Raw genomic sequence first — 82,116 nt, forward strand, 5'->3', positions numbered from 1 at the left:
GCCGCCCCGGCACCGATTGCGCTCGTTCATCGCCGCGCTGCTGATCGTCATCGGCTGCGTACTGGCGCCGCTGAGTGTGGTCGCCCGGTGGACCGCGAGCCAGGTCGGCGACACCGACCGGTACGTCGCCACCGTCGCACCGCTCGCCTCCGACCCGGACGTCCAGTCCGCGGTCGCGGGCCGCGTCACCAACGTCGTGATGCAGCACATCGACCTGCCGAAGCTGCTGGAGGAGGTGGCCCCGGCCGACCGCCCCAGGCTGGAGCAACTGCTCGGCACGCTCGGCGGGGCCCTGGAGAACGCCGTCCGCAGCTTCGTCCAGGACCGGGCGCAGGACATCGTCGCGTCCAACGCGTTCAAGACCATCTGGACCGACGCGAACCGCAGGATCCACGCCGCGCTCGACAAGGCGCTCACCGGAAGCGGCGGCGGCGCGATCGAACTCACCGACAACGCGGTCCAGATCGACCTGGCCCCCGTGATCGACCAGGTCAAACAACGGCTCGTCGACGAAGGACTCACCGTCGCCGCGAAGATCCCCGAGATCCATACCAATTTCACGGTCGTCCAGTCCGAGAGCATCGGCAAGGTCAAGACCGCCTTCCGCCTTCTCGAACTCGCGGCGACCTGGCTGCCCATCGTCGGCATCGTGTTCATCGCCGCGGGCGTCCTGCTCTCGGCACACCGCCGCAAGGTCCTCGTCGCCGCCGCCCTCGGTGTCGCGTTCGCGACGCTGCTGCTCGGCATCGGGCTGACGGTCTTCCGGGTGATCTATCTCGATGCCCTGCCCCAGGGCGTCTCGCAGCCCGCCGCCGAATCCGTGTACGACATCATGGTCCGCTACCTGCGTACGGCGGTCCGCAACGTCGTGGTCCTCGGCGTGGTGGTCGCCCTCGCCGCCTGGCTCACCGGACCCGGCCGGTACGCCGGCCTCGCACGGCAGCTGTGGACCTCCGGCATCACGGCGACACGCACCACCGCGGACCACGCGGGCCTGCGCACCGGGCCCGTCGGCCCCTGGGTTCGCCGCTACCGGACCTGGATCACCTGGGTGCTGGTCGCGGCCGCCGTGCTGGCCTACATCCTGTGGTCGTACCCGACCGCCTGGGTCGTCGTCGGGCTTGCGCTCGCGCTGCTGTTCGCCCTCGCGGTGGTGGAGTTCCTGGCGCAGGACGGCGACGCCTCCGCCCGGGCACAGGGGAGCCCGGATCCCGCCGCCACGCGCGGCCCTCCGCACCCTTCGTGAGGGCCGTACGCCCGCAGGGCATACGGCCGCGGACCGTGTGAGGCTGGACCCATGGCCAGGGCCAACGAAGAGATCGAGGCGCTCCTGCAGGAGTACGCCGACCTCATCGCCATCACCGGAGGCGACGCCTTCAGGGCACGCTCCTACGAGAAGGCCGCCCGGGCCGTCGGCGGGTACCACGCCGATGTGTCCAAGCTGGACGCCAAGGGGCTGCGGGAGATCCCCAACGTCGGCAAGTCGATCGCCGACAAGATCGTGGAGTATCTGACGTCCGGACACATCTCCGCCGTGGAGGAGCGACGCCAGTCCATCCCGGCCGGTGTCCGCGAGCTGATGGCCATCCCCATGCTCGGGCCGAAGAAGGCCATGACGCTCTACGCGGAGCTGGAGGTCTCGTCGGTGGACCAGCTCCTCGACGCGATCCACGAGGAGCGTCTGCGCGATCTGAAGGGATTCGGCGAGAAGACGGAGGAGAACCTCCTCCACGGCATCGCCCTCATGCAGAAGGCCGGCAGCCGCATCCTCCTCAACGCCGCGATGGACTCGGCCGAGCAGATCGTCGCCGAGCTGTCGCAGATCAAGGGCTGCGAAGGGTGCACCTACGCCGGTTCGCTGCGCCGGATGCGGGAGACCATCGGGGACATCGACATCCTGGTCGCGGCCGACGCGTCGGCGCCCTTCATGGAAGCCCTCGGGGCGCTCCCGTACACCGCCGAGGTCATCGCGCACGGCGAGAAGAAGACGTCCGTCCGCACCACCAAGGGCCTCCAGGTCGATCTGCGGGTGCTGCCTCCCGACTCCTGGGGCGCGGGACTGCAGTACTTCACCGGCGCCAAGGCGCACAACATCCGCACCCGCGAGATCGCGGTCCGGCACAAACTCAAACTGTCCGAGTACGGGCTCTTCGAGGCCAAGAGCGGCAAGAAGATCACTTCCGAGACCGAGGAGGAGATCTACGACCGTCTCGGCCTGCCATGGATCCCGCCGACGCTCCGTGAGGACCGCGGCGAGATCGCGGCCGGGCTGCGCGACGAGCTCCCGGAGCTGGTGACCGAGGACGACATCCGCGGTGATCTGCACACCCACACCGACCTCACCGACGGTCTCGCCCCGCTCGATGACATGCTCGCCGCGGCTGCCGCGCGCGGATACTCCTACTACGCGGTCACCGACCACGCCCCCGATCTCGCCATGCAGCGCATGACCAAGGAGAAGATGCTGGCGCAGCGCGAACGGGTCCGCGAACTCGACGGCAAGCACCGGGGGATGCGGCTGCTGCACGGCACGGAGCTCAACATCGGTCCCGAAGGCGATGTGGACTGGCCCGACGAGTTCCTCGCGGACTTCGACATCTGCGTGGCCTCGATCCACTCCCACTTCAACCAGAGCCGACGGGCGCTCACCCGCCGCCTCGTCCGCGCCTGCGAGAACCCCTACGTCGCCGTCATCGGCCACCCCACCACCCGCAAGATCGGCAAACGCCCCGGCATCGACGCCGACTTCGACGCCGTCTTCGAAGCCTGCGCCAGAACCGGTACCGCCCTGGAGATCAACGCACACCCGGAGCGGCTCGACCTCGGCGACGAGGACATCCTGCGCGCCAAGCGGTACGGCGTGAAGTTCGCGGTGAACTCGGACGCGCACTCCACCACGCATCTGCCGTACATGCGCTACGGGGTCGCCACGGCCCAGCGCGGCTGGCTGACCAAGGACGACATCATCAACACCTGGACGCTGACGAAACTGAAGCGCTTCCTCCGTCCGAAGAGCTGACCGCGCCCGAACGCCCGACGCGGCTCAGCACGGCTGCCGCCACCGGTCCAGCTCCCGCCTCTTCCGCATCGACGACAGGCCCAGACGGCGGGCTTGGGCGCAGAAGTCCTGTGTGGCCAGGGTGTATTCGACATGGAACACGCGGGTTCGAGGAGCAGCCCGCGGTCAGCAGCACGGCGAGCAGCAGGCACAGCAGCGGCAGGCAGGGCGGGTCACGGTGCCTCTCCGTACAGGCCGGGCGGCGGCGCCGCCCAGGGGTTGGGCAGGCCGTCCGCGACCGCACAGGACACCGCCGCCCCGCGTTCACGGGCCGCCCGCTCGGCGACCCGGGCCAGCGCGGGCGGCACGCCGTACACCAGATGGCAGAACCGCTCCGGCGGATGGCGGGTGGTCCAGCGCGGCAGCGTGAAGGACGACAGATAGGCCGCCCACGGGCCTTCGAACGTCATGAGCAGATCGGCGATACGGGCATAGCCGGGCGCGGGATGGACCCCGTGGTTGAGGACGACGTGCTCGCACCCCGCTGCCGCGCCGCCCGCACGAGGTGACGGCAGCCGGGCAGGGCGGACCGGTCGGCCGGTACCTGGTCGAAGAAACAGCCGTCGGTGCCGTACCAGGCGCGATGGCGGTCCAGGTCCCGGATCACCGCGGAGCCCGGGCGTACGCCGTAGTCCAGATCGACATAGCCCAGGACACGGGTGCCCGCCGCCCGAAGGGCTCGGGCGGCGGAGACGAAGGCCGGATCGGGCGCCGTGCCGGGGCCGTCCGCGGCGTTCAGCACCGCGCCGTAGAGCCGGTCCCCGGCGGCGGCGAGCAGCCGCCAGGCGTCCGGGTCCTGCGCCGGTGCACATAGAGCGGCACGAGGAGGTTCACCGCTCGCAAGGTCCGCTGTGTGCGGATCCGCTTCATGCGGTGAAAGTCCCTCCCCGTAACCCCCCAGCGCAACGGTGCCGCTCTCCCCGGGGAGCGCGCCGCCGTTGTGCCCTGTCTCGTCACATAGTGGAGGCTCCGTGTGGTTCATGTGTGCCTACGGTGAACGTTGACGGAAAAGTGCAGGTGTCGCGTCGGGGCCGGGGGCGGTGCGCTTCGGCGCGAGGGGAGTCCAAGCGGGCACGGAGGGTAAACGCTTGCAGCAGTCAGTGGTCTGGACAACACGCCGGACACAATCGGCGAGCGTTTTCGGCCAGGAGGTGCCGCTGGGCGGCCGGCGGAGCGAGTGCGCTCGCTCGGCCGCGGCCGGTCCCGCGTACATGACGACCGCTCACCGCCCCTGGTCCGACGGGCCGGGGCGAGCGGGTCCCCGCCCGGCCTCCGGCGTGCGACCCGCTCGATGCGGACGGACGATGAAGCCGATGAGCGGAGCGGCGGTGAGCAAGAAACACCTCGGGCCGGGCACGGGCGGTGCCCTGGTCGTGCTCAGTGACGTCAACAAGCACTTCGGCGCCCTGCATGTGCTCCAGGACATCAACCTGACCATCCACCGCGGCGAGGTGGTCGTCGTCATCGGGCCGTCCGGGGGCGGGAAGTCGACACTGTGCCGCGCCATCAACCGGCTGGAGACGATCGACTCGGGCGAGATCGCCATCGACGGCAGGCCGCTGCCCGCCGAGGGCAAGGAGCTGGCCCGGCTGCGCGCCGACGTCGGCATGGTCTTCCAGTCCTTCAACCTCTTCGCGCACAAGACCGTGCTCCAGAACGTGACGCTGGGCCAGATCAAGGTCCGCAAGAAGGACAAGAAGGCCGCCGAGGAGCGGGCGCGCTCGCTCCTCGACCGGGTGGGTGTCGGCTCGCAGGCCGACAAGTACCCGGCGCAGCTCTCCGGCGGCCAGCAGCAGCGCGTGGCCATCGCCAGAGCGCTGGCCATGGACCCGAAGATCATGCTGTTCGACGAGCCCACGTCCGCGCTCGACCCCGAAATGATCAACGAGGTGCTGGAGGTCATGCGGCAGCTCGCCCGCGACGGAATGACCATGGTCGTCGTCACCCATGAGATGGGGTTCGCCCGTTCGGCCGCCAACCGTGTGGTTTTCATGGCCGACGGCAGGATCGTGGAGGAGACGATCCCCGACGAGTTCTTCAGCAACCCCCGCACCGAACGCGCCAAGGACTTTCTCTCCAAGATCCTTCACCACTGAGCCCGGTCCCCGGCACCTCCCGGCATCCGCCGGAGACCCCGGGACACGCGCACCACCCGGCAATCCCCAGGGATGATCACCATGAAGATTCGCAAGGTCTCCGCCGCGACCGCCGCGGCGCTCGCGCTCTCCCTCGCCACCGCGGCCTGCGGATCCGGCGGCGGTGGCGGCGCCGACAGCACGGAGAGCGGGAACCACAAGATCACCATCGGCATCAAGTTCGACCAGCCGGGCATCGGCCTGAAGACCCCGGACGGCAAATACACCGGCTTCGACGTCGATGTGGCGACCTACGTGGCCAAGCAGCTCGGCTACAAGCCGAGCGACATCGTGTGGAAGGAAGCCAAGAGCGCCGACCGCGAGACGCTGCTCCAGCGCGGCGACGTGGACTTCATCGCGGCCTCCTACTCGATCAACGACGAGCGAGCAAAGAAGGTCGACTTCGCCGGTCCGTACCTCCTGGCGCACCAGGATGTTCTGGTTCGCGCGAACGACAACTCCATCACCAAGCCGGCGGACCTGAACAACAAGAAGCTCTGCTCGGTCACCGGCTCCACCTCGGCACAGAACGTCAAGACGAAGCTCGCGCCGCAGGCGCAGCTGCAGGAGTACGGCGGCTACTCCGAATGCCTGACAGGGCTGGAGAACAACGTCATCGACGCCATGACCACCGATGACTCGATCCTCGCCGGCTACGCCGCGCAGGACCAGTTCAAGGGCAAGTTCAAGCTGGGCGGCTTCAAGCTGAGCAATGAGAACTACGGCATCGGTGTCCAGAAGGGCAGCGAGCTCAAGGCGAAGATCAACGCAGCGCTGGAGAAGATGGTCGCGGACGGCACCTGGAAGGAGTACGTCGAGAAGAACTTCGGTCCGGCCGGCTACCAGAGCGAGCCCGCCCCGAAGATCGGGGTCGTCGTCGGCTGATGCCCGGTGCGCTGAGCACGGAGGCGGCACGGCCACACCCCAGGACGCCCGCCCGCCGCCGCTGCTCCCCTCGTGGCCCGTGCTGCTCCACCTGGTCGCCGCCGGTTGCCGGTGCCGTGAACGGCGCATCTAGTGGCGAGCATGGCTGTCGGCGCATCAAGCGTGAGCGTCCCGCGGGAACCGGAGGAACCGCCCGGCCGTCCGGGCCGGTCGAAGGGCCCCGGCGGCAGCTCGTTCACGACCGCATGGGTCGTGGGTCTCACCTCGCTGCCCCTCGGGCTGCTCGCCGTCGCCATCTGGCTGGGCCGCCACGTCCGGCCCGGCGCGGACGAGTGGTGCTTCCTGCCCCACGTTCGTGATCACGGCGTCGCGGGGCTGATCGGGAAGTTCTACGCCATCGACAACGGCCGGATCGGCAACGGCCTGCTCGTCGCGCTCTACGCACAGTTCCCGGTCCCCGGTCATCAATGGTTCGCGCTGATCAGCGGGTTGCTCGTGCTGGTCCTGCTGTGGGCCCTCATCGGCCAGTTGCTGCGCGGAGCCCGCCGGACGGTACCCCGCGGAGTCCCGCTGCTCGTGGCGGCCATGGTCACGGCGGTGTTCCTGTTCGCCACGCCCAACACGTACAAGACGTTCTACTGGCCCGCCGCGTCCGTCTCGCACACCCTGGCCCCCGTGCTCGCCTGCGCCGCGGCCCTCCCCCCGCTCGCCGCCCGCGGCCGCCGGGGCCGTATCGCCGCCCTCGCCGTCGTCCTGGCGGCGGGGGTCTTCCTGGGCACGCTGTCCGAGGAGACATCGCTCGTCGCCCTGGTGGTGCTCTCCGGTCTCCTGCTGCTCAGCCGCCGGCTCTTCACCGAACAGGTACGGGCCCATGTCCGCGCTTCGGCCCTGCTCGGCATGGCCGGGGTGGCCATCGGGACGGCCGTGCTGCTGACGTCGCCCGGATCGCGCAACCGGCGCGAGCGGTACGGCGCCGGGACCGCCGGCATGCTCGCCCCCGAATCCCTGGCCGCCTCGGCGCGCGGCTTCGCGCGGATCCTGGAAACGGTCCTCACGACCTGGCAGTACGGGGGCGCCGTCGCCGCGGGCGTGCTGCTGGGCCTGCTCGCGCGGGCCCGCACTGGGACCGGCCCTGCGGCCCTGCGGCCGTGCAGGCCGCTGCTGATGACCACCTTCGGCGTGCTGGCCTTCCTGCTCTCCGGCTACCTCTGCACCGTCGTCACCCACCCCGTCTTCGGCGCCCGGGTGGTGTCCGCGCAACGGACCTGGAACGACTACCTCCTGCTGTACGTCCTGGTCCTCGTGGCCGCCGGCGCCTTCCTGGGACGGGCGCTGCGTACCCGGCTGCCCCGGCGGTGGACAGGCGTGGCGACGGCGGCGGCCGCGGCGCTGTACGCCACGGCCGTCGTGGGACTGGCCGGACCGCTCCACCATCTGGGTGAGGACATGCGCGTACGGGCCGGGCGGTGGGACCGGCAGGACCAGTGGCTGCGCGCCGGGGCGGCGAACGGCGCGAAGGTGCTCCCGTACACACCCCTGTCGGTCAGCGGGATGCTGGAACCCTTCGGCAACCACGGGCGCAACCTCTGGCCGGCCCGGTGCGTCGCCGACTACTACCGGCTGGACCGGGTCACTTACTCGACACGGCTTCCGTGACCGGCTTCTTCGCGCCGGAGGTGATCGCCCACCGCGCGAGCAGGAACGACAGCGGTGTGACCAGAGCGCCGGCGGCGAGGGCGGCGAGATGCTCGTCCATGCCGAGCCTGCTCACCGCCAGGTGGAGCAGTAGCCCGCTGCCCGCGAGATTGGCCACGCCCGACACCGGATACCGGAGGAACGCGCGCCACGTCGGTCGCGTGCGGAGTGTGACGTACGAGTTGAGCAGGAACGATCCCGTGATGCTCACGGCGTACGCCAGCGCGTGGGCGGCCAGATAGGGCAGCCAGACGTTCAGTGCCGCGTACACCGCGAAGTACACGGCCGTGTTGGCGAGGCCGATCACGGCGAAGACGGTGAACTGGCGGACGCCGACGGCGTTCATGTGTGCGGCCGGGCCCGTCCGGCGGCCTCCGCCGGGAGGCCGCCGGAGCGCAGCGGTGCGGACTCGTCCGTCTCCCGCACGACATAGGGCGGCCGCCGCTTCGACTCGTGGTAGATCCGGCCCACGTACTCCCCGATGACGCCGAGCGTGGCCAGCTGGATTCCGCTCAGCGCGACGACGGCGGTGATGAGGGTCGCGTATCCCGGCGTGTCGACACCGTTCAGCACGGCGTTCGCCACGATCCACAGCGCGTAGACGAGAGCGGACAGAAACAGCCAGAGACCGGTGTGGATCGCCAGGCGCAGGGGACGGCTGTTGAAGGAGAGCAGTCCGTCGATGCCGTAGTTGATCAGCCGTCTGCCGCCCCACTTGGACCGCCCGGCGGCCCGCCGGACGTTCCGGTACGTGAAACTGACGGTGTCGAAGCCGATCCACGAGAACAGCCCCTTGGAGAAGCGGTTGGTCTCCGGCAGCGACAGGACGGAGTTCACCGCGCGGCGTGACAGCAGCCGGAAATCGCCGGCCCCGTCGACGATCTCGACGTCCATGAAGTGACGTACGAGTCGGTAGTAGGCCCGGCTGAGCGCGGTGCGCACGGCGCCTTCGCCCGTTCGGTCGCGCCGGGCGACGACCTGGTCGTAGCCGTGCCGGTGCAGCTCCAGCATGCGGTGCACCAGCTCCGGGGGATGCTGCAGGTCGGCGTCCATGAGGACGACCACGGCCCCCCGGGACATCCGCATCCCGGCCAGCAGGGCGGCCTCCTTGCCGAAGTTCCGGCTGAAGGAGGTGTAGCGCACCCGCGGAGCGTCCGCCGCCAGCTCCCTCAGCCGCTCGACGGTCCCGTCGCCGCTGCCGTCGTCGACGTAACAGATCTCGAACCGCTCCCCGGTCAGCTCCAGCGCGCTGGTCAGGGCGGCGTGGAAGGCGCCGATCACCTCGCTCTCGTCGAAGCACGGTACGACGACCGAAATCTGGATCGCTGGCATCTCTCCAGTGGAACGCGCGGACCGGCCGGGGGCCGCTGCACTTACTCCGCACGAGTGGACCGCCCGAGCCGGAGCAGTGAGAGGGGCCGGTGGAGCCGGCCCCGCTGGGCTGCCACAGCCGTGGCAGCCCACCGGGGCCGTGCGGTCTCACTTGACCGAGCCCGCCATCACTCCCTGGACGAAGTGCCGCTGGAAGGCGAAGAACACCACGACCGGCACGATCAGGGAAAGGAACGCGCCCGGCGCCAGGACGTCGATGTTGCTGCCGAACTGGCGTACCTGGGACTGCAGCTCCACGGTGAGCGGCTGCGAGGAACTGTCGGCGAAGAGCAGCGCCACCAGCATGTCGTTCCACACCCAGAGGAACTGGAAGATCGCCAGGCTCGCGATGGCCGGGCGGCCCACCGGCAGCACCAGCCGGGTGAAGATCCGCCACTCGGTGCCGCCGTCCATCCGCGCCGCCTCCAGCATCTCCCGTGGAATGTCGGCGAAGTAGTTCCGCAGCAGGAAGATGGCGAACGGCAGCCCGTACGCGACGTGGAAGAGCACCACGCCCGGGATCGTGCCGAACAGCCCCAGCTGACCGAAGAGTTTCGCGACCGGAAGCAGACCGACCTGGACCGGCACCACCAGCAGCGCCACCACGAGCAGGAACAGCCAGTCCCGGCCGGGGAACTCCAGCCAGGCGAAGGCATATCCGGCGAGCGCCGCGATGGCGATGACCAGAGCGGTCGCGGGCACCGAGATCAGCACGGTGTTCCAGAACGCCTGAGTGATCCCGGCGTTGCCCAGCAGTGCCGAGTAGTTGTCGAAGGACAGCTGCCCGGGACCGGTCAGGGTGGTCCACCAGCCGCTGCTCGCATTGTCCTGCGCCGAGCGCATCGAGGAGAGCAGCAGCCCGGCGAGCGGGGTGATCCAGACGAGGCCGATGACGACCAGGAACGCCTGGACCAGACCGTTGCCGAGCCAGCGGCCGAGCCGGCCCTTGGACCGTGGGCGCAGGGGCGCGGCGACGGCGCCCGGCTCCTTCGCCACGGTCCGGCGGGGGGTGGTGACGGTCATGACTGACTCCTGCGGAAGCGGCGGACGTTGAAGACCATGGCGGGGATCACCAGCAGCAGAAGCAGGACGCCGAGCGCGCTGCCGAGCCCCTGGTTGTTGCCGCCGCCGAAGGAGACCAGCCACATCTGGGTGGCCAGCACCGTGGCGTCCTCCTGCACCGGACCCGGCGCGATGATGTAGACGAGGTCGAAGACCTTCATCACGTTGATCACCAGGGTCACGAAGACCACGGTCAGGATCGGCGCGAGCAGGGGCACGGTGATCCTGCGGAAGACCTGCCACTCGTTCGCGCCGTCCATCCGGGCCGCTTCGAGCGCATCGCGCGGCAGGGAGGACAGCCCGGCGCCGATGAGCACCATGGCGAAGCCGGTCCAGATCCACAGGTACGCGCCGATGATGGCCGGCGTGACCAGGGCCGGGCCGAGCCAGGAGACACCCTCGTAGGGCTGGGCGAAGTTCTCCGCGGGCAGCCGCACGGTGTACGCGCCCGGGTCGAGAGCCGGGAAGCGGAAGGAACCGTCGGCCGCGGTGGTGGCGGTGGCGACCGTCCTGCCGTCCCGCACCGCCTCGACCCTCATCTCCGGCAGTCCGCTCTCGGCCGTGTCGACCTGGCCCTGCTCACCGCCTCCGCCCGGTGTGAAGTCCAGGTAGACGACGCCGCGCAGTTCGCGCCCGGCCGCCTTCCGGGAGGCCGCCTCGTACGCGGGTTCCGCGCCGGCGGGCAGCTCCTTCGGCTTCACGCCGACGAGTCCGAGGCTGACCGTGGTGCCGGGCGACACCGCTTCGGCCGTCGTGTACGACCCGTCCGGGCCCTTGGCCAGACCCTGGTCGTCCCGGGCGCGGGCGGTCGGATACGAGGAGGTGCCCGTGAACGAGTCGTGCACACCGACGACCGCGGCGTTCAGCACGCCCTTGTCGGGGTCCTCCTCGTACGCGAGGCGGAAGATGATGCCGGCCGCCAGGAAGGAGACCGCCATCGGCATGAACAGCAGCAGCTTGAACGCGGTGGCCCAGCGGACCTTCTCCACCAGAACGGCGAGGATCAGTCCGAGCCCGGTGAGCAGCGTCGGGGCGACGACGACCCAGATGGCGCTGTTGCGGATGGCCTTGAGGGTCGCCGGGTCGCGGAACATCTGGGTGTAGTTCTCGCCGCCGACGAAGCGTGTACCGCCCGCGTCGAAGAAGCTGCGGCCCACCGAGAACAGCACGGGGTAGACGACGAGTGCGCCGAGCAACAGCAGCGCCGGCAGCACGAAGACCAGAGCGATGACCCGCCGGCGCCGCTGGGCGCGGCGCCGGGGGTTCGCGGATCCGGCGAGCGGCGGGCTCGTCGGTCCGGGGGTGGGGGTGGGGGTGGCGACAGCGGTCATGACCTCAGCCCTTGTAGGCCTTGGCCGCCGCGTCCTCGAGCTTGGCTGCGGTGGCCTTGGGGTCCGACGGGTCGCGCAGGAAGTCCTGGAGCAGTTTCCACTCGCCCGCGCCCTTGGTGCCGCCGAAGGCGGCCGGGGCCTGGTCGGACATGTCGAAGCGGATGGAGTCGGCCGCCTCGATCAGCGACGTGGCGGTTTGACGAGTGGTGTCGTCGCCGTACGACGCGAGGTCGAGCTTCTTGTTCGGGGACAGGAAGCCGCCCGTCTTCGCCCAGACGGCAGCCGCCTCGGGGGTCGCCAGGTACTCCACGAGGGCCATGGCGGCCTCCTGGTTCTTGCCGTCCTTCAGAACGACGGCGGCGTCACCGCCACTGACGACGGGCGCCTTGCCGCCGTCGACCGCCGGGAAGGGGAAGAAGGCGGCGTCCTCGCCGATCTTCTTGCCGAACTGGTCCTTGGCGACACCGGCCACGAAGTCGCCCTCGTAGACCATTCCCGCCTCGGGGTCGGGACCGAAGACCTTCTCGACCGAGCCGGGGAAGTCGGTGCCGAGCGCGCCCTTCTGGCCGCCCGCGATCAGCTGCTTGTCGGCGAAGAGCTTGCCGAGGGTGGTGAGCGCCTGCACCACGCTGGGGTCGGTCCACTTGAGCGTGTGCGTGGCGAGCAGGTCGTACTTCTCGGGGCCGGCCTGGGAGAGGTAGATGTTCTCGAACCAGTCGGTCAGCGTCCAGCCGTCCTCACCGGCGACCGCGAAGGCGGGCAGCCCGGAGTCCGAGACGGTGCGGCCCGCCTTGAGCATGTCCGCGTACGACTTCGGCGGCTTGACCCCCGCCTGGTCGAGGGCGTCCGGGCTGTACCAGACGGTCGATTTGTGGGCGGCCTTGAAGTAGAGGCCGTAGAACTTGCCGCCCACGGTCCCGTACGACTTCCACACGCTGGCGAAGTTGCTCTCGACGGCCTTCGCGGTGGTCGAGGAGAGTGGCTTGAGCCAGCCCTTGTCGGCGAACTGCTGGAGCACACCCACCTGCGGGACCATCACCACGTCCGGGGCGTTGCCGCCCTCGATCTTGCTGCCGACGACGGTGGAGACGTTGTCACCGGTGGACACGAACTGGGTCTTGGCACCGGTCTTGGCGGTGAAGGCGTCCAGCACCTTCTGGAAGTTCTTCTGCTCGGCACCGGACCAGACGCCGGCGACGTTGACCGTCTGTCCGGCCAGCGACTTGTCACCGCCGCCCGCGGGGGTGACGGGGCCGCCGCCGCAGGCGGTCGCGCCGAGGGCGAGGGCCAGGGCCGTGCAGCTCGCAAGCATCATGCGTCGTGGCGTCATGGTGATCTTCCTTCTGGAGCAGGGAATTGGCGGAGGACCGGAGGTTCAGGGACGGGGGCTCAGAGGTCGGTTCCGGGAACCGGGCGGTCACGGGTTGGTGGAGTCGGTGATCCACCAGGCGGCGGTGGATCCGGGCAGTACGCCGTTGGGACAGGGCCCGCTGGACAGCAGTGGGGCACCCGAGACGGGGGCGGGCACCGGCGCGGTGTCGAAGTTGACGGCGCAGACGAGCCCGTCGCCGCGGACGAAGGCGAGGACACCGGGTGGGGTCTCCAGCCAGCGCAGGGTGCCTTCGCCCAGCTGCGGCAGCCCGCGGCGCAGTTGCAGCCCGTCGCGGTAGAGGTGCCAGAACGAGCGGGTGTCGGCCAGCGCGCGGTCGGTGGCGTGCTCGGCGAACCAGCCCGGCTGCGGCAGCCAGGGCTTGGCCCCCTCGGCACCGGAGGTGAAGCCGAACGGCGAGGCGTGACCCGACCACGGCAGCGGCACCCGGCAGCCGTCGCGGATGCGCGCCCGGCTGCCGGTGCGCCGGAAGATCGGGTCGGTGAGAACCTCGTCCGGCAGGTCCACGACCTCCGGCAGGCCCAGCTCCTCGCCCTGGTAGATGTACGCGGCACCGGGCAGCGCCAGCATCAGCAGCGCGGCGGCCCGGGCGCGGGCTGCGCCGAGGCCACTGCCCTCGGTGCCGGACTCGCCGTACCGGGTGACCGTACGGACCTGGTCATGGTTGTTGAGGACCCAGGTGACGGTGGAGCCGGTGCCCGCGATGTCCTGTATCGCCTCGGATATGACCTTGCGGAACGCGCTCGCGTCCCAGGCGGCGCCCAGCAGGTCGAAGAAGAACGCCTGGTGCAGCTCGTCCGGACGAACGTACTGGGCGTGTTCGCGCGCGGTCGGTACGGAGACCTCGCCGACCAGCAGCCGTTCCCGGCCGTCCCGGGCGGTGTACTCCTCGCACACGGACCGCCAGCGGCGCCACACCTCGTGCACCTCGGGCTGGTTCCAGGCGAGTGGGTTGACCGAGTCGCGGGTGCGCGCGTCGGCCTCGGGGTCCGGCGAGTCGGGCAGCTCCGGGTGCTTGAACAGCCCGGCGGCCACGTCGATACGGAAACCGTCGACGCCGCGGTCCAGCCAGAAGCGCAGGACGTGGTCGAAGTGGGCGCCGACCTCGGGGTTGCGCCAGTTCAGGTCGGGCTGCTCGGGCGTGAACATGTGGAGGTACCACTGGCCGGGACTGCCGTCCGGCTCGGTGACGCGGCTCCAGGCCGGACCGCCGAACATCGCGTGCCAGTTGTTCGGCGGCACGTCGCCGCCCGGGCCGCGGCCCTCGGCGAAGTGGAAGCGGGCGCGTGCGGCGCTGCCGGGGCCCTCGGCGAGCGCCTCACGGAACCAGTCGTGCTCGCTGGAGCAGTGGTTGGGGACGATGTCCAGGAGCACCTTGATGCCGAGCCGGTGCGCGTCGGCGATGAGGAGACCGAACTCGGCGAGGTCGCCGAAGACCGGATCCACGTCGCAGTAGTCGGCGACGTCGTAGCCGTGGTCGTGCTGCGGCGAGGGGTAGAAGGGGCTCAGCCATATGCCGTCGACGCCGAGCTTCTTGAGGTACGGCAGTCCGGCACGGACGCCGGCCAGATCGCCGATTCCGTCCCCGGTGCTGTCCAGGAAGCTGCGGACGTACACCTGGTAGATCACCGCGTCGCGCCACCAGCGGTGCGTGAGGCGGTGCGAGAGGCCGTCGCCGGCCGGGGCTGTGAGCGTCACCCGTTGACCTGTTTCTGCGTGAAGGGGTGCCCGCGACCAGAAGGTCAGCGGTTATGCATGCATGTTAAGTAGGAGTGTCGAGAAGGTGTCAACGGTCGTGCAGAAACAACAGGAGAGTTGGACCTTATGTCCCGATTTGTTCGCACCGCTTGAGTCCAGTGCGATGTGATGTCGTTACCTAACAGGTAGGTAGAGCGAGAAAGCGTGAGGGGAGAAGGAGATCAGCCGCGGCGTGCGACGGCCGCCAGCTCCGTGGAAAGCCTGCGCACCGCTGCCGCGGGGTCCTGGTGCTGCGCCATCGCGTCGTGGACGACGGCCTGCACCACGAGGCTCACCTGCTCGTACCGCGCGCTCTTGGGTCGCGGCGCGGCCGCCAGCACGCTCGCCCGCAGCGCCGGCAGGTACGGGAAGTCCCGCACCAGCTCCGGGTCCTGGTACAGGGCTGCCCGGACGGGCGGCAGCGCGCCCTCCGTGAGCACCTTCCGCTGCACCGGGGCGCTGGTGAGATACGCGATCAGGTCGCCGGCGGACTCCGGGTGCCGCGCATGCGTGCTCACCGCGAGATTCGACCCGCCCAGGACACTCGTGCCCGCCCCGTCGGGGCCGGGAAGTGGCACGGCACCGAACTTCTCGGCGACCTTGGAGTCCTTGCCCGAGGCGCCCGCGTACGCGTACGGCCAGTTGCGCAGGAAGAGCAGCCGGCCGTCCTGGAAGGCCTGCCGGGACTCCTCCTCCTTGTACGTCAGCGCTTCCTTCGGTATCCAGCCCTCGTGCACCCCGCGGGCGAGGAATCCGAGGCCGGTGCGGGCCGCGGCCGAGTCCACGGTGACCCGGCCGTCGTCGCCCAGGATCGTGCCCCCGGCCGAGTAGACCGCCTCGGTGGCGTTGACCGTGAGGCCTTCGTACGGGAGGAACTGGCCCGCGTAACCCCCGACGCCGTACCGGGGCGCGATCGTCCGTGCCTGGCGCTCCAGCTCCGCCCACGTCCGCGGCGGATGCTCGCCCTCCCGCTCGAGGATGTCCTTGCGGTAGTACAGCATCCCGGCATTCGTGACATAAGGGACGGCGTACAGCTTTCCGTCGTACGTTGCCGTGTCCGCCACCGGCGGCAGGAAGCTCTTCAGCGCGAAACGGTCCGGGTCCAGCGGGGATATCCATCCCGCGGCGGCGAACTCCGAGGTCCAGGCGACATCGATGTTCAGGATGTCGAAGCGCCCGCCGCCCGATCGCAGTCCCGTGGTCATCTGCGCACGGGTCTCGTCGGCGGAGTCCGGCAGCTCGACGAGAGTGACCTTCTCGGTGGGATGACTGCGGTTCCAGCCTTCGAGCAGCGGACCGAGATAGCCCGTGAGATCCCCGGCCGTGGCCAGGGTCATGGGACCGCGTCCGCCGCCGTGCGCCGACCCCGCCGGAGCGCCGCCCGCCTGCGTGCCCGACGACACGTAACCGGTCAGGACGACCACCGCGACCAGGAGACCCCTACCCGCGGCACGTATCCACCGCATAGGTTCCTCCCTGTACACCGGCGCCGGGCATCCTTGTCCTGCGTCAGGGCATGTATACCCGTTAGGCATGGGCGATACTAGGGCCCGTATCAGATTACGAGAGCGATCCGGGCCACATGACGGACCGCGGCGACGGCCGCTCTCGGCGCACAGGCGGACAACAGGGAGGAGGGGAGCACGCGTGCGTCTGCCCCTCCTGGCTCTCCTCTCCCGGGGCCCCGCCCATGGCTACGAGCTCAAGCAGGACCTTGAGCAACTGCTGGGCGCCGCGTACCCTCAGCCGAACATCGGCCAGATCTATGTGACACTCGGCCGACTGGAGAAGTCGGGACTGATCGAGGGCGAGGAAGTCGCCCAGACCAGCCGGCCCAACAAAAAGATCTACCGCCTCACCGACGCCGGGACGGAGGCGCTGCGCGCCTGGTTCGAGGAGACGGCCGACGAGCCGCGAGTGCGGGACGAGTTCTTCATGAAGCTCGCCCTGGCCCCGCGGACCGGACTCGCCGACCAGATCGCCCTCATCAACAAACAGCGACGCGAGTACCTCAACACCATGCGCAATCTGTCGAAGCTGTCCACGACCGAGAACCGGGACAACCGCATCGCCAACCTGCTGATCGAGGGAGCCATGCTGCACCTGCAGGCCGACCTCGACTGGCTGGAGCGCTGCCAGGAGGAGCTGGAGGGGCTGGAATGAGCCACCCCACCGAACAGGGAGCGCCCGGCCCGGTCCCCCTGCTGCGGGCCGAGGGCCTCGTCAAGACCCACCACGGCGAAGGCGCCCCGGCCCACGCCGTACGCGGCGTCGACCTGTCCGTACGGCACGGCGAGTTCGTCGCGGTCAGCGGGCCCTCGGGCGCCGGGAAGTCGACGCTGCTGCATCTGCTCGGCGGGCTGCAGCGGCCGGACAGCGGCAGCATCTGGCTCGACGGCGAGCGCACCGACTCCTACAGCGAGGCCCGCTGGGCGATGGAGCGGCGGCGCCGGATCGGCATCGTCTTCCAGTTCTTCAACCTCGTGTCGAACCTGACGGTCGCCGACAACGTCGAACTCCCCGCCCTGCTGGCCGGCACCGGCCCCAAGCAGGCGCGCGCCGAACGCGAGAAGCTGCTCGCCGAACTGGGCCTGGAGGGCAAGGCGCGCAGCATGCCCGGCGAGCTGTCCGGCGGTGAGCAGCAGCGCGTCGCCCTGGCGCGGGCGCTCGTCAACCATCCGCGGCTGCTGCTGGCCGACGAGCCCGCGGGCAGCCTCGACAGCAAGGGCACCCGCGAGGTGATGCGTCTGCTGTCCCGCTTCCACCAGCGCGGCCAGACCATCCTGCTGGTCACGCACGACGCACGCCTCGCCAGCGCCGCCGACCGTGTGATCAGCTTCTTCGACGGCCGGATAGCCGACGACGCCGAACTCGGCGGCACACCTGCCCGGGGCACCGGACTGTCCGGCGTCCTCGAGCTGAAGGACTGACCCGTGCGGGCCACTCTGCGCTGGGCACACGCCGATCTGCGCACCCACCGCGGCGAGGCGCTGTTCATCGTCTCCGCCACCGCGGGAATCGTCGCCGCGCTGCTGCTGGCGGCCGCGCTCTTCGGCTATGCCACCAACCCCTGGCAGCGCGTCTTCGCCCAGACCCACGGGGCGCACGTCTGGATCCACACCGGGCCGTCCGCCGACGCGGGCCGGCTCGCCGCCCTGGACGGCGTCGCCTCCGTGTCCGGCCCCTACCGCACCGCCTCCGCGACCGTGGCCTCACGCGGCGCCCGGGCCACCGTGGAAATGCGCGGCGCGGACGCGGAACCGCCCGCCACCGGCCGCCCGCTGCTCACCTCCGGCCAGTGGCTCACGCCCGGCACGCCGGACGGCGTCGTCCTGGAGAGCAGCCTCGCCCGCGCTCTGGTCGCCGGGCCCGGCGACACCCTCACGCTGCCCGGCACCGGGCGCACGCTGACCGTCCTCGGCGTCGCCGACACCGCGGAGCCCCGCTACCGCCCCGGCGAGCGCTCCGGCACCGTCTGGGCCCTCCCCCCGGCCGTACGGCAGACGGACGGCCTGCCAGGACACGTCATCGGGCTGCTGCTCGCCGACCCCGGCGACACCGACTACACCGTCCAGCGCGCCGTCACCGAACTCGGCGCCGGTGCCGTCACCGACGTCTCCAGCTGGCAACAGGCGCGCGCCGAGGCCCAGGGCGACACCAGACTGCTCGGCCAGGTCCTCGGGCTGTTCGGACTCGGCGCCCTGATCGCCGCCGCGCTCGCCGTCTTCGGCGCGATCAGCACCCGGGTGCGCGGCCACCTCCGGGACATCTCCGTCCTGAAGGCCATCGGCTTCACTCCCGGCCAGGTGGTGCGGGTCTTCCTCGTCCAGCACCTGGCGTTCGCCGCCCTCGGAGCCGTCGTGGCCACCGTGCTCACCGAGACCCTGGGCAGCCGCGTCCCCGGCAGGCTCGGGGAGGCGATCGGCGTCTGGCAGGGACTGCCGGGGCACACCGCCGCCCTGCTCGCGGTTCCCGTCGCCGCGGTGCTGTTCATCGGCGCCACCACCTGTCTCGCCGCATGGCGGGCCGGACGGGTGCCGCCCGTGCCCATGCTCCCCGCCGGGGCCGCCCCGGGCGGCCGGCTGTCGGCACCCGCCAGAAGGGCCCTCGGCCTCGGGCTGCCGCCCGCCCTGGTCCTCGGCTGGCACCGGGCCTTCACACGCGGCCCCAACGCCCCGGCCACCGTCCTCCGGCTGGCCCTGCCCCTGCTGCTGATCACCGTGGCGGTCAGCGCCTGGACGACCATCGCGCGCTTCGACACCAAGCCGGAGGAGCTCGGGCTCGCCGCCGCCCTCACGGCCCGGGCGGACGTCACTCTCGGCGACCGGGAGGCCGCGGCCCTGCTCGACGCCGATCCCCGCGTCGCGGCCGCCCATCCGGGCGTCGAGGTCGCCGCCCTGATCCCCGGGCAGACCGGGACCATCGCGCTGCGCGGACTGGGCACCCGCGAGCGGCCGTACCCGTTCACGGTGGCCGAGGGGCGGCCGGCACACGGCCCCGACGAGGCGGTGGCCGGACAGGGACTGCTCGATCTGCTCGGCGTCCGGGTCGGCGACTGGGTACGGATGACCGTCGGCGGACACCCGCAGATCCTGCACATCGTCGGCCGCAGCATCGAGCCGGAGAACGGCGGCCGCACCGTCTCCACCTCGCTCGACACCCTCCGGGAGAACGACCCGGAGCTGCGCGCGACCCTCTACCAGCTCCAGCTGCGCCCCGGCGCGGACCCGGCCGAGGTGCGCACCGCGCTGACGGACGCCTCACAGGGACGACTCGACGTCCACGAGGTGACCAGCCCGGCCGACCGGCTCTCCCCGATGCGCGGGGTCGTGGCCGGTCTCATCGCCGTACTCGCCCTGATCGGACTCACCGAACTGTCGACGGCGATCGGCGGGAGCGTACGAGAAGGAGAACGGGACCTGCTGGCCCTGAAGGCGATCGGGCTGTCGCCGCGCCAGATCACCGCGGTCACCGTGACGGCCGTCGGCTGCACCGCGCTGGCCGCCGCCGTGGTGGGCGCGGCCCTGGGGGTGCCTCTCGCCCGCTGGCTGATCGACTCCGAGGGCCGCTCCAGCGGCATCGGTGCCGGCATCGCCCAGACGCCGTCCCCGCTCCATCTGCTGCTGCTCGCGGCCGCCGCCGTACTGGGCGCGATCGCCCTCGCCGCGCTGCCCGCCGCCCGCGCCGCCCGCCGCAGACTCGTGGACACCCTCAGCGCTGTCGCCTGACGCGGTGTGGCCGGCGCCGCGTCAGGCGGGCTGCTCGCCCAGCTCCTCCGGCGGGGGCCGTCGAGTGACGACGAGGGGGCTGACGTCCTCCCGGACCGTGCGCTCGTTGATCACGACCTTGGCCACGTCCTCGCGGCTGGGGATGTCGTACATGACGGGCCGCAGCACGTTCTCCATGATTCCCCTCAGGCCGCGCGCGCCGGCGCCGCGCAGCATGGACATCTCGACGATCGCCTCGAGCGCGGACCGGCTGAACTCGAGTTCGACGCCGTCCATGCCGAAGAGCCTCTGGTACTGCTTGACGAGCGCGTTGCGCGGCTCGGTGAGGGTCTTCATCAGGGCGGCCTTGTCGAGGCTCGACACCCGCGCGATGACCGGGAGCCTGCCGATGAACTCCGGGATCAGCCCGAACTTGATCAGGTCGGCCGGCATCACCTTGGCGAACACGTCCCCCTCCGCGGTCCCGTCGGTCCCGTCGTCGTGGGGGAGCTCGGCGGCGAAGCCCATACCGCGCCGGCTGACCCGCTCGTCGATGATGGTCTCCAGGCCCGCGAACGCGCCGGCCACGATGAACAGCACGTTCGCCGTGTCGATCTGGATGAACTCCTGGTGGGGGTGCTTGCGGCCGCCCTGCGGGGGGACCGAGGCGGTCGTGCCCTCCAGGATCTTCAGCAGGGCCTGCTGCACCCCCTCGCCCGACACATCGCGAGTGATCGACAGGTTCTCGCTCTTGCGCGCGATCTTGTCGATCTCGTCGATGTAGATGATGCCGGTCTCGGCGCGCTTCACGTCGTAGTCGGCGGCCTGGAGCAGCTTCAGCAGGATGTTCTCGACGTCCTCGCCCACGTATCCGGCCTCGGTGAGCGCGGTGGCGTCCGCGATGGCGAACGGCACGTTCAGCAGCCGGGCCAGGGTCTGGGCGAGGTAGGTCTTTCCGCAGCCGGTGGGGCCGAGCAGCAGGATGTCGGACTTGGCGACCTCGACGGGATCGTCGCCGTCCTCCATGCCGCGCACGCGCTTGTAGTGGTTGTAGACGGCCACCGCGAGCGATCGCTTGGCCGTCTCCTGGCCGACCACGTACTGATCGAGGAACTGGTGGATCTCCGTCGGCTTGGGCAGCTCGTCGAGGCGGGCCTCGGTGACATCGGCCGGCTCCTCCTCGATCAGCTCGTTGCAGAGTTCGGCGCATTCATCGCAGATGTGCACGCCGGCGGGCCCGGCGATGAGCTTCCTCACCTGCTTCTGGCTCTTCCCGCAGAAAGAACACTTCAGCAGGTAGCCGTCCTCCCCGATGCGTGCCATGAACGTGCCCAGCCCCCTCCGGACGGTCCCGTCATCCAGATGGTACGTATTCCGGGCCGGCGGACGGCGGTTCAAGGGATGCCCCAGGTCACCCGGAGAGTCCCGGGTACGCCCGGGTACGCCCGGGTACGCGGAAACGCAGGAGCGCACCCGCGCCAGGTGTTGGCCGCGGCCCGGGACGAGTTCGCGCGGTCGACGGATCGCGCCGGATCGACCCTCGGAGGACCTCAGAGGACCTCGCTGTCGAGGTCGAAGAGATCGAGCAGCGCCTCACCGTCCGCGTCCTGCGGGGCGCCCTCACCGGGCAGGGGCTGCTCCGCCCAGATGATCTTGCCTTCGGCGGTGTACCGGGTGCCCCATCGCTCGGCGATCTGGGCCACGAGGAACAGGCCACGGCCTCCCTCGTCCGTCGTGGCCGCGTACCGCAGATGCGGCGAGGTGCTGCTGCCGTCGGCGACCTCGCAGGTCAGGCCCTGGTCGTGGAGCAGCCGCACCCGGATCGGCTGGGTGCCGTAGCGAATCGCGTTGGTGAGCAGCTCGCTGAGGATGAGTTCGGTACCGAACGCGAGATCGGACAGCCCCCAGTCCGACAGTGTCCTGCCCGCGGCGGCGCGCATCCCGGCGACAGCGCTGGGATCGGACGGCACACTCCACTCGGCGACCCGGTCGGGCCCCAGGGTGCGGGTGCGGGCGATGAGCAGAGCCACGTCGTCCTTCGGACGAGCGGGGAGCAGGGCGTCCAGCACCTCCCGGCAGCTCTCGTCCGGCGAGCGGTCGGCATGGGCGAGAGCCTGGCGCAGCAGCTCGATTCCGACGTCGATGTCCCGGGTGCGGTCCTCGATGAGCCCGTCGGTGTAGAAGACCAGCCGGCTGCCCTCCGCGATCTGCAGCTCCGCTGTCTCGAACGGCATGCCGCCGAGGCCCAGTGGCGGCCCGGCCGGGAGCTCGGGGAACTCGACGGTGCCGTCGGGGCTGACGACGGCGGGCAGCGGATGCCCGGCCCGGGCCATGGCACACGACCCGGAGACGGGGTCGTAGATCGCGTAGATACAGGTCGCCCCCGCCATCGACGTACCGCCGTCGCTGCCCGTCTCGTCCTGGTCGATGCGTCCCACCAGTTCGTCGAGGTGACCGAGTAGTTCGTCGGGAGGCAGGTCGAGCGTGGAGAAGTTGTGCACCGCGGTGCGCAGCCGTCCCATGGTCGCGGCCGCGTGCAGGCCGTGACCGACGACGTCACCGACCACCAGTGCCACCCGGCTGCCCGGCAGCGGGATCACGTCGAACCAGTCGCCACCCACCCCGGACTGCGCGGGCAGATAGCGGTGCGCCACCTCGACGGCGCTCTGCTCGGGCAGGGCGCGCGGCAGCAGGCTGCGCTGCAGCGTCACGGCCAGGGCGTGCTCGCGGGTGTAGCGGCGGGCGTTGTCGACGGACACGGCGGCGCGGGCGACCAGCTCCTCGGCCAGGGACAGGTCCTCGTCCTCGAACGGGCCGGGTTTCTCCGAGCGCCAGAAGTTGGCCACGCCCAGGACGACACCCCGGGCCTGGAGCGGCACCGTGATGAGGGAGTGGATGCCGTATTCGACGATCGCCTTCGTCCGCTCCGGGTCCTGCGCCCGCCAGCCCATCGCCTGGGACAGGTCCGTCACCACCTCCGCGCGTCCGCTGCCGAGCCCACGGGCCTGCGGGGTCGAGGGGAGGAAAGCGATCAGCCGGCCGCGTTCGTAGAGGGGGTGGTCGTCCCGGATGCCGCTGACCGCGGTGCGGCGCATGTTCCCGCCCGCGCCGTTCGGCTCGTCCCCGTTGAGGACCGGGTCGGCGAGGTCGACGGTCACGTAGTCGGCGAAGGAGGGGACCGCGATGTCGGCCAGCTCCTCGGCCGTACGTGTGACATCGAGCGTCGTGCCGATGCCCACCCCGGCGTCGTACAGCAGCTTGAGGCGCTTCCGTGCGACCTCGGCCCGGCCCGTCAGGGCCTGGAGCTCCGTGGAGTCGCGGATGGTCGCGACCGTACCCATCGGACCGCCGGGGCCGTCGGTGGGCCGCTGGTTCACCACCAGCAGCCGGTTGCCCGCGGCATGGACCTCGTCCGTGGCCGCGCGGCCGGAGGCCAGCAGCTCCGCGGTGGAGGGATCGAGGCCGTCCAGCTCTTCCACGGGCCGTCCCTCGGCGTCGGGGCCCAGCTCGAGCAGCCGTCTGGCCTCGTCGTTGGCCAGCAGGAGCGTGCCGTCCCCGCCGACGATGACGACGCCTTCCCGTACGGCGTGCAGCACGGCGTCATGGTGTTCGTACATCCGGGTCATCTCGGCCGGACCGAGCCCGTGCGTCTGCCGCTTCAGACGTCTGGTCGCCAGCGCGGTGCCGGTCGTGGCCAGGCCGAGGCCGACCGCGCCGCTGCCGAGAATGACCGGCAGTTGCTGGTTGAGCGCCTCGGACGCGTTCTTGACGGTGAGACCGGCGGAGACCAGGGCCACGACCGAGCCATTGGGATCGGTCACCGGGACCACTGCCTGCACCTCTTGCCCGAGCGGTCCGTCGACGCTCTCGAGGAGAACCTCGCCCCTCAGCGACGGTTCGATGGTGCCGACGAAGCGATGGCCGATCCGTTCCGGCAGCGGATGCGTATAACGGATTCCCTTGGTGTCCATCACCACGATGAAGTCGACGCCCGCTGCTTTGCGGGTCTCCTCGGTGATCGGCTGGAGCACTTTGGAGGGATCGGGCGACTTGAGGACGTCCAGAAGTCCCGGAGACTGGGCGAACGTTTCCGCGACCGCGACCGAACGGTTCCGGGCCTCGCGGTCACTGTCGTGCCGGGTCTGGAGCACCAGCGCCAGGATCGCACCGAGCACAAGCAGGACCACGACCGCCACCTGGAGGACGAAGACCTGCCCGGCGACGCTCCTGGGGCGCTTGCCGATCAGTGGCCGAACCGACACGCCCCGCAATCGGTCGAAGGGCCTGATCACGCGTCCTTTCTAGCACCGCTGAGCCCAATCGGGCCATACGCGACAACATGTGGTTACGGCGAGGTGCGCAGGAAGGCCACAAGCTGGTGATCCGCTTGAGTGCATCTCCGGTGCCCCCGCAAGCGAGGCGGGCCGGTCAGGGGCAGCTGTGGGTGAAGCCGGCTGCCGCCGTGTGGCGGCTCGGCGAGGTGATCCGCAGCTCGGCCCGGGCGTCATAGGCGCCCTCGCCGTGGAACGTCCACAGCAGACGGAGGCGCGCCTGCCGCTGTCCGCGGGCCAGCCGCTCGTTCAGCACCTCCGACGTGGTGCCGTCGTTGCGTACCCAGTGGTACGTCAGGCTGCCGGGCCGCCCGTCGGTGTCGACCAGGGCCGTGATGACGGCTGTGCCGTCGCAGCCCGGGCCGGCAGGGTCGGTGCCCACCGTCACGCCCCGGACGGCGAGCCCGGGCCCGTACCGCTGCCAGGCGAGGAAGCCGAGGACGACGAGCAGCACCACGGCGGCCAGGGTGTAGCGGCGCAGCCCCGCGAGCCGGGACGTGCGGCGCCCCTGCGGCCGGGGCGTGCCGCCGGCGAGAGTGCCGTGCCAGACGGTGGCCGTGTTGTCCCGGTCGTACCGCTCACGGACGGCCGCAGTCACCCCCGGGCCGAACCGGAGCACCGTGCCCTCGACCGCGTCCGGGACCGGCTCCGGCCGGTCGACCCAGTGGCTGGCCAGCACCGTCGCGCTGTATTCGTCCTCGGGGTCCGGCCGGCCGGTGAAGGGGATGCGCGGATCGTTCATCCGACGGTGCACCTCCTGGTCAGGATCTCCTGCTGGGAACCGCCGTTCGCGGCGGCCGGCGTGCTGCTCGCCAGGACCCTCCAGTAGCAGGCCCTGCTGTTCTGGAACGTGTGCTCGACGGTGAGGGTGTACTGCGTGGCGCCGCTGCGTTCGAAGGTGCCGGCGGTGCCGTCCGGTGTGCCGGGACCGCCCTGGGACTGGGCGGTGGCCCAGTCCAGCGTGATGGTCACGGGGCCGGTCCCGTCGGTGACGATGTCCACGGTCGTGGTGGCGGTCGTCGAACCGGTCTGGCGCAGCGAGCTGACGGACACGGAGGTGACGGTCACCGCGGGCGGCTCCGGCGTGACGGGCGGTTCGGAAACGGCCGGCGGTTCGGAAACGACCGGCGGTTCGGACGCCGTGACCGGCGGCGCGGACGGGCCAGGATCCCCGGAGGACGGTGTGGGGGCCGGCCCGGTGGCGCTCGGGGTCGGTGCCGGCGAGACCGAGGCGGTCGGCGAAGCGCTCACTGCCGGCGGGGCGGACAGCCGCGGGGACGCCTCGTCCGGCGGCACGGCACTGGTGGTGGCGACCGCCTGTGCCGTCGTACGCACCGGAGCCTCACCGGTGGCCCGGGCCGCGATGACCAGCACGAGTCCCAGTACGAGGGCGAGCGACGCGGCGAACAGCCCCTGCTTGCCCGGCCACAGACCGCCGAGCCGGTGGCCGCGCCCCAGCGAGGTCGTCGCCCGTGCCGGGGCTCCCGCGGGCTGTGGTCCCGCCGAAGGGAACATCAGTGGCAACAGCGCCGCCAGCGCGGCGAGTTTCCGCTGGCCGCGCTCCTCCCACTGCGGGCCGTAGGCCGCGCAGGCGGTCTCCTCCAGCTCCGCCACGAACGCCTCGGCGTTCTCCGGCCGGTGCTCGGGTTGCTTCGCCAGCCCGCGCCGGATCAGGGGACGCAGCTGCTCGGGCACGTCCGCCTCCGGCACGGGCGCGCTGGTGTGCTGCAGCGCCAGCTCGGCGAAGTTCTGCCCGGTGTAGGGCTTGCGGCCGGTCACGCACTCGAAGAACGTCGCCGTCGCGGCGTACACGTCGGCGGCGGGGGAGGCCGGCTCTCCGCTCCACTGCTCCGGCGCCATGTACGCGGGAGTGCCCGCCACCCCGGGGGTCGTACCGCGGCTCGCGGCGATGCCGAAATCCACGAGCTTGGACGAACCGTCCGCCGCCACCAGCACGTTCTCCGGCTTGTAGTCCCGGTGCACCACACCCGCCCGGTGCGCCGCCGCGAGTCCCAGCAGTGACCCCTTCAGGACCACGAGAGCGGGCTCAGGGCCCGTGCTCCCCTCCCTGGCGAGGAGGGCGCGCAGGGCGATGCCGTCGACCAGCTCCATGACGATGGCCGCACCGTCCGGCGCCTCGACGTACTCGTACAGCCGTACGACATGAGGCGTGTCCAGCTCGCCGAGGAGCTGCGCCTCCGAGCGGAACACCCGCACGAAGCCCTCGTCGCGGCGCATCCGCTCACTGAGGTACTTGACGGCGACCGGCGTGCCCGTCGCGTCGTGGACGGCGAGCACGACACGCCCGCTGCCGCCCGAACCGAGTTCCCTGGTCTCCGTGTATCCGGGGACCGCCCATCCGTTCATCCCGCCCCCTGGGTCCTCTCCGGCCTGATCGACCGGACAGGACCTGGTCCTGTCCGGCCTCCGACGCGTGCGCCGATCGTCCCCACAACAGACACAATTCCGCCACGACCGGTTCCCGTCGATGGGAGCGGGTCACGCGCAGCCGGCGGCGGACTTCGCGCGCGTACCCGTGATCAGCCGGTGCAGCCGGTCCGCGGCGGCACGGCCGAACGACGGATCGTTGATGTGCGTGTCGAAGTCCACGATCTCCACCGCGCTGCCTCGCAGCCCGTCCCGCAAGGTGCGGAACAGCGCCGTGTCGGCAACCGGGTCGTGGTAGGGACCGTCCGGCGCTCCGAGCGTCGACAGCCCGCGCAGCGGGACGCACACCTCGGTCGGTCCGGTGGCGTCGCGCAGCTTCACGGCGACCTGACTGCCCAGTTCGGCGCACTCCGGGACGGTCGTACGGACGACGGTGATGGAGGGATTGTGCACCCGCACGTTGCGGTCGCGCAGGTGCCCCGGAAGGGTGTCGAGCGGGCCGAATTTCACCATGTCCAGCGCTCCCAGGCTCACCACCTGCGGAACACCCCCCTGCCCGGCGGCGCGCAGCCGGTCCGGGCCCGCGGTCAGGATGCCGCCCACCAGTTCGTCGGCGAGTTCACTGAGGGTCAGATCCAGGACTCCCGCGAACAGCCCCTGCCCGGCGAGGGATTCGAGCGTGCGTCCGCCCGCGCCGCTGGTGTGGAAGACCAGCACCTCGTAGCCGAGCTCGGTCAGCCGGGCCCGTGCCGCGTCCACTCCGGGAGTCGTCACCCCGGCCATGGTCGCCGCGACGAGTGGTCTGTCGCCCGCACCGAGACGGGCCGCGTGCAGCGCCCGGGGGGCCGCGGCGAAGCCCTTCGCCATTCCGGCGATCGCGTCGGCGGCGTTCGCCAGGACCGGAGCGGACACCGTGTTGACCCCGGCGATGTCCACCACGCTGTACATCATCGTGATGTCCGCGGATCCGACGTACGCGGAGACATCACCCGACGCCATCGAGGAGACCATCAGCTTCGGTACGCCGACGGGCAGTCCGCGCATCGCCCGGGTCGCGATCGACGTGCCGCCGCTGCCGCCGATGGCCAGCAGTCCGTGCAGCCTGTCCGTCTCGTACAGTCGGCGGACGATCTCGGCGGCGCCGCGGGCCATCGTCGTCACGGCGGCGCCACGGTCGCCCTCGGCCCGCAGGCGGGTCAGCTCGGCGCCCGCCGCCCGGGCCACCTCGGCGCGTGGAATGTCCGCAGGTGATCTCGGCTCGCCGATCACACCGGCGTCGATCACGATCACCTCGACCCCGTGTCGCAGCAACCGCTCCCGCAGCCATGCGTATTCGAGTCCTTTGGTGTCGAGGGTGCCCAGCAGTGCGACGATCGTCATCCTCGTAATGTCCGCGGAAATCGACAAAGCAACAAGGGCGCGTCAGGTTCGTTCAGGCGCACGCGGCGGATGACGACGCGGCGGCGTCCAGGATGACGGCCAACTGGCGCTGAAGCGTGCCCAGATGCGGGTCGAAGGCCGCCGCCATGGCCGCCGATCCCACGGTGAAGGCGTCCACGCCGGCCGCCGCGAGTGCCGCGATCCGCTCGCGGCTGTCGATGCCGCCGGCGACGACGAGCCGTCCGGACGTCGCCGCGCGGGCACTGCGTACCAGCTCCATCGGATCGGCGTCGGTGGCCCGGTAGGCCAGCAGATCGACTCCGTCGCACCCGGCCGCCTCGAAGCGCCGGCACTGCTCGGCGACCTGCTCCGGTGTGCCGCCGAGCCGCGTCGGGTGGCCGGACGGAGTTCCGGGGAAGGGGAGATAGCGGATTCCGGTACCGCGCAGCAGCTCCAGGGTCTCCTCGGCCCAGATGCCGCCCATGAGCTGGTCGACGCCGAGGTCGACGGCCATCCGGGCCGAGTCCAGGGCCCGTTCCCGGCTGGTGCTGACCACTTCGAGACAGCTCGTCGCGCCGGTGGCCCTGATGCGGCGGTGCAGCGCGGCCAGGGTGCCGGCATCCACCCCGACGTCCTTGAAGCCGATGTGCCGCAGCCCGACGCCCGCCAGGCTGTCGACGAGTTCCAGGCAGTCGCGTACGGTCCGGTCGTCGCGCGTGAGCATGAAGATGAAGTCCACGGTGCACTCCTGGTGTTCTGCTAGAGAGTGTCTTCGACCTGGGCGCAGCCGGTCAGCGCACGGGCGTGCCGCAGCGCGGCGAGCAGACTGGTGTGATCGGCGATGCCCTGACCGGCGATGTCGAAGGCCGTGCCGTGGTCCACGCTGGTGCGGACGAACGGCAGGCCGATGGTGATGTTGACCCCGTGCTCCAGGCCGAGGTACTTCACCGGGATCAGCCCCTGGTCGTGGTACTGGGCCACGACCACGTCGAACTCCCCTCGGCGCGCCCGGAGGAAGACCGTGTCGGCCGGCCACGGCCCACTCGCGTCGATCCCTTCGGCACGCGCGGACCGCACCGCCGGCGCGATGATGTCGTGCTCCTCGCGGCCCATCAGCCCGTTCTCGCCGCCGTGCGGGTTGAGTCCGGCGACGGCGATGCGCGGCCGGGGAATCCCCGTCCTGCGCAGCGCGTCATGGGCCAGCCGCAGCGCGGTCAGTTCCGCCTCGACGGTGAGGGAGTCCACCGCCTCGCGCAGAGCCTGGTGAATGGTGACGAGGACGACCCGCAGCTCGTCGTTGGCCATCATCATCGCGTACCGCTCGGTGCCGCTGAGCGCGGCGAGGATCTCGGTGTGACCCGGGTAGGGGAGTCCCGCAAGACGCAGGGCCTCTTTGCAGAGAGGCGCGGTGACGAGGGCGGCGACCCGGTTCTCGAGCGCGAGACCGACGCCCTTGGCCACGTACTGGTAGGCGGCCCTCCCGGCCCGGCTGTCGACCCGCCCCGGGCGGAGTTCCTCCGGCAGGGAGGTCCCGGACAGCACCTGCACGGTGCCCGCCTCGTCGTCCATGTCGTCCACCGAGTCCAGGGCTCGGATCGGGATGTCGAGACCGATGGCCGCCGCGGTGCGGCGGAGTACTCCCTCGTCACCGATGACGAGTACCGGAGGACCGCAGCGGTCGTCGGCCACCAGCGCGAGGGTGATCTCCGGTCCGATACCGGCCGGGTCACCCATGGTCACCGCTATGGGGCGCACGTCGAACTCCCTATGAGGTACGTGAGATGAGGTCGGTGAGACGGCAGAGCGTGTCGCGGTCGCCGAAGCCGCCGGCCTTGAGCGCGACAGCGATCCGCCGGGGGTGGTCGAGCAGGCCGAGCGCGATGCCCGGTTCCGGTTCGTCGACGAGGTGGAGGTCGCGGGCTCCCAGCGCGAGCAGGACGGTACGAGCGGTCTCCCCACCGGTGAGTACCAGCGCGTCGAAGGCGTCGCGGGACGCGAGCGTGACGACGGCCCGGGCCAGCGCTTCCGGCACCGAGTGCTCGGTACGGACGTCCGGTCCGTGCAGCAGCGCCCTGGATCGCGCGGCCAGCTCCCGCTCCGCGAGATCCACGGCCGTGGGGTCCAGGACGGGCACGAGCGCGCCGTGCTCCCGGGCGGCGAACCGCGCGGACTGCTCGCGGCCCGCCGGGTGGAGACTGCCGACAACGACCAGGACGCGCGGCCGGGATGAGCGGACGTCACCTTCGGGAGCGGGACTGCCGGGGCCGGGGCCCAGCCTTCTGGCCAGGGCCGCCGCAAGGCCCGGTGAACCGACCCAGAGCACCTGTCCCGGATCGGGCACCGCGGCCACCAGAGCGTCCAGGTCCTCGTCACAGGCGGCGTCGGCCAGCATGAGCGGGGCCGTCCCGAGGAGCCGCGGCACCGTCCGCTCCTGCGGTGCGACGCGATCCGCCCGTACGGCGCCGGGAATCAGCCGCGTCAGATCGGCACAGCGCACCGGATGGGCCGGGTCCTCGGCGAATGCGGTCTCGTGCACCGGCCGCCCCGCCAGGAGCTGTACGCCGCCGACGGTCGTGCGGCCCTCCGCCGGAAACGCAGGCGCGATGACGGCCGTACGCCGGCCGCTCGCCGCCAGGGCCGTGAGTGCGGCACCGATCTCCGCGGCGAGATGCCCGCGCAGCGTCGAGTCGACCGTCTTGAGCACGACATCCGCGCCCGCCAGGGCGCTCGCGGCCCGGGCGGTCAGGGCAGCCGCGGCGTCGGCCGGGCCCGTGCGGGTGTCGAGGTCGATCGCGGTCACGCCGGGCGCCGGGCCGTCGGCAGGACCCGCGAGACTGATACGCGCCGGGAAGCCGGCCGCCCTGAAGGGTGCGGCCCCGTCGCCCGCACTCGTCAGGTCGTCGGCGAGGATCGCGACCGTCCGTGGCTGTGTCATGCCTGCCTCATCCGGCCGACCGGCCACCTTGGGGCTCCAGGTGTCGGAGAACGAAGCGAGTGTGTGAGCGGAACTGACCTTCTTCATCGTGCGAACCCTTCGGTCCCGGCTGCTGTCGCCTCGTACTTCCCCTGGTTGAACCCTCGCGTGCCACTATGTTCACCGGTCGACCGGGGGCTCGTAAAGCGATGATTGCTCACATGATCTGTGACAGGATTTCACACATGACCTGGACAGATCTGCCGCCGCTCGGGACGCTCGTCGCCTTCGAGGCGACGGTCCGGCACGCGAGCATGAGCAAGGCCGCCGCCGAGCTGCATCTGACCCACGGCGCGGTGAGCCGCCAGATCCAGCAACTCGAACACGCCCTGGGAGTGGCGCTTTTCGAGCGGCGCAACCGCGCGGTCGTCCCGACGCCGGCCGCGCGCAAGCTCGCCCATGACGTGGCCGACGCCCTCGGCCTCCTCAGCGCGGCGGCCCGCCGCACCCGGGCGGCCGCCGAACCCGGTCCGCTCGTGCTGTCCTGCGAGCCCACACTGCTGATGCGCTGGCTGATCCCCCGACTGCCGATGATCGCCGAACCCGCGCCCGCCCTCGATCTGCGCCTCGTCGCCTCCGGTGGCCCGGTCCCCTTCGACCGCGAGGGAATCGACGCCGCGATCCGGCGCAACGACTTCCCGCTGCCGGACGGCGTGCCCGCGCACCGGCTGTTCGACGAGTACGCCGGACCCGTGTGCGCCCCCGAGCTCGCGCGGGACCTCGCCACGCCCGCGGACCTGACGGGCCTGACCCGGCTGCACACACGTACCCGGCCATCGGCCTGGCAGGACTGGGCGACGGCCGCAGGGGAGACCTTGTCCACCGCACCCGAGCAGACCTTCGAGCACTTCTATCTGAGCCTGCAGGCCGCGGCCAGCGGCATCGGCGTGGCCATCGGCCCGCTCGCCCTCGTCCACGACGACCTCCGGGCGGGGCGGCTGGTCGCGCCCTTCGGGTTCCGGCCCGACGGCAGCGCGTATGTCCTGCTGGCCGCTCTCCCGCCGGACGACGCGCGCCTGGCCGTACTGCTGGGCCGGCTCGGCGAGGAGGCGGAGAAGACGGCCGCGTCGGTGCCGTGCGCCCCCTGATTCCGGTGCGGGCCGGCGGGTGAATTACTCGCGGCCCTGAGGGCCACCGCTGGTGCAGCGGTGCCGTCCCGACATCGCTCCGGCCGGGGTGACACCCCGGGCGGCCTGCTCCGCCGGCCGGCCGTGCCCCTGCGGGCAACCCTGCGGCGGTCTCAGGTCGGACCTAGTCTGGACTACGACGGCGCTGTGGAGGTGTGCCATGTCGCGTAACCATCACTTCCACCTCGACCGGGGGAAGCACTCGATCACGGTGAACGTGGGCCCCGGCAGGACCGGCGGAATCGAGCTCCTGGTCGACGGCAAGGTGATCGCGTACCGGCGCGAGCACGGTACGGGGACGACAGTGCTGACCGGCGAGCTGCCGGACGAGCCCGCCCGCCAGTTCCTGGTCCGGGTGCACCAGCCGCACCTCGTGCGCGTCAAACCCGGCTGCACCCTGGAGCTGGACGGCGTGGAGCTGCCCATGCCGGAGCGTTACGCGGCGTTCTGAGCGCCGCCGATCGGTCGCCCTGAGGGTCGCTTTCGAGTGACCTCCGCGGCTCCGTACCGACGGCGGCGGCCGGATGTGTCCGACGATCGCAGGCGGCCGGATCTTCTCCCGGCCGTGAGCCGCCGGATCCGGTGGAAGGCCGCCATGCACATCCTGCTCGTCGCCAGTGCGTACAACAGCCTCACTCAGCGAGTCCACGCGGAACTGCGCGACCGCGGACACTCCGTCGCCGTGGAGCTGACACCGTGCGGCGACACCGTTCGGGCCGCGGTCCACCGGCACGAGCCGGAGCTTGTCGTGGCCCCCATGCTGAAGACCGCCGTGCCCCGGGACGTGTGGGCCGGACACACCTGTCTCATCGTGCATCCCGGGCCGGTGGGTGACCGGGGGCCGTCCTCCCTGGACTGGGCCATCCACGAGGACGCCGGCTCGTGGGGTGTCACCGTCCTGCAGGCCGACGAGGAGATGGACGCCGGTGACGTGTGGGCCACCGTGAGCTGCCCGCTGCCGCCGCTCGCCAAGAGCGATCTGTACCGGAACGAAGTCTCCGACGCCGCCGTCACCGCTCTTCTGCTGGCCGTCGACCGGTTCGCGTCCGGTACGTACACCCCGCAGCCGCAGAACAGCCTGCCGGGCCCGGTCCGCACCCGGCCCTGGTTCCGCCAGGAGCTTCGGCGTATCTCCTGGGAGCAGGACCTCACCGGGACCGTCGTGCGCAAGCTGCGCGCCGCGGACTCGCAGCCCGGAGTGCTGGACAGCCTGCTGGGCGGTGAGTGGTTCCTCCATGGCGGCCACCCGGAGGACCAGCTGCGCGGCCGTCCCGGTGACCTGCTGGCCACTCGTGCCGGTGCCATCTGCCGCGCGACGGTGGACGGCGCGGTGTGGATCCCCGAACTGCGCCCGCGCCGCGGGCCCGAGGGGCCGGCCACCTTCAAACTGCCTGCCACCCTGGCCCTTGCCGGCCGCCTCCCGGCGCTGCCGGAGCTTCCCGCGCCGCTGCACCACGACGGGGACCGCGATGGCCACCACGACGGGCACCGCGACGGCCACCGCAGGACATGGACCGACATCCACTACCGGGAGGAGGGACAGGTCGGCCTCCTGTCGTTCTCCTTCCCCGGCGGTGCGATGAGCACCGCACACTGCCGGCGATTGCTGGACGCCTACCGGGTGGCCTGTTCCCGGCCCACCTCGGTGCTGGTGCTGGGAGGCGGCCGGGACTTCTTCTCCAACGGCATCCACCTCAATGTCATCGAGGCGGCCGCCGACCCCGCAGCGGAGTCCTGGGCCAACATCAACGCGATGGACGACCTGGTGGAGGCCGTGCTGACCACCAACGACCGGCTCGTGGTCGCAGCTGTCGGCGGTAATGCGGCGGCCGGTGGGGTGATGCTCGCGCTGGCCGCCGACGAGGTCTGGTGCAGGGCGGGCGCGGTGCTCAACCCGCACTACCGGCGCATGGGGCTGTACGGCTCGGAGTACTGGACGTACACCCTGCCCCGGCGCGTGGGCGGCCCAGTTGCGGACCGGCTCATGCGGGAGGCCCAGCCGGTGACCGCGACAGCTGCGCTGGGGCTCGGCCTGGTGGACCGCGTCGTCGACTGCGGTCCGCAGGAGTTCACCGACGAAGTCACCCGGCTGGCCGCACGGCTGGCACCGTATCCCGCCACTCAGTCGCGGATCGCGGCGAAGAAGGCCGAGTACGAGCGCCGGGAACGGGCCGAGCCGCTGGCGGTGTACCGGGAGAAGGAACTGGCCCGCATGCACCGCACCTTCTTCGACCCCACAGCGCCCTACCACGCGCTGCGCCGGGCGTTCGTCCGCAAGGAAACGCCGCATGGCACCCCGTTCGGTCCGGCCGCGGTGGCAGTGGGACCGGCCGCCTGTTAGCAAGGAGACAAAGGCCCGCTTAAGGGTCTTTGTCGTATACCCCCCAGGAGACATCCCCATGGATGCAGCAACGCCGACCGCGGTCGACGCCGCCGGCTCGTCCGGCGCGGCCGCCACGGACGAGTCACCGATCCACATTCTCTGGATCAACGCGGGCCTGAGCTGTGACGGCGACTCGGTCGCCCTGACGGCCGCCATGCAGCCCAGCATCGAGGAGATCGCGCTCGGCGCACTGCCCGGACTGCCGAAGATCCAGGTGCACTGGCCGCTGATCGACTTCGAAAGCGGCCCGGTCGGCGGCGCCGACACGTTCATCGAGTGGTTCTTCAAGGCGGAGCGCGGTGAGATCGACCCGTTCGTGCTGGTCATCGAGGGCTCCGTGCCCAACGAGTCCATCAAGCAGGAAGGTTACTGGTGCGGTTTCGGCAACGATCCGGAGACCGGCCAGCCCATCACGACCAGTGAGTGGATCGACCGGCTCGCCCCCAAGGCCCTGGCCGTCATGGGGGCCGGCACCTGCGCCACGTACGGCGGCATCCATGCGATGCAGGGCAACCCGACGGGTGCCATGGGCGTGCCCGATTACCTGGGGTGGGACTGGACGTCCAAGGCCGGAATCCCCATCGTGTGCGTGCCCGGCTGCCCGATCCAGCCCGACAACTTCGCGGAAACGCTGACGTACCTCCTCTACCAGGCGGCCGGGTCCGCGCCGATGATCCCGCTCGACGACAAGCTCCGCCCGACCTGGCTGTTCGGCGCCACTGTGCACGAGGGCTGCGACCGTGCCGGCTACTACGAGCAGGGTCAGTTCGCCGAGACGTACGACTCGCCCAAGTGCCTGGTCAAGATCGGCTGCTGGGGCCCCGTCGTCAAGTGCAACGTGCCCAAGCGCGGCTGGATGAACGGCATCGGCGGTTGCCCCAACGTGGGCGGCATCTGCATCGCCTGCACCATGCCCGGCTTCCCCGACAAGTTCATGCCGTTCATGGACGAGCCGCCCGGCGCTCGTATCTCCACCACGTCCAGCGGAGCGTACGGAGCAGTCGTCCGCAGGCTCCGCTCGATCACGGCCAGGACCGTGGACAAGGAGCCCAAGTGGCGGCACACGGGCAAGAAGATCACCACCGGCTACCGCCCGCCGTGGTGACCGACCACCAGGACACCGACCACCCCCTCTCCTGCTTGAAGACGTGAAGAAGGGCACCGCACACACAATGGCGACACAGGCGAAAACGACCGGCGACGGCCTGGTGGAGATGTCCTGGGATCCGATCACGCGGATCGTGGGCAGTCTCGGCATTCACACAAAGATCGACTTCAAGCAGAAGCGGGTCGCGGAGTGCTACAGCACCTCGTCGGTCTTCCGCGGCTACAGCGTCTTCATGCGGGGCAAGGACCCGCGCGACGCACACTTCATCACCAGCCGCATCTGCGGCATCTGCGGCGACAACCACGCCACCTGTTCGGTCTACACCCAGAACATGGCCTACGGCGTGAAGCCGCCGCACCTCGGCGAGTACATCATCAACCTCGGCGAGTCCGCCGAGTACATGTTCGACCACAACATCTTCCAGGAGAATCTGGTCGGGGTCGACTACTGCGAGAAGATGGTCCGCGAGACCAACCCGGGCGTCTGGGAACAGGCGCAGCGCACCGAGGCGCCACACGCCGCCGAGCACGGCTACCGCACCATCGCCGACATCATGAGCTCCCTCAACCCCCTCGAGGGTGAGTTCTACCGCGAGGCCCTCCAGGTGAGCCGCTACACCCGGGAGATGTTCTGTCTGATGGAGGGCCGCCATGTGCACCCCTCCACGCTCTACCCGGGCGGCGTGGGCACGGTCGCCTCCGTCCAGCTGTTCACGGACTACCTCACCCGCCTCATGCGCTACGTCGAGTTCATGAAGCGCGTGGTCCCCCTGCACGACGACCTCTTCGACTTCTTCTACGAGGCGCTGCCCGGGTACGAGGAGGTCGGCCGCCGGCGCGTGCTGCTCGGCTGCTGGGGAGCGCTCAACGACCCCGAGTACTGCGACTTCACGTACGCCAACATGACCGACTGGGGACGGAAGATGTTCGTCACCCCCGGTGTCATCGTCGACGGCAAGCTGGTCACCAACGACCTCACCCAGATCAACCTCGGCATCCGGATCCTGCTGGGCAGCTCGTACTACGAGGACTGGGAGGGCCAGGAGCAGTTCGTCACCCACGACCCGCTCGGCAATCCCATCGATCCCCGCCATCCGTGGAACCAGCACACCATCCCGGCGCCGCAGAAACGGGACTTCGACGACAAGTACAGCTGGGTGATGTCCCCGCGCTGGTTCGACGGCAAGGACCACCTGCCCCTGGACACCGGCGGCGGCCCCATCGCCCGCCTCTGGTCCACGGCCCTGTCGGGACTCGTCGACATCGGCTACGTCAAGGCGACCGGGCACAGCGTCGTCATCAACCTGCCGCGCACGCTCACCAAGCCGGAGACCACCTTCGAGTGGAAGATCCCGCGGTGGAGCAACGCGCTGGAGCGCAACCGCGCCCGCACCTACTTCCAGGCCTACGCCGCGGCCGTCGCCCTGTACTGCGCGGAGAAGGGTCTGGACGAGGTGCGCGCAGGACGCACCCAGACCTGGGAGAAGTTCGACGTGCCGGACGAGTCCATCGGAGTCGGCTTCACCGAGGCCGTGCGCGGCGTTCTCTCCCACCACATGGTCATCAGGGACGGCAAGATCGCCAACTACCACCCCTATCCGCCGACCCCCTGGAACGCCAGCACCCGCGACTCCTACGGCACGCCCGGACCCTATGAGGACGCCGTGCAGAACACGCCCATCTTCGAGGAGAACCCCCCGGAGAACTTCAAGGGCATCGACATCATGCGCACCGTCCGCAGCTTCGACCCCTGTCTGCCGTGCGGCGTCCACATGTACGTGGGCGACGGCAGGACGGTGAAGTCCATGCATGTGCCCACCGGACTGAGCGGCCTCGCCGGATGAGCGCGGTGAACGCGGAGCAGGCCGGCCGGCGGGTCGAGGAGGTCCTCGACCGGCTGGCCGCCACCGGCGACGAGCAGGCGTGCGCGGCGGCCGAGGAACTCGTGCGGGTCCTCATGGACTTCTACGGCGCCGGTCTGGCCAGAGCCATAGAGCTGCTCGGCCACCCCGCCACCGGGCCGTCCGGCGGCGATCCGCGCGCCGGCCTGTACGAAGACGAACTGGTCGCAAGCCTGCTCGTGCTGCACGAGCTGCACCCCGAAGACGTCCCCACCCGGATCGCGCGCGCCCTGCGCAGCGTCCGGCACTCCATCGAGTCGGCCGGGTTCGACGAGGTGACCGGCGTCCTGCGGCTGCGGGTCACCGGTTCGACAGGCTGCGGGTGCCCGAGCACCCAGGAAGTCGCCCGGCAGGCCGCCGTGGAGGCACTTGCCTGCTTCGCACCCGAAGTGACCGCGGTGCAACTGGATCAGACGGCCGCCCCGCGTGAGCCCGCCCTGCTCCAGATCGGCTCCGGCCCGCCCGACGCCTCCGCCGCGGGCCGTTCCACGGTCACGGTGCGATGAGCGCGATCCGCACCGTGCCGGGCGCCCCCGGCCCCCGGGGCCTGCGCCGCTTCACCACGCCCCAGCCGCCCCGCGAGGAGCGGTGCGAGCTGTGCGGGGTGCCCGTGGCCGAGGAGTGCCACCGGCATCTCGTCGACACCGAGCGCCGGGCGCTGGCCTGCGCCTGCGACCCGTGCGCCCGGCTGCTGGACCGTCCGGGCACTTCGCAGGGCCGCTTCCGGGCGGTCCCGGGCCGCTTCCTCACCGACCCCGGCCACCGGCTCGACGACAACGCCTGGGAACTGCTGGGGATCCCCGTTGGCGTCGCCTTCTTCTTCCGCAACTCCGCACTCGACCGGCTCGTCGCGCTCTACCCGAGCCCGGCGGGGGCGACCGAGAGCGAACTGGAGCCGTCGTCCTGGCAGGCCGTCCTCGCCGGAACCCGGCTCGCCGCACTGCTCGAACCCGACGTGGAAGCCCTGCTGTTGCGCCGGAGCGACGGTCGCACCGAGTGCTACCTCGTGCCGATCGACAACGCCTACGAACTGGTGGGCCGGATGCGGCTGCGCTGGCAGGGCTTCGACGGCGGCGCCGAGGCCCGCGCCGATCTCGACGCCTTCTTCGCTCACGTACGACAGCGGGCCAAGGTGCCACAGGGGAGCCGGCCATGACGGCCATGAATGCCACGACCGACATGACTGCCATGACTGAGTTCACCTTCAGCTGCACCGACGTTCGCGCCGACCCGTACGCCGCAGGACCCACCCTCGTCTTCCGGCTACGGATCACCGCATCCGGAGGAACCAGGGTCCACGCCCTCGCGCTGCGCTGCCAGCTGCGTATCGAACCCGCCCGCCGCGGATACGAGCCCGACGAGGCCGAAGGCCTGACGGATCTGTTCGGAGAGCGCTCACGCTGGGCCGGCACGCTCCACCCGGTGCAGTTCGCGCAGGTCTCCCTCATGGTCCCCGGCTTCACCGGGGAAACCGAGACCGACCTCGTGGTGCCCTGCACGTACGACATGGACATCGCCGCGACCCGCTACGTCCACGCGCTGGCCGGCGGCGACGTACCCCTGCTCATGCTCTTCTCGGGCAGTGCCTTCACCGGAGCCGGCGGATTCCACGTCGAGCCCGTGCCCTGGGACCGGGAGACGACCGTTCGGATGCCCGTGAAGGTCTGGCGGGAGATGGTCGAGCAGCACTTCCCCGGCTGCGGCTGGATCCGGCTGCCCCGCGCCACCATGGACGCCCTGCTCGCCTTCCGGTCGCGGAGGGCGCTGCCGTCCTGGGAGGCGACGGTGGAGGAGCTCCTCGGCACGGCCGACGCGGACGGCGCGGCGGGCGGGAGGACGGCACCATGACCACCGCGGCCTTTCCCCCGGCGACGCACGCGCGGCTCGCCATCGCCCGGCAGGTCGCCGACGCCGTGCTCTTCGAAGGCTATGTGCTGTACCCGTACCGGGCCTCGGCGGCCAAGAACCGGCTGCGCTGGCAGTTCGGGGTGCTCGTGCCGCCCGCGTGGAGCGCAGCCTGCGAAGAGCACGAATTCCAGCACACCGAATGCCTGATGGAACCGAAGCGCGACGCGACCCTCGCGGTCGAGGTGCGCTTCCTGCACACCCAGCGCCGCATCGTCCAGCAGACGGACGACGACGGCGGTTTCGTGACCGTGCCCGAGCTGCATCTGGACGACCGCGTCCTGGTGCCCTGGGACGAGGGTGTGGAAGAACGCGTCGAACTGGCCGTCCCGGTCGCCGAGCTGGCGGGGGACGAAGTGGCCTTCCCCTTCACCCGGCCCGCGCGTGAGGAGACCGAAGCCGTACGGGACGGCGCCGGGCGGACCGTGGGGCGGCTCGTCCGCCGTCGCGAGGAGATCAGCGGTGTCGTACGCCTGTCCGCCGCCGAACTCGACGGTCCCTACCGGACGATGAGGCTGACCGCCGTCGTGGAGAACACCAGCGCCTGGGCGCCCGGGCCCGGCGCCGAACGGGACGCCGCCCTGCCGCACTCCCTGGTCGCGACCCATCTGCTGCTCTGCCTGGACACCGGCGCGTTCCTCTCGATGACCGACCCGCCCGAGTGGGCCAAGGCGGCCGTCGCGTCCTGCCGGAATCTGCACACCTGGCCGGTCCTCGCGGGCGAAAGGGGCCGTGCGGACCTCGTGCTCTCCTCGCCCATCATCCTGGAGGACCACCCGGCCATCGCGCCGGAGAGCCCGGGTGCCCTGTACGACGCCACCGAGATCGACGAGATCCTCGCGCTGCGCACCGCGGCCCTCACCGACGAGGAGAAGCGAGAGGCCAGGGGCACCGACGAGCGGGCCGCGGCCGTGATCGACCTGGCCGACTCCATGCCCCCCGAGGTCCTGGAACGCCTGCACGGCGCGGTGCGCAGCCTGCGGGAGGTCACCGGCCCCGCGGATCGCGCCGAGCACGGAGTCGTACGGCCGGAGACGCCCTGGTGGGACCCCGGCAGCGACGCGAGCGTCGACCCGGCCCGCGATCACGTCATGATCGACGGGCGGCCCGTGAGCGCGGGCAGCCGGGTCCTGCTGCGGCCGGGGCTGCGTCACAGCGACGCCCAGGACCTGTTCCTGCACGGCCGCAGCGCGCAGGTCGAGGCCGTCCTGCACGACGTGGACGGCGGTGTGCACATCGCGGTGACCGTCGAGGGCGATCCCGGTGCCGACATCCGCCGCGAGCAGGGCCGGTTCCTGTACTTCCAGCCCGACGAGGTCGAAGCCCTGGAGGACGCGTGAACGGCCCCGCGCAGGACAGTGCCCGGACGCTGGTCGCGGGCGTCGGCAACATCTTCCTCGGTGACGACGGCTTCGGTGTCGAGACCGTACGCCGGCTCACCGAGCAGCCGCTGCCCGGCCATGTCGAAGTGGCGGACATCGGAATCCGGGGCGTCCACCTCGCCTACCGGATCCTCGACGGATACGACACGCTCGTCCTCGTCGACGCGACGGCGCGCGGCGGCGAACCCGGAACGCTGTATCTGATCGAGCCCGGAACGCCGGGCGGCGGCGGAGCGGAGAGCGTGCCCCTCGACGGCCACCGGATGTCGCCCGACGCCGTCCTGGCCCTGCTGGACACCCTGTGCGCAGGCACCGGCAGCACGCCGCCGCGCCGCACCCTCGTCGTGGGCTGCGAACCCGCCTGCGTCGACGAGGGCATCGGACTCAGCCCGCAGGTGGCCGCCGCGGTACCGGAGGCCGTACGGATGGTCACGCAACTGGTGCAGCACGAAGCCGTGAGATGAGGAGAAGATCATGAAGGTCAAGGGCATCATCGGCGGCGCTGCCGTCGCCACCGCACTCGCGATTCTCGTCAAGGGGCTCTTCCCCGACTTCAAGCGGTACGTGCGCATCCGCACGATGTGACGAGGGCGTCGGGGCCCCGCGCGTGCGCGGTCACCCCGGGGGCTGAACCGAACGGCGTACGCAGCCGTGTGCTCCCGGCGTGCCGGTCGGCCGGAGCCGCGTCCCAGCCTTGTAATGGGCGCGAACGGCCGACCGCTGCGCAGGACGGAGACCGATGCACGAGATGTCCATCGCGCTGGCCGTCGTCGACCAGGTGGAGGAAGCCGCGCGCGCCCATGGCGCCACCGCGGTGCGGACCGTGCGACTCCAGGTCGGCGAGCTGGCCGGAGTGGTCCCCGACGCGCTCACCTTCTCCTTCGAACTGGCCTGCGCCGGAACCGTGCTGGAAGGCGCCGAACTCGTCGCGGAACCCGTCCCCGGCCGGGCCCGCTGCGAACCGTGCGCGGACGACTGGGCGGTGGGCATGCCCCCGCGGCTGTGCTGCCCGGCGTGCGGCCGGGCGACTGCCGAACTGGTCTCGGGCCGTGAGCTGCGCATCACCGGCGTGGAGTGGGACGACGACCCGGCGGACGGCCGCATCCGCGCATCGATCACCGAGGAGAGCTGACCCATGTGCCGAGTTGTCGATCTGCAGCAGGCGGTGCTCGCCAAGAACGACGCGACAGCCCACACACTGCGCACGGAGCTGGCCGCCCGCGGCACGACGGTCGTCAACCTCCTGTCCAGCCCCGGCAGCGGGAAGACCGCCCTGCTGGAAGGCGAACTGCTCCTCGCACGGGAACGGGGCGTGCCGGTCGCGGCCCTGACGGCCGATCTGGCCACCGAGAACGACGCCGTACGCCTGGCCCGCTCGGGCGTCCCGGTCAAGCAGGTGCTCACCGACGGGCTGTGCCATCTGGAAGCCGGGATGCTGGCCGGGCAGCTCGACGGCTGGCTCCCCATGGACACCCGGCTGCTGTTCGTGGAGAACGTCGGCAATCTCGTCTGTCCCGCCTCCTACGACCTCGGTGAATCGCTCAGAGTCGTCCTCGCCTCGGTGACCGAGGGCGAGGACAAGCCGCTGAAGTACCCCACGGCCTTCGGCTTGGCCCACCTCGTGGTGGTCACCAAGACGGATATCGCGGGCGCCGTCGCCTTCGACGAGGCGGCGTTCCGTGCCCATGTCGAACAGGTCAACCCCGGTGTGGACGTGGTCCTGACGTCCGTGCGCACGGGGGAGGGCGCCGGAGAGCTGCTCGACCGGGCCATGGCGGCCGCCGAGGGCGCCGCGGTCCACGCGCCGGTCATGGCGCGGGCCCGCTCGTGACCGCCACACATCAGGGCATCGCCGCCGCGCAGACGGCACAGCGGCGCCGGGTCACCGTACGGGGCGTGGTGCAGGGCGTCGGATTCCGCCCGTTCCTCTACACCCTTGCCACCGGGCTGGATCTGACCGGGCATGTGACCAACACCGGGGACGGCGTCGTCGCCGAGGTGGAGGGCGCGCCGCTCGCCGTGGCCCGGTTCTGCGCCCGCATCGCCGAGGACGCCCCGCCGCTGGCCCGGATCGAGTCCGTGCACGACCAGGAAGTACCCCCGACGGGCGGAAGCGGATTCACCATCGTCGCCTCCGAGCCCGCGGACGGCCCCGTCCGCACCCTCGTCTCCCCGGACACGGCCACGTGCGCCGACTGTCTCGCCGAACTCTCCGCCCCGGCCGACCGGCGCCACCGGCACCCCTTCATCACGTGCACGCACTGCGGGCCGCGCTTCACCATCGTCACGGGCCTGCCGTACGACCGCGACCACACGACGATGGCCGGCTTCCCGATGTGCGCGGACTGCGCCCGGGAGTACGCCGATCCGGCCGACCGCCGCTTCCACGCCCAGCCGGTCGCCTGCCCCGCCTGCGGGCCGCGGCTGCGGCTGATCGTGGCGCCCGCCGCTCCGGGGCTGCGGCCCCGGCACGTGATCGCCCCCGACCCGAACGACCGGAGCCTGGGCGGACCGCTCGAGGCGGATCCGGTTGGCGAGGCGCGCGAGCTCCTGTCCGAGGGGGCGATCCTCGCCGTCAAGGGCCTCGGCGGCTACCACCTGGCCTGCGATGCGAGCAACGCGGGGGCGGTGGAGACACTGCGCCGCCGCAAGTGCCGCGGAGACAAACCGTTCGCGTTGATGGCCAGGGACATCGCCGACGTCGAGCACCTCGTGCATGCCGGCGCCGTGGAGCGGGAGTTGCTCAGCGGCAGTGTCCGGCCGATCGTCCTGATGCGCCGCCGGGCCGAACCACTGCCGCGGACCGGGGCCCCGCGGCTCGCGGCGGCGGTCGCCCCGGGCAGCCCCGACCTCGGCGTCATGCTCCCGTACACCCCGCTGCACCATCTGCTGCTCGGGCTCCCCGGCGAGAGAGAGACGGCACCGCGCCTGCTCGTCATGACCAGCGGCAATCTCGCCGGGGAGCCGATCGTCACCGACGACGAGGACGCACTGGACCGGCTGGCCCACCTGGCCGACGCCTGGCTGATGCACGACCGCCCCATCCATGTGCCGTGCGACGACTCCGTGGTCCGGGTCTGCGACGGAGAACCGCTGATGCTGCGCCGCTCACGCGGCTATGTCCCGCTGCCGCTCACGCTGCCGGTCTCCGTGGGGCCGGCCCTCGCCGTCGGTGGCGACCTCAAGAACACGCTCTGCCTCGGCGAGGGCCGCAAGGCCTGGCTCTCCGCCCATATCGGCGACATGGACGACCTGGCCACGCAGGACGCTTTCGCCTGCGCCGAGGACCAGTTGGAGACGATCACCGGCGTGCGACCCGGGCTGCTGGTGGCCGACCGCCACCCCGGATACCGCTCCGGGCAGTGGGCCACCCGCCACGCCGGGCACCGGCCGCTCCTGCGCGTCCAGCACCACCACGCGCATGTCGCGGCCACGATGGCCGAGCACGGCCTGGACGGCAGCCGGCCGGTGATCGGGGTGGCCTTCGACGGCACCGGCTACGGCGACGACGGCGCGGTGTGGGGCGGGGAGATCCTGCTGGCGGACTACGCCGGATTCATCCGGTACGCGCACCTCGCGTACGTCCCGCTCCCCGGCGGGGACGCGTCGGTGGAACGCCCGTACCGTATGGCACTCGCGCATCTGCGTGCGGCGGGCATCGAGCGGGCCGGGGACCTGCCCTGTGTGAAAGCCTGTCCGCCGGGCGAACTGCGCCTGCTGGAACGTCAGTTGGAACGGAAACTGAACTGTGTTCCCACCTCCAGCATGGGCCGGCTGTTCGACGCCGTCTCCTCCCTGGCGGGCGTGTGCCACCGGGCCGGATACGAGGCCCAGGCCGCCATCGAGCTCGAAGCCGCCGCGGTGACCGGCGCCGGCGGGAACGGCGACGGTTACGCCTTCACGCTGTGCCCGCCGGACCCGGGGACCGCCGCCGCGCTGACCGCCGATCCCGCACCCGTACTGGCGGCGGTCGTCGACGACGTACGCGCGGGCACCCCCGCCCCCGTTGTCGCGGCGCGCTTCCACACCGCGGTCGCCCGTCTCGTCCATACGCTCTGCGCCGGCGCACGCGAGCGGCACGGCCTGGAGACCGTGGCCCTGACCGGGGGAGTGTTCGCCAACGCACTGCTCTCCTCCGCCTGCGCGGGAGCGCTGCGGGCGGACGGGTTCACCGTGCTGCGCCACCGAAGAGTCCCCCCGAACGACGGAGGGCTGGCGCTCGGCCAGCTCGTCGTGGCAGCACAACAGCGAGGAGGAACGGATGTGCCTGGCGGTACCCGGCAAAGTACTGGGCATTGAGGACCGGGACGGCACCCGCATGGCCACCGTGGACTTCGGCGGGGTGGTCAAGGAGGTGTGCCTGGAGTATCTGCCGGACCTTCAGGTCGGCGAATACGCCATCGTCCATGTGGGATTCGCCCTGCAACGGCTGGACGAGGAGTCGGCACGGCAGACGCTGAAGCTCTTCGAGAGCCTGGGGATGCTCCAGGAGGAGTTCGGCGACCCCTGGGAGCTGGCCGCTGCCGAGGCCGGTGCGGCGGAGCGGCCCGCCGACGGCGGAGCGCCGCGGGAGGCCCAGCGGTGAAGTACATCGACGAATTCCAGGACCCCGCCCTGGCCGAGCGGCTGCTTGACGACATCCGCGCCACCGTGACCCGGCCCTGGGCGCTGATGGAGGTCTGCGGAGGCCAGACCCACACCATCATCCGGCACGGCATCGACCAACTCCTCCCGGACGAGGTCGAGTTGATTCACGGCCCGGGCTGTCCGGTGTGTGTCACACCGCTGGAGGTCATCGACAAGGCACTGGAGATCGCCTCCCGTCCCGGGGTGATCTTCTGCTCCTTCGGCGACATGCTCCGGGTGCCAGGCACCGGACGCGACCTGTTCCAGGTGCGCGGCGAGGGCGGCGACGTACGCGTGGTCTACTCGCCCCTCGACGCACTGCGGATCGCCCAGCAGAACCCCGGCCGCGAGGTCGTCTTCTTCGGGATCGGATTCGAGACCACCGCACCCCCCAACGCCATGACGGTGTACCAGGCCCGCAAACTCGGCATTCCGAACTTCAGCCTGCTGGTGTCCCATGTGCGCGTGCCCCCGGCGATCGAGGCGATCATGCGGTCCCCGAGCTGCCGCGTACAGGCCTTCCTCGCCGCCGGTCACGTCTGCAGCGTGATGGGCGTCGGCGAATACCCGGAGCTCGCCGAGCGGTACAGGGTCCCGATCGTGGTGACCGGATTCGAGCCCCTGGACATCCTGGAAGGCGTGCGCAGGACGGTCCAGCAGCTGGAGCGCGGCGAGCACACCGTGGACAACGCCTACCCGCGTGCCGTCAGGCCCGAGGGGAACCCCGCCGCACGGGCCATGCTGGACGACGTCTTCGAGGTCACCGACCGCGCCTGGCGCGGCATCGGGGTGATCCCCGACAGCGGCTGGCGGCTGTCCTCGCGCTACCGGGAGTACGACGCCGAGCACCGCTTCTCGGTGACCGGCGTCGACACCCGTGAGCCGGCCGCCTGCCGCAGCGGCGAGGTCCTGCAGGGCCTGCTGAAGCCCCACGAGTGCGAGGCGTTCGGCACCACCTGTACCCCGCGCACGCCGCTCGGAGCCACCATGGTCTCCAGCGAGGGCGCGTGCGCCGCCTACTACCTCTACCGGCGGCTGGATCTGACGGCCGCGTCCCTGGAAGGCAGCCCCGTTGTCTGAGACCACCCAAGCACCGGACCTCCTGGCGTGGACGTGCCCCGTTCCGCTCCGTGACCAGCCCCGTGTGGTGATGGGCCACGGCGGTGGCGGTGCCATGTCCGCCGAACTGGTCGAGCACATCTTCGCCCCGGCCTTCGGCGGGACCGTGCTCGCCGGTCTCGGCGACTCCGCGGCGCTCGAACTCGGCGGCGCGCGGCTGGCGTTCTCGACCGACTCCTTCGTGGTGCGGCCGCTGTTCTTCCCCGGCGGCAGCATCGGCGACCTCGCCGTCAACGGCACGGTCAACGACCTCGCCATGAGCGGTGCCAGGCCCGCGTATCTCTCCTGCGGCTTCATCCTCGAAGAGGGCGTCGAGCTCGCGGTCGTCGCCCTCGTGGCCGATGCCCTCGGCGCCGCCGCCCGCGCGGCCGGAGTCGAAGTGGCCACGGGCGACACCAAGGTCGTGGAAGCGGGCCACGGCGACGGCATCTTCATCAACACCTCGGGCATCGGCCTCATCCCGCCCGGTGTCGATCTGCGTCCGCAACGCGCCGCCCCCGGCGATGTGGTGGTCGTCAGCGGTGCGATCGGCGTCCACGGCGTGGCCATCATGAGCGTGCGTGAGGGCCTCGAGTTCGGCGTGGAGATCGAGAGCGACTGCGCCGCACTCGGCGGCCTGGTCGAGGCGATGCTCGCGGTCACCCCCGACCTGCACGTCCTGCGCGACCCGACGCGCGGCGGACTCGCCGCGGCTCTCAACGAGATCGCGGTGGCCTCCGGCACGGGCGTCGTCGTCCAGGAGCGCGCCGTCCCGGTCCCGCCCGCCGTCGCCAACGCCTGCGCCGTGCTGGGCCTGGACCCGATGTACGTCGCGAACGAGGGCAAGCTGGTGGCGTTCGTCCCGCGCGAGCACGCCGACGCGGTCCTGGCGGCCATGCGCGCGCACCCCCTGGGCAGGGAGGCCGCGGTGATCGGCGAGGTGGTCGAGGCACACCCCGGGATGGTGGTGGCCCGCACCGGACTCGGCGGCACGCGCGTCGTCGACCTTCCGCTCGGCGAGCAGCTGCCGCGCATCTGCTGAACGCGCGGATCGAGACCTTCCTCGTAGGCGTGTCGCGCGGCCTCGTGGTCGCCGGCGCGCCGCAGCAGTTCAGCCTGGGCGGCGTACCGGGGCTGATAGCGCGTCAGCCGGGAATCCTCGAGCAAGGGCGCGAGCAGTTCCAGGCCGTCCTTCGGCCCGGCGGCCCGGCCGACCGCCACCGCGCGGTTCACCTCGAAGACCGGGGCCGGCGACAGCACCCTCAGCGTCCCGCACAGCTCGGCGATCTGCGCCTCCGGAAGCCCCTCCCGGGGCCAGGCCGCGACCGTGGAGACGAACGCGTCCTGTCGCGACGGCCTGGTCCGACGGTGCACGGGAGGCCGTCCTGGCTACGTACGGAACGTCGCGTTTCCCGCCCGGGGGTTGTCCACGGCGGAGCAGGACCCCGTGCGGCCGCGCCCCTAGCCTCATACCCGGCTTCCGGGAGGGCGACGAGCGTCTGCTCGTGTGCGCCACCAACTCCGTACGGTCGCTCGATCCGGCGTTCCTGCGCCCGGGGCGGTTCGACTATCTGATCCCGATCGGTACGCCGGACAAGGCGGCGCGCGCCGCGATCTGGTCCCGGTACGCGGACGGCCGGTCCGACGTGGATGTGACGGCGCTGGTCGCGGCCAGCGAGCAGTTCACTCCGGCGGACATCGAGCACGCGGCCCGGATCGCCGCCCAGACCGCTTTCGAGCGGGATCTGCACGCGATCGCGGGCGGTGCGGCGGAGCGCCGGGCGCCGGGTGCGAGTACCGAGGACCATCTCGCGGTCATCGCCCAGTGCCGGCCCACGGTGACACCCGCCATGATCGAGCAGTTCGACGAGGACATCACCGCCCACGCGCGCCTCTGAACGCCGGTGCCGCTCGGTCGTCGTACTGGCACTCAGCGCTCGAAATGGTGCTAAAAGTCGGATAATGGCCATTCAGGTAGTGGCCATTCAGATAGTGGCCATCCAGGCTGATGCCGGACACGGCGTGCGGCTTCACGGCAGAGGAGAGCGACATGGGCCGGGACGATGTGTTTGAGCTGGTCTTCGCCGGTGCGGGGGCGGAGCGGGTGCCGGGGAGCGAGGACGCGGTGGTGGTGCACCGCACGGATCGCAAGGGGGCCGGCGGCCATCCGATCTACACCGACGACACCGGCATCGTGCAGGCGGAGATCAGTGACCGCGGTGAGGTGCGGATGATCGCGAGCGGCGCTCATCAGCAGCCTCGTTCCGGCGTGGAGGCCCGGCCCGTCGTCCAGCCCTAGGGTCTTGTCCGGGACCGGCCCGCCCGCCCCCTTCGTGCAGTCTCTTCGTGCGGCCCCGGCCCTCTCCGGTCCGTCGGGGTGCGGCCTCACCACGCCAGTTCTTCGTCGAACGCCATCACCGGTTCCTCCGGCAGCGCGCCGCCCGGTGCCAGCTCCGCCCAGATGATCTTGCCGGGACTCACGTAGCGCGTCCCCCAGCGCTGCGAGAACTGCGCCACCAGGAACAGGCCACGGCCACCCTCGTCCATTGTGGCGGCGCGGCGCAGATGCGGAGAGGTGTTGCTGCCGTCGGAGACCTCGCAGATGAGCGTGTGCCCGTACAGCAGGCGGGCCCGGACCGGCTCGGTGCCGTAACGGAGGGCGTTGGTGAGCAGCTCGCTGAGGACGAGCTCGGTGGCGAAGGCCGACTCCTCGAGACCCCACACGGCGAGCTGCCGCCCGGCCTCGGCACGCACCCGGGACACGGCCGACGCGTCGAACGGCACCTCCCAGACGACGGACCTGTCGGAGGCCAGCAGACGCGTACGGGCGACGAGCAGTGCGATGTCGTCGCTGGGCTGGTCGGGAAGGATCGCGTCCGTCACGGCACGGCAGGTCTCCTCGGGCGTCAGTCCCGGCGGGGCGATCGCGGTGCGCAGCAGCTCCAGTCCCTCGTCGATGTCCCGGCGGCGGTCCTCGACGAGGCCGTCGGTGAAGAGCACGAGCCGGCTGCCTTCCGCCAGGTCCAGCTCGGTCTCCTCGAACGGGTGCCCGCCGATGCCGAGCGGCGGTGACACCTGCAGCTCGGGATACGTCACCCCACTGCGCGGATCGACCAGGGCCGGCCCGGGGTGCCCGGCGTGCGCGAGGGTGCAGCGGCCGCTGACCGAGTCGTAGATCGCGTACAGGCAGGTCGCGCCGGTCACCGTGGCCCGGTCCTCCTCGGTCGGCTGGTCGGCGTCGATGCGCATCACCAGATCGTCGAGGTGGGCCAGGAGATCGGCCGGCGGCAGGTCCAGGGACGAGAAGTTGAGTACGGCCGTACGCAGCCGGCCCATCGTGGCCGCCGCGTGCATGCCGTGCCCGACCACATCGCCGACCACGAGAGCGACCCGCAGACCCGGCAGGGGGATCACGTCGAACCAGTCGCCCCCCACCCCGGCCTGGGCGGGAAGATAGCGCCAGGCCACATCCAGGGCATCCTGCTCCGGCAGATCGCGGGGCAGCAGGCTGCGCTGCAGGGTCACCGCCATCGCGTGCTCACGGGTGAACCGGCGCGCGTTGTCGATCGCCACCGCCGCCCGGGCCGCCAGCTCCTCGGCGAACGACGTGTCGTCCTCGTCGAACCGCGGGACGTCGCCCGACCGCCAGAAGTTGACCAGGCCGAGCACGACGCCGCGGGCCTGGAGCGGCACCGTGATCAGCGAGCGGATCCCGTACTCCAGCGCCTGCCGTGCCCCCTCCGGGTCCTCGCTCCCCCAGGTCTCGGACGCGCTGAGATCCGGTTCGAGCAGCGCCCGGCCGTTGTCGAGCGCCGTGGTCATCGGGGTCACACTGATCAGGATCAGATCGTCGACCGGCTGGAGCGGATGGTCCTCACGGATGCCGCTGAGCGCCGCCCGCCGCATCTCACCCAGTGAGCCCGTCGGTTCATCGCCGCGCAGGACGGGATCGAGCAACTCCACCGTGACGAAGTCGGCGAACCGGGGAACGGCCACTTCCGCGAGTTCCCTCGCCGTCCGGCGCACATCCAGTGTGGTGCCGATCCGCACGCCTGCCTCGTACAGCAACGTCAGACGCTCCCGGGCCACCTCCGCCCGTCCCGACAGGGCCCGCAGTTCGGTGGTGTCACGGAGGCTCGCGACCACTCCCGGCACCCCGCCGTACGGGGCCGTGGGCCGGGTGTTGACGGCCAGCAGCCGGTCTCCGGAGAGGAACACCTCGTCGGAGACCTCCTCACCAGCCTCCAGCAGCCGGGTCATTCCCGGGCCCAGGTTCAGCTCCGTGACATGCCGCCGGTCCGCGTCGGCGGGCAGATCGAGCAGCCGCCGCGCCTCGTCGTTGGCGAGGACGAGCCGCCCGTCGCCACCGATGATCATGACGCCCTCGCGCACCGCGTGGAGAACCGCGTCATGGTGTTCGTACATCCGGGTCATCTCGGCCGGGCCCAGGCCATGGGTCTGGCGCCGCAGCCGCCTGCTGACCAGCGCCGCGCCACCGGTGGCGAGCGCCAGCGCGCCGGCGGCGGACGCGAGCACGAGCGGCAGCTGCCGGTCCAGCAGATCGCGGACGTTCGCGATCTGGATGCCCGCGCTGACCATGCCGACGACCCGTCTGCTGGGGTCCATGACGGGGACGACGGCCCGTACCGCGTCGTGCGGCCGGCCCTCGAACGACTCGGTGAACGCCTCTCCTGCGGCCGCCCGCGTGAAGTCGCCCTCCACGCGCTTTCCGATCAGCTGGGGTTCCGGGTCCGTGTAGCGGATCCCGTCCTTGCTCAGCACGCTGATGAAGTCGACCCCCGAGCCCCGCTGGGCCTTGTCGGCGGCGGGCTGCAGGATGGCCGTCGGGTCGGGGGACTGCAGCGCGGCCGCCGTGCCCGGTGCGTGCGCGAAAGTCTCCGCCGCGGCGAGCGAACGGTTGTGGGCGTCCTGCTCGCTGTCGTAACGGGCCTGCAGGACAAGGGCGACCGTCGCGCCGACCACGAGCAGGATGATCACGAGCGCCTGCAGCAGAAAGACCTGTGTGGCGAGGCTGTGCACGCTCGGCCCGGTTCGCAGACTCCGCCGCCACCCCTTGCGGGCACGCTGATCACGTGACCGCGGGCGGCTGGACGGCATGACCGCCGTCAGCCAGGACCGGCGGGGACGTCCGATCATGTCCCAGTTCTAGCACCGCGCCACCCTCTCGGGCGACCGGTCGTGGTCCGCCCCGCCGTACGAGGACCGGTGCGGACCGGTACGGGTGGGTTCTGCGTCACCGGCCATCGATTCGGCCGAATCGACTGGGCCTGTGCGCCACCACCGGTTCCGAGCGAAGGGAGCTCGATGTGGGCCGGAAGACACCCGTTCGGGGGCACGCCGGACTGCCCGGGCCGCGCTTGCGGGTAGTCGACGGCACATGCCCTTCAGATTCGGTGTGCCGGAAGATGCCGAGGCGTACCCCGGCCGCTGGTTCACGCGGTTCCACCAGCGCGTGCAGACCTCGGTGGTCGGGCTCGCCTGGAACCGCGGCCGTGAGATGGAGCTGATGCACCGTGCCATGGGTTTCGCGGCGCTGAGTTTCCTCACCCTCGTGCCGCTGCTGGTCGTCGTCGCGGCGGCCGACCTGGCGAGCGGTCAGGGCTTCGCCAAGTGGCTGGTGCAGGGGCTCGGCGTGTCGCAGGTCTCGCAGGAGGAGGTCGAGCAGCTCTTCGGCAAGCCGGGGCAGGCCCTGCAACGGACCACGGCGCTCGGTCTCGCTGCCCTGGCCGCGTTCGGCGTGACCTTCGGATCCGCCGTGCAGACCGGGTACGAGCGGGCGTGGGACCTGCCGACGGCTCGCTGGCACACCATGTGGCGCCATGTCGTCTGGCTGGCCGTACTGATCTGCGCACTGCTGCTGTTCGTCTCGACATCCACGCGCGAGGCGGCGTCCGCCCCGGAGACCGCCCTGGTCGCCACGGGGGATGTGTTCGGTGCGTTCCTTTTCTTCTGGTGGTCGCAGTGGCTGCTGCTCTGCGGCCGTATCCGCTGGCGGGCGCTGGCTCCCGGAGCAGTGGCGACGGCGCTGGGACTGCTCGGGCTGAGGGTGTTCTCGCAGTTCGTGTTCTCCCCGCTGATCGCGTCGAACGCCGTGACGTACGGCCCTTTCGGAACCGTCCTGGTTCTTCAGTCCTGGCTCGTCGGAGTGGGATTCGTCGTCTACGGGGCGGCGCTGGTGGGGCGGCTCTTCCACGAGCAGCGGGTACGGAGCAGGCTCACAGCGGAAGTACGCCGCTAGCCACCGGAGCACTGAAACCGAACGGTGATCCGGCCCAGGCCGGTACCGGTCCCGCCGTACCCCGCCGGGCCGGTACCGGTCCCGCCGCCCTGCACCGAGGCGTACGTGCCCAGGGGAGCGGGCGGAACCGGAGAACGCAGTACGAAGCGCGGTTTCACCCCGTGACGAGGCCGTCCGCCACCAGCCCTTCGAGGACCGCCTCGCCCAGCGCGTGCACCGCCGACTGCGGGCGGACCATCACGGTGAACTCCTTGACCTTGCCCGCGTCGTCGAACTGCAGCAGGTCGATGCCATGGATCTCCCGGCCCTTCACCGTCGCCCGGAACATCAGGATCTCCGACGGTGCCTCGGTGCCGTCCTTGCTCGTCCGGGCCGTGCCGGCGAACTGTCCGACGTAGCGGAAGTCTTCGAAGGTCCGCAGCAGCACGCCGAACAGGCCGATGACCATCGCCTTGCCCTCGAACGGCGTGAACTTGACGGGGCTGTAGAGGCGGATGTCCTCGGTGAACAGGTCGTCCAGTGCCCCGAGGTCGCGCTGCTCGACGGCGGCACGGAAGCGTTCAGCGGTCTCCATGGTGTGTCCCCTCGTCCCGGCGGCGTGTCGTCGCGTTCATCGCCGCACCGGTTCATCTGATGACTGGTTACTGGTCTGGTTATTGGTTACTACTCAAGAAACTGACTAGTCAGATCCTTGAGTATGATGAGGCATACGGACGACGAAAGGGAAGGGGCGGCGACGATGGCCCTGCGACACGCCGTACTGGCGGCGCTGCTCGACGGTGAGTACAGCGGGTACCAGCTGGCCAAGGCATTCGACGTCGGCGTCGCCAACTTCTGGCACGCCCTGCCCCAGCAGCTGTACGCCGAGCTCACCCGCCTGGAGAAGGAAGGCCTGGTCACCGGACGCCAGGTGATCCAGGAGAACCGCCCCAACAAACGTCTGTTCCGGGTCACGGACGCCGGCCACGAGGAGCTGGAGCGGTTCGCCGCCGCCGTGTCGAAGCCGTCCTTCATCCGGGACGACCTGCTCGTCAAGGTCCAGGCCGCCGACCGGATCGACACCGGACCCGTGATCGATCAGCTCGAGGAGCGAGCGACCGCGTCCGAGGCCAGGATCGAGCTGTTCGGCACGATGCTGCGGAAGATGCGCGGGGCCGCCGACGAGGAGGAGTTCCTCGCCCGGGGCGAGCGCGTCGGACCGTATCTGACCTGTCTGCGCGGCCTGGCGTTCGAGCGCGAGAACAGGGACTGGTGCCGTCGCATCGCCGCCGTACTCCGGGCGCGGGAGGCGGCGGGTCGCGCCGCACAGTGAGCGAGGGGCGAGCGCCGTGGCCATGACGTCACCAGGCGGCCGTCGCACCCCGGAAGTAAGATGAACGACGGTTTCCGCAGGGCGCTGGAACTGTCGTAAATCCGGAGAGGTCCATGACGCGGCGTCGTCCCCCGCGGTCGGCGAGCGCCGACGATCTGCTGACCGCGCTCGGGTTGCTGACCGCACAGGCGCGGGAGGGGGCAGAGGCGCATCGCGCCCGGGTGGACCTCGCCGAGGCCCTGCAGCGCGACATGCTTCCGCGTACGCTGCCGTCCCTGCCCGGTCTGCGGACGGCCGCCCGGTACGCGCCCGCCCGCGACGGTCTGGACATCGGCGGCGACTGGTACGACGGTTTCCTGATGCCCGACGGGTCGCTCGGGTTCTCCGTCGGCGACGTCCAGGGGCACGACGTCGAAGCCGCCGCCTTCATGGGACAGGTCCGCATCGGACTGCGCGCCGTGGCCACGGCGTGCACCGACCCGGGCGAAGTGCTGGGCCGGGCCAATGACCTGCTGGTGTCCGTGTCCCGCGAACTCTTCGCGACCTGCAGCTTTCTCCGCTTCGACCCGACGACGTGGGTCCTCGAGAGCGCCAGGGCCGGGCATGTACCGGCGGTCTGGGCCACGGCCGACGGCTGCAGCGGCACAGCTTCCGACGTCGGTGGGCTGCCGCTCGGTATCGAACCGGGCGAGGTGTACCCGGTGACCCGGCGCCCGCTGACCCAGTCCGGAGCCTTCGTGCTGCTGACCGACGGGGTGATCGAGGGGCCGACCGTGCCGATCGAGACCGGCCTGAGCCGGGTGACCCGGCTGGTCGGGGCAGGGATCGACGCCGATGTCGATGCCGATCTGCTGGCCGCCGAGGTAATGAAGGCGGCCGAGTTCACCGACCACTGCGACGACGCCGCCGTGCTCGTCCTGCGTCATGACGCGGGACCTCGACGCCGGTCCGGCTGAGGCGGCGAACCCGCCGACGCGTGTCCCGGATGGCGTCGGACAGGGTGAGGTTGTGTGATGACTGGTGTGGTCCGTACCCAGGAAATCCGTCGTCTCGGCACCGTCGTCCTGCTCATGCTGGCCGTCGCCGCCGCCTACTACGCGGCAGGACGCGTCGGGCTCACGTTGCAGGTGGTGATCGAGGGCGCGATCGTCACGCCGCTGTGGCCACCCACGGGCATCGCGCTGAGCTGTCTGCTCTGGTTCGGGCTCCGGATCTGGCCGGGGATCGCCCTCGGCACTCTCCTCGTCATCCTCGCCATCAGTCCGTTCCGGCCGCTCTCCCTCGGGATCCTCGCCGGTAACAGCCTCGCGCCGGTCTGCGCGTACCTGATGCTGCGGCGGGTCGGCTTCCGTACCGAGCTGGACCGGTTGCGTGACGGGCTGGCGCTCGTCTTCCTGGGGGCCCTGGCCGGGATGCTGATCAGCGCGACCGTCGGGGCCGGTGTGCTGGTGCTCGCCGGCGTACTTCCGCCCGACAGCTTCTGGCCGGTCTGGTCGGCGTGGTGGGTGGGCGACGCCATGGGGGTCCTGGTGGTGACCCCGCTGCTGCTCGTCTGCCGTAGGGCCCGGATGCCCGTGGGGGTCAGGCCCGCCAGGTGGGCCGAGGCCGCGTGTCTTGCCGCCAGCGTCACCGTCGTCACCGCCGTCGTCACGCGAAGCTCCGCCCCCCTGCTGTTTCTCGTCTTTCCGCTGCTGATGTGGGCGGCGCTGCGCTTCCAGCTGCCGGGTGTCGCACCGTGCGTCCTGATCGTGTCCGTCCTGGCGATCTCGGCCGCGACCGACGCGGTGGGGCCCTTCGCCGGCCACAGCCTCTTCGCGACCATGGGAACCCTGCAGGCCCTCAACGGATCGGCGGCACTGACCGGTCTGCTGCTCGCCGCGATCGTCACCGAGCAGATCACCATCCGCCGCAAGATCGAGCAGGCGTGCGGCGAACTGGCCGAAGTGGTCGACCGCCTCGTACCGGGCAGCGGCGCGGTCCGGCGCTGGCTGCCACCCGAGGACAAGGACACCTGACCGTACGGACAGCAGCCCGTCGACCGTACGGACAGCGGCCCGTCAAGGCTGGTCGGGTCCCGGCTTCGGGGCCGGGTGCGGCCTGCCCGGGCTCATGCCCAGGGTGTGAAGCCCACAGCGCTACCGGTCTCGTCGCGCTGGATCTCCAGCATCCCGTCGACCGCCGTCCGGTCGATCGGCCCGTAGACGTGCGGGAAGAGGGTGCCGGGGGCGACACCCGGTGGCGGGGCCGTGCCCGCGGGCTCCAGGCGGACCGGGGCGAGGAGCTTGCGCTCGTCGATGAGCAGCGCCATCAACGGTCCGCGGACGTCACGGTAGTAGGCGCTGGCGACCGCGAGCGTCGTGGCCTCGTCGGGGGAGCAGTGGACGAAGCCCTCCACCAAGAGGGACTTGGGCGCGTACGCCCGTTCCGGGATGGAGAGCCAGTCGTCCAGCGCGACCACGTGCATGATCATGGTCCAGTTATAGCCCCTATCGGGGCGGTCACGCCCGGATGCCCGTCACGCCCGGATGACCGTCACGCCCGCCTCCGTGAAACCGGCGGCGGTCTCGTCGGGCACGGCGCCGTCGGTGACCAGCGTGTCCACCTGGTCCGTGGCGCAGATACGGGCGAACGCGCGGGCGGCCAGCTTGCTGGAGTCAGCGGCGACGACGACCCGCTGTGCGCGCTCGCAGAGCAGCCGGTTGATCGCGGCCTCGTCCTCGTCGTGCGCCGACGCGCCGTTGACCACGTCGAAGGCGTCCACGCCCAGCACCGCGACATCCATGGTGATCTGGCTGAGCACACCGTCGGCGAGCGGGCCGATCAGCTCGTACGACTGCGGACGGGCCACGCCGCCCGTCACGACGATCTTGAACTGGGGCCGGATCGCCAGCTCGTTGGCGATGTTCAGGGCGTTGGTGACGATCGTCAGCGCGGGGGAGCCCGAAGCCAGGTCGGGGCGTGCCGCCAGCGCACGGGCGACCTCGGTCGTCGTCGTGCCACCGGTGAAGCCGACCGCCTCGCCCGGCGAGATGAGCCCGGCGACCGCCGCGCTGATGCGCTGCTTCTCCGCCGCGCGCCTGGACGTCTTGTAGCGCAGCGGCAGCTCGTACGAGACGCCGTGCACGACCGCACCACCGCGGGTGCGTACGAGCATCTGCTGCTCGGCGAGCTGGTCGAAATCGCGCCGGATGGTCGCGGCCGAGACGTCCAGTGCCGCCGCGGCCTCCTCGACGTCCAGCCGGCCCTGCTCGACCAGCAGCTCAAGCAGCGCCTTCCAGCGGGCGTCGCGGGACATCCGCAGCTCCCTTCCTCGAATGTTCGAAGGCGACCTTAGCGCACGCCGCGCCCTCGCAATGCTTGAAGATGATTGAAATCTCGCGCTATCTTGCAGAAACACGCATCCAGTCGAAGGGTGAGGACGGACATGAGCCATGTCGCGAACGAGCTGGTGAGCCAGCCGGAGTGTTGGGGAAGGGCCGCGGACCTCGCCGCGGACCAGGGTGGAGTGCTTCCGGCGGCGGGCGAGCGGGTGGCGTTCGTCGGCTGCGGGACCTCCCTCTTCATGAGCCAGGCGGCGGCCGCACTGCGCGAAGGCGCGGGGCAGGGCGAGTCGGACGCGTTCGCGGCCTCCGAGTTCCCGGGCGGCCGCCGCTACGACCGGGTCGTCGCGCTGACCCGCTCCGGCACCACCACCGAGGTGCTCGAACTCCTCGCACGGCTGCGCGGCCGCACCCGTACCACCGCCGTCACCGCCGACCCCGCCACGCCCGTGATGACCGCCGCCGACGAGGTCGTCGTCCTCGACTTCGCCGACGAACGGTCCGTGGTCCAGACGCGGTTCGCCACCTCCGCCCTCACCCTGCTGCGCGCGCACCTCGGACTGCACACCGACGCCGTCGTGGACGACGCCCGCGACGCGCTGGCCGAGCCGCTCCCCGAATGGCTGACCGGCTGCTCGCAGTTCACCTTCCTCGGCCGCGGCTGGACGGTGGGACTCGCCAACGAGGCGGCACTCAAGATGCGGGAGGCGTCCACGTCCTGGACCGAGGCGTACCCCGCGATGGAGTACCGGCACGGACCGATCAGCATCACGACACGGGGCACGGCCACCTGGATGATCGGTGACGCACCGTCAGGCCTGGCCGACGAGGTGCATGCCACCGGCGGGATGTGGGTCGCAGGCGGCCTCGATCCGCTGGCCGAGCTGGTGCGGGCGCAGCGCCTCGCCGTCGCCGTCGCCGAGGCACGCGGCATGGACCCGGACCGCCCGCGTCACCTCGCCCGGTCCGTCATCCTCGCCGGAGCCTGACCGATGCCGCTCACCGATACCGCGACCCTGGTCGCCGAGGCCGCCGCGGAACGCCGCGCCGTGGCCGCGTTCAACATCATCACGCTGGAGCACGCCGAAGCCGTCGTCGCAGGGGCGGAGGCCGCCGGTTCCCCGGTGCTCCTGCAGATCAGTGAGAACGCGGTGAAGTTCCGCTACGGGCGGGTCCGCCCGCTGGCACGGGCCGCCGCAGAGGCGGCCCAAGGGGCCGCGGTACCCGTCGCGCTCCACCTCGACCACGTCAAGAGCGGGCAGCTGCTGAGGCAGGCCGCCGACGCCGGGTTCAGCTCCGTGATGTACGACGCGGCACACCTGCCCTACGAGGAGAATCTCGCCGCGACCCGCACCGCGGCCGACTGGGCACATGCCAACGGCCTCTGGATCGAGGCCGAACTGGGCGAGGTCGGCGGCAAGGACGGCGCACCGCCGCTGGACGCCCACGCTCCGGGTGCCCGCACCGACCCGGACGAGGCACGGGAGTTCGTGGCGGCGTCCGGTGTGGACGCCCTCGCCGTCGCGATCGGCAGCTCCCACGCCATGACGTCCCGCACGGCCGCGCTCGACCACGACCTGCTGGCCCGGCTGTCCGGGACCCTGGAGGTACCGCTGGTGCTGCACGGTTCCTCGGGTGTGCCCGACCCAGAGCTGTCCGCGGCCGTGACCGGAGGGATCGCGAAGGTCAACATCGGGACGGCGCTGAACCTCGCGATGACCGGCGCCATCCGTGAGTACCTGGCCGCCAACGCCGACGCGGTGGACTCCCGCAGCTACCTCTCGGTCGGGCGGCGGGCGATGGCCGAGACGGTCACCCGGATGATCGGCGTCCTGCGGGCGGGGGAGCCGGTGGTCCCGGTGGGACAGCCCTGATTCGGTTGCGTGGTTCTGGCGCGCCCGGCGAGCGCCTTCGGGTGGTCCACGCCGGAGTACAGCCGGAATGAGAAGCCGGCGTGCCCAAGGCCGTAGGGCCGCTTGGGTGATGCCACTTACTGCCCGGGGACACCGGGCTCGGCTCAGTCGACGTATTCCTTCAGCGTCACCACCCGCGACTCACGGAATCCGGCTCCGTGGAATCGGCTGAGGAGTTCTTCGTGCGGGTCGTCCGTGAGGACGAGGAGGTCGTGGATGCCACCGCGTACGGCATCCGGCCAAGGGGGCAGTTCTCCGCGGTGCCGCCCCCAGGTGACGAGCAGTGAAGGGTTGGCCAGTGATCGCAGACTGAGGATACGGTCGGCGAACTCACCAGCAAGGGAGGAGTCGAGCAGTTCCGAGGCGACGGGCGTGAAGCCCATGCGGCTCTTGAAGTTGAACAGTCCCGGCTGCACCACCTGGCCGAAGAGCGCGGGATCGTTGCCCAGGGAGGCGTAGATCAGTCCGTGCTCGCGGGCGACCGCCATGGCCTCCGCATAGAGCACGCGCAGGGCGCGGCCAGATCGCGCTCCGGGTGAGGCGGCGGAGAAACGCATCTGCAGGACCATAAGCTCGGGCCGCTTCCGCCAGATGGACCCGGCGAGCATGGTGTCCCCATCGCGCAGGCACACGCTCACATGCTCGTCGGCCGCTGCCAGCAGGCGGTCACGCCACCGGCGTGCGAAGTCCTTCCCCCGGGGCATGCTCGCTATCTGGCTGTCGTAGACGACCAGGAAGTCGTCCATGAACTCCGCTGTGAGCTGCGGTTGTACGCGCAGTCGCAGTCCGTGCTTCTGGACGAACCGGCGGCCGAGGCGGATGTTCCTGCGCTCCGTGCCGGAGAGAGCGGCCGTGAACTCCTCTTCTGATTCCCCCACCGGGGCGCACCAGTTCAGCCAGCGCGGGCGGGCCACGAATCCCAACGGGGACAGGACGTCGTCCTGGACGCCCTCGGAGTCCAGCAGCCTGACCACGTCGACCCGTGTGTTCGCTCTCTCCCAGGCCCGTTCTCCTGCTTCTTCGAGATCTACCGAGGCGACGACGAGGTGGTCCTGTTCAATGATCTCCAATGCGCAATTCCTGTCGTGCGATTCGTGCCGGGTGGTTCGCGTTCAGCGGTCCCTGGTATTCACGGTCCACGTGTGTGATTACTGTCGTTGCGGTTCCTGTTGGCGGGGGACCACAACGGTGGTCCGCATCCTGCTTCGGGTGTAGACGGCCCAGATCACGATTGCGATCGCCCAAAGGGCCAGCGTCGGAAGCCAATAGTAGTAACCGTCGAAGCGGCTCGCCCAGGCGTACAGAAATCCGGACAGCGGTACCGCGCCCGTGATGAACATGCGGATCGTCGCATTGACCCGGCCCGCGAACTCTGGAGGGATGGTCTCCTGCCGATAGGTGATGGACGCCACATTACTCACGGCCACTGCGAAGCATTCCACCATGAACCCGAAAATGCGCACCGGGAGCACCGGGACTGCGATACATGCGAGCCCCACGAAGGCGAGGATCTGGACGGCCAGAATGCGCCGTTCCGTGCTCCACCCCGGCAGGATCGCAGGAGCGAGACGACTGGCGACCGCCCCCATGAACAAACCCACGGCCATCAGCAACGAAATGACACCCGTGTTGAGCTCCTGGCGGGCGAACTCGGTGATGAGCGCCGGCTCCAGCTGGCCGATGGAGATATTGATGATCGACATGGTGACCACGAGCCAGAGGATTTCCTTCTTCCCCACCCAGCGGAACCCGACCGCGAGATCGCGGCGAAGGTTCATCTCGGTCTGGGCAGAAGGCACTCCGGGCAGCACCATGGCCACCAGACCGGCCAGTGCGTACACGCCGGCGATACACACGGAGGCTGCCGAGGGGCCGAAGACCGCAAAGCCGACCCCACCCAGAAGAAGGCCGATCATCTTCGAGAGCTCCACCGCCGAGTTCAGCTTCGCCACTGCCACGGGACGGCCCGGCGCGCTGATCAGCAGCGGGATCATCACGAACTGGCCGGTGATGGTGCAGGCCACGCTGCCCACCCCGGAGAGCAGGACCAGCAGGGCGACGGCGGGCGGACTGGAGAACGAAACGGCGAGCAGGGCCAGGCACATCGCCTGCTGAATCAGCCCGAGCACCAGCACCGTCCGCTTGTCGAACCGGTCGATGACCGATCCGACGAACGGTGACGCCACGTAGCTCACGCCACGCAGCGCGAACAGTGCCAGGGACATGGCCACGGAGTCCGATTCGGCCAGCACGGCCAGCGGAACGACGATACCCAGCTGCCAGTCGGCAACCTTCGAGAGCACGGACGACGCGATGAGGACGCGCAGAACCCGCTTGTCCGATTCGAGGTCGTCGGGCGTGGGTGCGGGCTTGTCCGTCACAGTGCGCCTTCGCGACGCCGCGCGATGAGCCCGCAACCACGGGAAAAGCCACGGTCAAGGAACAAGGAGGAGCCATCCGGGAATCCGGCCGAACGCGCCGATATCAAATGTCCCGACGCCTGCCGAGTGGCCGTCAAATGAGCCGGTAACGGGCCTGATTTTGAACACGGCAGAGCTTTGCGCCTCACTCGAACCCCCTGTAGCGGCGCCCACACCCAGGTCGGCAAATAAGTCCGGAGCCTGAGCAAGATCGCATCAATCATGGCCACAGGTTGACAGCATGTCAAGGCTTGCCCGACAGCGCCGGAACAGAACAGGAAGAAACCTTGATGCTATGCCTGTCTTGACTGGTTTCCTTGATGCGTGCCCGTTTTGCGGCTTTACGTCCTTTCGCCGCCAACTCGCCTCCCTCGTAAAGCTGTTGACTTGCCGAGGCCGGTCTGCCTACGCTCTCGTCGAGAAATGATCAATGACCGTTTCCGACTGAATGCGCGGCAAGGTACTCCCGGCACCATTCTTCTCCGCCGGTCGGCATGATTCCGGTATTGATGGCAGGGTTGGACTTCTTTACGGAGTCCTGCACTTCTCCGAAGAGTGAAGCCCCTTCCGGTGAGTCCGAGGCTTCCTGGAAGTGCCAATCCAGGTTCAGCCCTTTAGTTTCTCTTCGTGAGAACAGCACTGCCGATCGGGCCGGCGACGGCCCCGGACCAAGGAGAGAGCTGACCGGTCGACCAGGAGCGGACACCACCCCTTCCCCAGGCAGCTGAACCAGAAGGACGTGAAGTGTGAGAACGAGGGCTGTGCGCTCCTTTCGCGATATCACGCACCGCGAGGTCGACTGGAAGCGCCCCGTCGTGACGCTGTTCAGCGGAGGGCTGGACAGCTCCTATCTTCTGCACCGCCTGGTGCAGGCCGGGGCCACCGACGTACACGCCGTCAGCGTGGACGTCGGAGGTGACGAGAGTCAGCAGGAGCTGCAGCGGATCACCGGCAGGCTCGGCGTCCGGCTGCACATCCTCGACGAACGCACCTCGTTCGCGCGGGAGTTCGTCACCCCCGCGATCGCGGCGCACGCCGTCTACCTGGGCTCGTATCCCATCAGCTCCTCGCTCAGCCGTCCGCTCTTCGCCCATGCGGCCCTGCGTACGGCTGAGGACCTCGGCGCCGAGGTCGTCCTGCACACGGCCAATCGCTCGCAGAACACCCTGCGCAGGCTGAACGGGGCGTTGCAACAACTGGGGTTCCAGGGCCACTTCGGCAGCCCGTACGAGCTCGAACCCGTGCCCCGCGAGGAGAAGATCAAGGAGCTGCGGGCCATCGGTCTGGAGGAGATGGCGGAACGTTCAGCCAGCGCCGACTCCAACCTGTGGTGCCGTGAGTTCGAGTCCGGGATCCTCGACGACCCCGAGAACCACCAGGTACCGGAGTCGTGTTTCCGGTGGAGTGCCCAACGAGCGGCCCCGGATACGGAGTCGGTGGAGGTCTCCTTCGAAGCGGGTGTTCCCGTGGCCGTCGACGGCCGGCGCATGGACCTCGTCGATTTGATCGGCACACTGAACTGGATCGTCGGTGCCCACGGACTCGGCCGGCACACCGGCCTGGAGCATCTGCCCGGCGGAGCAAAGGTCCTGGAGGTGCGTGAGGCACCCGCGGCCTGGCTGCTGATGGCCTCGCACCGCCACCTCGAAACCGCCACGCTCGACGCCGAGACGCTCAGGGAGAAGCTGCACCTGGAGCAGATCTGGGTGCGCGAGGCGGTCGAAGGCCGGTGGTTCGGGGAACTCCGTGCGGCCTGCCAGTCGTTCGTCGCGGAGCTCGGCCGCCGCGTCACCGGGACGGTCCGCTGGCGTCTCGACGGTGGCAGGACCTCGACCGAGTCGATCGTCGCCGAGAGTCCCCGGTACATACGCAGCAGGGAGGACTGGGAACTGACCAGCGTCAGGGATGAGGCCGGGTACTTCGAAGCGGATCGGGACAGCGGGATCGGGGGAGGAAAGTGGTAGGGGCGAGCAGGACCGAGGGGCCCGGCGTTCGTACGCTGGCCCTCATCGACGCGACGGTGTCCGCCGCGAGGGCCGCGCACGGCCTGGGCTGCCGCGTCGCTCTGGTGCAGCGGCCAGGCGCACCGGCGCACGAGCTGGCCGAGGACCACACGGACTACTACTCGGTCGAATTCGAGGACGCTTCCTTCGCCGACTTCGTCGACACCGTCTTACGTCCACTGAGCCCGTCGGCTGTCGTCTCGCTGACCGAGGCGGGGTCCTTACCGGCGGCGACGGCCAACTCCTTGCTCGGCACCGTCGGCACCCGGGCCGAGGTGGTGAAGGCTCTGGTCGCGGCCGGGGCGACCAGCGGCAGCGGCGGCGGGGAGCGATACCTGCGCGCTCACACCTTCACCACGGACGGGACGCACCGGTGGATCGCCGCGGTGGAGGAGGGCGAACGTGTTCCCTCGTTACCCGAGCATCTGGTGCCCGAGCTTGTCCTGTCACCCGGGGAACACGACGCGGCCCTGGCGGCGCTGACCGGACTCCTCGACACGGCCGGTCTCCAGGCCGGCCCCACTCTCGTCCGCCTCGCGCTGCGCGACGGCGACGCGCGGATCCTCACCGCGAGCCACAGCACCGGTCCTGACGAAGAGACCGACCTGATCAGGCGGCTCACGGGTTTCGACATGGTCCGCAGCTCCCTGGTGTGGCCGCTCGACGTCCTCGCCGGGTCCGGCAAGGAGGCCGGACGATGAGCAGGCCGGCCGCGCTCTTCATCAACAAGCACCATTACTCGCACTTCAGCCGGGGCGGCACCCACATCCTTCCGGTATCGGAGATCGACATCCATCTGGTCACCCGCCACCGGGCCCACGGCGGTCTCGACGGCTTCGCGGACCACTCCCTGCCCCATGTCGCCGTGTGCGACGCCGAGGATTTTGACCGCTGGCGGGACATCTGCAGCTGGATACTTCGCCACCACCCCATCAGCCGGGTCATCGCCGTGCACGAGCGGGCCGTACTCCTCGCGGCTGAGATGCGCTCGAAGTTCTCGCTGCCCGGAATGGACTACGAGACCGCGGTGCGCTTCCGCGACAAGCTGCGCATGAAGGAAGTCGTGCGGCAGGCCGGGGCGGCCGCGCTACCCGCCTTCGCCGCGCTCGACGGTCCGGCGGACCTCGACCGGGTGGACTGGAGTACCGGCCGGAAAGTGATCAAGAGCCGGTGGGGGCTCGCCGCCAGGGACCTCTACATGGTCGACTCCCTCGAGCAGGCGCGCGGCGTGGTGGCGGGCCTGGATCTGTCCGGTTCGCACTACGAGATCGAGGAGTTCGTCGACGGCCGGATCTACCACTGCGACTCGGTCGTGGTGGACGGCGGGATCAGGTTCGCCAGTGTCGGCAAGTACCTTGCGGACCCAGCAGGTTACTCACCGGGGGGCATCTTCGGAACCGTCCTCGTCGACGAGCCCGACCTGGTGCGTCGCATCCATCGGCTGAACGCGGCCGTCCTTGCCGCGCTGGGCCTCAAGGACGGCACCACACACCTGGAGCTCTTCCGCACCGCGTCCGACGAGCTCGTCTTCTGCGAGGTCGCCGGCAGGCCCCCCGGCGGCGTCATCCCACCGGTCATCCAGTGGCAGTACGGGTTCAACATCGTCGAGGCGCAGATCCGCATCGACGCCGGGCTTCCGGTGTCCCTGGGCTCCACTACCACCACCGGGACCTGCGGCTTCATCGCGTTCTACCCCGGTGGGGGCGACGCGCGCGGTATCGCCGCGCAGAGGTTCGACGACCTCGGCGTCGTGGAGCACATAGCGCACCACGGTGCCGGGAACGGGCGCGGCGGAGTGCGGCATTCCACCGACTTCCTCGACTCGTACGTGGTGAAGGCCCCCGACGATGCCGCGCTCGTGGACCGGATAGCCCGTATCCAGAACGAGTACTGGCAGTGACCCCACGGTCGTCGAACTGCCCGTCACCGCTGGAATCCGACCCGCCGCCGTCCCCGGAGAGAGCAGAGAGAGCGACAATGGCTGACCATGACGTCATCGGAATCGGTGTGGGGCCGGCGAACCTGAGCCTCGCGGCCCTGGCCGACCCGCTGCCCGAGCTACGCACGCTGTTCCTCGACGAGAAGCCCGGGTTCGAGTGGCATCAGGGGCTCATGCTCCCCGACTCCCAGCTGACCGTCACCTACTTCAGGGACCTGGTGACCCTGGTCGACCCGAGGAACAAGTTCTCCTTCCTGAACTTCCTCGTCCAGGAAGGCAGGGCGTTCCGGTTCCTGGAGGCCAACGGCCTGAGCTGCTCACGGCGCGAGTTCGAGCAGTACTACCAGTGGGCGGCCGCGCAACTGCCCTCGATCCGGTGGGGTACCCGCGTCGACTCCGTCACGGTCTCCAGCGACTGCTTCGAGATCACCTGCGAAGGCGGCGAGAAGCGCACCGCGCGGTCGGTCGTCGTCGGCTCCGGTGCCGAACCCCGGCTTCCCTCTTTCGCCAAGGCGCACGAGGGGAAGCACGTGCTGCACAGCGGCAACTTCACCCGGGTGCGCCCGGAGTGGAAGGGCCGCCGAGTCGTGGTCGTCGGTGCCGGTCAGAGCGGCGCCGAGGTCGTCAACCACCTGTTGTCCGACGAACATGCGCTGCCCGCCTCCCTCACCTGGACCTCCAGCAAGGCCGGCTTCCAGCCCCTGGACGATTCGCCGTTCACCAATGAGTGGTTCTCCTCCGCGTACGCCGGCTACTTCCATGGGCTGCCGGCCGGGCGCCGCGCAGACCTGGTCGGCGAGCAGCTGAACGCGGGCGGTGACGGAATCACCGACGAGCTGCTCGGTGCCATCTATCGCCGCCTTTACCACCTCGACCATGTGCTGCGTGCAGGGATGCGGCACCGGCTGCTCACCTCACGCCGGGCCGTGGACCTGGAGCAGGAGGGGTCCGGATACCGGGTGACCCTGCACGACGAGAATCGCGGCGCCACCGAGGTGCTGCCCGCAGACCTCGTCATCCTCTGCACCGGGTACCGCAGGCGGATCCCGGAGTACCTCAAGCCGATCCAGGACCAACTCGCTCTCAGGGACGGCATGTTCGATGTGAACGCCGACTACTCGGTGGACTTCGACGGACCGGAGGGCCTGCGGATCTACACCCAGGGGTTCTCCGAGGCCGACCACGGGATCAACGACACGCTGCTGTCGCTGGTGGCCTGGCGCAGCGCACGCATCATCAACGCCGTGACGGAACGGCAGGTCTACCGGACCGACGCCGACGACACGACGGTGGCCTGGCGGTAGCGCCGAGGCAGGGGCAGGGGCAGGATCGGGGAGGGGATGTGAGCATCAGCAACGTTCCGACGTCCGTGCTGTTCGAGCGGGCGCGAGTGTCCAGGAAGGACGAACTCGTCTTTCTCGGCAAGCTGACGGCGGCAGCCGTCCTCTGCTGCGTCGGCGGGCTGCTCGCCCTGAGCCGCTCCTGGCCGGCGCAAGCCGTAGGAGTCCTCCTCCTCGCCGCGATGTACACGCACCTGGTGGAGCTGCAGCACCAGTGCCTGCACCACTCCGCCTTCCGAAGCAGCGCGGTCCACCGGCCGGTCGGAGTCCTGCTCGGGATTCCCCTTCTGTCGGCCTACAGCCACTACCGCGTCCAGCATCTGCAGCACCACAAGTACCTGGGCACTCCCCAGGACAGCGAGTTCTTCGGTTTCGATACCCGGGCACCGCTGACCTGGAGCGCTCTGCTCCGTGGTGCGGTCGACCCGGCACGCCTGATCCAGGTCGGCGTAGACGTCGTCCGCAGCTGCGCAGGAGCCTGGTCCTACACCCGGGGGCAGATCGGGGAACGCACCAGACACCAGGTCATGAACGAGTACCGCCTGCTCGGGATCACGGTGCTCGCGGCAGGCGCGGCGGCCGCCCTGGGGCACAGCCGGGCCGTGGTGCTGCTGTGGGCGGTTCCGCTGGTGCTCTCGATACCGATCCACTTCCTTCTGGAGCTGCCCGAGCACGTCCTGTGCGACACCGAGGACAATACGGATGTGCTGCGAAATACGCGGACAATCAGCGGGAGCAGATTCAGCCGCTGGTTCACCAACGGCAACAACTTCCACGTGGAGCACCATGCGGCGATGGTGGTGCCCATCAACAGACTGGCCCAGCGGCATCCGGTCGCCAAGCAGTACGCCGCACACGCCGAGGACAGCTATCCCTCCTTCTATCGGAAGGTCGTCCGCGAGGCGCGCCGCAACAGGAGAAACGCCATCAACGCACGGGAGTGACAGAGAGTCCGCGGCGTCAATTCGACTTCGACATGCGACGGATTCCCTTATCGGGAACGGATCGATCCGCTCAAGAACCGAAGAAACAAGAATCGAAGAAAAAAGAACAGAAACGCTTGCCGTCGATGCATCGATGATCCTAGACTCGTTCAGGCAAGAGAAAATCGAAAGAGCACGACCGCTTCACCGAGGGTATCTGCTCAATCGCGTTGAATCTTCGCGCACGGGGGAAATGTTGAGGACAAACGGCTCTCACCAGCCCGTTTGCATGATCACCGGGGTAAGTCGCGGCTTAGGTCGGGCTCTCTGCTCGGAATTCAGGCAACGTGGCTTCCTGGTGGCGGGAATATCACGCAGCACCCCTCCCGACAATGCGGGAGACATTGCGATGCACTGCTCGGCCGATATACAGGACGAGCAGCAGACGCGCAAATTCGCACAGTCCGTCGTTGCCCGATACGGCCGGATCGACGTCTGGGTGAACAATGCCGCAGTCATGGAAGTCTTCCGTGTCGCGGACGGCGACCTCGAACGCTGGAACCGGATCCTCGGTACCAATCTGCTCGGCGTGATCAACGGCAGTTCCGTATTCGCCGAGCATGTCCGAAGCCGTCCGGACGCAGGCGTACTGATCAACCTCACCGCCGGCTCGGCGCGCGCGGCGCGCCCGGGCTGGGCGGCGTACTCGGCAAGCAAGGCAGCGGTGGAACGCCTCACCGAAGCCCTTGCCGCGGAGGAGAAGGCCGCAGGGCTGCGGGCCTTCTGCGTGTCCCCCGGGGCCATGGACACCGCCATGCAGCGCTCCCTGTGGGAGCTGCCCGAGAGCGAGTTCCCGGAGGCACGGGAGATGCGTGAACGTGCCGCCCTGGGCCGGATCGGCGACTGTCGCGACATCGCGCGGCGGATCGCCGAGCACGCCGAGGGGCAGCTGCACCCCGGCGCCCCGTACCCCGAGCCTGTCTTCCTCCCTTTCCGGGCGTCCTGACGCCCGACCTGAACAACCACGCCGCCAGGCGTGGTTGATAGATGCACCACTTCAACACATAAGGAGCTGAGAACCATGAAGACCGAACTTGGTCTGGTCAACGCCCCGGCGGCAGTTCTCGTCGAGTTCGAGCCGGTCGCAGCCGTGAACCTGGGTGTGCTCGGTGCGCGCGAGGCGGCCACGACGGACAGCGGCCTGGAGTCCGTCTCCTGCTGCAACTCGATCGTCGCCACCGGCTGACCGTGGCCCCTCATCAGGACTCTTCGTCCTGACACCGCTGGTGGGGGGCTTCGGCGCCTCACCAGCGGCACTTGTATCGACGATGATCGACCTGCTGACGAAACGGAACGGCATATGCGAGTCCGGTTGCAGACCAACCACGGCGAGTACCTGCTCGAGCATGAGAGTGCACCGACCGTCGGAGCACTGCTGAGGCTGTACGGGATCCCGCTCTCAGCAGTGTGGACCTACCGGATCGAGGGGCACGGAGGGGACGGACACCGGCGTGCGGTCTTCGTTCCTGCCTCCACCGCACGCCCCGGCGACGGTGACGGCGACGCCGAGGTATTCGCCCGAGTCACCCGCAACATCAATCTTCCCGGCTTGCTCGGCGTGGAGACTGCCAACGCGCGCCTGCATCCGGAGGCGACCACCGAGTGGACCTTCCCCACCGAGGACAGCGGGGCCTTCCAGCGTGTTCACACGCAGATGTCCGCCGCGGAGTGCTTCGAGTTCGTCCGCGCGAGCGTGACTGACGTGCTGAAGCAGTGGCCCGGCGACCACAGCAGCGGCCTGGTCGTGGGGACTTCGGGCGGCGGCGACTCCAATGTGCTGCTGTCCACGCTGATGGAGTCCGGCTACTTCGAACCCGAGCGCGTGGTGCCGGTCATGATGCTCGGCATCCCGGACTGGGACGCGCAGGTGGACAACGCCCGTGAGCTGTGCACGGCGCACGGCATCGAGCTGAACGTGGTCGAGGAGCCGGAGACGGCGCGGCTGGCCGGCCTGAAGGAACTCGGCTCGGTCAAGAAGGTCTTCCGGGACTTCTTCCCCGACGCGGACCTGGAGTTCATGGGGACCTGGCTACTGCGCCGCGTCCTGTCCCGCTACGCGGTCGAGCGCGGCATGAAGTACGTCGCCACCGGCGCGAACCGTGAGGACATCGTCGCCGAGCACATCGCCCGCGTCTCGCGCGGTCTGCTCCCACTGCCCGCCCCGTTCCGCAAGATCGGTGAAGTCACCTTCTGCTACCCGATCTGGAAGGTGCCGAAGAAGATCGGCGACGGTGCCTACCCGGCCTTCAGCCTGGAGAACTACGAGAACCGCAACCCCAGCTTCAGCCCCGGGCGCAGCGTCTTCTACTACCTCGCGTACTGGATCCCGGAGCTGCTGCCCGGCATGGACAACTCGCTGCTCGACGGCATGTCCGAGCTGGCGGACAAGGACCCGGAGCCCATCACCTGGGACGAGGACCTACGCGACCACGTCTGCCGCGAAGGTTCCACCGAGGAGCAGAAGAAGCGCTGGCAGGAGTTCCTGGCGAAGGTCGAGGCCTGAGCCGTCGAAGAGCCCGCTGTGTCCGCAGTCCTCCCCGGTGGGAGGACTGCGGACACCGGCCGAGGAGAGTGTGATGTGAACACGTTTCAGGGTTGGGATGCGGCCTCGTACGGGGACGCCCGCGCCGGTGTGTACGACCGGCAGGTGGCCGGGCGCAATGATGTTCCCGAAGCGGTCGCTCTGCTCACCGAGCTGACCGGAGACGGGCCCGCGCTGGAACTCGGCGTGGGCACCGGCAGGCTGGCGATCCCGCTGGCCGCCGAGGGCGTCGCCGTCCATGGGCTGGACAGCTCCCCGAAGATGCTCGAGGAGCTGAGCCGCGCGCCCGGGGGCCACCGCGTGACCGGCACTCTGGGCAGCATGACCAACTTCGCCCTGGACCAGGACTTCTCGCTGATCTGGGTGGCCTTCAACTCCCTGTTCCTGGTGGACGATCCGGAGGAGCAGGAGAACTGCTTCGGGAGCGTCGCCGGGCACCTGGCCAAGGGAGGGCGCTTCGTCGTCGAGGCGTTCGTGCCCTCACCGCAGCAGTTCGAGGGTGGCCCGGCCCTGCGCGTGAAGGACTTCGGCACCTCCAGCCTGCTTCTGCAGGTGTCGCGACACAGCGCGGACACCCAGGTCGTCGAGTCCCTCGATCTGGAAGTCACGGAGGAGGGGTTCGCCCTCTACCCGACCCGGGTGCGTTACAGCTGGCCGCAGGAACTCGACGCGATGGCCGAGCGGGCGGGCCTTCATCTGGAGGACCGCTGGGAGAACTGGAGCCGGCACCCGTTCACGGCCGGCTCCCGTTCCCACGTCAGCGTCTACGCACGGGCAGGCGTGGACACTGCTTCCGGCAGGGCCCGCTGAATCTCCTTGCGCAGGAGTTCCTGCACCTCGTCGAACGTACCGTTTCCGTCCAGCACGACGAAATCCTTGAATTCCGGGAGGGAGCGGTAGGCCTCCCGGAAATCGATGAGGAACTCCAGCGTCTCCTCGTCGATTCCACGTCGCCTGATTCTTTCCTGGGCGACCTCTGGTTCGACATCGAGGTAGAGAGTGAGGTCGGGCTTCGGAAGGACCCGGTTGAGCCGCCGTAGAAATTCCTCGTTGTCTGCCTTCTGCAATCGGACAGCGGCGTACTGGCAAACGGTGTAGCGATCGGTGAGCGCCACGGCACCCGGGGTGCGCAGCACTTCATCGACAGGAGCGAGCGCCGACAGCTTCGCACAGGCCGAAATAAGTCTGATCGTGTCGGCCCCGATCATATCCAGATGCCCCGGGAAGCCTTCTTCTCTGGCAATCGCGTCCAATGCCCGACGGACCGGGAGCTGCGTTTGATTTAAGAAGCACCGAGTGGGGTTCCCCAAGCCCTCGAACCACTCGGCCAGCTTTCCCACCTGGCTCGTTTTACCGGCACCGTCGATTCCCACGACCGCGACAAGATAGCCGCTGCGCCCCTCCGGCCTCACTTTTCCATACCTCCAGACTACCCGCATGAATGGATTAAAGTGTCTCGCGTCACTATTCAGCCCAGACTGCACGACATATCTCGCTATGTCAACGTGGCCAGGACAAACAACTTGCACTTCGAGCTGATCGAACCGGCATACCCGCAAAATCTGGACATGCTGGAAGAGTACTTCTCGGATTTCCTAAAGATTTCCGGTGGTGCCGATCTCGTCAAGGTGATCCACGGTCCTTATATCGATATAGCTGTCCATTCTCCCGACCGTGCCGTCCGTGAGGCCTCCGCCCAACGCGTATCCGCGTCCCTTGAATGGGCCAAACGGCTCGGTGCCGAGTTCCTCATACTGCACAGCAATCATCTGCCGATGCTCAATGAGCCTTGCTATGACCGGCAGTGGCGCAGTGGCTGGCTGTCCTTCCTCGCGGACCAGGATCTCGGGAGCGTCACCGTCCTCCTGGAGAACATGTGGGACCGCACCCCGGACCTCAGTCTCTCCCTCGTCGAGGAATTCGACTCCCCGCGGCTGCGGCTGTGCTTCGACGTCGCACACTGGAACGTCCACGGCACGGTGTCCCTGGACGACTGGCTACGCCGGGCGGGCCCGGCCACCGCCTACGTCCAGTACGGGGACAACCACGGTGACCAGGACTCCGACCTGGCACTGGGCACCGGCACGGTGGACTGGCGGGAACTCGACCGCTGCCTGCGCCGCTACGCCCCGCAAGCGGATGTGATGGTCGGCGTCGGCATCGACGACGCCGGCGAACGGCTGGAACCCTCGGTGGACTTCCTGCGCACCCATGGCATCCACCCCTTCCCCGTCACGGTCGGTGCGCGGTGACGGCCCCGCCACCAGGCGCACCGGGCCCCGACACCGCTTGGTGCCTGCACCCGCGCACACCGCAGGGCAAGTCGGCGGTCGAGCGGGCCGAGGGATGTGTTGCGGCCGTGGCGGCCGACGCGGAACGGCACGACCGCGAGGGCAACTACGTCGAGGAGGCGCACCGCGCCTTGGCCGCCGCCGGGCTGATGGGGGCCACCGTGCCGGAGGCCCACGGCGGGCTGGGGGTGAGCAGCCTCCTTGAGGTGGCCGCCTGCCTCGAGCGGATCGCCTTCGCCGACGCCTCGGCCGCCCTGGCGCTGCACATGCAGCTTTCCCGCGGCTTGGGACTGGCCGCCGGCCCCTCGGCCCCCGAGTCCGACGGGCTGCTGCGTGCCATGGCCGATGGTTCCGCCTTCGTGGCGGGCGCAGCGACCGAGGCGGGCGCGGGCTACTTCACCGTGCGCACCTCGGCCGAACTCAAGGACGGCGGCGCGGCCACCGTCAGCGGCCGGAAGATCATGGTCTCGGGAGCACCCGCCGCCACCCATTTCGCCGTCCGGCTCCGGGTCCGCACCCCCGACGGCGACCGCCTCGGCAGTGCGATCGTGCCGCGCTCGGCGGCGGTGGAAGTGGCCGACGACTGGGACGGACTGGGGCTGCGGGGCTCGGCCAGCGAGACGGTGCACTTCCACGAGGCCGAGGCACTGCCGTGGAGCCTGGCCGTCCGAGGGCCCTGGGGCTCCTACGACCCGCGGGCCCTGGGCGGCCGGATGCTCAGCTCCGGGGGCATGCTCGGGATTTATCTGGGGCTGACCTCCGCCGCGCACCACGCCCTGCTCACCGCCCTCCGGCGGGCGGGCACGCAGCGCCCCGGGGCCTGGCTCGGCTCGGCCGCGATCCGGTCCGAGAAGGAACTGGGGGGCACCCGTGCCCTGGTGGAGCGCTTCCTGCGGCAGTTGGACGACCACGACCCCGCGGACGGCCCGGGGACCCTGGCGCTGGCACGGGACTGGCAGTTGTGCCGTCTGCGCTCGCACGACACCGCCCTCGCCCTCTCCGACCTCGCGCTGTCGGCCGCGGGGGCGTCCGCCTACCGATGGGGGCATCCGGCCTCCCGGATCCTGCGGGACGCGCGGGCCGCGCAGTACATGCAGCCGTACGGCCTTCGCCAGGCGACCGAGTTCATCAACGCCTCGCACGAAGGCACCGACCCGGGACTCATGGCATGACTGCACCTACCTCTCCTCCGACCCCTCCCACTCAACCCACTCCCGCCGCCGCGGCCCCCTCGCCGGCCCAAGGCCCCTGCGATGCCGTGGACGCGGCGCGGCTGGTCTCCCTGGCCCGGCGGCTGATACGCACCCGCAGCGACAACCCGGTCACCACGGAAGAGGCCGTGGTCGGCATCCTGGCCGAGGTGCTCGCACACTCGGCGGACGAGGTCCGGGTCACCGAGGAGGTGCCGTCGCGCCCCAACCTGCTGGCCCGGTACGGCCCTTGTGACGGGTCCCGGCCCGTACTGCTGCTCACCGCCGCCACGGACACCGTTCCGGCCGAAGCGGACGACTGGCGGCAGCCGCCGTTCGAAGCGGTCGTGACCGGAGGTGACCTGTGGGGGCGCGGATCCACAGACATGAAGGGCGGCATCGCCGCAGCGGTCGAAGCCGCACTCACCCACCATGCGGCGGGACGCCCCGGTCCTCGGGATCTCCTGCTCGCGTTCACCGCTGACGGCGAGCGCGGCGGCCGGGCCGGCTGGCAGGCGCTGGCCGGCACACTGCGGCTGCCGCCCCTGGAGGGCGCGTTGGTCCTCGCCCCGACCGCCCTGGTGCCACACCGCATGGAACGCGGTGTTGCCTGGCTGGGCATCGACCTGGAGGGGCGCGAGGCCCCGGCCGGACGCGCGGAGGAAGGAGTGTCCGCGGTGCTCGCCGCCTGTCGTCTCGCCGAGTTGCTCCCGACGGCCGCGGCGGCCCGGTTCGCGGGAAACCCGGCGGGTGGCCCGGTCGCCGCGACCCTGGGCCGGATCTCCGGGGGCACCCGGGTGAACGCTGTTCCCGGGACCTGTCGTACGGAATGGGACCTGCGCCTTCCGCCCGGCGGCTCCGAGGTGACCGAGGAGGCCGTACGCAGGATGGTGGCCGACTGTGTTCCCGAGGACGTCACCTTCCGCAGCGAGTTGCTGATGACCGCTGAGGCCTCCGAGAGCCCGGTGACGCCCCTGTGGAACCGGCTGGTCGCCACCTGCGGCGCCGCGGGGCGCTCGGCGTATGCGGACCTCGTCTACCCCGGGCCGACCGACGCACGCACCCTGCGCCGGCGGTTCGCCGTCCCCGCCTACGTCTGTGGTCCCGGAAAGCAGCGCCTCGCCCACGGAGTCGACGAACGCGTTCCGGTCTCCGAGCTGCGTGCCTCCGCCGAGATGTGTCTGAGCCTGCTGTGGGGGTGAGCCCAGACGGACCGGAACGCTGTCACCCGCTTCCCGTGATCTCCCGCCCGAACGACGCGCCGACCCCCCGCCGCACGACCCACCCGCCCTGCCTCCCGCAGGACACCGAAGGAGTGATCCAGCAATGCACGCCTCCAACGCCAACGCCGACACCGAGCCCGCCGCCGCGCACGTCACCAGGTACCTGGTACTGGGCGACGTCTCGCGGCAGTACCAGGTGGCCGGTGGCGGTAACACGCCCCTCGTAGCCGTCGAACTCGCCGCCGAGCCGGGCGACGCGTACCGGGCCACCGAGCATCTGTGCCCCTCGGACACCGTCGCCACGAGCGTCCTGGTGCTGGACCGCGACGGGGGGAGTCCGGTGCATGCGCCCGCCGACCCCGCCGCACCGGTCTGGGCGGGCCTCGGCCCTGGCGAGGCGCTCACAGCCCCGGCGCACGGCACGACGGCCGCCGCACTGGAGCAGTACGACCTGGCCGGTCTGGCCCCGCTCATGCTGCTCCGTACCCACCGCACCGGCTCGGAGCAGCTCACCGAGGTCCTGATGTGCTCGAGGGTGCGCTCCTTGGGCGTGCTCTTCGTCCGGGTGGCACGGTTCACGCACGCCACCGGCACCGCCGCGTCCGACCTCGTCCGCGAGGCCTTCGGGTACTCCTCGCGACTGGCCGACTCCGTCCTCTTCGAGGGCAGCGCCTTCACCGTCCTCGAACCGGAGATCGAGATCGAGCAGAAGGTGAATCTCCTCGACGAGGTCAGCATCTGGGAGCTGGCCGTGGCCATGTGCGCGGCGGCCGAGGACGGCCGGTACCCCGGCTTCTTCCTCGACCCCGGGTACGAGCTGACCCGCTGGCAGTACGCCCAGGAGACCTTCGAGGTGCGCAGTCCCCGCGAGCAGGCGGGATACTTCGGCTTCACGAAGATGCCCGACGGCCGGTACCTGATGAAGATCAAGAAGTTCGAGCGCGACGCGCTCAGGCGCGGGGAGACCTTCCGGCTGAACCTGGACATTCCCGATGACGACCTCGAGGCATTCCTGGCTCGCGAGTACCCCGAGTTCTCCTTCCACCGTCTGCCCCCGCTCGTCAGGGCGCGCTTCGACGTCAACCTGGAGTCCGCCAAGACCGGACACTGCTTCAGCATCGAGATCGACGACGTCACGGTGGCCGGCGGGTACAAGCTGCGCCAGGCCGAGATCGAGTACCTCAAGACCCGTGTGCACGAGGGCCTGGACCACGCCCTGCTCGACTCCGAGCTGGACCGGCTCACGGAGTTGGTCGAGAGCCATCTGAAGCAGCTGGGCATCCGGGCGGAGCGCAGCCTGCTGTCCAAGCTGACGTTCCTGAAGGAATGTGAGCAGCGCCAGGCCACCGGCGCCGGATCCTGAACACATACCGCGCCCCTGCTTGGACCGCCGCAGCAAGGTGTCGCCCGTGGTGTGCGGCCGGGCAGGGGCGCGGTACTACCGGGCGGCTGCGGGGCACCTGCTACCGCCGCATCGCCACGTGAGCGTTGCAGTCACGGGCGGGAGAACACGGCTACGTCGTAGCGTTCGACGACGGGTACCTGTCGGTCGGCAGCCTCGTCCCGGGCCGCGGCAGCGAGACGCTGCAGACCCTCGTGGAACTGCTCAGAGGTGAGCGAGGTGAACTTCGACTGTGGGCGGGTGGCCAAGCGGGCGTGGTAGTCGCGCAGGCCGGCCGTCACCGGCTGGGCAAAGGAGGTGACCTCCTCTACCGCGAAGCCGGCGGCCGCAAAGTCGGCAAGCAACTCCTCCTGCCCCGGGAATCGCCGCTCATCAGCGGACCGCAGCTGGGGCCAGTAGTCGTAGACCACCGCGTCCAGCCGTTCCCGGAACGTGGTCCGGATGATCACCACTCCTTCATGGCGGAGAATGCCGGCCAGTTCGCGAGCCGCCCTGGCGCGATCGGGAATGTGATGGATCACGCGGGAGAGCAAGGCCAGGTCGAAGGGGCCCGCGGCGGCGGGCACGTCCTCCACAGACCCGGACACATAGCGCACCGCGGGGTGCGGATGATGGCGACGGGCTTCGGCCAGCATCGGCTCGGAGGTGTCCATGGCCAGCACACTGGAGCCCTCGATCCAGCGCGCCATCGCAGCGGAGAACATGCCGGTCCCGGCACCGATCTCGACGATGGCCGGTGACGGACGGCGCACGTAGGAACCGATCAGGTCGACCCAGGCCCGCAGAGAGGCTTCGGGCATCTCATTGCCACGCTCGTACGCGCAGGCCAAGCGCTCGTCCTCATAGACACGATCCATGCGTACCGATCCTGTCGCAGCGACGCCGCCCCGGCAAGAACGCGGCAGATCGCCTGCGCATACCGGGACCACAAGCGACCACCGCGCCAGCCAAGACATCTCCTGTTTACGTATCTTGCCGTCAGGCCGCGTACGGACCACAACCCGCTCGACCGCAAGGAGTACCTGCTGCGCGTGGTGAGACGGGTCCGGTGAACCCCGTGAGAACCCGCCGTGCAGGCCGTCCCGACACGGCCGAACCGCCCAGGGTCCCTCCCGGCGACACGCCGTGATCCGCGACACACTTTCCACGCCACCCGTGATCCGCGGGCGGCTGGGTGCGCTTGATGGTACGGACGCCTGTGACACCGGGAGCCGCGAGCCGCCCGCCGCCGTACCGAACCGACAGGATTCCCATGCCACTCATGACTCTTCCGGCCCTCCGGCGCAGCGGCGCGCTCGCCCTCGCCGTGGCCGCCGCACTCCTGACCGGCTGCACCAGCTCTCCCGGGAAACCGGGCTCTCCGGGGCCTTCCGGTGCGTCGGGCATGCCCGCTCCCGATGGGCACAAGGGCGGTGCCGGCTCTGTCGTCCTGCGGGCCGACGCGCTGCGGACGGCACTGGTCACCCAGGCCGAAGTCCCCTCGTACCAGGCCCAGGAGAACAGCCCGCCGAGCCGGCGCCCCAAGGCCGACCGCGAAGACTGCCGGGCCCTCGCCGACATGACCGCGGCCGGTACCGCCCGTACCCCCGAGGCCGTCGACTGGGCGAACCGTTCCTTCCTGTCGAGCGGCACACCGGGCCTCACCGTGACCGTGAGTCTCTTCTCCTACGAGGGGGACGGCGCGCAGCAGACGCTCGCGGGCGTCCGCAAGGCCCTCGGCGCATGCGGCGGCGGCTTCTCGACGTCCGGGAACGCCGACGGGTCCACCATCAAGTACGTCGACGTGAAGAGCGAGGAGGCACCGGAGGGCGGCGACGAGTCGGTCGCCTGGGCGATGACCGGCACGGCCCAGGGGACGCGGATGCCCATGCACCTCACGGCGGTGAGGGAGGGCAGGAACGTGGCCGTGTTCTTCACGCTCAATCTGCTCGAGCCGGAGAAGTCGCAGCTGCCGGAGGACCTGCACGGCCGGCAGATGGCCAAACTCGAGCAGGCGATCGCGGCGGCCGCGGCGTCCTGACGGCCACGGTGTCAGGATCGCGGAGCGGGCCATGGCGCGGCACCGGCCGATTCCGTACCGCGGGCGCGGAACCGGCCCGGCGGGAAAGCCCCGGGTCAGACCCGCGCCCCGTTGTCCCTCGGGTCCCGGCGCGTCACCGGCAGACGACCGCGCCCGCCTGCCGTCGCCGCCGGGGCGCCCCACCGGCCCTCGAGGACGAGAGCCGCCGGCACGGCCGTGAGGACCGACGAATACGTGCCCGCGCAGACCCCGATGAGCAGCCCAAGGGCGAAGTCGGCGAGGGAGTCGCCGCCGCACCGTTGCTTGCCGTGGCCCTCGCACCCGCGCGGGGCGAGGCGAGGCCGAACCCACACTGTGCAGCATCCCGGCACCGGTAGCCATCGGTCTCTGTGACAGCGTTGGCAGAAGATGACGGGAGTTGCGCAACTGGCGTTCGATAACGTCTGGTTGATCGTAGGATCTGGATGCTCCCGATCGCCCGGGGAGCCACAGTGTGGTCTGGAAGGGGCACTCTCTCCGTGGTCGCGTTATCCCGAAGCGTTGTGTCATGACCGTACTGCTGAGCGCGGGCGGCGCCGTCGTCGCGTTGTCGCTCCTCGGCTGGGCGCTGTGGCTCCGGCGCGAGCGCAATGCCGAACGCGGCGGACGTGAGCTGCACCAGCGACTGGCAGCCGCCCGCGGTGCCGAGATCGAGCATCTGGCGAACGTCCGGGTCCCCGCCATCGCCGAACGGATACGCACCGGCCGGCGGCTGGACGGCGTACCCGGGCCGGTCGGCTCCGAAGCCGACACCGGAACGGAGTTCGCGCAGGCACTGGCCGCCGTGGTCACAGCACTCGGCTCCGACGAAGCCGTCCGCAGGGAGCGGGCGCTGCGGGACTCCGTGCAGTCCGCCTTCGAATCCGTCGCCCGCACCATGCACGCGATGGCCACGGTGCAGCAGCAGGTGCTGGACCAGGTCGAGCGTTCCATCGACGACGCCGGGCTGATGGCCGAGGTCATGAAGGCCGACCACGCGGCGGCGCAGATGACCCGCAAGGCCCAGACACTGCTCGTGATGTGCGGTATCTGGCCTGCCAGGCGCGAAACCCGGCCGGTGTCGCTCTACGACTGTGTACGCGGCGCCCAGTCGCGCATCGTGGAGTTCGGCCGGGTCGAGGTGCACGGCGGGCAGTCGCTCCATGTGGTGCCGCCCGCCGTCGAGGGCCTCATGCACGCGATCGCCGAACTCCTCGAGAACGCGACGGTGTTCTCCCCGTCCAGCACCCACGTCGTCGTCACCATCCGGGAAGTGGGGGCCGGGGCCGTCGTCGAGATCGACGACGCCGGCCTGGGAATGCCGCCCGACGTCCTGCACCAGGCGACGGCTCAGCTCCGCGACGACCTGGACCTGGCCCGGCTCGGCGCGGTGCCGCGCCTCGGCCTTGCCTGTGTCGGCCGCTGGACCCGCGAGCTGGGCTTCAACGTGGAGCTGACGGGAGCGTCGGCGTACGGCGGAACCCGCGCCGTCACGTTCGTTCCGCACCGGCTGCTCACCGAGCCGCTCTCCCACTTCGCGGCGCCGCGCCACGCCCCGGCCGCGGCGGCGCCGCCGGCGCCGTCGAAACCGCTGTACGAGACGCCGCAGCCGGCGGAGGGCGCGACGGCGCCGCCGCAGGAGCCGCCGTACGCCGACGCGCCGCGCGCCGACGACGGCCCGCAGCCCGCTCCGGGCGGCCTGCCCCGGCGCCGCAGCCGGCGCGGTGCCCGTGAAGCGGCCCTGCAGCAGACTCTGCACACTCCGCAGCCCGAACCGGCCGACAGCACCTGGACCCCGGAGGCCGCGCGTGCGTCGATCGCCAGCGTGCTCTCCGGATCACGGCGGGGTCGCGCCGCCCTGGAGGACACCCCCATGCCCGACGAGACCGATCACGAGGGAGGCCGGCAGTGACCGGAGCGATAACGAGGCTGCCCGACCTGGGGTGGATGCTTCGCCCGCTGACCGAGATCCCGGGGGTCCGGCACGCCGTGGTGGTCTCCGAGGACGGTCTGCGGCTGGGCCACGCCTCGGCGGAGGACCTCACCGGGCCGGTCGCCCGGCTCAGTGTCCCGGAGGCCGAATCGCTCTCCGCGGCATGCGCGGCGATGACGATGACCGGACGGTCCACCGCCGCGCTGCTGTTCGGCGGCGGCGCCGGAGTGCGCCAGCTGATGCTGGAGTCGGAGCACGGCTTCGTCCTGTTCACCCACGCGGGCGTCGGAGCCCATCTCGGCGTCGCCACGGACACCGAGGCCGATGTGGGCCTGGTCGCCCAGCAGATGCAGCTGCTCGTGGCGAAGATCGGCGCGCATCTGAGCACGCAGCCGCGGGAACCGGTGAGCCCGTCCTCATGACGGACCGTTCGGAAGGACGGACCACCACGCGCGCGGTACGTCCGTACGTGATCACCGGCGGCCGGGCGGGCACCGGCGTTGTGCCGCTGTCCTGGGAGACCCTGGTGATGGCCGCGGATGTCGCCGTGCCGGAGGCCCTCCAGCCCGAGCACCGGATGATCCTGGCGCACTGTCAGGGCCTGCTGTCGGTGGCCGAGGTGGCCGCGCACCTGGGCCAGCCGCCGTCGGTGGTCCAGGTGCTGCTCGCTGATCTCATCGACTGGGGGCTGATCCTGGCCCGTCCGCCCATTCCGCCGGCCGAACGCGCCGATGTGACCATGCTGAGAAAGGTCCTCCATGGCCTCGAAAGCCGTCTCTGACGCTCCGGTGTCGTCGTCCGCGGAGACGCCGTCCGGCAAGTACCTCACGTCGAGTGTCGCGGGCGCGGCCAAGATCCTCGTCGTCGGCCCGCTGGGGGTCGGGAAGACCACGCTCATCGGGACCGTCTCGGAGATCCCGCCGCTGTTCACCGAAGCGGTGATGACCCAGGCCGGCGCCCGGGTCGACACCGGCGGCGAGCGTGCCAAGACGACCACCACCGTGGCCCTCGACTTCGGCCGGATCACCATCGACGGGGAGCTGGTGCTGTATCTGTTCGGGACGCCCGGCCAGCAGCGCTTCCTGCCTGCCTGGCGGGATCTGGCCAAGGGCGCGCTCGGCGCACTCGCGCTGATCGACACCCGTGACCTGGCCGCCTCGTTCGGTGCCCTCGGGAATCTTGAGGACCTCGATCTTCCGTTCGCCGTCGCCGTCAATGTGTTCCCCGGCAGCCCCCAGCATGCCGAGGACGACCTCCGCACGGCCCTCGACCTGCTTCCGAACACTCCGCTGGTGGCCTGCGACGCCCGCGACGCCGCCTCCTCCGTCCGGGCCCTGATCGCTCTCGTACGCCATCTCATCGACGCCGCCACGGAGTCCTCATGACTACCCCGCACGGCTTTTCGCCGCACTCACCGGCCCACGGGCACCCCGGCACCGGCCCCGGGGGGGGGGGGGGGGGGGGGGGGGGGGGGGGGGGGGGGGGGGGGGGGGGGGGGGGGGGGGGGGGGGGGGGGGGGGGGGGGGGGGGGGGGG

The 82,116-nt window shown here is 70.4% G+C and carries 73 protein-coding genes, 1 tRNA gene and 4 pseudogenes (1 of these 78 cut by a window edge); 51 read left to right on the forward strand and 27 right to left on the reverse strand.

The features are described from left to right. Both AC0699_RS23960 and polX read left to right on the forward strand, forming a co-directional pair. Positions 1–1,246 carry the 3' portion of a hypothetical protein gene (locus tag AC0699_RS23960; RefSeq protein ID WP_478663645.1) on the forward strand. The gene continues 95 nt to the left of window position 1, outside the view, so the window shows 1,246 of its 1,341 coding nt (coding positions 96–1,341); its start codon lies off the left edge, out of view; its stop codon occupies positions 1,244–1,246. A 51-nt stretch (positions 1,247–1,297) separates the two neighbouring features. Then, positions 1,298–3,019, forward strand: a complete 1,722-nt coding sequence (polX, locus tag AC0699_RS23965; RefSeq protein ID WP_478663647.1) for a DNA polymerase/3'-5' exonuclease PolX — start codon at positions 1,298–1,300, stop codon at positions 3,017–3,019. 212 nt (positions 3,020–3,231) lie between these two features. Here the strand turns inward: polX and AC0699_RS23970 are convergent. After that, a pseudogene (locus AC0699_RS23970) lies at positions 3,232–3,892 on the reverse strand (spherulation-specific family 4 protein). A 479-nt stretch (positions 3,893–4,371) separates the two neighbouring features. On the opposite strand from AC0699_RS23970, the gene AC0699_RS23975 reads away from it, so the two are divergent. From AC0699_RS23975 to AC0699_RS23985, 3 genes are all read left to right on the forward strand, one after another. Continuing rightward, entirely contained in the window at positions 4,372–5,154 is a 783-nt protein-coding gene (locus AC0699_RS23975) for an amino acid ABC transporter ATP-binding protein (protein ID WP_478663650.1), read from the forward strand. Between the two features lie 81 nt (positions 5,155–5,235). Then, positions 5,236–6,078: a glutamate ABC transporter substrate-binding protein gene (locus tag AC0699_RS23980; RefSeq protein ID WP_478663653.1), complete on the forward strand. Its 843-nt coding sequence runs from the start codon at positions 5,236–5,238 to the stop codon at positions 6,076–6,078. Between the two features lie 141 nt (positions 6,079–6,219). Beyond that, on the forward strand, positions 6,220–7,734 hold the full coding sequence (locus AC0699_RS23985) for a DUF6056 family protein (protein WP_478663655.1): 1,515 nt from the start codon (positions 6,220–6,222) through the stop codon (positions 7,732–7,734). Here AC0699_RS23985 and AC0699_RS23990 read toward each other — a convergent pair. From AC0699_RS23990 to AC0699_RS24020, 7 genes are all read right to left on the reverse strand, one after another. Further along, the gene (locus AC0699_RS23990; protein ID WP_478663657.1) at positions 7,709–8,119 is read right to left on the reverse strand and encodes a GtrA family protein; all 411 of its coding nucleotides are present in this window, start codon (positions 8,117–8,119) and stop codon (positions 7,709–7,711) included. The two genes, AC0699_RS23985 and AC0699_RS23990, sit on opposite strands and share 26 nt — an antisense overlap. Then, the gene (locus tag AC0699_RS23995) at positions 8,116–9,105 is read right to left on the reverse strand and encodes a glycosyltransferase family 2 protein (protein ID WP_478663660.1); all 990 of its coding nucleotides are present in this window, start codon (positions 9,103–9,105) and stop codon (positions 8,116–8,118) included. The genes AC0699_RS23990 and AC0699_RS23995 overlap by 4 nt, the downstream gene beginning before the upstream one ends. A 147-nt stretch (positions 9,106–9,252) precedes the next feature. Continuing rightward, positions 9,253–10,167, reverse strand: a complete 915-nt coding sequence (locus AC0699_RS24000; RefSeq protein WP_478663661.1) for a carbohydrate ABC transporter permease — start codon at positions 10,165–10,167, stop codon at positions 9,253–9,255. After that, a complete protein-coding gene (locus AC0699_RS24005; protein WP_478663663.1) occupies positions 10,164–11,537 on the reverse strand; it encodes a carbohydrate ABC transporter permease in 1,374 nt (457 codons plus the stop codon). Before AC0699_RS24005 ends, AC0699_RS24000 begins: the two co-directional genes overlap by 4 nt. 4 nt (positions 11,538–11,541) lie before the next feature. Then, positions 11,542–12,849, reverse strand: coding sequence for an ABC transporter substrate-binding protein (locus tag AC0699_RS24010; RefSeq protein ID WP_478663806.1), 1,308 nt, complete (start codon positions 12,847–12,849; stop codon positions 11,542–11,544). A 105-nt stretch (positions 12,850–12,954) separates the two neighbouring features. Then, the gene (locus tag AC0699_RS24015; RefSeq protein WP_478663665.1) at positions 12,955–14,625 is read right to left on the reverse strand and encodes a glycoside hydrolase family 13 protein; all 1,671 of its coding nucleotides are present in this window, start codon (positions 14,623–14,625) and stop codon (positions 12,955–12,957) included. Between the two features lie 221 nt (positions 14,626–14,846). Then, positions 14,847–16,130 (reverse strand): ABC transporter substrate-binding protein, encoded by a 1,284-nt coding sequence (locus AC0699_RS24020; protein WP_478663667.1) that lies wholly within the window; start codon positions 16,128–16,130, stop codon positions 14,847–14,849. Between the two features lie 181 nt (positions 16,131–16,311). Between AC0699_RS24020 and AC0699_RS24025 the strand changes: the two genes are divergently transcribed. Genes AC0699_RS24025 through AC0699_RS24035 form a run of 3 tightly spaced genes read left to right on the forward strand, consistent with a single transcriptional unit; the run spans position 16,312 to position 19,892 of the window. Then, positions 16,312–16,827, forward strand: coding sequence for a PadR family transcriptional regulator (locus AC0699_RS24025; RefSeq protein WP_453665143.1), 516 nt, complete (start codon positions 16,312–16,314; stop codon positions 16,825–16,827). Further along, positions 16,824–17,594 (forward strand): ABC transporter ATP-binding protein, encoded by a 771-nt coding sequence (locus tag AC0699_RS24030; protein WP_453665141.1) that lies wholly within the window; start codon positions 16,824–16,826, stop codon positions 17,592–17,594. Before AC0699_RS24025 ends, AC0699_RS24030 begins: the two co-directional genes overlap by 4 nt. Positions 17,595–17,597: 3 nt before the next feature. Then, on the forward strand, positions 17,598–19,892 hold the full coding sequence (locus AC0699_RS24035) for an ABC transporter permease (RefSeq protein WP_478663670.1): 2,295 nt from the start codon (positions 17,598–17,600) through the stop codon (positions 19,890–19,892). Positions 19,893–19,913: 21 nt separating this feature from the next. Here the strand turns inward: AC0699_RS24035 and clpX are convergent, their stop codons facing one another. From clpX to AC0699_RS24085, 10 genes and pseudogenes are all read right to left on the reverse strand, one after another. Further along, positions 19,914–21,194: an ATP-dependent Clp protease ATP-binding subunit ClpX gene (gene clpX / locus AC0699_RS24040; RefSeq protein WP_478663674.1), complete on the reverse strand. Its 1,281-nt coding sequence runs from the start codon at positions 21,192–21,194 to the stop codon at positions 19,914–19,916. A 227-nt stretch (positions 21,195–21,421) separates the two neighbouring features. Continuing rightward, the gene (locus AC0699_RS24045) at positions 21,422–24,133 is read right to left on the reverse strand and encodes a SpoIIE family protein phosphatase (protein ID WP_478663676.1); all 2,712 of its coding nucleotides are present in this window, start codon (positions 24,131–24,133) and stop codon (positions 21,422–21,424) included. Between the two features lie 166 nt (positions 24,134–24,299). Further along, the gene (locus AC0699_RS24050; protein WP_478663679.1) at positions 24,300–24,944 is read right to left on the reverse strand and encodes a hypothetical protein; all 645 of its coding nucleotides are present in this window, start codon (positions 24,942–24,944) and stop codon (positions 24,300–24,302) included. Then, on the reverse strand, positions 24,941–26,569 hold the full coding sequence (locus AC0699_RS24055; RefSeq protein ID WP_478663682.1) for a serine/threonine-protein kinase: 1,629 nt from the start codon (positions 26,567–26,569) through the stop codon (positions 24,941–24,943). Before AC0699_RS24055 ends, AC0699_RS24050 begins: the two co-directional genes overlap by 4 nt. Positions 26,570–26,701: 132 nt before the next feature. Next, a complete protein-coding gene (locus AC0699_RS24060) occupies positions 26,702–27,193 on the reverse strand; it encodes a hypothetical protein (protein ID WP_478663684.1) in 492 nt (163 codons plus the stop codon). Positions 27,194–27,248: 55 nt separating this feature from the next. Beyond that, positions 27,249–27,334, reverse strand: a tRNA-Gly gene (locus tag AC0699_RS24065). A 171-nt stretch (positions 27,335–27,505) separates the two neighbouring features. After that, positions 27,506–27,970 (reverse strand): annotated as a pseudogene (locus AC0699_RS24070) (Tm-1-like ATP-binding domain-containing protein); the annotation flags it as partial. Between the two features lie 52 nt (positions 27,971–28,022). Further along, complete coding sequence (locus tag AC0699_RS24075; RefSeq protein ID WP_478663687.1) at positions 28,023–28,709, reverse strand: HisA/HisF-related TIM barrel protein; 687 nt, start codon at positions 28,707–28,709, stop codon at positions 28,023–28,025. Between the two features lie 20 nt (positions 28,710–28,729). Next, a complete protein-coding gene (gene pdxA, locus AC0699_RS24080; RefSeq protein WP_478663688.1) occupies positions 28,730–29,725 on the reverse strand; it encodes a 4-hydroxythreonine-4-phosphate dehydrogenase PdxA in 996 nt (331 codons plus the stop codon). A 10-nt stretch (positions 29,726–29,735) separates the two neighbouring features. Beyond that, complete coding sequence (locus tag AC0699_RS24085) at positions 29,736–30,905, reverse strand: four-carbon acid sugar kinase family protein (protein WP_478663690.1); 1,170 nt, start codon at positions 30,903–30,905, stop codon at positions 29,736–29,738. A gap of 224 nt (positions 30,906–31,129) precedes the next feature. On the opposite strand from AC0699_RS24085, the gene AC0699_RS24090 reads away from it, so the two are divergent. From AC0699_RS24090 to AC0699_RS24180, 19 genes and pseudogenes are all read left to right on the forward strand, one after another. Beyond that, positions 31,130–32,032: a LysR substrate-binding domain-containing protein gene (locus tag AC0699_RS24090; RefSeq protein WP_478663691.1), complete on the forward strand. Its 903-nt coding sequence runs from the start codon at positions 31,130–31,132 to the stop codon at positions 32,030–32,032. A 199-nt stretch (positions 32,033–32,231) separates the two neighbouring features. Beyond that, positions 32,232–32,522, forward strand: a complete 291-nt coding sequence (locus AC0699_RS24095) for a hypothetical protein (RefSeq protein ID WP_453659384.1) — start codon at positions 32,232–32,234, stop codon at positions 32,520–32,522. Between the two features lie 144 nt (positions 32,523–32,666). After that, entirely contained in the window at positions 32,667–34,412 is a 1,746-nt protein-coding gene (locus AC0699_RS24100) for an enoyl-CoA hydratase-related protein (protein WP_478663809.1), read from the forward strand. Positions 34,413–34,470: 58 nt separating this feature from the next. Continuing rightward, positions 34,471–35,559: an NADH-quinone oxidoreductase subunit B family protein gene (locus tag AC0699_RS24105; protein ID WP_478663693.1), complete on the forward strand. Its 1,089-nt coding sequence runs from the start codon at positions 34,471–34,473 to the stop codon at positions 35,557–35,559. A 67-nt stretch (positions 35,560–35,626) separates the two neighbouring features. Beyond that, complete coding sequence (locus tag AC0699_RS24110) at positions 35,627–37,405, forward strand: nickel-dependent hydrogenase large subunit (protein ID WP_478663695.1); 1,779 nt, start codon at positions 35,627–35,629, stop codon at positions 37,403–37,405. Further along, positions 37,402–37,968, forward strand: a complete 567-nt coding sequence (locus AC0699_RS24115) for a hypothetical protein (protein ID WP_478663697.1) — start codon at positions 37,402–37,404, stop codon at positions 37,966–37,968. The genes AC0699_RS24110 and AC0699_RS24115 overlap by 4 nt, the downstream gene beginning before the upstream one ends. After that, positions 37,965–38,618: a DUF5947 family protein gene (locus AC0699_RS24120; protein WP_478663699.1), complete on the forward strand. Its 654-nt coding sequence runs from the start codon at positions 37,965–37,967 to the stop codon at positions 38,616–38,618. The genes AC0699_RS24115 and AC0699_RS24120 overlap by 4 nt, the downstream gene beginning before the upstream one ends. A gap of 32 nt (positions 38,619–38,650) precedes the next feature. Next, a complete protein-coding gene (locus AC0699_RS24125; RefSeq protein WP_478663812.1) occupies positions 38,651–39,310 on the forward strand; it encodes a DUF6084 family protein in 660 nt (219 codons plus the stop codon). Then, positions 39,307–40,707 (forward strand): hypothetical protein, encoded by a 1,401-nt coding sequence (locus tag AC0699_RS24130; protein ID WP_478663701.1) that lies wholly within the window; start codon positions 39,307–39,309, stop codon positions 40,705–40,707. The genes AC0699_RS24125 and AC0699_RS24130 overlap by 4 nt, the downstream gene beginning before the upstream one ends. After that, on the forward strand, positions 40,704–41,213 hold the full coding sequence (locus tag AC0699_RS24135) for a hydrogenase maturation protease (RefSeq protein ID WP_478663704.1): 510 nt from the start codon (positions 40,704–40,706) through the stop codon (positions 41,211–41,213). Before AC0699_RS24130 ends, AC0699_RS24135 begins: the two co-directional genes overlap by 4 nt. 10 nt (positions 41,214–41,223) lie before the next feature. Then, positions 41,224–41,334 carry a DUF6893 family small protein gene (locus AC0699_RS24140; protein ID WP_478663707.1) on the forward strand — a complete coding sequence of 37 codons (111 nt, stop codon included), beginning with the start codon at positions 41,224–41,226 and terminating at the stop codon, positions 41,332–41,334. Between the two features lie 154 nt (positions 41,335–41,488). Continuing rightward, complete coding sequence (gene hypA, locus AC0699_RS24145) at positions 41,489–41,881, forward strand: hydrogenase maturation nickel metallochaperone HypA (RefSeq protein WP_478663709.1); 393 nt, start codon at positions 41,489–41,491, stop codon at positions 41,879–41,881. A 3-nt stretch (positions 41,882–41,884) separates the two neighbouring features. After that, positions 41,885–42,580, forward strand: coding sequence for a hydrogenase nickel incorporation protein HypB (gene hypB, locus AC0699_RS24150; RefSeq protein WP_469769816.1), 696 nt, complete (start codon positions 41,885–41,887; stop codon positions 42,578–42,580). Then, the gene (gene hypF, locus AC0699_RS24155; RefSeq protein ID WP_478663712.1) at positions 42,577–45,048 is read left to right on the forward strand and encodes a carbamoyltransferase HypF; all 2,472 of its coding nucleotides are present in this window, start codon (positions 42,577–42,579) and stop codon (positions 45,046–45,048) included. The genes hypB and hypF overlap by 4 nt, the downstream gene beginning before the upstream one ends. Further along, the gene (locus tag AC0699_RS24160; RefSeq protein ID WP_453659373.1) at positions 45,011–45,334 is read left to right on the forward strand and encodes a HypC/HybG/HupF family hydrogenase formation chaperone; all 324 of its coding nucleotides are present in this window, start codon (positions 45,011–45,013) and stop codon (positions 45,332–45,334) included. Before hypF ends, AC0699_RS24160 begins: the two co-directional genes overlap by 38 nt. Further along, positions 45,331–46,455 (forward strand): hydrogenase formation protein HypD, encoded by a 1,125-nt coding sequence (hypD, locus tag AC0699_RS24165; RefSeq protein ID WP_478663717.1) that lies wholly within the window; start codon positions 45,331–45,333, stop codon positions 46,453–46,455. The genes AC0699_RS24160 and hypD overlap by 4 nt, the downstream gene beginning before the upstream one ends. A 70-nt stretch (positions 46,456–46,525) precedes the next feature. Beyond that, entirely contained in the window at positions 46,526–47,515 is a 990-nt protein-coding gene (hypE, locus tag AC0699_RS24170; RefSeq protein ID WP_478663815.1) for a hydrogenase expression/formation protein HypE, read from the forward strand. 424 nt (positions 47,516–47,939) lie between these two features. Further along, positions 47,940–48,371: pseudogene (locus AC0699_RS24175) on the forward strand (AAA family ATPase); the annotation flags it as partial. A 152-nt stretch (positions 48,372–48,523) separates the two neighbouring features. Next, positions 48,524–48,772, forward strand: a complete 249-nt coding sequence (locus AC0699_RS24180) for a DUF6296 family protein (protein WP_478663721.1) — start codon at positions 48,524–48,526, stop codon at positions 48,770–48,772. An 86-nt stretch (positions 48,773–48,858) separates the two neighbouring features. On the opposite strand, the gene AC0699_RS24185 is transcribed toward AC0699_RS24180, so the two are convergent. Beyond that, positions 48,859–51,630 carry a SpoIIE family protein phosphatase gene (locus AC0699_RS24185; protein WP_478663724.1) on the reverse strand — a complete coding sequence of 924 codons (2,772 nt, stop codon included), beginning with the start codon at positions 51,628–51,630 and terminating at the stop codon, positions 48,859–48,861. Between the two features lie 241 nt (positions 51,631–51,871). On the opposite strand from AC0699_RS24185, the gene AC0699_RS24190 reads away from it, so the two are divergent. After that, positions 51,872–52,732 carry a YhjD/YihY/BrkB family envelope integrity protein gene (locus AC0699_RS24190; RefSeq protein ID WP_478663726.1) on the forward strand — a complete coding sequence of 287 codons (861 nt, stop codon included), beginning with the start codon at positions 51,872–51,874 and terminating at the stop codon, positions 52,730–52,732. Positions 52,733–52,886: 154 nt separating this feature from the next. Here the strand turns inward: AC0699_RS24190 and AC0699_RS24195 are convergent, their stop codons facing one another. Beyond that, on the reverse strand, positions 52,887–53,306 hold the full coding sequence (locus AC0699_RS24195; RefSeq protein WP_478663729.1) for a nuclear transport factor 2 family protein: 420 nt from the start codon (positions 53,304–53,306) through the stop codon (positions 52,887–52,889). 165 nt (positions 53,307–53,471) lie between these two features. Here AC0699_RS24195 and AC0699_RS24200 point away from each other — a divergent pair, with 165 nt between their 5' ends. The 3 genes from AC0699_RS24200 to AC0699_RS24210 all read left to right on the forward strand — a co-directional run bounded on the left by AC0699_RS24200 (position 53,472) and on the right by AC0699_RS24210 (position 56,059). Next, positions 53,472–54,044 carry a PadR family transcriptional regulator gene (locus AC0699_RS24200; RefSeq protein ID WP_478663733.1) on the forward strand — a complete coding sequence of 191 codons (573 nt, stop codon included), beginning with the start codon at positions 53,472–53,474 and terminating at the stop codon, positions 54,042–54,044. A gap of 113 nt (positions 54,045–54,157) precedes the next feature. Continuing rightward, a complete protein-coding gene (locus AC0699_RS24205; RefSeq protein ID WP_478663736.1) occupies positions 54,158–55,000 on the forward strand; it encodes a PP2C family protein-serine/threonine phosphatase in 843 nt (280 codons plus the stop codon). 57 nt (positions 55,001–55,057) lie between these two features. Then, a complete protein-coding gene (locus AC0699_RS24210) occupies positions 55,058–56,059 on the forward strand; it encodes an MASE1 domain-containing protein (RefSeq protein WP_478663739.1) in 1,002 nt (333 codons plus the stop codon). A 92-nt stretch (positions 56,060–56,151) separates the two neighbouring features. On the opposite strand, the gene AC0699_RS24215 is transcribed toward AC0699_RS24210, so the two are convergent. Beyond that, positions 56,152–56,514: a DUF952 domain-containing protein gene (locus tag AC0699_RS24215; protein ID WP_478663742.1), complete on the reverse strand. Its 363-nt coding sequence runs from the start codon at positions 56,512–56,514 to the stop codon at positions 56,152–56,154. Positions 56,515–56,559: 45 nt separating this feature from the next. Next, positions 56,560–57,339, reverse strand: coding sequence for a DeoR/GlpR family DNA-binding transcription regulator (locus tag AC0699_RS24220; protein WP_469769805.1), 780 nt, complete (start codon positions 57,337–57,339; stop codon positions 56,560–56,562). Between the two features lie 129 nt (positions 57,340–57,468). Here AC0699_RS24220 and AC0699_RS24225 point away from each other — a divergent pair, with 129 nt between their 5' ends. After that, positions 57,469–58,353, forward strand: coding sequence for an SIS domain-containing protein (locus AC0699_RS24225; protein WP_478663744.1), 885 nt, complete (start codon positions 57,469–57,471; stop codon positions 58,351–58,353). Positions 58,354–58,356: 3 nt separating this feature from the next. Then, positions 58,357–59,238, forward strand: coding sequence for a class II fructose-bisphosphate aldolase (locus tag AC0699_RS24230; protein ID WP_478663746.1), 882 nt, complete (start codon positions 58,357–58,359; stop codon positions 59,236–59,238). A gap of 143 nt (positions 59,239–59,381) precedes the next feature. Here AC0699_RS24230 and AC0699_RS24235 read toward each other — a convergent pair whose 3' ends face one another. Both AC0699_RS24235 and AC0699_RS24240 read right to left on the reverse strand, forming a co-directional pair. Further along, complete coding sequence (locus AC0699_RS24235; RefSeq protein WP_478663749.1) at positions 59,382–60,347, reverse strand: GNAT family N-acetyltransferase; 966 nt, start codon at positions 60,345–60,347, stop codon at positions 59,382–59,384. A gap of 78 nt (positions 60,348–60,425) precedes the next feature. Further along, positions 60,426–61,658 (reverse strand): MFS transporter, encoded by a 1,233-nt coding sequence (locus AC0699_RS24240; protein WP_478663752.1) that lies wholly within the window; start codon positions 61,656–61,658, stop codon positions 60,426–60,428. Positions 61,659–62,443: 785 nt separating this feature from the next. Between AC0699_RS24240 and AC0699_RS24245 the strand changes: the two genes are divergently transcribed. The 9 genes from AC0699_RS24245 to AC0699_RS24285 all read left to right on the forward strand — a co-directional run bounded on the left by AC0699_RS24245 (position 62,444) and on the right by AC0699_RS24285 (position 71,314). Continuing rightward, positions 62,444–63,661: an argininosuccinate synthase-related protein gene (locus AC0699_RS24245; RefSeq protein ID WP_478663755.1), complete on the forward strand. Its 1,218-nt coding sequence runs from the start codon at positions 62,444–62,446 to the stop codon at positions 63,659–63,661. Further along, entirely contained in the window at positions 63,655–64,401 is a 747-nt protein-coding gene (locus AC0699_RS24250; protein WP_478663757.1) for a hypothetical protein, read from the forward strand. Before AC0699_RS24245 ends, AC0699_RS24250 begins: the two co-directional genes overlap by 7 nt. After that, the gene (locus AC0699_RS24255; RefSeq protein WP_478663760.1) at positions 64,398–65,600 is read left to right on the forward strand and encodes an ATP-grasp domain-containing protein; all 1,203 of its coding nucleotides are present in this window, start codon (positions 64,398–64,400) and stop codon (positions 65,598–65,600) included. Before AC0699_RS24250 ends, AC0699_RS24255 begins: the two co-directional genes overlap by 4 nt. A 77-nt stretch (positions 65,601–65,677) precedes the next feature. Further along, positions 65,678–66,943, forward strand: coding sequence for a lysine N(6)-hydroxylase/L-ornithine N(5)-oxygenase family protein (locus AC0699_RS24260; protein WP_478663762.1), 1,266 nt, complete (start codon positions 65,678–65,680; stop codon positions 66,941–66,943). Between the two features lie 38 nt (positions 66,944–66,981). Next, a complete protein-coding gene (locus AC0699_RS24265; RefSeq protein WP_478663764.1) occupies positions 66,982–67,923 on the forward strand; it encodes a fatty acid desaturase family protein in 942 nt (313 codons plus the stop codon). Positions 67,924–68,191: 268 nt separating this feature from the next. Then, a complete protein-coding gene (locus tag AC0699_RS24270) occupies positions 68,192–68,908 on the forward strand; it encodes an SDR family oxidoreductase (protein ID WP_478663767.1) in 717 nt (238 codons plus the stop codon). A gap of 75 nt (positions 68,909–68,983) precedes the next feature. Next, positions 68,984–69,148 (forward strand): hypothetical protein, encoded by a 165-nt coding sequence (locus tag AC0699_RS24275; protein WP_478663768.1) that lies wholly within the window; start codon positions 68,984–68,986, stop codon positions 69,146–69,148. A 114-nt stretch (positions 69,149–69,262) separates the two neighbouring features. Continuing rightward, entirely contained in the window at positions 69,263–70,465 is a 1,203-nt protein-coding gene (locus AC0699_RS24280; protein WP_478663770.1) for an adenine nucleotide alpha hydrolase family protein, read from the forward strand. Positions 70,466–70,540: 75 nt separating this feature from the next. Next, the gene (locus tag AC0699_RS24285) at positions 70,541–71,314 is read left to right on the forward strand and encodes a class I SAM-dependent DNA methyltransferase (RefSeq protein WP_478663772.1); all 774 of its coding nucleotides are present in this window, start codon (positions 70,541–70,543) and stop codon (positions 71,312–71,314) included. On the opposite strand, the gene AC0699_RS24290 is transcribed toward AC0699_RS24285, so the two are convergent. Then, the gene (locus AC0699_RS24290; RefSeq protein WP_478663774.1) at positions 71,269–71,877 is read right to left on the reverse strand and encodes a dTMP kinase; all 609 of its coding nucleotides are present in this window, start codon (positions 71,875–71,877) and stop codon (positions 71,269–71,271) included. The genes AC0699_RS24285 and AC0699_RS24290 overlap by 46 nt on opposite strands. A 132-nt stretch (positions 71,878–72,009) precedes the next feature. Between AC0699_RS24290 and AC0699_RS24295 the strand changes: the two genes are divergently transcribed. The 4 genes from AC0699_RS24295 to AC0699_RS24310 all read left to right on the forward strand — a co-directional run bounded on the left by AC0699_RS24295 (position 72,010) and on the right by AC0699_RS24310 (position 76,571). Then, entirely contained in the window at positions 72,010–72,756 is a 747-nt protein-coding gene (locus tag AC0699_RS24295) for a sugar phosphate isomerase/epimerase family protein (protein WP_478663777.1), read from the forward strand. 107 nt (positions 72,757–72,863) lie between these two features. Then, positions 72,864–73,967: an acyl-CoA dehydrogenase family protein gene (locus AC0699_RS24300; protein ID WP_478663778.1), complete on the forward strand. Its 1,104-nt coding sequence runs from the start codon at positions 72,864–72,866 to the stop codon at positions 73,965–73,967. A gap of 86 nt (positions 73,968–74,053) precedes the next feature. Continuing rightward, the gene (locus AC0699_RS24305; RefSeq protein ID WP_478663783.1) at positions 74,054–75,187 is read left to right on the forward strand and encodes a M20 family metallopeptidase; all 1,134 of its coding nucleotides are present in this window, start codon (positions 74,054–74,056) and stop codon (positions 75,185–75,187) included. Between the two features lie 124 nt (positions 75,188–75,311). Then, positions 75,312–76,571, forward strand: coding sequence for a hypothetical protein (locus tag AC0699_RS24310; protein ID WP_478663787.1), 1,260 nt, complete (start codon positions 75,312–75,314; stop codon positions 76,569–76,571). A gap of 131 nt (positions 76,572–76,702) precedes the next feature. Here AC0699_RS24310 and AC0699_RS24315 read toward each other — a convergent pair whose 3' ends face one another. After that, a complete protein-coding gene (locus AC0699_RS24315) occupies positions 76,703–77,467 on the reverse strand; it encodes a class I SAM-dependent methyltransferase (protein ID WP_478663790.1) in 765 nt (254 codons plus the stop codon). Between the two features lie 404 nt (positions 77,468–77,871). On the opposite strand from AC0699_RS24315, the gene AC0699_RS24320 reads away from it, so the two are divergent. Beyond that, positions 77,872–78,630: a hypothetical protein gene (locus AC0699_RS24320; protein WP_478663791.1), complete on the forward strand. Its 759-nt coding sequence runs from the start codon at positions 77,872–77,874 to the stop codon at positions 78,628–78,630. A gap of 95 nt (positions 78,631–78,725) precedes the next feature. Here the strand turns inward: AC0699_RS24320 and AC0699_RS24325 are convergent. Beyond that, positions 78,726–78,923, reverse strand: a pseudogene (locus AC0699_RS24325) (hypothetical protein); the annotation flags it as partial. Between the two features lie 254 nt (positions 78,924–79,177). Here AC0699_RS24325 and AC0699_RS24330 point away from each other — a divergent pair. From AC0699_RS24330 to AC0699_RS24345, 4 genes are read left to right on the forward strand one after another with little or no spacing between them, the layout of a single operon-like run. Then, entirely contained in the window at positions 79,178–80,560 is a 1,383-nt protein-coding gene (locus tag AC0699_RS24330; protein ID WP_478663793.1) for an ATP-binding protein, read from the forward strand. Then, entirely contained in the window at positions 80,557–81,003 is a 447-nt protein-coding gene (locus AC0699_RS24335) for a roadblock/LC7 domain-containing protein (protein ID WP_478663795.1), read from the forward strand. Before AC0699_RS24330 ends, AC0699_RS24335 begins: the two co-directional genes overlap by 4 nt. Then, positions 81,000–81,362: a DUF742 domain-containing protein gene (locus AC0699_RS24340; protein ID WP_478663798.1), complete on the forward strand. Its 363-nt coding sequence runs from the start codon at positions 81,000–81,002 to the stop codon at positions 81,360–81,362. Before AC0699_RS24335 ends, AC0699_RS24340 begins: the two co-directional genes overlap by 4 nt. After that, positions 81,340–81,966, forward strand: coding sequence for a GTP-binding protein (locus tag AC0699_RS24345; protein WP_478663801.1), 627 nt, complete (start codon positions 81,340–81,342; stop codon positions 81,964–81,966). The genes AC0699_RS24340 and AC0699_RS24345 overlap by 23 nt, the downstream gene beginning before the upstream one ends. Positions 81,967–82,116 lie beyond the last annotated feature (150 nt).

It is taken from the genome of Streptomyces sp. NPDC043870, from assembly GCF_056435785.1.

Coding starts and splice junctions, on each gene's coding strand:
- AC0699_RS23975 (WP_478663650.1), top strand. CDS start 4,372: ATGAGCGGAGCGGCGGTGAGCAAGAAACACCTCGGGCCGGGCACGGGC.
- AC0699_RS24110 (WP_478663695.1), top strand. CDS start 35,627: ATGGCGACACAGGCGAAAACGACCGGCGACGGCCTGGTGGAGATGTCC.
- AC0699_RS24230 (WP_478663746.1), top strand. CDS start 58,357: ATGCCGCTCACCGATACCGCGACCCTGGTCGCCGAGGCCGCCGCGGAA.
- AC0699_RS24225 (WP_478663744.1), top strand. CDS start 57,469: ATGAGCCATGTCGCGAACGAGCTGGTGAGCCAGCCGGAGTGTTGGGGA.
- AC0699_RS24220 (WP_469769805.1), bottom strand. CDS start 57,339: ATGTCCCGCGACGCCCGCTGGAAGGCGCTGCTTGAGCTGCTGGTCGAG.
- AC0699_RS24095 (WP_453659384.1), top strand. CDS start 32,232: ATGTCGCGTAACCATCACTTCCACCTCGACCGGGGGAAGCACTCGATC.
- AC0699_RS24215 (WP_478663742.1), bottom strand. CDS start 56,514: ATGATCATGCACGTGGTCGCGCTGGACGACTGGCTCTCCATCCCGGAA.
- AC0699_RS24275 (WP_478663768.1), top strand. CDS start 68,984: ATGAAGACCGAACTTGGTCTGGTCAACGCCCCGGCGGCAGTTCTCGTC.
- AC0699_RS24005 (WP_478663663.1), bottom strand. CDS start 11,537: ATGACCGCTGTCGCCACCCCCACCCCCACCCCCGGACCGACGAGCCCG.
- AC0699_RS24105 (WP_478663693.1), top strand. CDS start 34,471: ATGGATGCAGCAACGCCGACCGCGGTCGACGCCGCCGGCTCGTCCGGC.
- AC0699_RS24100 (WP_478663809.1), top strand. CDS start 32,667: ATGCACATCCTGCTCGTCGCCAGTGCGTACAACAGCCTCACTCAGCGA.
- AC0699_RS24315 (WP_478663790.1), bottom strand. CDS start 77,467: ATGGATCGTGTCTATGAGGACGAGCGCTTGGCCTGCGCGTACGAGCGT.
- AC0699_RS24185 (WP_478663724.1), bottom strand. CDS start 51,630: ATGATCGGACGTCCCCGCCGGTCCTGGCTGACGGCGGTCATGCCGTCC.
- hypB (WP_469769816.1), top strand. CDS start 41,885: ATGTGCCGAGTTGTCGATCTGCAGCAGGCGGTGCTCGCCAAGAACGAC.
- AC0699_RS24020 (WP_478663667.1), bottom strand. CDS start 16,130: ATGCGGTGGATACGTGCCGCGGGTAGGGGTCTCCTGGTCGCGGTGGTC.
- AC0699_RS24330 (WP_478663793.1), top strand. CDS start 79,178: ATGACCGTACTGCTGAGCGCGGGCGGCGCCGTCGTCGCGTTGTCGCTC.
- AC0699_RS24210 (WP_478663739.1), top strand. CDS start 55,058: ATGACTGGTGTGGTCCGTACCCAGGAAATCCGTCGTCTCGGCACCGTC.
- AC0699_RS24140 (WP_478663707.1), top strand. CDS start 41,224: ATGAAGGTCAAGGGCATCATCGGCGGCGCTGCCGTCGCCACCGCACTC.
- hypA (WP_478663709.1), top strand. CDS start 41,489: ATGCACGAGATGTCCATCGCGCTGGCCGTCGTCGACCAGGTGGAGGAA.
- AC0699_RS24050 (WP_478663679.1), bottom strand. CDS start 24,944: ATGAACGATCCGCGCATCCCCTTCACCGGCCGGCCGGACCCCGAGGAC.
- AC0699_RS24340 (WP_478663798.1), top strand. CDS start 81,000: ATGACGGACCGTTCGGAAGGACGGACCACCACGCGCGCGGTACGTCCG.
- AC0699_RS24180 (WP_478663721.1), top strand. CDS start 48,524: ATGGGCCGGGACGATGTGTTTGAGCTGGTCTTCGCCGGTGCGGGGGCG.
- AC0699_RS24195 (WP_478663729.1), bottom strand. CDS start 53,306: ATGGAGACCGCTGAACGCTTCCGTGCCGCCGTCGAGCAGCGCGACCTC.
- AC0699_RS24125 (WP_478663812.1), top strand. CDS start 38,651: ATGACTGAGTTCACCTTCAGCTGCACCGACGTTCGCGCCGACCCGTAC.
- clpX (WP_478663674.1), bottom strand. CDS start 21,194: ATGGCACGCATCGGGGAGGACGGCTACCTGCTGAAGTGTTCTTTCTGC.
- AC0699_RS24160 (WP_453659373.1), top strand. CDS start 45,011: ATGTGCCTGGCGGTACCCGGCAAAGTACTGGGCATTGAGGACCGGGAC.
- AC0699_RS24255 (WP_478663760.1), top strand. CDS start 64,398: ATGAGCAGGCCGGCCGCGCTCTTCATCAACAAGCACCATTACTCGCAC.
- AC0699_RS24130 (WP_478663701.1), top strand. CDS start 39,307: ATGACCACCGCGGCCTTTCCCCCGGCGACGCACGCGCGGCTCGCCATC.
- AC0699_RS24310 (WP_478663787.1), top strand. CDS start 75,312: ATGCACGCCTCCAACGCCAACGCCGACACCGAGCCCGCCGCCGCGCAC.
- AC0699_RS23985 (WP_478663655.1), top strand. CDS start 6,220: ATGGCTGTCGGCGCATCAAGCGTGAGCGTCCCGCGGGAACCGGAGGAA.
- AC0699_RS23995 (WP_478663660.1), bottom strand. CDS start 9,105: ATGCCAGCGATCCAGATTTCGGTCGTCGTACCGTGCTTCGACGAGAGC.
- AC0699_RS24260 (WP_478663762.1), top strand. CDS start 65,678: ATGGCTGACCATGACGTCATCGGAATCGGTGTGGGGCCGGCGAACCTG.
- AC0699_RS23990 (WP_478663657.1), bottom strand. CDS start 8,119: ATGAACGCCGTCGGCGTCCGCCAGTTCACCGTCTTCGCCGTGATCGGC.
- AC0699_RS24205 (WP_478663736.1), top strand. CDS start 54,158: ATGACGCGGCGTCGTCCCCCGCGGTCGGCGAGCGCCGACGATCTGCTG.
- AC0699_RS23980 (WP_478663653.1), top strand. CDS start 5,236: ATGAAGATTCGCAAGGTCTCCGCCGCGACCGCCGCGGCGCTCGCGCTC.
- AC0699_RS24120 (WP_478663699.1), top strand. CDS start 37,965: ATGAGCGCGATCCGCACCGTGCCGGGCGCCCCCGGCCCCCGGGGCCTG.
- AC0699_RS24200 (WP_478663733.1), top strand. CDS start 53,472: ATGGCCCTGCGACACGCCGTACTGGCGGCGCTGCTCGACGGTGAGTAC.
- AC0699_RS24345 (WP_478663801.1), top strand. CDS start 81,340: ATGGCCTCGAAAGCCGTCTCTGACGCTCCGGTGTCGTCGTCCGCGGAG.
- AC0699_RS24055 (WP_478663682.1), bottom strand. CDS start 26,569: ATGAACGGATGGGCGGTCCCCGGATACACGGAGACCAGGGAACTCGGT.
- AC0699_RS24280 (WP_478663770.1), top strand. CDS start 69,263: ATGCGAGTCCGGTTGCAGACCAACCACGGCGAGTACCTGCTCGAGCAT.
- AC0699_RS24030 (WP_453665141.1), top strand. CDS start 16,824: ATGAGCCACCCCACCGAACAGGGAGCGCCCGGCCCGGTCCCCCTGCTG.
- AC0699_RS24090 (WP_478663691.1), top strand. CDS start 31,130: ATGACCTGGACAGATCTGCCGCCGCTCGGGACGCTCGTCGCCTTCGAG.
- AC0699_RS24190 (WP_478663726.1), top strand. CDS start 51,872: ATGCCCTTCAGATTCGGTGTGCCGGAAGATGCCGAGGCGTACCCCGGC.
- polX (WP_478663647.1), top strand. CDS start 1,298: ATGGCCAGGGCCAACGAAGAGATCGAGGCGCTCCTGCAGGAGTACGCC.
- AC0699_RS24000 (WP_478663661.1), bottom strand. CDS start 10,167: ATGACCGTCACCACCCCCCGCCGGACCGTGGCGAAGGAGCCGGGCGCC.
- AC0699_RS24270 (WP_478663767.1), top strand. CDS start 68,192: ATGATCACCGGGGTAAGTCGCGGCTTAGGTCGGGCTCTCTGCTCGGAA.
- hypE (WP_478663815.1), top strand. CDS start 46,526: ATGGGCCACGGCGGTGGCGGTGCCATGTCCGCCGAACTGGTCGAGCAC.
- AC0699_RS24115 (WP_478663697.1), top strand. CDS start 37,402: ATGAGCGCGGTGAACGCGGAGCAGGCCGGCCGGCGGGTCGAGGAGGTC.
- AC0699_RS24320 (WP_478663791.1), top strand. CDS start 77,872: ATGACTCTTCCGGCCCTCCGGCGCAGCGGCGCGCTCGCCCTCGCCGTG.
- AC0699_RS24010 (WP_478663806.1), bottom strand. CDS start 12,849: ATGCTTGCGAGCTGCACGGCCCTGGCCCTCGCCCTCGGCGCGACCGCC.
- AC0699_RS24085 (WP_478663690.1), bottom strand. CDS start 30,905: ATGACACAGCCACGGACGGTCGCGATCCTCGCCGACGACCTGACGAGT.